At 63.1% G+C, this 115343-nt stretch carries 104 protein-coding genes, 1 tRNA gene and 1 pseudogene (1 of these 106 running past the window's edge); 67 read left to right on the forward strand and 39 right to left on the reverse strand.

Features of this window, described 5'->3' with window-relative positions; translation table 11 throughout:
* Nucleotides 1-19: 19 nt before the first annotated feature.
* Entirely contained in the window at nucleotides 20-841 is an 822-nt protein-coding gene (locus tag KUV41_RS03610; RefSeq protein WP_315900537.1) for a trimeric intracellular cation channel family protein, read from the reverse strand.
* Between the two features lie 32 nt (nucleotides 842-873).
* Entirely contained in the window at nucleotides 874-1581 is a 708-nt protein-coding gene (gene nanR / locus KUV41_RS03615) for a transcriptional regulator NanR (RefSeq protein WP_222484293.1), read from the reverse strand.
* A 163-nt stretch (nucleotides 1582-1744) separates the two neighbouring features.
* Here nanR and KUV41_RS03620 point away from each other — a divergent pair, with 163 nt between their 5' ends.
* The 13 genes from KUV41_RS03620 to KUV41_RS03680 all read left to right on the forward strand — a co-directional run bounded on the left by KUV41_RS03620 (nucleotide 1745) and on the right by KUV41_RS03680 (nucleotide 17009).
* Entirely contained in the window at nucleotides 1745-2575 is an 831-nt protein-coding gene (locus KUV41_RS03620; protein WP_206941448.1) for a phosphogluconate dehydrogenase C-terminal domain-containing protein, read from the forward strand.
* 39 nt (nucleotides 2576-2614) lie between these two features.
* Nucleotides 2615-3880 (forward strand): ribulose-bisphosphate carboxylase large subunit family protein, encoded by a 1266-nt coding sequence (locus tag KUV41_RS03625; protein ID WP_222484294.1) that lies wholly within the window; start codon nucleotides 2615-2617, stop codon nucleotides 3878-3880.
* A complete protein-coding gene (locus KUV41_RS03630) occupies nucleotides 3877-5238 on the forward strand; it encodes a four-carbon acid sugar kinase family protein (protein ID WP_222484296.1) in 1362 nt (453 codons plus the stop codon). Before KUV41_RS03625 ends, KUV41_RS03630 begins: the two co-directional genes overlap by 4 nt.
* Before the next feature lie 55 nt (nucleotides 5239-5293).
* Nucleotides 5294-6346 carry a TRAP transporter substrate-binding protein gene (locus KUV41_RS03635; protein ID WP_261395895.1) on the forward strand — a complete coding sequence of 351 codons (1053 nt, stop codon included), beginning with the start codon at nucleotides 5294-5296 and terminating at the stop codon, nucleotides 6344-6346.
* A 114-nt stretch (nucleotides 6347-6460) separates the two neighbouring features.
* Nucleotides 6461-7063 (forward strand): TRAP transporter small permease, encoded by a 603-nt coding sequence (locus tag KUV41_RS03640; RefSeq protein WP_222484298.1) that lies wholly within the window; start codon nucleotides 6461-6463, stop codon nucleotides 7061-7063.
* Nucleotides 7060-8334, forward strand: coding sequence for a TRAP transporter large permease (locus KUV41_RS03645; protein ID WP_206941456.1), 1275 nt, complete (start codon nucleotides 7060-7062; stop codon nucleotides 8332-8334). Before KUV41_RS03640 ends, KUV41_RS03645 begins: the two co-directional genes overlap by 4 nt.
* Before the next feature lie 65 nt (nucleotides 8335-8399).
* On the forward strand, nucleotides 8400-9860 hold the full coding sequence (locus KUV41_RS03650) for an aldehyde dehydrogenase family protein (RefSeq protein ID WP_222484304.1): 1461 nt from the start codon (nucleotides 8400-8402) through the stop codon (nucleotides 9858-9860).
* Nucleotides 9861-9922: 62 nt separating this feature from the next.
* The gene (locus KUV41_RS03655; RefSeq protein WP_222484305.1) at nucleotides 9923-10822 is read left to right on the forward strand and encodes an NAD(P)-dependent oxidoreductase; all 900 of its coding nucleotides are present in this window, start codon (nucleotides 9923-9925) and stop codon (nucleotides 10820-10822) included.
* A gap of 69 nt (nucleotides 10823-10891) precedes the next feature.
* The gene (locus KUV41_RS03660) at nucleotides 10892-12112 is read left to right on the forward strand and encodes a mandelate racemase/muconate lactonizing enzyme family protein (protein WP_222484306.1); all 1221 of its coding nucleotides are present in this window, start codon (nucleotides 10892-10894) and stop codon (nucleotides 12110-12112) included.
* 316 nt (nucleotides 12113-12428) lie between these two features.
* A complete protein-coding gene (locus KUV41_RS03665) occupies nucleotides 12429-12959 on the forward strand; it encodes a (2Fe-2S)-binding protein (RefSeq protein WP_206941460.1) in 531 nt (176 codons plus the stop codon).
* Nucleotides 12946-15327, forward strand: coding sequence for a xanthine dehydrogenase family protein molybdopterin-binding subunit (locus tag KUV41_RS03670; protein ID WP_222484311.1), 2382 nt, complete (start codon nucleotides 12946-12948; stop codon nucleotides 15325-15327). Before KUV41_RS03665 ends, KUV41_RS03670 begins: the two co-directional genes overlap by 14 nt.
* Nucleotides 15328-15389: 62 nt before the next feature.
* Nucleotides 15390-16388: an XdhC family protein gene (locus KUV41_RS03675; RefSeq protein WP_222484313.1), complete on the forward strand. Its 999-nt coding sequence runs from the start codon at nucleotides 15390-15392 to the stop codon at nucleotides 16386-16388.
* A gap of 39 nt (nucleotides 16389-16427) precedes the next feature.
* Nucleotides 16428-17009 (forward strand): NTP transferase domain-containing protein, encoded by a 582-nt coding sequence (locus KUV41_RS03680; protein WP_222484315.1) that lies wholly within the window; start codon nucleotides 16428-16430, stop codon nucleotides 17007-17009.
* Nucleotides 17010-17029: 20 nt separating this feature from the next.
* Here the strand turns inward: KUV41_RS03680 and denD are convergent, their stop codons facing one another.
* From denD to ltnD, 5 genes are all read right to left on the reverse strand, one after another.
* The gene (gene denD / locus KUV41_RS03685; RefSeq protein ID WP_222484322.1) at nucleotides 17030-18004 is read right to left on the reverse strand and encodes a D-erythronate dehydrogenase; all 975 of its coding nucleotides are present in this window, start codon (nucleotides 18002-18004) and stop codon (nucleotides 17030-17032) included.
* Nucleotides 18004-18819 (reverse strand): 2-oxo-tetronate isomerase, encoded by an 816-nt coding sequence (otnI, locus tag KUV41_RS03690; protein ID WP_222484324.1) that lies wholly within the window; start codon nucleotides 18817-18819, stop codon nucleotides 18004-18006. The genes denD and otnI overlap by 1 nt, the downstream gene beginning before the upstream one ends.
* 111 nt (nucleotides 18820-18930) lie before the next feature.
* A complete protein-coding gene (gene otnC, locus KUV41_RS03695; RefSeq protein ID WP_206941471.1) occupies nucleotides 18931-19578 on the reverse strand; it encodes a 3-oxo-tetronate 4-phosphate decarboxylase in 648 nt (215 codons plus the stop codon).
* Nucleotides 19575-20867 (reverse strand): 3-oxo-tetronate kinase, encoded by a 1293-nt coding sequence (gene otnK, locus KUV41_RS03700; protein ID WP_222484327.1) that lies wholly within the window; start codon nucleotides 20865-20867, stop codon nucleotides 19575-19577. Before otnK ends, otnC begins: the two co-directional genes overlap by 4 nt.
* A gap of 91 nt (nucleotides 20868-20958) precedes the next feature.
* A complete protein-coding gene (gene ltnD, locus KUV41_RS03705; RefSeq protein WP_222484329.1) occupies nucleotides 20959-21900 on the reverse strand; it encodes an L-threonate dehydrogenase in 942 nt (313 codons plus the stop codon).
* 321 nt (nucleotides 21901-22221) lie between these two features.
* On the opposite strand from ltnD, the gene KUV41_RS03710 reads away from it, so the two are divergent.
* Together KUV41_RS03710 and KUV41_RS03715 are read left to right on the forward strand one after the other, a co-directional pair.
* Nucleotides 22222-23253, forward strand: a complete 1032-nt coding sequence (locus tag KUV41_RS03710) for a LacI family DNA-binding transcriptional regulator (protein WP_222237680.1) — start codon at nucleotides 22222-22224, stop codon at nucleotides 23251-23253.
* A gap of 47 nt (nucleotides 23254-23300) precedes the next feature.
* Nucleotides 23301-23444 (forward strand): hypothetical protein, encoded by a 144-nt coding sequence (locus KUV41_RS03715; protein WP_222484331.1) that lies wholly within the window; start codon nucleotides 23301-23303, stop codon nucleotides 23442-23444.
* 4 nt (nucleotides 23445-23448) lie between these two features.
* Here KUV41_RS03715 and KUV41_RS03720 read toward each other — a convergent pair whose 3' ends face one another.
* The gene (locus tag KUV41_RS03720; protein ID WP_222484333.1) at nucleotides 23449-23919 is read right to left on the reverse strand and encodes a GNAT family N-acetyltransferase; all 471 of its coding nucleotides are present in this window, start codon (nucleotides 23917-23919) and stop codon (nucleotides 23449-23451) included.
* A 112-nt stretch (nucleotides 23920-24031) separates the two neighbouring features.
* The gene (gene zapE, locus KUV41_RS03725; protein WP_222484335.1) at nucleotides 24032-25240 is read right to left on the reverse strand and encodes a cell division protein ZapE; all 1209 of its coding nucleotides are present in this window, start codon (nucleotides 25238-25240) and stop codon (nucleotides 24032-24034) included.
* A gap of 180 nt (nucleotides 25241-25420) precedes the next feature.
* On the opposite strand from zapE, the gene KUV41_RS03730 reads away from it, so the two are divergent.
* Both KUV41_RS03730 and KUV41_RS03735 read left to right on the forward strand, forming a co-directional pair.
* Nucleotides 25421-25849: a DUF2946 domain-containing protein gene (locus KUV41_RS03730; RefSeq protein ID WP_222484337.1), complete on the forward strand. Its 429-nt coding sequence runs from the start codon at nucleotides 25421-25423 to the stop codon at nucleotides 25847-25849.
* A gap of 68 nt (nucleotides 25850-25917) precedes the next feature.
* Nucleotides 25918-27276: a PepSY-associated TM helix domain-containing protein gene (locus tag KUV41_RS03735; protein WP_222484339.1), complete on the forward strand. Its 1359-nt coding sequence runs from the start codon at nucleotides 25918-25920 to the stop codon at nucleotides 27274-27276.
* 120 nt (nucleotides 27277-27396) lie between these two features.
* Here KUV41_RS03735 and KUV41_RS03740 read toward each other — a convergent pair whose 3' ends face one another.
* Nucleotides 27397-28332: a DUF808 domain-containing protein gene (locus KUV41_RS03740; RefSeq protein WP_222484340.1), complete on the reverse strand. Its 936-nt coding sequence runs from the start codon at nucleotides 28330-28332 to the stop codon at nucleotides 27397-27399.
* A gap of 95 nt (nucleotides 28333-28427) precedes the next feature.
* On the opposite strand from KUV41_RS03740, the gene KUV41_RS03745 reads away from it, so the two are divergent.
* The 5 genes from KUV41_RS03745 to KUV41_RS03765 all read left to right on the forward strand — a co-directional run bounded on the left by KUV41_RS03745 (nucleotide 28428) and on the right by KUV41_RS03765 (nucleotide 36407).
* On the forward strand, nucleotides 28428-28709 hold the full coding sequence (locus KUV41_RS03745) for a hypothetical protein (protein ID WP_206941484.1): 282 nt from the start codon (nucleotides 28428-28430) through the stop codon (nucleotides 28707-28709).
* Between the two features lie 219 nt (nucleotides 28710-28928).
* On the forward strand, nucleotides 28929-30086 hold the full coding sequence (wecB, locus tag KUV41_RS03750; RefSeq protein ID WP_222484342.1) for a non-hydrolyzing UDP-N-acetylglucosamine 2-epimerase: 1158 nt from the start codon (nucleotides 28929-28931) through the stop codon (nucleotides 30084-30086).
* Nucleotides 30079-32277, forward strand: a complete 2199-nt coding sequence (locus KUV41_RS03755; RefSeq protein WP_222484344.1) for a glycosyl transferase family protein — start codon at nucleotides 30079-30081, stop codon at nucleotides 32275-32277. Before wecB ends, KUV41_RS03755 begins: the two co-directional genes overlap by 8 nt.
* Before the next feature lie 68 nt (nucleotides 32278-32345).
* A complete protein-coding gene (locus KUV41_RS03760) occupies nucleotides 32346-35396 on the forward strand; it encodes an NfrA family protein (protein ID WP_222484346.1) in 3051 nt (1016 codons plus the stop codon).
* A gap of 36 nt (nucleotides 35397-35432) precedes the next feature.
* Nucleotides 35433-36407, forward strand: coding sequence for a DUF4434 domain-containing protein (locus KUV41_RS03765; protein WP_222484354.1), 975 nt, complete (start codon nucleotides 35433-35435; stop codon nucleotides 36405-36407).
* A gap of 178 nt (nucleotides 36408-36585) precedes the next feature.
* Here the strand turns inward: KUV41_RS03765 and astB are convergent, their stop codons facing one another.
* The 5 genes from astB to KUV41_RS03790 form a co-directional block, all read right to left on the reverse strand.
* Nucleotides 36586-37941, reverse strand: a complete 1356-nt coding sequence (astB, locus tag KUV41_RS03770) for an N-succinylarginine dihydrolase (RefSeq protein ID WP_222237700.1) — start codon at nucleotides 37939-37941, stop codon at nucleotides 36586-36588.
* 157 nt (nucleotides 37942-38098) lie between these two features.
* On the reverse strand, nucleotides 38099-39568 hold the full coding sequence (gene astD, locus KUV41_RS03775) for a succinylglutamate-semialdehyde dehydrogenase (protein WP_222484356.1): 1470 nt from the start codon (nucleotides 39566-39568) through the stop codon (nucleotides 38099-38101).
* Complete coding sequence (gene astA, locus KUV41_RS03780; protein WP_206941494.1) at nucleotides 39568-40611, reverse strand: arginine N-succinyltransferase; 1044 nt, start codon at nucleotides 40609-40611, stop codon at nucleotides 39568-39570. The genes astD and astA overlap by 1 nt, the downstream gene beginning before the upstream one ends.
* Nucleotides 40611-41681 carry an arginine N-succinyltransferase gene (locus tag KUV41_RS03785; RefSeq protein ID WP_206941495.1) on the reverse strand — a complete coding sequence of 357 codons (1071 nt, stop codon included), beginning with the start codon at nucleotides 41679-41681 and terminating at the stop codon, nucleotides 40611-40613. The genes astA and KUV41_RS03785 overlap by 1 nt, the downstream gene beginning before the upstream one ends.
* Before the next feature lie 62 nt (nucleotides 41682-41743).
* On the reverse strand, nucleotides 41744-42958 hold the full coding sequence (locus tag KUV41_RS03790; protein ID WP_206941496.1) for an aspartate aminotransferase family protein: 1215 nt from the start codon (nucleotides 42956-42958) through the stop codon (nucleotides 41744-41746).
* A gap of 275 nt (nucleotides 42959-43233) precedes the next feature.
* Here KUV41_RS03790 and KUV41_RS03795 point away from each other — a divergent pair, with 275 nt between their 5' ends.
* Nucleotides 43234-43890, forward strand: a complete 657-nt coding sequence (locus KUV41_RS03795; RefSeq protein WP_222162643.1) for a class I SAM-dependent methyltransferase — start codon at nucleotides 43234-43236, stop codon at nucleotides 43888-43890.
* On the opposite strand, the gene KUV41_RS03800 is transcribed toward KUV41_RS03795, so the two are convergent.
* From KUV41_RS03800 to fabV, 7 genes are all read right to left on the reverse strand, one after another.
* Nucleotides 43861-44868, reverse strand: coding sequence for a GlxA family transcriptional regulator (locus tag KUV41_RS03800; protein ID WP_222484359.1), 1008 nt, complete (start codon nucleotides 44866-44868; stop codon nucleotides 43861-43863). The two genes, KUV41_RS03795 and KUV41_RS03800, sit on opposite strands and share 30 nt — an antisense overlap.
* A gap of 55 nt (nucleotides 44869-44923) precedes the next feature.
* A complete protein-coding gene (locus KUV41_RS03805; RefSeq protein WP_222484366.1) occupies nucleotides 44924-45478 on the reverse strand; it encodes an isochorismatase family protein in 555 nt (184 codons plus the stop codon).
* 270 nt (nucleotides 45479-45748) lie between these two features.
* Complete coding sequence (locus KUV41_RS03810; RefSeq protein WP_206941501.1) at nucleotides 45749-45973, reverse strand: hypothetical protein; 225 nt, start codon at nucleotides 45971-45973, stop codon at nucleotides 45749-45751.
* A 484-nt stretch (nucleotides 45974-46457) separates the two neighbouring features.
* Nucleotides 46458-46679, reverse strand: a complete 222-nt coding sequence (locus tag KUV41_RS03815) for a hypothetical protein (protein ID WP_206941503.1) — start codon at nucleotides 46677-46679, stop codon at nucleotides 46458-46460.
* Between the two features lie 671 nt (nucleotides 46680-47350).
* A complete protein-coding gene (locus KUV41_RS03820; RefSeq protein WP_222484368.1) occupies nucleotides 47351-47854 on the reverse strand; it encodes a DUF417 family protein in 504 nt (167 codons plus the stop codon).
* A gap of 967 nt (nucleotides 47855-48821) precedes the next feature.
* Nucleotides 48822-49799, reverse strand: coding sequence for a GlxA family transcriptional regulator (locus KUV41_RS03825; protein ID WP_206941507.1), 978 nt, complete (start codon nucleotides 49797-49799; stop codon nucleotides 48822-48824).
* Between the two features lie 230 nt (nucleotides 49800-50029).
* Nucleotides 50030-51226 carry an enoyl-ACP reductase FabV gene (gene fabV, locus KUV41_RS03830; protein ID WP_222484376.1) on the reverse strand — a complete coding sequence of 399 codons (1197 nt, stop codon included), beginning with the start codon at nucleotides 51224-51226 and terminating at the stop codon, nucleotides 50030-50032.
* A gap of 210 nt (nucleotides 51227-51436) precedes the next feature.
* On the opposite strand from fabV, the gene KUV41_RS03835 reads away from it, so the two are divergent.
* Nucleotides 51437-51823: a hypothetical protein gene (locus tag KUV41_RS03835; protein ID WP_206941511.1), complete on the forward strand. Its 387-nt coding sequence runs from the start codon at nucleotides 51437-51439 to the stop codon at nucleotides 51821-51823.
* A 36-nt stretch (nucleotides 51824-51859) separates the two neighbouring features.
* On the opposite strand, the gene KUV41_RS03840 is transcribed toward KUV41_RS03835, so the two are convergent.
* The 3 genes from KUV41_RS03840 to KUV41_RS03850 form a co-directional block, all read right to left on the reverse strand.
* On the reverse strand, nucleotides 51860-52345 hold the full coding sequence (locus tag KUV41_RS03840; RefSeq protein WP_206941513.1) for a glutathione peroxidase: 486 nt from the start codon (nucleotides 52343-52345) through the stop codon (nucleotides 51860-51862).
* Between the two features lie 84 nt (nucleotides 52346-52429).
* The gene (gene yfcD, locus KUV41_RS03845) at nucleotides 52430-53008 is read right to left on the reverse strand and encodes an NUDIX hydrolase YfcD (RefSeq protein ID WP_206941516.1); all 579 of its coding nucleotides are present in this window, start codon (nucleotides 53006-53008) and stop codon (nucleotides 52430-52432) included.
* A 137-nt stretch (nucleotides 53009-53145) separates the two neighbouring features.
* On the reverse strand, nucleotides 53146-53754 hold the full coding sequence (locus KUV41_RS03850) for a LysE family translocator (RefSeq protein WP_222162635.1): 609 nt from the start codon (nucleotides 53752-53754) through the stop codon (nucleotides 53146-53148).
* Nucleotides 53755-53988: 234 nt separating this feature from the next.
* Here KUV41_RS03850 and KUV41_RS03855 point away from each other — a divergent pair, with 234 nt between their 5' ends.
* Nucleotides 53989-54699 (forward strand): response regulator transcription factor, encoded by a 711-nt coding sequence (locus KUV41_RS03855; RefSeq protein ID WP_206941520.1) that lies wholly within the window; start codon nucleotides 53989-53991, stop codon nucleotides 54697-54699.
* A gap of 132 nt (nucleotides 54700-54831) precedes the next feature.
* Here the strand turns inward: KUV41_RS03855 and KUV41_RS03860 are convergent, their stop codons facing one another.
* Nucleotides 54832-55236, reverse strand: coding sequence for a GreA/GreB family elongation factor (locus KUV41_RS03860; protein WP_222237713.1), 405 nt, complete (start codon nucleotides 55234-55236; stop codon nucleotides 54832-54834).
* 240 nt (nucleotides 55237-55476) lie between these two features.
* On the opposite strand from KUV41_RS03860, the gene KUV41_RS03865 reads away from it, so the two are divergent.
* Both KUV41_RS03865 and KUV41_RS03870 read left to right on the forward strand, forming a co-directional pair.
* Nucleotides 55477-56082 carry an exopolysaccharide biosynthesis protein gene (locus KUV41_RS03865; protein ID WP_206941523.1) on the forward strand — a complete coding sequence of 202 codons (606 nt, stop codon included), beginning with the start codon at nucleotides 55477-55479 and terminating at the stop codon, nucleotides 56080-56082.
* A 527-nt stretch (nucleotides 56083-56609) separates the two neighbouring features.
* The gene (locus KUV41_RS03870) at nucleotides 56610-57527 is read left to right on the forward strand and encodes a LysR family transcriptional regulator (RefSeq protein ID WP_206941524.1); all 918 of its coding nucleotides are present in this window, start codon (nucleotides 56610-56612) and stop codon (nucleotides 57525-57527) included.
* Between the two features lie 25 nt (nucleotides 57528-57552).
* Here the strand turns inward: KUV41_RS03870 and KUV41_RS03875 are convergent, their stop codons facing one another.
* The 4 genes from KUV41_RS03875 to KUV41_RS03890 form a co-directional block, all read right to left on the reverse strand.
* Nucleotides 57553-59103 carry an aldehyde dehydrogenase family protein gene (locus tag KUV41_RS03875; RefSeq protein WP_222484378.1) on the reverse strand — a complete coding sequence of 517 codons (1551 nt, stop codon included), beginning with the start codon at nucleotides 59101-59103 and terminating at the stop codon, nucleotides 57553-57555.
* Nucleotides 59100-60002 carry an NAD(P)-dependent oxidoreductase gene (locus KUV41_RS03880; protein ID WP_222484380.1) on the reverse strand — a complete coding sequence of 301 codons (903 nt, stop codon included), beginning with the start codon at nucleotides 60000-60002 and terminating at the stop codon, nucleotides 59100-59102. Before KUV41_RS03880 ends, KUV41_RS03875 begins: the two co-directional genes overlap by 4 nt.
* Before the next feature lie 137 nt (nucleotides 60003-60139).
* Nucleotides 60140-61294, reverse strand: coding sequence for a M20 aminoacylase family protein (locus KUV41_RS03885; RefSeq protein WP_222484382.1), 1155 nt, complete (start codon nucleotides 61292-61294; stop codon nucleotides 60140-60142).
* 20 nt (nucleotides 61295-61314) lie between these two features.
* A complete protein-coding gene (locus KUV41_RS03890) occupies nucleotides 61315-62613 on the reverse strand; it encodes a DUF3100 domain-containing protein (protein WP_222484384.1) in 1299 nt (432 codons plus the stop codon).
* Between the two features lie 431 nt (nucleotides 62614-63044).
* Between KUV41_RS03890 and KUV41_RS03895 the strand changes: the two genes are divergently transcribed.
* From KUV41_RS03895 to KUV41_RS03930, 8 genes are all read left to right on the forward strand, one after another.
* Complete coding sequence (locus KUV41_RS03895; RefSeq protein ID WP_222484385.1) at nucleotides 63045-64376, forward strand: flavin-containing monooxygenase; 1332 nt, start codon at nucleotides 63045-63047, stop codon at nucleotides 64374-64376.
* Nucleotides 64376-64804 carry a RidA family protein gene (locus tag KUV41_RS03900; RefSeq protein ID WP_206941530.1) on the forward strand — a complete coding sequence of 143 codons (429 nt, stop codon included), beginning with the start codon at nucleotides 64376-64378 and terminating at the stop codon, nucleotides 64802-64804. Before KUV41_RS03895 ends, KUV41_RS03900 begins: the two co-directional genes overlap by 1 nt.
* Complete coding sequence (locus KUV41_RS03905) at nucleotides 64801-65475, forward strand: DUF1028 domain-containing protein (protein WP_222484387.1); 675 nt, start codon at nucleotides 64801-64803, stop codon at nucleotides 65473-65475. Before KUV41_RS03900 ends, KUV41_RS03905 begins: the two co-directional genes overlap by 4 nt.
* Nucleotides 65476-65615: 140 nt before the next feature.
* On the forward strand, nucleotides 65616-66806 hold the full coding sequence (gene argE, locus KUV41_RS03910; RefSeq protein WP_222484389.1) for an acetylornithine deacetylase: 1191 nt from the start codon (nucleotides 65616-65618) through the stop codon (nucleotides 66804-66806).
* 115 nt (nucleotides 66807-66921) lie between these two features.
* Entirely contained in the window at nucleotides 66922-67863 is a 942-nt protein-coding gene (locus tag KUV41_RS03915) for a LysR family transcriptional regulator (RefSeq protein ID WP_222237723.1), read from the forward strand.
* 220 nt (nucleotides 67864-68083) lie between these two features.
* Nucleotides 68084-69571, forward strand: a complete 1488-nt coding sequence (locus KUV41_RS03920; protein WP_222484392.1) for an aldehyde dehydrogenase — start codon at nucleotides 68084-68086, stop codon at nucleotides 69569-69571.
* A gap of 236 nt (nucleotides 69572-69807) precedes the next feature.
* Nucleotides 69808-71220 (forward strand): APC family permease, encoded by a 1413-nt coding sequence (locus KUV41_RS03925; protein ID WP_222484394.1) that lies wholly within the window; start codon nucleotides 69808-69810, stop codon nucleotides 71218-71220.
* 70 nt (nucleotides 71221-71290) lie between these two features.
* Complete coding sequence (locus tag KUV41_RS03930) at nucleotides 71291-72700, forward strand: aminotransferase (RefSeq protein WP_222484402.1); 1410 nt, start codon at nucleotides 71291-71293, stop codon at nucleotides 72698-72700.
* Between the two features lie 479 nt (nucleotides 72701-73179).
* Here KUV41_RS03930 and KUV41_RS03935 read toward each other — a convergent pair.
* Nucleotides 73180-73266: transfer RNA gene (locus tag KUV41_RS03935), tRNA-Leu, on the reverse strand.
* A gap of 538 nt (nucleotides 73267-73804) precedes the next feature.
* Here KUV41_RS03935 and KUV41_RS03940 point away from each other — a divergent pair.
* The 8 genes from KUV41_RS03940 to KUV41_RS03975 all read left to right on the forward strand — a co-directional run bounded on the left by KUV41_RS03940 (nucleotide 73805) and on the right by KUV41_RS03975 (nucleotide 83265).
* On the forward strand, nucleotides 73805-75259 hold the full coding sequence (locus KUV41_RS03940; protein ID WP_222484404.1) for an SLC13 family permease: 1455 nt from the start codon (nucleotides 73805-73807) through the stop codon (nucleotides 75257-75259).
* Between the two features lie 114 nt (nucleotides 75260-75373).
* Nucleotides 75374-76423 carry a tRNA preQ1(34) S-adenosylmethionine ribosyltransferase-isomerase QueA gene (gene queA / locus KUV41_RS03945; protein WP_222484405.1) on the forward strand — a complete coding sequence of 350 codons (1050 nt, stop codon included), beginning with the start codon at nucleotides 75374-75376 and terminating at the stop codon, nucleotides 76421-76423.
* A 58-nt stretch (nucleotides 76424-76481) separates the two neighbouring features.
* Nucleotides 76482-77618 carry a tRNA guanosine(34) transglycosylase Tgt gene (tgt, locus tag KUV41_RS03950; RefSeq protein WP_374107023.1) on the forward strand — a complete coding sequence of 379 codons (1137 nt, stop codon included), beginning with the start codon at nucleotides 76482-76484 and terminating at the stop codon, nucleotides 77616-77618.
* A 66-nt stretch (nucleotides 77619-77684) separates the two neighbouring features.
* Entirely contained in the window at nucleotides 77685-78023 is a 339-nt protein-coding gene (yajC, locus tag KUV41_RS03955) for a preprotein translocase subunit YajC (RefSeq protein ID WP_206941545.1), read from the forward strand.
* 191 nt (nucleotides 78024-78214) lie between these two features.
* On the forward strand, nucleotides 78215-80065 hold the full coding sequence (gene secD / locus KUV41_RS03960; RefSeq protein WP_206941547.1) for a protein translocase subunit SecD: 1851 nt from the start codon (nucleotides 78215-78217) through the stop codon (nucleotides 80063-80065).
* A 34-nt stretch (nucleotides 80066-80099) separates the two neighbouring features.
* On the forward strand, nucleotides 80100-81023 hold the full coding sequence (gene secF, locus KUV41_RS03965; RefSeq protein WP_222484407.1) for a protein translocase subunit SecF: 924 nt from the start codon (nucleotides 80100-80102) through the stop codon (nucleotides 81021-81023).
* Between the two features lie 234 nt (nucleotides 81024-81257).
* Nucleotides 81258-82307, forward strand: a complete 1050-nt coding sequence (locus KUV41_RS03970; protein ID WP_206941557.1) for a CNNM domain-containing protein — start codon at nucleotides 81258-81260, stop codon at nucleotides 82305-82307.
* A 112-nt stretch (nucleotides 82308-82419) separates the two neighbouring features.
* Complete coding sequence (locus KUV41_RS03975; RefSeq protein ID WP_222484409.1) at nucleotides 82420-83265, forward strand: ABC transporter substrate-binding protein; 846 nt, start codon at nucleotides 82420-82422, stop codon at nucleotides 83263-83265.
* 186 nt (nucleotides 83266-83451) lie between these two features.
* Here KUV41_RS03975 and KUV41_RS03980 read toward each other — a convergent pair whose 3' ends face one another.
* Nucleotides 83452-84276 carry an inositol monophosphatase family protein gene (locus tag KUV41_RS03980; RefSeq protein ID WP_206941561.1) on the reverse strand — a complete coding sequence of 275 codons (825 nt, stop codon included), beginning with the start codon at nucleotides 84274-84276 and terminating at the stop codon, nucleotides 83452-83454.
* Nucleotides 84277-84525: 249 nt separating this feature from the next.
* Here KUV41_RS03980 and trmJ point away from each other — a divergent pair.
* The 14 genes and pseudogenes from trmJ to der form a co-directional block, all read left to right on the forward strand.
* A pseudogene (gene trmJ, locus KUV41_RS03985) lies at nucleotides 84526-85254 on the forward strand (tRNA (cytosine(32)/uridine(32)-2'-O)-methyltransferase TrmJ); the annotation flags it as partial.
* Between the two features lie 264 nt (nucleotides 85255-85518).
* Nucleotides 85519-86481: a serine O-acetyltransferase gene (gene cysE, locus KUV41_RS03990; protein WP_222484412.1), complete on the forward strand. Its 963-nt coding sequence runs from the start codon at nucleotides 85519-85521 to the stop codon at nucleotides 86479-86481.
* Nucleotides 86482-86668: 187 nt separating this feature from the next.
* Nucleotides 86669-87139: a Fe-S cluster assembly transcription factor gene (locus tag KUV41_RS03995; protein ID WP_206941566.1), complete on the forward strand. Its 471-nt coding sequence runs from the start codon at nucleotides 86669-86671 to the stop codon at nucleotides 87137-87139.
* A 43-nt stretch (nucleotides 87140-87182) separates the two neighbouring features.
* On the forward strand, nucleotides 87183-88343 hold the full coding sequence (locus tag KUV41_RS04000; protein ID WP_222484414.1) for an aminotransferase class V-fold PLP-dependent enzyme: 1161 nt from the start codon (nucleotides 87183-87185) through the stop codon (nucleotides 88341-88343).
* An 86-nt stretch (nucleotides 88344-88429) separates the two neighbouring features.
* The gene (locus tag KUV41_RS04005; protein WP_206941571.1) at nucleotides 88430-88756 is read left to right on the forward strand and encodes a HesB/IscA family protein; all 327 of its coding nucleotides are present in this window, start codon (nucleotides 88430-88432) and stop codon (nucleotides 88754-88756) included.
* A gap of 207 nt (nucleotides 88757-88963) precedes the next feature.
* Nucleotides 88964-89389 carry a nucleoside-diphosphate kinase gene (ndk, locus tag KUV41_RS04010; RefSeq protein ID WP_206941573.1) on the forward strand — a complete coding sequence of 142 codons (426 nt, stop codon included), beginning with the start codon at nucleotides 88964-88966 and terminating at the stop codon, nucleotides 89387-89389.
* Between the two features lie 97 nt (nucleotides 89390-89486).
* Nucleotides 89487-90614: a 23S rRNA (adenine(2503)-C(2))-methyltransferase RlmN gene (rlmN, locus tag KUV41_RS04015; protein WP_222484421.1), complete on the forward strand. Its 1128-nt coding sequence runs from the start codon at nucleotides 89487-89489 to the stop codon at nucleotides 90612-90614.
* A 119-nt stretch (nucleotides 90615-90733) separates the two neighbouring features.
* Nucleotides 90734-91474 (forward strand): tetratricopeptide repeat protein, encoded by a 741-nt coding sequence (locus KUV41_RS04020; protein ID WP_224908534.1) that lies wholly within the window; start codon nucleotides 90734-90736, stop codon nucleotides 91472-91474.
* Between the two features lie 31 nt (nucleotides 91475-91505).
* Nucleotides 91506-92552 (forward strand): RodZ domain-containing protein, encoded by a 1047-nt coding sequence (locus KUV41_RS04025; protein WP_222484423.1) that lies wholly within the window; start codon nucleotides 91506-91508, stop codon nucleotides 92550-92552.
* Nucleotides 92553-92561: 9 nt separating this feature from the next.
* Nucleotides 92562-93677 carry a flavodoxin-dependent (E)-4-hydroxy-3-methylbut-2-enyl-diphosphate synthase gene (gene ispG, locus KUV41_RS04030; RefSeq protein WP_206941579.1) on the forward strand — a complete coding sequence of 372 codons (1116 nt, stop codon included), beginning with the start codon at nucleotides 92562-92564 and terminating at the stop codon, nucleotides 93675-93677.
* 81 nt (nucleotides 93678-93758) lie between these two features.
* Nucleotides 93759-95042: a histidine--tRNA ligase gene (hisS, locus tag KUV41_RS04035; protein ID WP_261315890.1), complete on the forward strand. Its 1284-nt coding sequence runs from the start codon at nucleotides 93759-93761 to the stop codon at nucleotides 95040-95042.
* Nucleotides 95043-95069: 27 nt separating this feature from the next.
* Nucleotides 95070-95729, forward strand: a complete 660-nt coding sequence (locus KUV41_RS04040; protein WP_206941583.1) for a YfgM family protein — start codon at nucleotides 95070-95072, stop codon at nucleotides 95727-95729.
* Nucleotides 95726-96892: an outer membrane protein assembly factor BamB gene (gene bamB, locus KUV41_RS04045; protein ID WP_222484425.1), complete on the forward strand. Its 1167-nt coding sequence runs from the start codon at nucleotides 95726-95728 to the stop codon at nucleotides 96890-96892. Before KUV41_RS04040 ends, bamB begins: the two co-directional genes overlap by 4 nt.
* A complete protein-coding gene (gene der / locus KUV41_RS04050) occupies nucleotides 96889-98292 on the forward strand; it encodes a ribosome biogenesis GTPase Der (protein WP_222484427.1) in 1404 nt (467 codons plus the stop codon). Before bamB ends, der begins: the two co-directional genes overlap by 4 nt.
* A 58-nt stretch (nucleotides 98293-98350) precedes the next feature.
* On the opposite strand, the gene KUV41_RS04055 is transcribed toward der, so the two are convergent.
* Nucleotides 98351-99226, reverse strand: a complete 876-nt coding sequence (locus tag KUV41_RS04055) for an ATP-binding protein (protein ID WP_222484429.1) — start codon at nucleotides 99224-99226, stop codon at nucleotides 98351-98353.
* Between the two features lie 179 nt (nucleotides 99227-99405).
* Between KUV41_RS04055 and KUV41_RS04060 the strand changes: the two genes are divergently transcribed.
* Together KUV41_RS04060 and KUV41_RS04065 are read left to right on the forward strand one after the other, a co-directional pair.
* A complete protein-coding gene (locus KUV41_RS04060; RefSeq protein ID WP_206941590.1) occupies nucleotides 99406-100209 on the forward strand; it encodes a M48 family metallopeptidase in 804 nt (267 codons plus the stop codon).
* A gap of 26 nt (nucleotides 100210-100235) precedes the next feature.
* Entirely contained in the window at nucleotides 100236-100502 is a 267-nt protein-coding gene (locus tag KUV41_RS04065) for a hypothetical protein (RefSeq protein WP_206941592.1), read from the forward strand.
* A gap of 220 nt (nucleotides 100503-100722) precedes the next feature.
* Here KUV41_RS04065 and aroE read toward each other — a convergent pair whose 3' ends face one another.
* The 4 genes from aroE to dprA form a co-directional block, all read right to left on the reverse strand.
* A complete protein-coding gene (aroE, locus tag KUV41_RS04070) occupies nucleotides 100723-101544 on the reverse strand; it encodes a shikimate dehydrogenase (protein ID WP_222484431.1) in 822 nt (273 codons plus the stop codon).
* A gap of 79 nt (nucleotides 101545-101623) precedes the next feature.
* Nucleotides 101624-102565 (reverse strand): oxygen-dependent coproporphyrinogen oxidase, encoded by a 942-nt coding sequence (gene hemF, locus KUV41_RS04075; protein ID WP_222484432.1) that lies wholly within the window; start codon nucleotides 102563-102565, stop codon nucleotides 101624-101626.
* A gap of 87 nt (nucleotides 102566-102652) precedes the next feature.
* The gene (locus tag KUV41_RS04080) at nucleotides 102653-103213 is read right to left on the reverse strand and encodes an L-threonylcarbamoyladenylate synthase (RefSeq protein ID WP_206941601.1); all 561 of its coding nucleotides are present in this window, start codon (nucleotides 103211-103213) and stop codon (nucleotides 102653-102655) included.
* 114 nt (nucleotides 103214-103327) lie between these two features.
* Nucleotides 103328-104440, reverse strand: coding sequence for a DNA-processing protein DprA (gene dprA, locus KUV41_RS04085; RefSeq protein WP_222484434.1), 1113 nt, complete (start codon nucleotides 104438-104440; stop codon nucleotides 103328-103330).
* Between the two features lie 401 nt (nucleotides 104441-104841).
* Here dprA and def point away from each other — a divergent pair, with 401 nt between their 5' ends.
* From def to KUV41_RS04115, 6 genes are all read left to right on the forward strand, one after another.
* Nucleotides 104842-105354, forward strand: coding sequence for a peptide deformylase (gene def / locus KUV41_RS04090; RefSeq protein WP_206941611.1), 513 nt, complete (start codon nucleotides 104842-104844; stop codon nucleotides 105352-105354).
* Between the two features lie 121 nt (nucleotides 105355-105475).
* Nucleotides 105476-106453, forward strand: a complete 978-nt coding sequence (fmt, locus tag KUV41_RS04095) for a methionyl-tRNA formyltransferase (RefSeq protein ID WP_222484436.1) — start codon at nucleotides 105476-105478, stop codon at nucleotides 106451-106453.
* A 92-nt stretch (nucleotides 106454-106545) separates the two neighbouring features.
* Nucleotides 106546-107850 (forward strand): 16S rRNA (cytosine(967)-C(5))-methyltransferase RsmB, encoded by a 1305-nt coding sequence (rsmB, locus tag KUV41_RS04100; RefSeq protein WP_222162890.1) that lies wholly within the window; start codon nucleotides 106546-106548, stop codon nucleotides 107848-107850.
* Nucleotides 107851-107939: 89 nt separating this feature from the next.
* The gene (locus KUV41_RS04105) at nucleotides 107940-108146 is read left to right on the forward strand and encodes a dodecin (protein WP_206941615.1); all 207 of its coding nucleotides are present in this window, start codon (nucleotides 107940-107942) and stop codon (nucleotides 108144-108146) included.
* A gap of 174 nt (nucleotides 108147-108320) precedes the next feature.
* Nucleotides 108321-109694 (forward strand): Trk system potassium transporter TrkA, encoded by a 1374-nt coding sequence (trkA, locus tag KUV41_RS04110; RefSeq protein ID WP_206941617.1) that lies wholly within the window; start codon nucleotides 108321-108323, stop codon nucleotides 109692-109694.
* Between the two features lie 143 nt (nucleotides 109695-109837).
* Nucleotides 109838-111286: a TrkH family potassium uptake protein gene (locus tag KUV41_RS04115; RefSeq protein ID WP_206941618.1), complete on the forward strand. Its 1449-nt coding sequence runs from the start codon at nucleotides 109838-109840 to the stop codon at nucleotides 111284-111286.
* Nucleotides 111287-111312: 26 nt separating this feature from the next.
* Here the strand turns inward: KUV41_RS04115 and KUV41_RS04120 are convergent, their stop codons facing one another.
* Nucleotides 111313-112221 carry a LysR family transcriptional regulator gene (locus KUV41_RS04120; protein ID WP_315900539.1) on the reverse strand — a complete coding sequence of 303 codons (909 nt, stop codon included), beginning with the start codon at nucleotides 112219-112221 and terminating at the stop codon, nucleotides 111313-111315.
* A gap of 93 nt (nucleotides 112222-112314) precedes the next feature.
* On the opposite strand from KUV41_RS04120, the gene KUV41_RS04125 reads away from it, so the two are divergent.
* A complete protein-coding gene (locus KUV41_RS04125; RefSeq protein ID WP_206941620.1) occupies nucleotides 112315-112851 on the forward strand; it encodes a lactoylglutathione lyase family protein in 537 nt (178 codons plus the stop codon).
* 161 nt (nucleotides 112852-113012) lie between these two features.
* The gene (locus KUV41_RS04130) at nucleotides 113013-114245 is read left to right on the forward strand and encodes a TraB/GumN family protein (RefSeq protein WP_206941622.1); all 1233 of its coding nucleotides are present in this window, start codon (nucleotides 113013-113015) and stop codon (nucleotides 114243-114245) included.
* A 128-nt stretch (nucleotides 114246-114373) separates the two neighbouring features.
* Here the strand turns inward: KUV41_RS04130 and KUV41_RS04135 are convergent, their stop codons facing one another.
* A protein-coding gene (locus KUV41_RS04135) for a hypothetical protein (RefSeq protein ID WP_222484438.1) crosses the window boundary here: on the reverse strand, nucleotides 114374-115343 show its 3' portion. It continues 614 nt past the right edge of the window; only the last 970 of its 1584 coding nucleotides appear in the window; the start codon falls outside the window, past its right edge — the gene reads right to left on this strand; its stop codon occupies nucleotides 114374-114376.

A 115343-nucleotide genomic window follows, 5' to 3' on the forward strand; every position in this document is an offset into this window, starting at 1 on the left:
GGCACTTTTCAGACAAGCCCTAGTGGCCGTCGTCCTCATCAGGCCACAGCCGTGCCGCCTTGCGACGGGACACCAGGCGAACGCGCATCTTGGGGCGTGCCGGTGCAGGAATCAAAGGCGCCTGAGGGGGAGCCGCAGAGGCATCGCGCCGTTGCTCGTGCGCTAACGAAGCTTCAGCCGCTGAGGACGTGTCATCTGGGGGGGAGGCTGACGCAGACGGCTCGATCACGACCCACGCCACCAAGGGCAGCGCCAGTTGCCAGCGGATGGCGGCAAGCCTCAAGCCTAGGGTGGTGGCCAGGGACAGCACGATCCCAAGCATTGGCAGCTCGAGTCGAGTCAACACCACATATACGACCCCACCGGCAATGGCGGCGGTGGCGTACACCTCGCGACACAGCACCATGGGCACGCGACGCGCCAGCACGTCTCTGACCATGCCGCCCGCCACACCGGTAAACAGCCCCATCAGAACAGCGACCAGCCCCGAGGTGTCCAGCAGCAACGCCTTGTTGGCGCCGATAATGACAAACAGCGCGAGGCCGAAGGCGTCTGCTACCGGCAGGACCACCCGGTGGAGGCGGTGGATATAGTGAAAGCCCACCAGGGCGCCCATGACGGTGGCCAGAATGACCCAGAGATAGACAGGATCACGCACCCAGAAAACCGGAGCCACACCGAGCACCAGATCGCGCAGCGTGCCTCCGCCCACGGCGGTGACAGCGGCCAGCACCAGCATGCCGATGGGATCCATGCGCGAACGGCATGCCAGCAAGATACCCGAAAGCGCGAACACGACGGTGCCCGCCAGATCAAGCGCATAGACCAGCTGTGTATCCACTCCTTAGATCCCCTGACACGATTGCCCAACCATCAACTCGGAGCGTACACCGAGCGCGCCCGCTCCAGATGCGCCTGCATCTCGCGAATGGCGGCCCCTTCATCGGCCTTCTTGAGTGCCGCCAGGATGCGCTCGTGCTCTTCCAGCGTCACGTGCTCGCTGCCCTTCCAGTGAATCAGCGAGGTGTGAAACCGGGCCAACCATTCGAACATGGCGCGACTGACGGCGACGAAGATGGGGTTCCCGGTAGACTCGGCGATGGCGACGTGAAAGTCCATATCCGCCGCGATGAAGGCCTTGATGTCTCGGTTGAGCGCGCGCCTCTGCTCGGCAACCAGCGCTTCGAGGCGCGCCAGGTCCTTCGGTGCCAGCTTGCGCGCCGCCCTCGCCACCATGCCGACCTCAAAGAACTTCCTGGCCTCTTTCAGGTGATCCAGCGTTGCCGGCTCAGTCGCCAGCAGGTGCATGGCGGTCAGTTCGATCTGCGCCAGCATGCCGTCGGCGCTGGGGGTCAGTACCTTGGGCCGCTGCCCATGGTGAATCGCTACCAGGCCGAGGCGTTCCAGAGCCTGCACGGCCTCCCGAATAGCCGGTCGCCCTACCCCAAAGGACTCCATCAGCTCACGCTCGGAGGGCAGGCTGTCGCCTGGCGCATACGCCCCCTCCAGCAGCTGTTGATACAGCCGGTCAAACACCTCGTCGGACAACTTGCGGCGAGAAATCTTCAACGAGTCGCTCATGGCTCATTTCCTGCACTGTCTGGGCTCGTGGATCGCCTCCATGACGGGGCGCGAGCGTGACACTCGACCAAGGTCGTGTTTGACACTATCGGTCACTTATATTGTCATCATACCAGTTGCACGACGACTTGCCTCCTTCCTCATTCGAACAGGTTACCTGACCATGACCAGCATTGCCTTGATCGGCGCCGGCGGCAAGATGGGCGCCCGCCTCTCCCGCAACCTCTCGTCCTCGGACTTTGAAGTGCGTCATGTGGAAGTCAGCGAGCAGGGGCGCCAGCGCCTTCGCGATGAGCTGGGGATCGAGTGCGTCGACAGCGGCGAGCAGGCGGTGAAGGGGGCAGATGTGGTCATCCTGGCCGTGCCCGATACATTGATTCAGAAGATTGCCGCCGACCTCTCGCCGTCCATCGCTCCTGGCACCATGGTGATCTGCCTGGACGCCGCTGCACCGTTTGCCGGTCACCTGCCGGATCGTGACGACCTGGTCTACTTCGTGACCCATCCCTGCCATCCGCCTATCTTCAACGACGAGACCACGCTGGAGGCCAAGCGCGACTACTTTGGCGGCAGCCATGCCACCCAGCACATTGTCAGTGCCTTGATGCAGGGTGACGAACAGCATTTTGCCCTCGGCGAGTCCGTGGCCCGCACCATCTACGCACCGGTCGGTCGCAGCCATCGGGTCAGCGTTGAACAGATGGCCCTGCTTGAGCCCGGTCTGTCCGAGACCGTCTGTGCCACACTGCTATCGGTGATGCGGGAAGCCATGGATGAAGTGGTCGCCCGAGGCGTCAGCCACGAGTGCGCGCGAGACTTCCTGCTCGGCCACCTCAATATCCTGGGCGCGGTGATCTTCGACGAGCAGCCAGGTGCCTTCTCCGATGCCTGCAACAAGGCCATCGAGAACGGCAAGCCGATGCTGATGCGGGACGACTGGAAGCGTGTCTTCGAGCCTGACGCCATCGCCGACAGCATTCAGCGCATCACCTGACGCCCACTCCCGCGTCCCGCTGATCAAGGAGCCCCTGGCATGAGCCGTATCGAAGCCCGCTATCTGATCGAGACTCCGTTCGACGTGGCCCATGCCTGCGACGTCATGGCCGGGGAGCAATCCTGCGGCACCTTTACCCGGCTGGCCGCGGAGACCGACGAGTTGCGCGAGCGCCATGCCGCCAGGGTGGAATCCATCGAGCTGCTCGACAGCGTCACGACGCCGTCCTTGCCCATGCCGACACGCCCCCAACCCGACGGCACGCGCTATCAGCGGGCTCGAGTGACGCTGTCCTGGCCGCTGGAGAATCTGGGGCCTTCGCTGACCACGCTGATGGCCACCCTGGCCGGCAACCTGTATGAGCTGAAGGAATTCTCGGGTCTCAGGCTCGAGAGCATCCAGCTGCCGGATGCCTTTGCTGGAGCGTATCCTGGCCCTCAATTCGGCATCGCCGGCACTCGACAGCTGACCGGGATTGGCCAGGGCCCGCTGATCGGCACCATCATCAAGCCCAGCGTGGGGCTGGACCCACAGGCCACTGCCAGCGTCGTCCAGCAGCTGCTGGATGGCGGGATCGACTTCATCAAGGACGACGAGCTTCAGGCCAATGGTCCCCACAACCCATTGGAGGCTCGCGTCGATGCCATCATGCCGCTGGTCCATGCCCATCAGCAGAAGACCGGTCGCAAGGTCATGGTGGCGTTCAATATCACCGGCGAGATCGACGACATGCGTCGCCACCACGACCACGTGCTGGCTGCTGGCGGCAGCTGTGTCATGGTGGCGCTCAACGCGGTGGGCCTGGCCGGCGTCAGCCACCTGCGCCGTCACTGTCAGCTGCCGATTCATGGCCATCGTGCCGGCTGGGGCATGTTCAGTCGCGACCCACTGCTGGGGATGGACTTCGCCGCCTGGCAAACGTTCTGGCGCCTGGCGGGGGCCGACCACCTTCATGTCAATGGCCTGGCCAACAAGTTCTCGGAGTCTGACGCAAGCGTCGCCGCCAGTGCCAGGGCCTGCCTGACCCCACTGTTTCCCGCTGCTGGCCCTGCCCATACGGTGATGCCGGTGTTCTCCTCCAACCAGACGGCCTGCCAGGCGATCGATACCTGGCGTGCCATGGGCGGCTACAGCGACATGATCGTCACCGCTGGGGGCGGCATCATGGCACATCCCGGCGGTATTGCCGCCGGCGTCAGGAGCCTGCGTCAGGCCTATGACGCAGCCGCCCAGGGGGTTTCCCTTGCCGAGCATGCGCGCGAGCACCGCGAACTGGCCCAGGCCCTGGAGACCTTCTGCCCATGAGCGAGCTGCTGCTGAGCTACTACGGTGACGATCTGACCGGCTCCACCGATGCACTGGAAGCCCTCGCCAGCCACGGCGTGCCCAGCGTGCTGTTCACCCGCCGCCCCAGTGACGAGCAGCGAGCGCGCTTCGCCCACTGCCAAGCCCTGGGGCTCGCCGGCACCAGCCGCAGCGAATCCAATGACTGGATGCGCCGCGAGCTCAAGCAGGCCTTCCACTGGCTGGCCCAGCAAGGCGCCGAGCTGACCCACTACAAGACCTGCTCGACCTTCGACAGCAGTCCCGAGGTGGGCAGCATCGGCTGCGCCATGGAAGTGGGCCGCAGTGTCTTCGGTGACAACCCGATTCCGCTGGTGGTCGGCGTGCCACAGATGCGCCGCTACACCGTCTTCGGCGAACTCTTTGCCGCCTACCAGGATCAGGTCTATCGGATTGACCGGCACCCCGTCATGGCGCGTCATCCGGTGACCCCCATGCGAGAAGCCGACCTGCGCCGCCACCTGGCGGAGCAGACGGCGCTGTCGATTGGACTGATCGCCGCGCCAAGCCTGACTCGCCCAGATATCGACGATCATGTGGATGAAGCGATGACGGCGTCATCCGCGGTGCTCTTCGACGTGCTCGAGCCACACCACCAGCAGGCGGTGGGCTACCAGCTGTGGCGGACGCGCCCTGGTGTCACAGGGACCTCTGGTGGCGGCCTCGTGGTGGGCTCTTCAGGGGTGGAATACGCCCTGCTGCGCGAATGGCAACGCCAGGGCACGCTAGCGGGGCCAGCAGCATTTGCACCGCTCCCCTCGGTGGATCGGATTGCGGTGGTCTCTGGCAGTGTCTCGAGTACCACGGCTCGGCAGATTGACTGGGCCCGACGGCACGCCAACTTTCACACCATTGAAGTGGATGCCAGGCGCCTGGCCGATCCAGTCTCCTGCCAGCAGGTCATGGCCAGCGCGGTGAGCGAGGCCCTTGAGGCATTGAACAAGGGGCGCAGCATCATTGTGCATACCGCCATGGGCCCCGACAGCCACGACGACAGCCTGACGGCGGAATCCAGCCGCCACCGCCTCGGCAAGTCATTGGGCGAGATGCTCAGGCGACTGGTCGATGACCAGGGACTGAGCCGCGTCTGTGTGGCGGGTGGCGATACATCGAGCCACGCCATCGCCGCGCTGGACATCCACGCCCTGACCGTTCGGCTGCCGCTGCCGGACACCCCTGGCTCGCCGCTATGCCAGGCCCACAGCGACGATCCTCGCTACCACGCCCTGGAGGTGGCCTTCAAAGGCGGCCAGATCGGGGGCGACGACTACTTCGAACGCCTGCGGCGGGGCAGCCACATCGCCGACCACGAGCATTAGTCCGGTCGTGCCAGCGCACGGCCACCAAGCGTCATCCCGCAAAGAGGAAACAACAATGACGATGTCCCAACGCCACGCTCTCTCGCTTCATCCTGCTCAACCGCGCTCTCGCCCGGCACTTCTCGGCACCACGGCGCTCAGGCCATGTCTGCTGGCGGTGGCCACCGCTCTGTTCTCGCTACCGGCACTGGCCGCCCAGACCATCACCGTGGGCCACACCACGTCGGACAGCTCGCACTACTCAGAGGGCATCGATGCCTTCAAGGCCACCCTGGAGGAGCTGTCCGGGGGAGAGTTCACCGTCAATGAGCAATCCTCCGGCGCGCTTGGCGGCGAACGCGCCATGATCGAGGGGCTGCAGATCGGCACCATCGATGCCGTCGTCACCTCCACCGGCCCCCTCGGCAACTTTGTGCCGGAGACCTATGTGCTCGACCTGCCGTTCCTGTTCAAGGACTACGCCCATGCCCGCTGCGTGCTGGATGGTGAGGTGGGCCAGGACCTGCTGGACAAGATCGGCGAACATGACCTCGTGGGACTCGCCTGGACCGAAAACGGCTTCCGCCACATGACCAACAGTCAGCGTGATATCAACACTCCGGAAGACGCCCAGGGGCTGAAGATTCGCACCATGGAAAACGAGATGCACATGGCCGCGTTTAACGAGATGGGCGTCCACCCCACGCCGATGGCCTTCCCGGAGCTGTTTACCGCACTGCAACAGGGCACCGTCGACGGCCAGGAAAACCCCATTTCGGTGATTCTCACCGGTAACCTGTGGGAAGTGCAGGACCGTCTGTCGCTGACCGGCCATGTCTATTCGCCGGCCATCATGCTGGCCTCGCCAATCCTGTGGGACGGCCTCACCGACGAACAGAAGGGCTGGTTCATGGAAGCCGCCCACGCCGGTGCCGAAGCGACCCGCGCCATGGTCTCCCGACTCGAGACCGAGGGCGTGGAAGAGCTCAAGGCCAAGGGCATGACCGTGGTCGAGGACATCGACAAGGCACAGTTCCAGGCAGCCGTCGAGCCGTCTTACTCGGTCTATACCGATGAGTACGGCTCCGAGATGCTCGATCGCATTCGCGCCAGCGACTGCGGCAACTGATCTCGCGGGGTCGTCCGGGGTGACTCGGACGCGCCTGGCCAGCTAGCGCCTGTCGCGGGCTGGCCAGGCGCTCCCCGTGGCCGACTCCCTGTCACTCGAGATGAGGAACGTCTCATGCTGGATCTGTTCTTCCGCTTCGAGCGCGCCGTTTCCCAGATCGCCCTGTACGCAGCGGTGCTGATGCTGGTGGCCTCGGTCAGCCTTGGCTTCTACCAGGTGCTGACGCGCTTTGTTTTCGATGCGCCGTCTACCTGGTCCGAGGTGATGGCCCGCTCCACCATGATCTGGTGCGTCTTTCTGGGTGCTGCTGCCACCTTCCGCGGCGGCTACATGATGGCCGTCGAGGTGATCTACAAGCTGGTGCCGGCCCCCGCGCTGAAGGTGCTGGAAAGCGTGATTGCCCTGTGCTGCATGATCGTGCTGGCGATCCTGGTGATCTATGGCTATCAAATGACCCTGCGGGTACAGAACCAGATGCTCTCTGGGGTTGGCATTTCGATCGCCTGGATCTATGCCGCCATCCCGATCGGCGCAGCCTTCTCGCTGCTGTCGGTGATCACTCGCCTGGTCGCCCAGTTGAGCGGGCGCGAGACGATCGGCGTGGCCGATGCCGAAGCCCCCCTGGCACCGCCGGCGACGCCTCCCGCTGCATCCACCAGCTCTGCATCCACTACCTCGACCGCCAGCGCTGCCGACGAGGGGAGGAAGACACCATGAATGCTGCCATTGGCCTGTCGCTGATCATCCTGTTTGCCCTTGGCGTACCGATTGCCGTCTCGATTCTGCTGGCGTCGGTCATCGGCATCGAATTCTTTACCCGCTTCCCGCTGCTGATGGTGCCCCAGCAGATGTTTGTCGGCATCGACAACTTCCCGCTGATGGCGATTCCCTTCTTTATCCTGGCCGGCAACCTGATGGCCGCCGGAGGCATTTCCCAGCGCCTGGTCGACCTTGCCAAGTCCATCGTGGGGGGCCTGCAAGGCGGCCTGGCCATGACCTGCGTGTTGACCTGCATGCTGTTTGCTGCGGTATCGGGCTCGAGCGTGGCCACCACCTTTGCCATTGGTTCGATCCTGATCCCGGCGATGGTCGCCCATGACTATCCGCGCCCCCTGGCCGCCTCCATTCAGGCGTCCTCGGCGGAACTGGGGGTACTGATCCCTCCGTCCATTCCGCTGATTCTCTACGGCGTCAGCACCGACACCTCGATTGGGCGCCTGTTTATCGCGGGGATCGGGCCCGGGCTGCTGATCGGGTCGGCGCTGCTGCTGTTTCTCTACGTCTTCTGCAAGCTCAGAGGCTATGGCCTGCGTGACCGCGAAGATCGTGCCTCCTTTGGTTCCTCGCTGCGGCGCGCCTGGGCGGCCTTGCTGATGCCGGTAGTCGTGATCGGCGGTATCTACGGCGGGGTCTTCACCCCCACCGAGGCCTCTGCAGTGGCGGTGTTCTATGCACTGATCGTCGGCGGGCTGGTCTACCGTGAACTTCCCCTGCGCGAACTGCTGCCGATTCTGCGCCAGAGCGTCATCTCTACCGCCACCGTGATGCTGATCATCTCTGCCGCCGCTCTGTTCAGCTTCCTGATCAGCCGCTCGGGACTGCCTGGGGAGGTCGCCGCCTGGGTCACCCAGGTGTTCGAGAGCCCGGTGAGCTTCCTGCTGGCGGTCAACGTGATGCTGCTGGTGATCGGCATGTTTGTCGAAACCTCGGCAGCCATTCTGGTGCTGGCCCCTATCTTCACGCCTATCGCCGTGCAGTACGGCATCGACCCGGTGCATTTCGGGCTGATCGTGGTGGTCAACCTGGCGCTCGGCATGTTCACCCCGCCGCTAGGCGTCAATCTGTTCGCCGCCTGCGCCGTCGCCAAGCTGTCCATCGACCAGCTGATTCCGTGGCTCGCGCGCTTTGTCCTGGTCGTGCTGGCCTGCCTGATGGCCATCACCTACCTGCCCTGGATCTCGTTGGGCCTGGTGGACCTGCTGTACTGACACCCTGCACCTCGCTTTTGCCCGCGTCGCCCGGCGCGGGTCCTCTCATCCCTGCGGAGACCTTCATGAACACACTTCCCGTCCAGCCACCGTCCGGCGCTCTGATTGGCGGTCAATGGCGCGCCACCAGCGAGACACTCGAGGTCTTGCGTCCCGCCAGCGGCGACCCGATTGCCCGTATCGCCGCCAGCACCGCCGACGATGTCGATACCGCGGTGGCGGCCGCCCGAGCGGCATTCGCCGGGGAACTGGGTAGCTGGGCAAGCTGGTCTGCCCGGGCACGCAGTGAATGGCTGTATCGCTTCAGCCAGGCCATCGACGCCGATGCCGACCATCTCGCGGCACTTGAATGCGCTGATACCGGCAAGCCCATCAGTCAGGCACGGGGCGACATCGCCGCCTGCGCGCGCTACTTCCGCTTCTATGCAGGCGCGGCGGACAAGCTTCACGGCGAGACGATTCCCTTCGACCCTGACTACGCGGTGATGACGCTGCGGGAACCCTACGGCGTCTGCGCCCAGATCATCCCCTGGAACTATCCCGCCCAGATCTTCGGACGCTGCGTGGCGGCAGCGCTGGCGGCGGGCAATACCTGCGTATTGAAACCCGCCGAGGATGCCTGCCTCAGCGTGCTGCGACTCGCCGAGCTGGCCGTCGACACGGGCCTGCCCGACGGCGCCCTCAACGTGGTCCCGGGTCTCGGTCGCGTCGCCGGCGCTGCCCTGGCGGAGCATCCCGACATCGATCACCTGTCCTTCACCGGTTCCCCGGACACCGGCACGCTGGTCACCCAGGCGGCGGCGGTCCACCACGTCCCGGTCACCCTGGAGCTCGGTGGCAAGTCGCCCCAGCTGCTGTTCGCCGACGCAGATCGCCAGAGCGCCCTGGACGCCGTGGTGCGAGGCATCATTCAGAATGCCGGTCAGACCTGTTCAGCCGGCAGTCGCCTGCTGGTCGAAGCCAGTATTCATGACGAGGTGGTCGACGCCCTGGCCCGCCGCTTCGAGGCGCTGGTATGCGATGCCGGCGAGCAGGACCCGGACTGCGGCGCGCTGATCAATGCCCGTCAGCGAGACAAGGTGATGACCTTGATCGAGGCAGCGACAGAGGACGGCATCCAGATCGCTGCCCGTGGCCGCTTTGCCGACGATGCCCCTGCTGGCGGCCACTTTGTCGTGCCTCACCTGCTGACACAGGTCCCCGAAGGCCACAGCGTCAGCCGCGAAGAGCTGTTCGGGCCGGTACTGGTGGTACAGCCGTTCGCGGATGAAGCCGAGGCGGTACGTCTTGCCAATGCCACCGACTTCGGCCTGTGCGCTGGCGTATGGACCCGTGACGGCGGGCGCCAGCTGCGTTTGGCCAAGGCCATTCGCTCCGGCCAGGTGTTCGTCAACAACTACGGCGCTGCAGGGGGCATCGAACTGCCGTTCGGCGGCGTCGGCAAGTCCGGGCACGGCAGGGAAAAGGGCTTCGAAGGCCTCAAGAGCTACACTCGACTGAAGACCGTGGCCATTCGCCACGGATGAGCCACGGAGGCGTCGCCTCTGTGCCGCCTCATGACAGCTTCATCTACCATAAGGAACCGGGAATGACCTCTTCTGTTCATGTAGGCCTGATCGGCGTGGGCATGATGGGCCATGGCATCGCTCAGAGCCTGCTGCGTCAAGGACATCGGCTGAGCTATCTGGATCACCCAGGCAACCAGCCCTGCGATGACCTTCAGGCGGCAGGCGCCACGCCACTGGAAACACCGCGAGACGTGGCGTCTGCTGCAGAGCTGGTCATCCTCTGCGTCACCGGCACCCCCCAGGTGGAAAGCGTACTGTTCGACCCCCAGGGGGTTCTGGAGGGACTCAAGCCCGAGCAGATCGTCGTCGACTGCTCCACCGCCATTCCCAGCTCCACGCAGGCGATTGAAGCCCGCGTGCGGGAGGCAGGGGGACGCTTCGTCGACGCCGCCATGACACGAACGCCCAAAGAGGCCGCAGAGGGGCGACTCAACCTGATCGTGGGCGCGGACAAGGCGCTGTTCGACGAGTTGACGCCGCTGTTTTCGGCGTTTGCCGAGCACATCACCCACGGCGGCCCCGTCGGGGCAGGCCATACCCTTAAACTGCTGCACAACTTTGTCTCCTTGGGATTCACTGCCGTGCTGGCCGAGGCCAGCGCCGCCTCGCAGCGGGCGGGCATCGACAACAGCGTGCTGCTGGAGGTACTGGGCAACGGTGGCGGCGGCGGTGTGGTGCTGGAGCGGCTGCGGCCGTATCTGGTGGACGCCGATCCCTCGGGCTTTCGTTTCAGCCTGTCCAACTCGCTCAAGGATGTGGGCTACTACCACAGCATGAGCAAGGACCTGGGAGCCTCACGCCAGATGGGCCAGGCCGTCCATCAGCTGTATGCCGATATTGTGGCCGAGGGCAACGGCAAACGACTGCTGCCTGAGCTGATCAGCCTGCTGGCCGACGCCTCGACTCAGCGAAGGGACTGAGGGGCCACCAGCGCGGCCAGCGCTTTCGACGCCCGCTTTCCACACCACTGACAATCGCCAGGAGTCTCCATGAAGATCCAGCGCATTGATACCTTGCGTCCGAAGGCTCGGCCCTCGCTGATCTGGGTGCGTCTGCACACCGAGGACGGGCTGATCGGCCTGGGAGAAAGCTGGTTTGGCTGCGACGCCATCGAAGCCGACATTCATGGCCGCCTGGCGCCCTTACTTCTCGGCGAGGATGCCCGTCGCATCGAAGCCCTGCACCGCAAGATGCAGCCCTACGTGGGCTTCACCGGCACCAGCGCCGAAACCCGCGCGCTGTCTGCGGTCGACGTGGCACTGTGGGACCTGGCGGGACAGCGGGCGGGCTTGCCACTGCACGACCTTCTGGGGGGCAAGAGCCGTGACCGGGTGCCGCTCTACAACACCTGTGCGGGTCCCGACTACGTGTCCCAGTCTGCCGACGTACGGCCGGGAAATTTCGGTCTGGGCAGCGGGGCCGCAGCGGCATCCGTCCAGGCCCGACCTCGTTACGAGGATCTACAGGGATTTCTCGAACGCCCGGCTGAGCTCGCCTCGGAGCTGCTCGACATGGGCATTTCGGCGATGAAGATCTGGCCCTTCGATTTCGCCGAAGGCGCCCACGATGGCATGACCATCTCGCCCCAGGATCTCAACCGGGCCCTGTGGCCGTTCGAGGAAATCCGCCGAGTCCATGGCGATCGCATGCGTCTCAAGGCCGAGCTGCATGGACTCTGGAGCGTGAACGCCGCTGGTCGGATTTGCCGTGCGTTGGCGCCTATCGATCCCGACTGGGTTGAAGACCCGCTGTGGATGGATCGCTTCGATCCGTTAAGCGAACTGGCCGACATCGGAATACCGCTGGCAGGAGGAGAAACGCTGGGCGGGCTCGGCCAGATACGTGACCTGCTGCAGCGCGGCCGTATCCACACGCCGATCATCGATGTCACCTGGGGCGGAGGCATCACCTTTGCCCGCAAGGCCGCCGCCCTGGCGGAGGCAGAGGCGCGACCGATCGCCTTCCATGACTGTTCCGGCCCGATCACCCTGGCCGTTTCCACCCACCTGGCCATGGCCCTGCCCAACGTGGCCGAACAGGAGTTCACCCGCGCCTTCTACTATGGCTGGTACGGCGACTGCATCGACGGGCTACCCCCCATCGAAAACGGCATGATCCGCGTCAGCGGCGAACCGGGACTGGGGGTGAGGTTGAAGGTAGATACCGAAGGCGTGGATAACGCTGTCAACTGTACCACCAGCCAAGGCTGACGCGACATTTCAGACTCGCCGGACACTCGAGCGCCCTCCATGTCACGTTACCAGTCGGCCAACCATTTCAACGGCCTGTCCAGCACGCCTCATTCTGCTAAAGCACACTCTCGCATTTTCAACGTTGCCCTCTAGTCGACTGGTCTATAGTATCGCCGCAACGCTTTTAAAATGTCTTTCATGTGCTGCTGAACGCGCCAGGACAGGCGGTCACGCCCTGACCAAGGTAAAACGCGGTACACGACGGCGCCCATAACAACAACGTATCCAAGACCGCTCGACAGACCAGCAACGAGACTGCGAGGAACCCCTACCCATGACCAGCTTCACCCTTAACGGCGAGGCGGTAAGTGTCGAGGTGGATCCACAGACCCCACTGCTGTGGGTGCTGCGCGATACCCTTGGCCTGACCGGCACCAAGTTCGGCTGCGGCATTGCCCAGTGTGGCGCCTGTACGATCCACTTCAACGGCTCTGCCACGCGCAGCTGCGTGCTGCCGCTGGCCGCCGCGGAAGGTGCCGAGATCACCACCATTGAAGGCCTGGATGCCGACGGCAACCATCCGCTACAGCAGGCCTGGCGGGAAGAGCAGGTGCCCCAATGCGGCTACTGCCAGTCAGGCCAGATCATGCAGGCAGCCGACCTGCTCGCACGCAAGCCCTCCCCCAGCGACGACGAGATCACTCAGGGCATGAGTGGCAACCTGTGTCGTTGCATGGCCTATGTGCGTATTCACCGAGCGGTCAAGCGTGCAGCGAACATGGCGCAGGCCGGTGTACAGAGCTGGGAGCCCCCCACGGGTGAAGCCAGCGATAGCGCGGAGGGCAACCAGCATGCCAAGGCCTAACGATCCACGGGTTGGCAATGTCCACGGCCGTGACCCGCAGCAGCGTTCATCCAGCAGTGCCTCAGGCATCAGCCGTCGGGGCTTTCTGATCGGCACCCTTGGCTCGACAGCGGTGCTGGCGTTTGGCCTTCCCGGCATTGCCCTGGCCCAGGACGCAACCGATACCGCCCTCAAGGAAGGCCAGTACGAGCCGACCTTGTGGTACGCCATCGATAGCAACGGCCAGGTCACACTGCACTGCACCAAGGCCGAGATGGGCCAGCACGTGGGAACCAGCCTGGCACGTCTGGTCGCCGAGGAGCTTGAAGTCGACCCGGCGACCATGCGTATCGAGTACGTCGACAGCGATCCCAAGTGGGGATACATGATCACCGGTGGCAGCTGGTCGGTGAATCACAGTTTTCTGCCGCTCTCCCGCGCGGGTGCCGCTGGCCGCGAAGCGCTGATCGACGCCGGCGCTCGTCTGCTGGATGTGGACCCCGCACGCTGCCACGCCCGCAATGGTCAGGTCATCTGCGACAATCAGCGGATCAGCTACGGCGAGATCGTTGCCAGCGGCACCCTGTCGCGTAGCTACAGCGCCGAAGAGCTGGAAGCGATTGCCCTGAAACCCGCCAGTGAGCGACGCGTACTGGGCAGCCCCGGTAGCGCCCAGGACATCCCCGACAAGACCACCGGAGCCGCCCTCTTCGGGATCGATGCCAAGATCGATGGCATGGTCTACGCGCGCCCGGTGCTGCCACCTGCCCGTTTTGGTTGCCAGGCCGTCTCGATCGATGACAGTGCTGCAGCAACGATCCCGGGCTATCAGCAGACGCTGCGCCTGGAGGATCCCTCAGGCCTATGCCAGGGCTGGCTTGCGGTGGTTGCCGACAGCTTTTCGGCGGCCATGCGTGCGACCGATGCGCTCAAGGTCGAGTGGGACGTCGGTCCCGCTGCCGCCATCAGTGAAGCGGACATACAGCAGGAAGGACGACGTCTGACCGAGGCGCCGACCCGTGACAATGGTGCTCTGTTTGTGGACAGCGGCGACCTGGCATCCGCCTTTGAGCGTGCCGACGCCGACAGCGCGACCCTGGTCGATGCCACCTACACCACCGCAAGCGTTCTGCATTTCCAGCTGGAGCCAGTGAATGCCACGGTGGTCGAGCGCGACGGGCATTGGCACATCCATTGCGGCAACCAGCAGCAGTCCGCCTCAGTGCCGCTGGTGGCCAAGGCGCTGGAGGTCGACGACAGCCAGGTGACCTTCCATCAGTATTACCTCGGCGGTGGTTTCGGGCGACGCCTCTATGGCGACTATGCTGTTCCGGCGGCGCTTGCCGCCAAGGCTCTGGGCAAACCGGTCAAGATGGTGTTTACCCGCCCCGATGATAGCCGTCTCGATTGCGTTCGCTCGCCGTCGGTGCAGCGCCTGCGCTCAGCCGTCACGGCAAGCGGTGAGATCCTGGCCAGTGAGCATGCTGCTGCGGCGGGATGGCCCACCGCGGCGATCGCGCCCGGCTTTCTGGGCGAGTTCGTCGATGGTGGCGGCAAGCTAGATTCCTTCGCCATCAGCGGAGCGGACCACTGGTACCAGGTCGCTGCCCAGCGGGTGTGGGCTCAGCAGAATCACAAGGCCCACGAGGCCTTTGTCCCTGGCTACCTGCGTTCGGTGGGGCCGGGCTGGACCACCTGGGCAGTCGAGAGCCATATGGATGAACTGGCCCAGGCGGCAGGGCTCGACCCGGCCCGCTTCCGCCTGGCACTGCTCCAGGCGGAAGGGCGCAACGCCGGGGAAGCGCCGAACAGCGTGGGTGGCGCCGAACGCCTGAAAGCAGTGTTGCAGCGCGCGCTGGAGAAGTCGGGCTGGAGCGAACGCGATAGCTTACCGGAGGACACAGGGCTCGGCGTGGCACTCAGCTTCGGTCAGGAACGCCATATGCCAACCTGGGTGGCCTGTGTCGCCCGCGTCAAGGTGGATCGGAGCAGCGGCAACGTCACGGTCGAAAAGCTGACCTCGGTCGTCGACGCCGGCACCCTGGCCCACCCGGATGGCGCCATGGCCCAGCTGGAAGGGTCACTGCTGTGGGGCCTGTCCATGGCGCTGCACGAAGGCACCGAGTATGCAGAGGGGCAGCCCAGCGATCTCAATCTCAACAGCTACACCCCGCTGCGTATGCATCAGGTGCCAGAGCTGGATCTTGAGTTCATGATCAACGACCACACGCCGGTCGGGCTCGGTGAGCCCGGCACCTGCGTGGTGGCGCCCGCCATCGGCAATGCTGTCGCGCATGCCTGCGGTGTGCGTTTACGCGATCTTCCGATGCGGGCACAAACCCTCAAGACATGGCTCGGCAACCGCGCCGATGACCAGATGACGAGCTGACAGCCGCACGGGAGTCCTCCGGCCAACAACGGAGGGCTCCCCCCGAACAGGACACGCAACCCATGCAACATCTGGATCTGACGGTGGTGCGTCGTGCCCTTGAGTGGCTGCACGACGGACGCGAACTGTGGCTGGCCACGGTGCTGTCCACCTATGGCTCTTCCCCTCGTGAGCCCGGTGCCTGGCTGATTGCCACCCAGGACGGCGAGCATGCCGGCTCGCTATCTGGCGGCTGTGTCGAAGACGACTTTCTTGAACGCCTGAGTCGGGGTGAGTTCCACCAGCCAGTGACCCGCGTGCGCTACGGCTCAGGAGACGACGTCGACTATCCCGCACCGACATTACCCTGTGGAGGTGTGCTGGAGGTGTTGATCGAGCGCTTTGCGCCTGACGAGGCAGCCGTGACCCACTTCACTGCACTGGCAGCAGCATTGGAGGGCAAGGGTCCGCTGCGACGACGGGTCTCGTGGTCGACGGCAGAGCGGCAGCTGCTCGATGACGATGGCATCGGCGACCGCGTGCAGCTGCAGGAGACCGAGCAGCAAGCCTTACTGCGAGTAGGCCCCAGCGCCCGCCTGGTGCTGGCAGGCGTCTCACCGGTTGCAGTGTTCTGCGCCCAGTTCGCTCTGGGTCTGGGCTTCGAGGTCATCGTCTGCGACCCACGGGAGGGCAAGCTGGAAGAGCTTGTCGAGGCTCTGGGCGAATCCGCAGCACGCATCGACACCATCGCCCGGCTTCCCTCGCGCTTCATCGCCGAAGGCGGATGCCACGCGGCGACCGCCGTCGTAGCGCTGACCCACGACCCGCGCATCGATGACCTGGCGATGATGGAAGCCGTGCACACCCAGGCGTTCTATATCGGCGTGATGGGATCGCGGCAGACCTCCAGCGCACGCGCAGCCAGACTCGCCCGCAGCGGTGGTCTCAGCGAGGCCGACATCGCGCGGATCCATATGCCGATCGGTCTGCACCTGGGCAGCAAGACCCCTGCGGAAATTGCGCTGGCGGTGATGGCAGACGTGATCAGGGTACGTCGTGGCAAACCACGTGATGGGCTTTAAGCCGCTGTCACAACCGATAAACCTGAGGAGCCTCAGACGATGACAACCCTGTGGTGCGTGATGGCTGCTGCAGGCAGCTCACGCCGGTTTGGCAGGGCCGACAAGCGCCTTGCCCGCCTGAGCGACAGCCGCACACTGCTGGCCGCAAGCCTATCCGCCAGCGCCGCCCTGTCGGCCAGACGACTGCTGGTGATCGGTCCACATGACACCCTGGCTGGCTTGTCCGTCCCCGCGTCCCCCGGACTCGAGGTGCTGACCCTGGCACAGACCAGCCGCAGTCTGGGGAATAGCCTGGCCCAGGCGTTCAACTGGCTGGAACACCATGCATCAACGGCCGCGGCAGCGGCGGTGTGGCTCGCCGACATGGCCTGGGTGACACCGGCCAGCTGCCATCGTCTGGCGGCGCAATCCCGGCGGGATCGCCTGGTCAGGCCGACGTATCAGGGCCAGCCGGGACATCCAGTCATCATCGGCCGCGACTTCTGGGGCGAGATGGGAGGCCTGCATGGCCAGGAGGGGGCCAGATCCGTACTCGCACGCCACCCACAGGCGCGGGTGGACATTGCGGTGGACGACCCGGGCGTGGTGCGTGACCTGGACCGTCCGCAGGACCCTCGCTAGCGCCTTCGACCTGATCCGCGCTAGCGCGCCCTGGGGTGTTCCGCCATAAAGGCATCGACAATGGCATCAAAGTCGCTATCGCCTACAAAGCCAAGGGCATCTGCCTTGGCCGTGCGGAAGCGACCCGGCCAGCTGGAGACGATGGCATTCACCCGCTCGTCCGGGCGAAAGCTCACCCGAGCCCGCGCTTCGGCGCCGCCCTTGCGTTCGAGGGCGTCCAGCATCTCGGCCACGCTGACGGTGATACCCGGCAGCATAAAGGCGCGGAAATCGCCCAGGGAGTCAGCAGCCACCTCTGCCCCATGCACCAATGCCTCAACCACCTTGCCCGGCGACATCACGAAGAGCTCGAGCTCTGGGGACACGGGACACACGGCGTCTTCACCATTGAGAGGTTCACGCAGGATACTCGACGCGAAGCTCGACGCCGCCGCGTTGGGCCGCCCCGGGCGAATCACGATCGTCGGCAGACGCAGGACCAGGCCATCGACCAGGCCTCGGCGGCTGTAATCCTGGATCAACAGCTCGCACATCGCCTTCTGGGAACCATAGGAGCTTTGCGGCCGTAGCGCGGTCATGTCATCGAGCACGTCGGGCAGCTCGCCTCCATACACCGCCACGGAGCTTGCCATGATCACCCGGGTATCGCTCATCCCGCGCTGATGGCAGCCTTCGAGCAGGCGACGGGTGGCATCAAAGTTGACCGCTTGACCGAGGGCAAGGTCCGCCTCGGCAGCGGAGCTGACAACCGCCGCCAGGTGATAGATCACCTGTGGCCGGCCTTCCAGCAAGGCATCCCAGGCACCGTCCTCGGTCAGGTCTCTGGCGGTCGTGGTGATCGCCACTGCCCCTTGCGCCGTCGGGTGGGGCGGCGTGCTCTGGTCGACCAGGGTCAAGCGGGTCAGTGGCTCGCCACGACACTGCCCGGCCGCCAGCAGCGCCTGGGTCAGGCGCTGGCCAAGAAAGCCTGCCGCACCAGTAATCAGAATATGCATCAGGGCGTCTCCTCAGCGTGTCCAGCGATGATCCCATAGGGGCGCGCCCAGCCTAGTCCTGCGACAGTGCCCTCTCTGGGGCGGTATTCGCAGCCGACCCAGCCGTCGTACCCTTGGGCGTCGAGGTGCTCGAGCAACGCGCCGATATTCAACTCACCCTGGTCAGGTTCGTGACGTTCCGGCACCCCGGCAATCTGCACATGCCCCACCTGAGCGAACTGCTGCTCCAGGGTGCGCATCAGATCACCCTGCATGATCTGGCAGTGATAGAGGTCGAACTGCAGGCGCAGGTGCGGCGATCCTACGCGTCGAATCACCTCCCGCGCCAACGCCTGGTGCTGCAACAGATAGCCCGGCATGTCGCGCCCATTGATGGGTTCGATCAGCAGCGTGCGCCCGTCCTGGCCACAGCGCTCAGCGGCGTAGCTCAGGTTATCGACGTAGGTCTTCAGGTAGGCATCGCGGGTGGCGGGGTCGGCGTTGTCGGGCAACAGCCCGGCCATGGCGTGCACCCGCGGGCAGTCCAGCGCCTGCGCATATTCGAGAGCACGTTCCAGTCCGTCACGAAACGCCTGCTCCCGACCCGGTAAGCCAGCCAAGCCGCGCTCGCCGGCCTCCCAGTCGCCTGGGGGCAGATTGAACAGCACCTGGGTGAGTCCCTGGTCATCCAGTCGAGCGCGCAGCTCGCTTGCTGGGAAGTCATAAGGGAACAGATACTCGACACCGCGAAAGCCGGCCTTGGCGGCGGCGGCAAAACGGTCGAGAAAATCGTGCTCCGTAAACATCATGCTGAGATTGGCGGCCAAGCGAATCATCGGGCGCTCCTGCTGCTGTCGTTGTCGTTATCGCTGTCATCGCCCCGGCACCCTGCAACTGGCACCTCACATCTGATCTGGCGTCCCATAACGGGCACCGGGGCGGCAGACTCAGTCCCGCGGGAAGCGCGCCTCCAGCTCGGCGACCTGCTCCGGGGTCAGGCCTCGGGGATTCTGCCCGCGCAACAGCAAGAATAGCTTGGCGGTCTCCTCGAGCTCTTCGGTGGCGTACACCGCCGCCTCCAAGGACTTGCCGGCCACCACCGGCCCGTGGTTGGCCAGCAGTACCGCGCTATGCTTGCCCGCCAGTCCCCTGACAGCATCTCCCAGCGCCGGATCTCCCGGTACATGGTAGGGCACCAGCGGCAAGCGACCGACACGCATCACATAGTAGGCGGTCAGCGGTGGAATGCAGTCGCAGTGATCGACGTCCGGCAGGCAGGATACCGCCACCGAATGGGTCGAGTGCAGGTGCACGATGGCCTCGGACTGGGGCCGCTCGGCGTACATCGCCATGTGCAGAAAGCTTTCCTTGGTCGGCTTGTCGCCGCCGAGCCACTCGCCGCTTGCTGACAGCGTCGAAATGGTCGCTGGGTCCAGGCGTCCAAGACAGGCGTTGGTCGGCGTCATCAGCCAGCCCCCATCGTCCAGGCGCACGCTGATGTTGCCACTGGAGCCCATGGTCAGCCCGCGGTCAAACAGTGACTTGCCGTAGGTGGCGATCTGTTCACGCAGGCGGTTGACGTCGCGAGTGCTCATCGGGTCGCCTCCTCGAGCACGGCAAAGCCGCGGGTAAAGATATCGATACCCCCAAAGTTGCCCGACTTCAGCGCCAGCGACAGCGTTCCTGCTGTCACACTGGCCTGGGTCCAGGGCACCCCAGCATCGATCTGTGGGCCAATTCGCAGCCGATCCAGCGACAGTGCCGACACCACGGCGCCGGAGGTCTCGCCTCCCGCGACCAGCAGACGGCCAACGCCTTCCGCCACCAGGGTGGTCGCCAGTGAGGCCAGGGCCCGCTCGACCAGTTCACCGGCCCGGGCCACCCCTAGCTGCTGCTGAGCCGCCTTGACGCGATCAGGCGCCGCGGAGGCATAGACCAGCACGGGCTCGTCGGGGGACTCCGCATGCTGTCGGCGCACAAAGTCGAGCGCCTCGGCGATGGGCTGGTCACCCTGCGCCAGGGACAGTGGGTCCAGGGCAAATCCTGGGCGATGCTCGAGAAAGTGCTCGACCTGAGCGAGGGTTGCCCGCGAACAGCTACCCGACAGCACCAGTGACCGCCCCTGGGCCGGCGCCAGTCGCGCCGCATCCTCAACCGGTGCCAACCAGCCCTTGCGCCGATACTCTGCCGGCAACGCCTGACCAAGGCCGGACCCACCGGTCACCAGGGGCAGCTCGACGGTCGCTGCGGCCAGCACGTCCAGATCACCGTCATCCAGCGTATCGCAGATGACGTGGCGCACCCCGCTGGCATCGAGCTCACCCAGGCGACGGCGGCATGCCTCGGCGCCAGCGCGAATGACCGCGTGGGAAACGAGCCCTACCGTATGCGAGGTCTGGGCCCCCAGCACCCTGACCAGGTCGGCATCGGTCATGGGATTAAGCGGATGATCCTGCATCCCGCTGTCGTTGAGCAGGCGATCTCCGACGAACAGATGTCCTTGGTAGACGGTGCGCCCCGTGGTGGGAAAGGCCGGCACCATCACCGTCTGCCGCCCGCCAAGACGCTCTAGCAGGGCATCGGCGACAGGCCCGATATTGCCCTCGGCGGTGGAGTCGAAGGTCGAGCAGTACTTGAAGAAGACTTGCCGCACGCCCTGCCCGCGCAGCCAGTCCAGTGCCGCCAGGCTGTCCTTGAGGGCCTCATCGAGTGCACAGGTGCGTGACTTGAGCGCCACGACAACGGCGTCGACGCCCTCGGGCAGGGGCTTGCCGGTGGGGTCCCCCAGTATCTGGACGGTGCGCATGCCCGAGCGCACCAGGTTATTGGCCAGATCGGTGGCTCCCGTGAAATCGTCGGCAATAGCGCCGAGTACCAGGCTCATGCGAGATCCTCTTTAACACCATCAAAGTGACAAACGCGAGCGGCAGAGACAGCGGGAACAAGCGCGCTGCTCACAGCGACGGCACCGACCGTCACTGCGCCGACTCGTCATTGGCGGCAGGCAGCGCCACGCCCCCCGTTGCAGCATAGACCTTGACCACCGCTGAATCGTCCTCGCGCCCCAGTCCCATGCCGCTGGCAGCGGTAAACTGCTGCAGCGCGCTGGAGGCCACAGGCATCGCCAGACGCAGCTCACGGCCGGTGTCGTGCACGATATTCAGGTCCTTGACGAAGATGTCGACCGCCGACAGCGGCCGGTAATCCCCGTCGAGAATGTGGGGCACGCGATTTTCGAACATCCAGGAATTGCCCGCCGACTGCGTGATCACCCGGTAAAGCGCGCGGCCGTCGATGCCCATCCTGAGCCCCAACGCCATGGCCTCGGCGGCGGCGGCGATATGTACGCCGGCCAGGTGCTGGTTGACCAGCTTCACGCTTGAGCCCGGGCCGGGAACATCGCCCAGGTGATGCACGGTAGCGGCCATCGCATCGAGTACCGGTGTTGCCTTGGCGAAGGCCTGGGGCGTCCCGGATGCCATCACCGACAGCTCCCCCGTGGCCGCCTTGGCCGCACCACCGCTGATCGGCGCATCCAGCATCAAAAGCCCCGCCTGATCCAGCCGCTGACCCAGTGTCTCGGCCACGCTGGGCGCTACCGTCGCGCACTGGATCACCAGACTTCCCGCGGCTAGCTGGGTCGCCAGCCCGTCGTCTTTGCCATCGCCAAACAGCACCGACATCACCTGATCGGCATTGACCACGACCAGCAGTATCACGTCGCAACGCGCGGCCAGCGCGGAGGCTTCCGCCACACATTGGCCCCCTTCGTCCTCGAAGGTCTTGCGCGACGCGGCAGACACATCACAGCCGACGACCTCGAGACCTGCGCGCTTGAGGCTTCTGGCGATGCCCATCCCCATGGCACCGAGTCCGACCACACCGCACACAGGCAATCCTGAAGACGCGTCGCTCATGTTGCACTCCCGAGAAGTTGTCGTGGCGAATGACGTTGAAGTTTAAATGTTAGCGCTAACATTTTTAGTCGAGAGCCCTCTCAAGTACAAGTGTCAGACGCATCACATCGACCATGGTCTAATCCCAGTGCCGGCGTCTTAACCGCCATCCTCAACAGCCTTCAGGGGCAGGCCGACCTTCCCGAACCGCACAGCCATGCCCGGCCCTCTCGGCGCGAGGAACAGCACTCAGGTCCTCAAGACGACCGGTTCGGCATAAAATAGGCATAGGTGGCCATAAGACTGGCATAGCCATAAGCAGCGCCCAACAGGGAGAGCATGATGAGTGAGCCACAAGGCGGCGACCGGCGACGGCGCAAGGGACTTGATAATCCCACCCTGGACGACGTCGCGCGGGAAGCGGGGGTATCGGCCATCACCGTCTCCCGCGCCATCCACCGTCCCGACAGCGTGCGCGAGGTCACCCGCGAGAAAGTGGAAGCGGCTATCGCCAAGGTCGGCTACGTCCCCAATATGGTCGCCGGCACCCTGGCCTCGGCCAGCTCACGATTTATTCCTGTCATCGTGCCTTCGCTCTCCAACGTGGTGTTCGTCGAAGTCATACAGGGACTTCAGGCCGTCTTCGACCAGCACGGATATCAGATGCTGCTGGGCAATACCGACTACAGCATGGAACGCGAAGAGGAGCTGATCCGCACCTTCCTGGGCTGGTCTCCCACCGCCCTGGTGACCACGGGCCTGCGTCACCGGGAGGGCCTGAGTGAGCTGCTCAAGCGCTTCCCCCGCCCGTTGGTGGAGATCATGGAACTGGGCCAGGCAGTGGACATGAACGTGGGCATGGACCATCAACGGGCCGGCGCCACCATGGCCGACCACTTGCTGGCCCAGGGCTACCGCCACATCGTGTTTGCCGGCACTCGACTCGCGCATAACTATCGCGCCGCCCAGCGCTACGAAGGCCATCGCTCACGCCTGGTCAGCGAAGGCCTGGATGCCCCCTTGATGGAATGGCAGCAGGACAGCCACTACGACCTCGGCGGTGCAGCGCTGGACGAAATACGCCGCCAATACCCGCAGGTCGAGGCCATCCACTTCATCGATGACGTAATGGCATCCGGTGCCTTGCTGGAAGCACAGCGCCAGGGCCTGCGCGTGCCCGACGACATCGCTATCGCAGGTTTTACCGGACTGCCCTTCGCACGTGCCCTGATTCCCCGCCTGACGACCATTGTTTCCCCCCGCGAAGCCATCGGACGCCTGGCCGCCCATCAGATCATCGATCGCCTGGAGGGTCGCCAGCCAGAGGCCTGCATCGACGTCGGCTTTACGCTGCAACAAGGCGAAAGCACATGAACAAATGAGTGATAAAAAAAACATGAAACACTGAGCCGACTCGCTAGTTGGCCCCCCCGAGCTCACCGTATGACGCACGGGAGGAGATCGGCAGGCTGTTCATCGGTCGCAGTGCCTGGCGCGCCGAAGGCCTGGCCCAGATCGCCGAGAAGGCGCTACGCTCCCGCTTCGGCGAAGCCGGATCCGACTGACCGTCTAGCCCAGGTCGCGGCGCATGATGGTCACGCGCTCCCCCAGGTAGTCGACATCCTCGACGGCTTCCCATCCGCCCCGCCGATACAGCGACTGCTGGTCGGGTGTGTAGAGGTGCAGCCGTGCGATGCCGTGCTCACGGGCTTCCTGTTCGACGCGTCGAACCAGGGCCGAGGCGATGCCCTGCCCACGCTGCTCCGGCGGCACGAACACCGATGCGAGCCAGGGGCCCAGTTCCCGCCGAATGCTCATGTCATCCGGCGACAGGCTGGCGGTGCCCAGCGGCTGGCCGCCCGCCATCGCCACGAATACCGAGGGGACCCCGTCGGGGCCGCACAGCTCGGCGGTAGCTTCGCGCCAGCTCTGCAGAGTGGCGTCCTGATGCTGGTGCCCCCAAGCGCCGAAGGTCCAGCCAGCGACCTGATCGAGATGTGGCGAGTCGGCCCGCAGCCGCTCGATGACGTAATCGCTCACCTGCTCACTCCCTGTGTGTCATGCCCCTGGCCCACCGTGGGGGCCGGGCCCTGTGACGAAAAACATGATGCGTGCCGCCCTGAGGATTCACTCAGCCCCGGCGCCTCGCCCACTATCGATGCGCAAAGCGCTCAAGCTGCATTTCCCCAAGCCGGCTTAGCGTACGCTGAAACGCAAAGGACAGGTAACCGTGGGAGTACAGTGATGGCATCGGCACGGCTGCCTCGATGACCAGCGGCACACGTCGGTCATAGCACTCGTCCACCAGCGCAATGAAGCGCCGCACACTGTCGTCCTTGATGCTCAAGGGTGGCAGCTCACGCTCCCCTGCCGATACCTGCTCGCTGGCATCTTCGGTGCCGCGAGCCAGGGCACGCGGCCGGGTAGACGGGGAACCCGCGGATGGCGCTTGCTCAGGCTCTTGCTCGGTAGCCAGACAGGGCACGGCGCCCAGCAGCAGTACATCGAAGCGGTCACATAGTTCGATAAAGTCCAGTGCCGATAATGGCGCCTCACACAGCTGCGCGAAATCCCCGTACAGCACCCGCTGGGCGGCCCCACGAAGGCACAGCGCTCGTCCGCGCAGCTCCAGCGAGCAGGTACGTGCGTGCTCGCCGGCAAGTGCCAAAAAATGCTGCGGCAACACGCTGCTTTCTCCCGGCTGACGCACAAAATAGCGTTGATGGGGCGCCCCAGGGTGGTGGCGATGGTCCTGACCACCATCGAGCTCCATCACCTCGAGATGCGCCTCCATGGTCGCGATGGCTGGCAGCAGTCGCTCTCGATTGAAACCGCCGGGATAGAGTCCCGACGGCGGCTGATTGGACGTTGCCACCATCACCAGACGCCGCGCCAACAGGCGCTCGATCACGCCTCCCAGTAGAATCGCATCCGCAATGTCGTCGACGTATACCTCATCGAGGCATAGCACCCACACCTGTGCCGCCAGTTCATCGGCCAGCAGTGTCAACGGGTCTGGCTGGCCCCTCAGTTGAAACTGGCGCTGGTGCACCCAGCGCATGAAGTGATGAAAATGCCAGCGTCTGGCGGGCACCGGACAGCGCTCGACAAACCGATCCATCAGCCAGGTCTTGCCGCGGCCCACCGGCCCCCACAGATAGCAGCCCCGTGCAGGTTGTTCGTCCCGCAACGCCTTGAGCAGTTGATCGAGGGAGGCGATCGCCCGAGACTGAGCGGCATCGGCAACAATCTGACCGGTATCGACCCATCTCGCGTAGTCGTCAGCCAGTGGCGATACGCCTTCTGCATCAGACGAGGCCCCCGCCAGCGCCTTCTGGCAGGAGGGTGCGACCCTCTCCATGTCCTGACCTCCCTTGCCGTGGACCTGACGCCACGTGGTGGCTTCAGCCGGGTATTGGCTATCTCGATTCCTGCCGCGTACCGCTACTCCCAAAGGGCGAGGGTTGCCGATGGGAATGCAAGCCCAGCTGGACTATAGTGGCGCGTCACTGTTCCCGCGTCGATCTTCAGGCTAGCGACCATGTCATCCACACCTCACAGGCTCCGATTATCGCCACGCTTCCAGCGTCGGGTCTGCCTGTTGGCCGTGGCCGCCATGCTGATGCTGTTCGTCGGCCCCTTGGCCAGTCAGCTGCAGCGACTGCTGGAGCCTCCCGCGGTCTCTTTGCACCATTACCACCATGCCCATGGTGGCGCACTGACGTCGGACGAAACCGCGGTCCAGACCGAGAGCACATCACTGGATGCGGGCCATCACCATCTCGCCGCTTGCGGTTATTGCGTGCTGTTCGCTCAGGTGCCAGCGCTGTCGATGATAGCGGTGACGGCACTCGCCGGCGCCGCCCCCCGCGCCCCACCTGGCCCGTCGACGTTCAGGGCATTCCTGCCGCTGCTGCAGCGATTCACGCTGCCGACACCGCGCGCCCCTCCCGGTCGTTCCGTCCGCTGAACGAGGCATCGCCCTCTCCTGGCCATGGCTGCCTGTCACGGCCTCCACCGGATTTCACGAGAACGACCATGACAACGCGAACCACCCATGCTGGACCGGCGCTCAAGACGCTGGTCATTCGGCTGCACTTCTATATCGGCCTGCTGGTCGGCCCCTTCATCTTCTTTGCGGCGCTGACGGGCACGCTCTATGCGCTCACTCCGGCCCTGGAGCAGGTGCTCTACAAGGAGGCACTGACCACCTCGTCGTCCTCCGGCACACCTACCCTGCTGTCCCGCCAGGTTGCCGCGGCTCAGGACTATCTGGGGGTCGATACGCCTCCCAGTGCGGTACGCCCCGCACCGGAGCCGGGTACCACGACGCGGGTGATGTTTGCCGACCCGCTGCTCGGCGCCAGTGAACACCGCGCTATCTTTATCGACCCGCATAGTCTCGAGGTGCGTGGCGACATGACGGTCTACGGCACCAGCGGTGTCCTGCCCCTGCGCCGGATCATCGATCAGATCCACCGTAGCCTGATGCAGGGAGATCCCGGCCGCCTGTACAGCGAACTGGCCGCCTCCTGGATGTGGCTGGCTGCCCTCGCTGGCCTCGCCATCTGGGCCCTGACCCCATCGCCCAAGGTGGATCCAGGCAAACAGTCCGCGACCGCCCGCCGCTTGCGCACCCGTCGTCGCCATAGCGTGCTGGGCCTGTTTCTGCTGGTCGGCCTGCTGGCACTGTCGGCCACCGGCATGACCTGGTCGAAGCACGCCGGTGACAACTTCTTCACGGTCCTCAAGGCGGCCGGTTGGGGCACCCCAAGGGTGTCACAGTCCTTGGACGGGCACGCGGTACACCAAGCCGACGCCCACGCGGATCATGGCATGGCACAGGCCGGCGCTGCCGAGCGCTTGGCAGACTTCGACATCGTCGAAGCCACCGCCAGAGAGGCAGGGCTGGACGCCGGCAAGATCGAACTGCTGGTGCCGGGCCCGAATCAGGCCTGGAAGGTGCGGGAGATTGATCGCAGCTGGCCTTCACAGGTCGATGAGGTGGCGGTGCATCCGTCACGCTTCACGGTGCTGGATCAGGTCAGCTTCAGTGACTACCCGCTCGCCGCCAAGCTGACCCGCTGGGGCATTGACGGCCATATGGGCATCCTTTTCGGGCTGCCGAACCAGCTGCTGCTGGCGGCCCTGGGCATCGGCATCATGACCATGGTGGCCTGGGGTTACGCCATGTGGTGGCGGCGTCCCTCGGCCAGCAACGGCCAGACCTTGTGGCCGGCGCTGCTGGCGCTGCCCCTGCCCGCCATGGCCCTGGTGATCGTCACCGGCGTACTGCTCGGTCTGGCGCTGCCCGTCATGGGAGCGAGTCTGGTGCTGTTTCTCGCCGTAGACGCCGTGCGCTCACTGCGCTTCGCCCGACAACGCGCCAACGCCTGAAGCAAGCACAAGGGCGACCCGCGGGTCGCCCTTTTTCATGGTTTACCATGTCACCACTCAGGCAAGCGCTGGATACGTCAGCCCAGCGTCATGAGGCGCAGGCATTGATGCCGTGTTTCCTCAGTGGCTCTGCTGCTTGCCGCGCAATCGCTGCAACCCCGTCCACAGGGCGACCAGCACGGCGCCCACCGCCAGCCCGAACAGCCCATTGCCCAGCATGGGCACCAGCCCATGGAGAATCGCATCGACTCCCGGCAGGGCAACATCGGTCTCGGCCAGGCCCTCGATCCAGTGGCCCACCATCGGTACACCGTGAGCCAGAATACCGCCACCGACCAGGAACATGGCCAGGGTGCCGAAGATCGATAGCCCCTTCATCAGCAGGGGGGCACCGCGCAATAGCCCCTTGCCGAGCGTCTGAGCCAGACCACTGTCACTCTTGGTAAGGTGCAGGCCCAGGTCGTCGAGCTTGACCAGACCTGCCACCAGGCCATAGACCCCGACGGTAATCAGCAACCCAATGGCGATCAGCACGGCTATCTGCTGAGAGAGAGGAGCCGCCGTCACCGTCCCCAGGGCGATCACGATGATCTCCGCCGACAAGATGAAGTCCGTGCGAATCGCTCCTTTTATCTTGTCTCGCTCGAACGCCTGCATGTCCACATCATTGTCGGCCAGGGCGGCAAGGCGAGCGTCGTGCTCATGCTGGTCATCCTTCTTGTGCAGAAACTTGTGCGCCAGCTTCTCTGCGCCTTCAAAGCACAGAAAGGCGCCACCCAGCATCAGCAACACCGTCACCAGCCAAGGGACAAAGGCGCTGATCAACAGCGCCCCCGGTATCAGAAAACACTTGTTGAGCAACGAGCCCTTGGCGACCGCCCAGACCACCGGCAACTCGCGCTTGGCGGCGACACCGGTCACCTGCTGAGCGTTAAGGGCAAGATCATCCCCCAGCACTCCGGCGGTCTTCTTGGCCGCCACCTTGGTCATCACCGAAACGTCGTCGAGCAGGGTGGCGATATCATCGATCAGGGTTAACAGACTGCTTCCTGCCACTGGGGCTCCCTCCTTGGCGTGGGGTATGGTGAATAGCCTCAGCATAACCGTTGATCTTCTCTTGCGCTGCAGCAATCGCCCGGGAGCCCTGTGCCATGTCAGCAACTACTGCCGATCTCGCCACGCTGCTAGGGCGCCTGCCCGTGGGCTACAGCGACGTACTGTTTCGCGGCCAGCGCTATGGCGTGACGCTCAAGATCTACAACGCGGGGCGCTCGCTCAAGCTGCTGGCTCAGCAACTCGGCGGTACTGACATGGTCAGCTTGAACGCCTACCTGACCGGATCAGAGTGGCGGCTGAAACCCTGCGAGATGAGCGAGCGCAAGGTGCTCGACTTTCTTGCCGAAGCACAGCCGCTCCCTCGCATCGAGCCTTGAGTCGCCGCACTCCCTAGGCTGCGGGAGCCAGCCATCACCAAGCCCTGCTCCTGCATAGCGACCACCTCGAATGACCCCACCCATCCTGCCCACTTGAGGTAGGGACCCGCCGCCTAGCACGGGAAAAAATGAACGTTCGTTGACGTGAGCCAGCTCTCACGCCCGGACCCTTCATTGTGGGTACCCCCTCATGGTGGGTATCTCCGGCTGGACAGCCCCATGCCCGTAGTCATGCTCGTGGTCGGTACTCGCCCCGAGGCCATCAAGATGGCCCCGGTCGCCCTGGCGATCCACTCTTCCGCCATCCTCTCCCTGCATCTTTGCGCCAGCGGTCAGCACGACGAGATGCTCGACCAGGCACTGTCGCTGTTTGACCTTGTGCCAGACAGCAACCTGGCGGTCATGACCCCCTCTCAGACGCTCAATGGCCTGATGCAGGCCTTGCTGGGACGGCTGGACAGCGTCATGGCCGAGGTGATGCCCGATCTGGTGATGGTGCATGGCGACACCGCCACCTGCTTCGCGGCCAGTCTGGCTGCCTTTCAGCGCAAAGTGCCGGTGGCTCACGTCGAGGCCGGGCTGCGCACCGGCAACATCGACTCACCCTGGCCAGAAGAGGCCTATCGCAGCATGGTGGCGCGTATCGCCCGCCGCCATTACGCGCCAACCCCGTCCGCCAGGGACAACCTGCTGCGCGAACAGGTGGCGCCAGGCAGCATTCTGGTCACCGGCAATACCGTGATCGATGCCCTGATGTGGATGAAAGACAGCCTCGATGCCCACGGCTATCGGCCGTGGCCGGACAGTCCCTTGGCACGACTACGCACCGGCGCCCGGCGGGTGCTGATTACCGGGCATCGCCGAGAAAACCATGGTGAAGGCATTCGCACCATCTGCCAGGCCATCGCTGAGCTGGCCGGTCGCTATCCCGACACCGACTTCGTCTATCCGGTGCACCTGAACCCCGCCATCAAGGACGTGGCCGAGCGTGAATTGGCCAATCTGCCCAACGTGCACCTGACTCCCCCCCAGGACTATCGCGACTTCGTCTGGTTGATGGGGGGCGCCACCCTGATCCTGACCGACTCTGGCGGACTTCAGGAGGAAGCTCCCGCCCTTGGAGTACCGGTGCTGGTCATGCGCGAACATACCGAGCGCATCGACGCCCTTGATGCCGGGACCGTCATGCTGACCGGCAGTGCCAGCGACGCCATTGTGGCCGTTGCCTCGCGCCTGCTCGACACCCCCGAGGAGCGCCAGCGGATCGCCCACATCCCCAATCCCTATGGACAAGGCGACGCCGCCGACAAGATCGTCCGCGACATGGAATCCTGGCTGCTGTCGCGTCGGGCAGATGTCGAGGCCAGGCATGGCTGAACTTCCGCCCGACCTGACGCTGTGGTTGCTCGACGCCTCGCTGCACGCCCTGTTCGCGCTGAAGTACGTTGCCATCACCCTGTGCCTGATGATGCTGGCGCTGGGGATCGACGACCTGTTTCTCGACATCGTCTACTGGACGCGGCGCAGCTGGCGCTACTGGTCCATCTACCGCAACGTGCCCTACGCCGATGAGGAGCGGCTGTATCAGGCCCGCGAGAAGCCGCTGGCGGTGATGGTCCCCGCTTGGCAGGAGGTCGGCGTGGTCGGCCAGATGGCTCAGCTGATGGCCAGCACAATGGACTACGAAAACTACCAGATCTTTGTCGGCACCTATCCCAACGATCCGGACACCCAGGCCGAAGTCGACGTGGTCTGCCAGACCTTCTCAAACGTCCACAAGGTGGTCACGGTGCGCCCGGGCCCCACCAGCAAGGCAGATTGTCTCAACAACGTGATCGAGGCCATCGCACGCTTCGAGCAGGCGGCCGGTATCGAGTTTGCCGGCTGCATCCTGCACGATGCCGAGGATGTGATCTCGCCGATGGAACTCAGGCTGTTCAACTATCTGCTGCCGGCCAAGGACTTGATCCAGGTGCCGGTCTATCCGTTCAGGCCCCGCTGGTATCAGCTGTCCGGAGGCCACTACATCGACGAATTCTCCGAGTATCACGGCAAGGATGTACTGATCAGGGAGGCCATGTGCGGTCAGGTCCCCAGCGCTGGCGTCGGCACCTGCTTCAGTCGCCGCGCCTTGGCACGCTTGAGACAGCTCAACGATGGCATCACCTTCGACATCTGGAGCCTGACCGAAGACTACGACATCGGCTTTCGCCTGCACGAGAGCGGTCTTTCCTGCATCTTCGTTCGCTACAGCATCGAGCGCGACGACCTGTCACCCCGGCGCGAGCATGCGCCGGGGCAGTCGCTGCGAGAAAGCAAGGTGATCTGTGTGCGCGAGCACTTTCCCACCGCCCTGGCGGCGGTGGTTCGCCAGAAGTCCCGCTGGATCACCGGCATCGTCTTCCAGGGCTATCAGCATCTCGGCTGGAGCCGGACCAACTGGCGCCTCAACTACTTCCTCTGGCGCGACCGGCGCGGCCTGATCGCCTACCCGCTGGCATTGGTGGCGACGCTATTGCTGCTGATCATGTTCGGCCTATGGCTCTACGCCGCCCTGGTGGAGGACGCCTGGCGCTTTCAGTCCATCGTCGGCGGCTCCCTGCTGGAGGTACTGCTGTCCATCAACGGTGTGTTGCTGGCCAACCGTGCCTTCCAGCGGTTCTACTTCGTCAAGATCTACTACGGCTGGCGCCAAGGCCTGCTGTCCTTTCCCCGCATGCTGTGGAGCAACGTGGTCAACTTCCTGGCCAACGTTCGGGCCTGGAAGCTGTTCTTCACCCGCGCACGTCACCGCACCTTTGCCTGGGACAAGACCACCCACGACTTTCCCCATATCGATGGCGCCCAGCAGGTGTCGCTGCAGACGCTTTTGCTGGAAGCGGAGCTGATCGCTGACGCTACGCTGGCGGCTACCCTGGAGGAGGTCGGACCACGCCGACTGGCGCGTGAACTGGTCATCCGCGGACAGCTGCCGGGAATGGCCCTGGCCGAGGTCCAGGCCCGCTATCGCGGCCTGGAAACGACCGCGTTGCATCCGCTCAAGGTACCCGCTGCACTGGTCGAGGTGCTGCCTTCCCATGTCGCCATCCGCTACGCCGTGCTTGCCATCGGCGAGCAGGACCAGCAGCTAATCCTGGCCACCGAAACGGTGTTGAGCCCGGTCGCCCTTGGCGCCATCAGCCGACGACTGCAGCGCCCGGTGGTCCAGCGTCTGGCCGCGGTGGGAAGAGTCTCGCTGGGCCTGCGCCACTGGTACCTGGGAGGTCTCGATGAGGACACCCAAGCCAGTCTCCAGCAATGGGACGAGGCGACTGCCGACGGTAACGCGCGGCTGGATGCCTTCTGTTGTCACCAGCCCATGCTCGGCGAGCTGCTGCTGGAACACGAGCTGATTGCGCCGACACTGTTCGGCCAGGCCATGATCGACTTCGACCCTGAGCAGAGCCGCCTCGGCGACTTCCTGATCGCTCGCAAGATGATCGATGACACCACCCTGGCACGCGCGCTGGCCCTGCAGCAGCAGCATCGTCGCGCTGCCATGGCGGCCGTCGTGGAGGCCCCCGCGTGAACCCCCAGATAAAGCGGTCAAGCAACCGACTTAGCCGATGTCTGAGGCGCCCTTGGTGGCTTGGCATAGTGTTGATCGTCTGCCACCAGGCCCAGGCACTCAGCGAGTTTGACGAGTTTCGCAGCTACCCCTACCTCGACCGGGCCTACCGCGCCGCAGAAGCCAGGGACTGGGCCGAAGTACAGCGACTGATGGAGCATCTGATCGGACAGGTGCCTGGCAATATCGAGGCATATCGCCTGCTGTCACAGGCGCTGGAAAAACAAGGCAACCTGGACGGCGCCGTGGCGGCGCTGGGGGCGCTGGATGCCAACCTGGCCGCGGTGCAGATCAATGCGCTGCGCCGCGACTGGATCGCCGACGGCCATGCCAGCGCCGACCAGGTCGACCAGTGGCTGGCCGAGACTTCCGGCGCGGCACGCAGCGAGCTATGGCGTACCCGGGGGGACTACCTGCGCGCCACCCGCGGGGCCCCGGAGGCGCTTGCCTGGTTGCGCACCGTCCAGGCCAAGGGCGACGGCCTGGCGCTGGATCGCTATCGCGCCACCCTGGCAGAGCGGGTCCAGGACTGGGATCAGGTGATCGATGCCCTGGTGCCCCACGCGCTGGAAAACGTGCTGGAAGAAGACGACTGGCGACGCCTGGCGATTGCCATGGTCCAGTCCGGCAACGAGAAGGGCGTCAACGCCATGGTGGCGGCCCTGCCTGATGGTGATATTCGGCGCTTCGTGCTCAAGACAGGAGCGGATCGTGCCATTGCCCTGGGCTATCCGGAGCCCGCCCAACGCTGGCTCAAGACCCTCGAGGACAGCGGCCAGCTACTGCTCAGCGACGAGGACAAGCTGCTGCAGACGTCCTTGGCACTGGGCGACACCGCCAAGGTCAGGGAGCTGGCACCTCGTCACGACATGGATTGTCTGACGCTGGTCGACTGGCTTTCCCATCAAGGCGACCCCGGCGCCCTGGCGACCTTCGCCGAGTGCGATCCCGCCGACAATCCCGAAAGCTGGTTGGTACTGGCCGATCGGCTCGATGCCATCGCCCTGCTGGAGACCACGGCACTTCCGCGGCAGTGGCAGCCGCGGCAGAACGCGGTGTTACTGGATCGCTATCGTGCCGACGGCCATCTGACCAAGGCACTGGCGCTGCTGCAGCGACAACCCCAGACCGCTGCCACCCTTCGCGAGCGCGCCGAACTGACCCAGCGCTTGTCGCGCCCACTCGCCGCCGCCAAGCTGTGGGAACGCCACTATCTGATGAGCGGCGAAACCCACTCGCTGGACCAGGCAAGCTACCTGTACCTGTCCTCGGATCACCCCCTGGCGGCCAGGCAGATCCTGCAGCAGGCCCTGCTCGCCGCCCCTGACCGGCTTTCACCCCAAGCCCTCGATCGCCTGGCCTTCCTGTACCGCGAAGACACCGCCAAGATACCCGACGGCACCCTGGCCATCCTGATCCAGCAGCCACGTCTTGGCAGCATGGCGCGGGAGGGGCTGCTCGAACAGCTTGCACGCCAGGATCGCTGCGCTCTGGTTAAAGAGTTCGCCGTCTCACCGTCCCCTCCCTGGGGGCCGTTGGGCATCTGCTCGCGAGATAGACCGGGCCAGGCCGCCCGCTATTTTCAACGCGCGCTGGCGCAGCGCCTGGAGCAGCAGGCCCCCATCGGCGACGTCAACCAGGCGCGCAAGCGGCTTGCCTATGCCCTGTTTGCCGCTGGCGACCCCTCCGCCGCCTGGCGCGAATGGCAGGCGGTCGAGGTCAACCTGCTGGAACAGCAAGATCGCCTTGCCGGCGCTCGCAGCGCGCTGGCCAGCGGTGACACCGAGGAGGCCTGGCGCTGGTGGAATGCCAGCAGCGCCAGCGCCGAGCATAGCCTGCTCGGGGCGCGCATTGCCCTGGCCAACGGCGAGCCACCGACATCACTGGCCCTCGCCACAGATGCCATCAGCCAGGCAGCGCCTGCGGATTCGGCCACTTTCGAAGGTGCCAGCCAGCTCGCCCAACAGGCCGGCGACGATGTCCTCGCCCGCCGCTGGCTTGAGCAGGCCCAGGCCGCAGCGCCGGATTCACCAAGACTCGCACGGGAACTGGGGCTGACATTGGCATCCAGCGACACCCAGATATCGCGCCAACAGGCGATACCTCTGCTGGAACGTGCACGCCACGCCTATCCCGAGGATATCGTCAGCGCGAGCACCCTGGGGGCTCTGTACGCTGCCGTCGGCGACAACGCCCGCGCGCTAACCCGTCTTGAGCAGGCCATCGATCTGCAGCCCCTGGACCTTCGGGTGGGAGACGACAGCGCCGAGCGCATGGCTGAACGCCGCTATCGCCAGCGCCGCCAGCACGAGAGCCTGACCCGGCGAGACCGCATCACCCTGTCCTCAAGCTGGTCCCCGGCGAGCCCGACACCCGGTATCCGCAGCGATAGCGAGGATGACAGCGCCAGCGGCCACGATATCAACACCCAGATCCTGCAGTGGGATCATGCCCTTGGCCACGATCCGCTCAGTCAGGGGCGCCAGCTGGCGGGCTACGTGCGCACTATCTTCGGCGGCGATGACCGGGATGACTTTATGCGAGGCCGCTCTCTGGGCATGGGCCTGCGGGCCAAGCCGCTAGCCCGTCACAACATCAATCTCTACGCCGAGGTGTTTGCCGAGTCCCAGAAAAACGATGACCAGCATACGGACATCGACCTGCTGCTGCGCGCCAGCGGCTCCTTGCTCGACCAGGGTGGCTACAGCAATGAATGGCGGCCTACCGAGGACCATTGGCACGAACGCTCGCTCTATCTGGACGGTGCCTGGTGGACCCAGCGCGGCGACGTGCAACTGTTCAGTCGTTACCGCCAGGGTTACACCCTCAAGCTGCCGACCGACAGCGCTCAGACCCTGATGCCCTACGCCAGCCTCCAGGCCACCAGCCATGACACCGATGGCTGGGACGAGGATGTGCGGGTCGCAGCGGGCCTGCGCTGGGAGCTGTGGTACGACGAGGATCACTACAACGCCTTTCGCCGGAAACTCAGCGTCTCGACGGAGTATCAGCAGTCCCTGGGCGGCAACCTCTACGATGGCCGGGACGGCTGGATGATTCACCTGGAATGGAGCCTGTAACACGAGGCCTCGATCTAGATCATGGGAGTACTTGCCATGTCCTTTGTTGCCACAGTCGCTGAGCCGCTAGCGTCGATCGCCCACCCTGCACGCCCACGCGCCAAGGTACGAACCGGGCACTCTGTGGTGATCGCCGCCGTGCTGCTGACACCGCTAAGCGGTGTCGCCAGCGCTCCTGCAGACGATTTGGTCGGCTATACCACAATCCATGCCGCAGCCCATGCCAGCGCCTACTCCACTCCTATCCTGTTCTATCAGCCCCAGAATCGCGATGAGTTGCTGACCCGCGAGCGCTGGCAAACGTTATGGCAACAGGCCGCCGATCATGGCGTCGATACGCTGATCGTGCAGTGGACTCGCTATGGCGACGATACCTTCGGCGGTGCCGAGGGTTGGCTGGCCGACGCCTTGGTGGAAGCAGAGCGCCAGGGGCTCGAGCTGATCCTCGGCTTGCACCAGGACCCGGCCTACTACGATACGCTGCCGGACAACGCTCGCTTTGCCCACTACTGGTATCAGCTGCTGGCAAGGTCCGCCGCACAGCAGCAAGCGATTCTGCAGCAGTGGCCGCTGACCCCGGTGGGATGGTATCTGCCGCAAGAGCTCGACGATTGGCTGTTTCGTGACCCTGGCGTGCGCGATGAGCTGGTGTCACAGCTGGCCAGCGCCAGCACGGCCCTGGCAGGCCCACTTCACTTGAGCATGTTCAGCGGCGGCTTTGTCACCCCACAGGTCTATACCGCCTGGGCCGAAGCGATCAGTGACAGTGGATGGCAGGTCTGGTGGCAGGATGATGAGGGCACGCGCAATCTCGACCCCCTTGTGCGCAGCGACTACCGCCATGCCTTGAGCTGTCGTGTCGGTATCGTGCGTGAAGCCTTTTCACGCACCAGTGGTGCTACCGAACCCTTCCACGCGATTCCCACGCCGCCCCGTCGTCCGGCACGGGACTGCCACCCTGACGCCGTGTTTTCGCTGCGCTATATGCCCTGGGCCCAGGATCTTCTTTAAGGCCTTGAAGAAAGCCTTCGATGCTTCGTGTGGTCGCTCGTGGGCTGGCCCCTGACACACGGTAGCGGCTCAGCCAGTAGCGATATTAAAGAAGACCCTACCGGAAGGTAGGGTCGAAACATGCGATCGATCTAGAGCAGCCAACAGGATACGCACGCTCATTTAAGCCGATCGCGCCTTAGCCGGCTGCTCCCTGGAAGGGATACACCGGCCCCAGCTCAAGGAGGGAGGTCAGTTCGTCCAGAGCTGCCAACGTCTCTTCGGCAAGCCGTGGATCGGCCAGATCCTCCGGGGCCAGCCGCTCGCGGTAGTGGCGCTTGACCCAGGCCACCAGGTCTTCGTACAACGCATCGTCGAGCAGCACGCGACCGGTCAGCGCTGAGCGCTCGGCTTGGCTCAGCACAACGCGCAACCTCAAGCACGCAGGACCTCCGCCATTGCGCATGCTCTGCTTGACGTCCTTGACCACCACTTCACTGATGGGGTTGTTGCCCGCCAGCAGATGATCCTGGATGCAGCGCCATACCGCTTCCCGCTCCTGGCATTCGCCTGGCACGACCAGGGTCATGCTGCCATCGTCGTTGGACAGCAGCTGGGAATTGAACAGATACGACGCGACGGCATCTTCCAGGCTAACCGCCTCCAGCGGTACACGCACGGGAATCAAGGGCGTCGACATCTTGTCACGCAGCGCGTCCAGGGTGCCCTGTTCGTCACGGAACGCCAGCTCGTGGTACAGCAGCACCGGGCCATTGCCCACGGCAATCACATCATTGTGAAAGACCCCTGCATCGATGGCATCAGGATGCTGCTGGGCATAGACCACCTGATGGTCGCCCAGCCCGTGCTGGCGGGCGATGGCCTGGCTAGCCTCCAGGGTCTGGCGGGCAGGGAAGCGGCTGGGTTCGACCCCATCACCGCCAAAAGCCTGGCGCCCATACACGAACAGATGCACGCCCGGCTCGCCGTGTTCGCCACACAGCCTGGTGTGATTGGCCGCCCCTTCATCGGAAAACGCCGGGGTCGCCGGCAGTACCGGGTGATGGGCAAAGCGGGTCGGGTCGGCGAAGATCGCGGCCAGCACCCGTGCGGTGGTTTCCGGCTCCAGAAAGCGATGGAAGCTGGACTGCAGATTGGCCGGGGTAAAGTGCACGCGCCCATCCGCAGCGTCACCGCTGGGGGTCACCGTACCGGCGTTGGCCGTCCACATGCTGGAGGCAGAGCAGACCGCGCGCAGCAATTGCGGGGCCTGTTCCGCCGCCTGGGCCAGCACCTCGGCGTTGTCACCGGTGAACCCCAGCGAGCGCAGCGCGCCCAGGTCCGGGCGCTGCTGCGGCGGCAATACGCCCTGGGCGTAGCCAGCGTCTTTCAGGGCCTTCATCTTGGCCAAGCCCTGCAGCGCTGCCTCACGGGGGTTGGACACCAGGCCCCCGTGGGACATGGACGCCACATTGCCGTGGGCCAGGCCGGAATAGTTATGGGTCGGGCCGACGAGGCCGTCAAAGTTGACCTCGACCACATCTTGTTGACTCATATCCTTCACAGGCTCACCCCCGGCGGCAGCTTATCGGGCAGGTTCAGCGCTTCACTCTCCACTGAAGCGACCGGGTAGGCGCAGGAGTCGGCGGCGTCAGATAAAGAGCGCGCTGGGCGCATTGTCGCGTCGACCAGCGTCACTGCTGATAGCGTCATCACAGGCTCACCCCCGGCGGCAGCTTATCGGGCAGGTTCAGCGCTTCACTCTCCACTGAAGCGACCGGGTAGGCGCAGTAGTCGGCAGCGTAGAACGCACTGGGACGATGGTTACCGCTGTCGCCGACCCCGCCAAACGGTGCATCCCCGGACGCTCCCGTCGTCTGGCGGTTCCAGTTGACGATGCCAGCGCGGATGCGCAGCAGGAAGTCGTCCCAGTCGCTGCGCTCGCCGCCGATCAGGCCGGCAGAAAGCCCGTAGCGCGTGTCATTGGCCAGGGCGATGGCCTCATCCCAGTCGCGGTAGCGATAGACCTTGAGCAGCGGCCCGAAGTGCTCTTCATCGGGCACCTCGACGCCGGTCACGTCCACCAGCCCCGGAGACAGCAAACTGGTGCCCTCCTCGAGCTGACGCATCCGTGCCAGCACCTTGCCGCCTCGTGCTTCCAGATCCGCCTGTGCCGCCAGCAGTCCCTCGGCGGCCGCTACGCTGACCAGACCGCCGTAGAAAGGCGCGTCTTCAGCGAAGGGCTGTGCCACCCGTAACCGTCCCATGGCCTCCGTCAATGCCGCCAGCAAGCTGTCCCCAGCGCTTCCTTCAGGCACGATCAGACGACGGGCACAGGTACACCGCTGACCACCGGACAGAAACGCGGACTGCAAGATGGTCAGCACGGCGGCGTCTTCATCCGGTACATCCTTCACCACCAGCGGGTTGTTGCCACCCAGCTCCAGCGCCAGCACCTTGCCCATCTGGCCGGCAAACTGCTGATGCAGCAGCCCGCCGACCTTGGCACTCCCCGTAAACAGCAGGCCGTCGATGCCGGCGTTCGCCGACAACGCCTGCCCCACCGGGGCAGCGCCCTGCACGAGATTGATGACGCCTGCAGGCAAGCCCGCTTCAAGCCAGCATTTCAAGGTCAGATCGGCGGTCAGCGGCGTCTGCTCGCTGGGCTTGAAGACCACCGTATTGCCTGCCAGCAAGGCGGGCACGATATGGCCATTGGGCAGGTGGCCTGGAAAGTTGTAGGGACCAAACACCGCCATCACACCATGGGGACGATGGCGCAGCACGGCGCGTGCATCTCCCAGGTCACGCTCGCGCTCACCGGTGCGCTCCTCACGGGCGCGGATGGACAGCGCCACCTTGCCGATCATGGCGCCAACTTCGGTGCGTGCCTCCCAGATCGGCTTGCCGGTCTCGTGGGCAATGCTGGCGGCCAGATCTTCACGATGGTTTTCCAGCACGCCACGGAAACGCTCGACCAGCGCCTCACGCTCGGCCAATGGCGTTCTGGCCCAGGCAGCGAAGGCGCGCCTGGCGCTGTCCACCGCTTGCTCCACCTGTTCGGCGCTGGCCGCGGCACCCTGCCACAGCGTCGCTCCGCTGATGGGATCACGCTTGCTGAAGGTCTCTGCATCACCAGACACCCACTGACCGTCGATGAGCAATTGTTGGGTGGGTTGCATCACGCCTCCTCGTCGGAATTCAGCACACGCAAGGTATCGCCGGAGCTGACCTCCAGCCTGCGTGCTTCGTTGTCATTGAGTACCAGGATGCCGGCGTCGTCGGGCCCTCGTCCGACCCAGGCGGCGCGGAAGTCGGCCATGGACGTGGTGGCCGCCAGCCACTGGGGACGTTCGCTGCTGACAGCATCAGGATCGACTTCCACCCGCACATGGCGGGACAGCCGAACGCCCTTGACGTCGTCGATATAGGCCTCGACGGTGGGCCCCCCGTCGAAGATGTCGATATAGCCTTCCCAGCGCAGTCCCTGCTTCTTGAGCATCGCCAGCGCTGGTCGCGTATGTTCGTGGACCTGACCGATGCAGGCACGCGCCTGTTCGGACAGGAATGGGGTGTAGATCGGAAACTTGGGCATCAGTTCGCCGATAAAGCTCTTCTGACCCAGACCGGTCAAGCGATCCGCTTCATCGAAGTCCATCGGGAAAAAGTTGGCGCCCAGGCACTCCCAGAAGGCACTGCGACCGTTGTCGTCGAAGCGTCCGCGCATCTCGGCCAGGACCTTTTCCGGAAAGCGGTCGCGAAACTCCGCCATGAACAGCCAACGCATCATCGACAGCAGCGCACCGTTGCGCTGATGGCGGCGGTCCGCGCCCCTGAACTCGGGGCGCAGAAACAGTGACGCCACCTCGGCGTCGCCGGTGTGATCAGAGCTCAGAAACAGCGTATCGACGGTGCGATGCAGGTCGAGCTGCTTGGAGGAATGCGCCAGGGTGCCGACGCGATAGTGATAGAACGGTACCTCGCGCCCCACCTGGCCCTCGATGGCACAGCAACCGGCCAGGCGACCGCTCTCTTCGTCCTCCAGGACAAAGAAGTAGAGCCGCTGATCCACCGGGGTCTGCTCGTTGAAGGCGCTGCTGGCAGAGGCGATCTTGGCGGCCAGGAACTCGCGATTATCGGGCAGGGAGGTGAAGCCGACGCCGGTCTCCCGGGCCAGCGCCTGGAGCTCGTCCAGGTCCCCTTCCTTGATCGGACGCATGCGCATTACAGCTCTCCCTCGTCATATCCCGGGTCGAGGCCATCAGCCGACAGCGCCAGGGGCGCGGCCAGCACCGCACGACCTTCTTCGACCCCCAGCAGCTCGGCATGGGCCGGTGACAGCATCAGCTGACCTGTGGGGGACAGCGCGTAGCGGGCCACCGTGCAGCAGAAGCCATCCAGGCGCTGATTGGCCACCATGGCCGGCTCGGCGTCGGGAAGGGTGTGCTCGGGACGAATGCGCACCGGGTGCCAGGCCGCGCGCCGAAAACTCTCCAGCCGAGCACGATCGCCCTTGATCACGGGACCTGCATCGAACAGGTCCACATGGCGGGAGCGCAGGAAACCTTCAGCCAGCATTTCCTCGAGCGCGTCTTCATGGGCAGGATGCTCGCGACCGATGGCCGCGCGAGCCTTGGGCGTCAGCATGGCCAGGTAAAGCGGGAACTGGGGCATCACCTCAGCGATGAAGCTCTTGGAGCGCACGCCGGCGATGTAGTTGATTTCGTGATAGTCACGCACGAAAAAATGACGGCCCACGCTGTTCCAGAACGGCGACGCACCGTCCTCGTCCAGATAGCCGGGGAAGGCCATCGCCAGCACGTCGGCGAACCGCTCCGGGTACTGGGCAATGAACATCAGCCTGGCACGCCGGAGCAGGCTCTCCGCACTGGTGCCCTTGTAGCGCGGGTCCAGCGACAGGGCACACAGCAGGCTGGCATCGGACACTTCGTGGGACAGCGCCAAGGTCTGCACCTCACGCCTCACATTGAGCTGCTGCGAGGCGTGAATCAGCGTCTCCTGGCGATAGGTGTAATAGGCCTCGTTAGCGCCGGCCAGGGCACGAATGGTGGCCGTGCCCACGACGTCGCCACGTTCCTGGTCTTCGAGTACGAAGGTGTAGTGCTCGTCTCCCGGCACTTCGACCTCCGACGCGAAGGCCCGCTGGGAGCGCGCAATGCGCTCCTCGAGACGATCGCGGTGGGCCGGCAGATTGGTCAGGCGCGGCTGGGCACTGCCTGCCAGACGCTCCAGCGCCGGCAGGTCACCAGGCCGCACAGGGCGAACAGCCAACATGGGATGCCCTCCTGTCGCAGCTTGCTCAAGATCCGATGACATAGTCTGTGGCAGGGGCCTGCTCACGATGCGCTCACCAGACGAGCGATGGCACGCTCCAGGCGCTCGAGGCCCTCGACGATGTCTGCCTCGGGGATCACCAGTGACGGCGCCATGCGCAGCACATTGGGTCCGGCGATCAAGGCCATCAGGCCCTCTTCAATGGCCAGCGGCAGAATGTCCTTGGCACGGCCTTCGTACTCCGGCGCCATCTCGGCACCGATCAGCAGCCCCATGCCGCGCACTTCCTTGAACACGCCGTGCTTGCGGTTGATGGCTTCGAGGTGCTCGCGGAACAGCTCATGACGCTTGGCGACGCCACCCAGCACCTCCGGCGTATCGATGTGGCGGATCGCGGCCAGGGCCACGGCAGACGCCAACGCGTTGCCGCCATAGGTCGAGCCGTGGGTGCCCAGCACCAGCACCGGGGCCACGCGATCGGTCGTCAGCATGGCGCCCACGGGGAAACCACCGCCCAGGCTCTTGGCGCTGGTCAGGATATCGGGGGTGATACCGTAATCCATGTAGGCATAGAGAGAGCCCGAGCGACCCACGCCAGTCTGCACTTCATCAAACACCAGCAGCGCATCATGCTGGTCACACAGATCGCGGAGTCCCTGCAGGAATTCCTGAGTGGCCGGAACGACACCGCCTTCACCCTGCATCGGCTCGACCACGATGGCACAGGTGTCATCCCCTACCAGCTCGCGGACGCTGTCCAGGTTGTTGAACTCCGCATGCAGGATGCCGCCCGGGACCGGACCGAACCCCTGCGAGTACTTGGGCTGGCCACCTACGCTGACGGTGAACAGGGTGCGTCCATGGAAGGACTGGCGGAAGGAAATGATCTTGTCCTTGTGCTCGCCGTGGGTGTCATGGGCCCAGCGACGTGCCAGCTTGAAGGCCGCTTCGTTGGCCTCGCCACCGGACGAACACAGGTATACCTTGTCGGCAAAGGTGCGCTCGACCAGCTCCCGGGACAGCTCGAGCGCCGGTTCGTTGGTATAGACGTTGGACAGATGCCACAGCTTGTCAGCCTGGGCCTTGAGCGCATCCACCAGCACCGGGTGGCAGTGACCGAGAGAGTTGACCGCGATGCCGCCGGCAAAGTCGATGTACTCACGCCCCTCCTGGTCCCACAGGCGGCTGCCCTCGCCGCGCACCGGGATGACCTTCTGGGGCGCGTAGTTGGGCACCATGTACTGATCAAAGTCGGCACGGCTCGGGGTGTGGCTCATCGGTGATCTCCGCTGTCATGGGTGGTTGCCGTCGCGAGACGGCTGAGCATGTAATGCGCGAAATCGCAAAACATGCAATCAATCGATCACTCGAGTATAGGGACGCCATCGCAGGAAGGCTTTCAGCAATGGGACCGGCTTTTTCACAAAGCACAGCCACGTCCGCGCAGCATCGTCACCCTCGACAACCCACAGCCACGTTTCTTCTGCATGCTTCGGCCCAGCGCCTCGTCTAGTCTGTAAACAGCCAGTCTTCCACTACTCAGTGAATCCTCATGATCAACACCACTCGCTGGAATCGTTGGCGCTACTCGCTGTATGCGCCTGTGTATGACGTGGTCGCCGAAAGAGCCTTTCGCCGGCCGCGCCGTCAGGCACTGGCCCAGGTGCGCTGGCAATCCGGCATGCGGGTATTGCTGGTGGGTGCGGGCACCGGGCTCGACCTGCCGTGGCTACCACGAGATATCGAGGTGCACGCCAGTGACCTGTGCCCCGCCATGGTCAAGCGACTCAAGGTCAGGGCCAATCACCTTGGGGTGGATGTGGAAGCACGAGCAATGGACGCCGAGCAGCTGGATTACCCGGATGGCTATTTCGATGTGGTGGTGATGCATCTGATTCTGGCGGTCATGCCGCAACCGGACAGGGGGCTGGCCGAGGCCTATCGCGTGCTGGGCGGCGATGGACAGCTGTGCATCATGGACAAGTTCCAGGACGACGAGCGGCCTTCCGGGATGCTGCGACGCAGCCTCAACCTGGCGACCACGACCATCGCCACCGATATTACCCGCCAGGCCGCACCTCTGCTGACAAAGGCAGGCTTCGTCATTGAACAGGACACTGCGGTCCTGATGGGCAAGGTATTTCGCGCCCTGCTGGCCTGCAAGGCGCCACCCACATCATCAACAGACCCGGCAGGCATCCTGCGCTGAGCTGTCACGCTGCCGTTGACGGCGCCACTGCGCCGGCGTACCCGCTTCGAAGCGCTGCCATAGGCGCCTGAGCTGGTGTTCGTCCGACACGCCCACCTTTTCGGCAATGGCTGCGAGGCTAAGCGATGATTCCTGCATCAGCTGGCGGGCCAGCTGAAGGCGAATTCTGGCCAGATAGTCCAGTGCGCTCATGCCGGTCAGCTCGACGAAGCGGCGCCGCAGGTGGCGCTCTCCCATGGCAGACTCCCTGGCCATAAGCGACATGGACCATGTATCAGCCGGAGCAGCAGCGATGCGATCCTGAAGCCGGTGGATACGCTGATCGACATGATTTCTCCCCGTCAGCCACACACCCAGCTGGGGTTCCTGGCCGCTACGACGAAGATACAGCACCATATCCCTCGCCACCGTTACCACGATGTCGTGCCCGACGACTCGCGTCAGCCAATGCAACATCGTATCGATCCCGGTGGAAATGCCAGCGCTGGTAAACAGCCCACTGTCCTCGGTGAATATGCAGTCCTGCTGAACGAGTGCCCTGGGTGCCAGACACCGCAGTCTGTCGAGAAGTTGATGATGGGTGGTACAACGGCGACCCTCCAGCAAGCCTGCCTGGGCCAACAGTAGCGTACCCGAACACACGCTCATCACGGCACGAGCCTGGGGCGCCACTGACCGCAGCCACCCCACCACCTCATCCTGAGCATCGGCTTCCATGGCGGCGCGATACTGGCCAGGCACCAACAGCAGGTGGCAATCCCCCAGGGAGTCGGGCAACGGCGCTATACCCGACAAAGACAGCGGCCCCATCCAGTCAAACTGAGAACGGGGCCCAATGAAGTCGATCTCAAAGGGTTGCCTGATCGATGCACTGCGTAACACCTGCCATGGCCCCACGAGGTCGAGGGGCACCATCCCAGGTACCAAGACGATACTCACTCGAAGGGGGCTATCACCGGCAGCACGAGTTTCCATCATTCTCCCTGGCACCCCACCCCTCTTGTCATATGGCTCGTTCACAGATGGCCGCTGGTCAGGCCAGCTCACAGCGCTCATTGTGCAAGGCACTTACCGGCACCACACGGGCAAAGCGCCCATCCAGTACCAGTTCCGTGCGCTCACGGATCTCTGCTGCGGAGAACACTCGTCCTGCTCGAGACATCGAGAACGTCAGCGTCGCCTCGGCGACGAACACCACATCATACCCGAGATCAGCCCCCACTCGAGCCGTCGTCTCGCAGCACTGCTCGGTACGGATGCCACTGATCCAGAGCGTCGTGATTCCCCGCCCACGAAGCCAGCGGTCCAGTCCGGTATCGGTGAACGCGTTGTGCGCGGTCTTGTAAAACGTGGCGACCGCAGGATCCTCAAAGCCCGGCAAAGGTTTGACGAACCCCTTATCTGGATCGAAGGCTCCACCGCTCCCGGGTGCGAGATGGAAGATTCTTACGAGGGGTATGCCTGATGCCTTGGCCAGGTCGACCAATTCGCGCTGGGCCTCAGGCCAGCGCCCCAGTTCTTGCGGGTTCCAGTAAGGACGCTGGGGAAAAGACGCTTGAACATCAATAAGCAGTAGTGCAGATGACATGGAAAGACTCCTGGTCCGCAGAATGGGAGAGAGCAATGGGTGTACAGCTACGATAAGTGGCCCCATCCACGGACCGAAGTGCCAAAGCGGTCACACCGGTGGCAAATTCGGACATGATCACCAACGTCCACCACCGCTACGGTCACCCGCCCCTACGCACCAACCTATAGAGCGCTAATCTATGCGGCACTCACTAACAAAAAAGGCCCACCCATAAAGGTGAGCCTTTGTCATCACGTCATGCCACCAACCGCTGGCACTGCGACGATGTTACATATTGGCTTCCTGGAAAGCCTCGACGGTCTCTTGCAGCAGTGCCTTCAGATCGGCGACTTCCTGCTCCAAGGCAGCAATTTTTTGCTCCTGCTGCGTGGCTTCAGATTGCTGCTGAATCGCCTGCATGCGCTGCTGCAGCGTATCGGAATCCATCGCCTGCGCTGAACCCACTGCCATCATGGAGGCCAGGAGTGCAGCTGCCATCATTTTGATCTTCATGTCTTTCTCCTCGTCTTTGTCGAACGTCCTTCGACCTGGTTCCCTGTCCATTACCCATGAAGGCCGGTAGGCACTGCTGCAAGGCAATGGTAGGACATCGTCTTGATGATTAGCGGAGCAACGTGACCTGCAGGGCGTATCCCTCAGTCCGAGACAGGAAGGGAATCCCTACCACCCCGTCACGTCCAAGACACTCACCCTTCACGAAGCCCAATGAAAAACAGTGTTCAAAAACTCGTTGAATCAATCTAATAGGGGGGTATTACAGTTAGCAACCTGTGTTTATTCGAAAGACTAAACAAGCACAATTTTTAAACTTTATAGGACATTTCCACGTCGACACTATCCCGTCCTACGTATGAAAACATCTAATACGCTTCTGACGTATGATGCTGGCCGGTGCCGGCAAACCAATAGCTTACCAGCGCCGTAGGCCGCAGCTGATCTCGTGCTGCAAGCCTGCGGCGCTGACCATCATGCAGGATTACTGGGACTCATTGAGACTGTCTACGGTCATCTGAAGAAGGTCCTTCAGCTCTGCCACTTCCTGTTCGAGGGCTTCGACCTTCTGCTCGTCGGAGGCCGCCTCACTGCGCTGTTCAATTTCCTGCATGCGCTTCTGCAGGGTCGCTGAGTCCATGGCAAAGGCGCTACCCGCGGCCAGCACAGACACCATCATGACAGCAAAGATCATCTTGGTTTTCATGTCACTCTCCTCGACTTTCCTATTGTGGCCGACCGCAGAAGTCTGGCCTATTGAGGGATCCACCTCTGTGGGGGATCCTATGCTTGCCTATCGTTGACTTGTCTTCCCCTGCAAATTCAGCAAAGAAGAGACAAGCTACTGGTGCAATATGCTGCTTCAGCGCATTTGCCAACTGGGTGTCTACATCCATCCGCGCCCACCTCAGTTCACTTGTCGCTCATATCCTTTCATCCCGCTCCGCTTTCGCCCCGGTCCGCTTTTATCCCGGTCCACTTTCATCCCGGTCCACTTTCACCCCCAGTCGACGGATGCTCGATATACGTTCTTATGCTTTTCCAGCGAACAGAGCGCGAATCCAAGACCCAAGAAAATAAACAAAAACATCACGTTATGAGCAGGAAGCCCAAAAAAACTGACCACATACAAACGTAACATTTTGTTAACTGGTAACAGAAAATCTAATTCGCATCTCACATATTGGCAATTGCAGATATGTTCATAAAATCATTTCGGCACAATTATTCTGTAAGATATTGAACATAACGGCGTAAAAATATCTCGCTTTACGTCGGCACGTCGGCAGCTATGGGTCTTCCCATCACGCAGGGTGAACCTGTACGACAGTCGTGGGCCAGCAGCACTGTTCGTTGCTGCTGGCGCATCATCAGCCTTTATGCTGATTCAGCAATCAAGTGATCGTGTTTGGCACTCGCCTCTTCACTTACCGCCTTCCAGGAAGCCCCGGTGATGGCAAGGGAAGCCCCCAGAAGAACCAGGTCCTTCGCCAGGAATCCACCGAACAGCGATGGGAAGGCCAAGGTATCACCCGACAGACTGCTGACATGCAACACACCAGGGGTGGTCAGCAAGAAGGTGCTGGTCGTCAGGAAGATGACGCTTGCAAGCGCTCCCCCCACCAGTCCCGCTTTCTTGGAGATGGGGTATGCCGCAACAAGCAAGCCAACGACAATTTCTGCCGTACCAATAGCCGCCGACACCTGATTGACACTCGCAATGCTGTACAACCAGGACATCAACGGAGAGCTGGCAACGATGCCCTGGATAGCAGCCGCTTCATCCGGGTGATACTTGAAGAAACCGATCCATAGAAGGATCGCGACTACACCGTACAGCGCAATATAGAAGCCAGCACGAGAAAGGGTATTGTGATTCATGTCTCACTCTCCATCTTTGCTTTTTTCGTCATTTTTTATGAATAGATGGCAGACGCACCCTCATCTTTCCTCTATTCATCTTCCGATCTACTGCTACCACCTTCTACCGAAACAGCCACCATCGCTTTCCATACACCGCATGATGTCCGGAGGCACTCTCTGATAGAACGTCTTCCTTTTTCTCAGCTTCTACTCAGCTATGGCTCCGGCACCTTGCTGTCTTTTCTCTCTGTGTACGATACATGCGATTTACTTACACTACTGTTGAGAACTACGCTCATTCGATTTTTCTGATCTGCATGAAGACGTGGTATGACGCTCTGTGTCTCCATCACCTGACACCTTCTCTGCGTACTCTACGTACTCTCTGTAGCCATACCATCACGCCTCATGGTGAGGTCGCTTCTGTCGACTACATCACCGTTTCCTTACGTCACCTCACCCAAAGAACTTTGCCAAAACGAGCATGCGAAATGTCTTCACCGTCCTTTCACACCGATGCTGAACCTTGAGCAGCCAACACAAACAACGAGGACATGAGGACCTAACCTCAACGTTGAGCTGACATGCTGTGGAAGCTGATGGTGGGGAGAAAGGCAATGACACGACAGGCAGGGAGGAAGGGAGGAAGGGAGGAAGGGAGGAAGGGAGGGAGCGAGGCAGAGAGCCAGGGAAAAACGAAGAGAGGAAGCGCCGCGCCAACGAGACGTAGAACGGGACGTAGACTGTCGCGACCGGCTCACGTGAGCAGCCTGGGTAAACCGTGGTACCGAAACATGCCACCGCACATCGATTCCGCTCGATGCCGGCAACGCATTCAGGTCGACCCCATACAGGTCGAACCCAGCAACGGTGAGCGATGCAGGTCAAAAGGGGGGACGTTCAGGGGAACGGTCAGGGAACGTTCAGGGAGCTATGCAGGTCCCGGGAAGGTGCGGTTACCCGATAAACCATATCGAGTCAGTGGCTAGCCCAGTCGCTCTTCCCTGGGGGTCATACCGAAGTGATTGCGATACGCCGTCGAGAAATGCGCCGCCGACGAGAAGCCGGTCTGAAGCGCGATTTCACCGGCAGGCTGATCACTCTCGCGCAGCATGCGGCGAGCCTTCTGCAGACGCAGATCGAGGTAATAGCGACTCGGCACCGACTTCAGGTACTTCTTGAAGAGTCGCTCCAGCTGACGCCTGGAGATGCCCAGATGTTCGGCAAGTTCGTGAGTCGACAGCGGCTCTTCGATGTTGGCTTCCATCAGCTGCACGGCCTCGACCAGGCTGGCCGGCGCATGGGCGAGACGCGAGCGCAGGGGAATCTGCTGGGGTTCATCACCCATGCGGATCCGCTCCATCACGAAATATTCCGAAATTCGTGATGCTAGAGCGGCACCATGATGACTTTCGACCAGGGTGATCATCATGTCCATGGCCGCCGTGCCGCCACCACAGGTCATCCGGTCACGATCGATCTCGAACAGCTGTTGTGACAGCCGCACCCGGGGGTGAGCCGCCGCGAAGGCCTCGAACCGTTGCCACGGCAGCGTGGCCTGGTAGCCATCCAGAAGCCCCAGCCGCGCCAGCGCTTCGGTGCCCCCGCCGATGCCGCCGAGTAACACGCCAGACGCCGCCAGGCGTTTGAGCCAGGCCGCCAGATCATCGGGGATCCCCCCAGGCAGCTTGGCAGGCCCGCACACCAACACCATGTCGGGGTGAGTCTCCACCTCTGCTAGCGCTTCCCGGGGCAGCACGGTCTGCTGCGACGCACTCGTCACCGCATCGCCGCCGCTGGAGTAACTGGTCAGTCGATAGAGGGTTCGGCCGTGAAGCAGGTTCGCCACATGCAGCGGCTCGGTGGCACAGGCATGCGCCAGCAGCGAAAATCCAGGCATCACCACGATCCCTACTTGGCGCAGCAATTCGGATGAGCGTGATGGGTGGGAAGACGGCGGCATGAACCTTCTCGACGAGAATATGCGAGCCATAGTCTACGCCACTCACGCCATGGATTCAGCGCCCATGTCCGTTGTGCATGGGCCACGCCTGCAGCGAAGACGCATCAGTGACACGACGACAACGGGCCGCGACCTCTCGGTCACGGCCCGTCGGCAAAGGCGAGTCTGTCAGCCGCCGGCTCGCTCAGTGCTGGAGCGACGGGGCCGACATTCAGGGCCTTTTGGGCGGATTAGAGCTGAACGACGTCGAAGCTGACGTCCGGATTGACGTCGGCGTCGTAGTCCACATCGCTACGCTCGAAGCCGAACAGCTTGAGGAACTCGTGCTTGTAGCCAGCGTAGTCCGTGATATCGAACAGATTGTCACTGGTCACCTGCGGCCACAGATCCTTGCATGCCTGCTGGACGTCATCACGCAGTTCCCAGTCATCCAGACGCAGGCGGCCGACGTCATCCGTGGTGGCTTCACCCCCGTAGAGGCGCTCCCCGAACAGGCGGTTGAGCTGGTCGATGGTGCCTTCGTGGAGGCCCTGCTCCTTCATCACCCGATAGACCATCGCAATGTACAACGGCATGACCGGGATGGCGGCACTCGCCTGGGTCACTACCGACTTGAGCACAGCGACGTTGGCACCACCTCCAGACTGTTTCAGCTCGTCATCGATGGCGGCGGCTGCACGATCCAGGTCTTCCTTGGCCTTGCCCAACGCACCATGCCAGTAGATCGGCCAGGTGATCTCGGTACCGATATAACTGAAGGCAACACTGCGGGCACCAGGAGCCAGTACATCGGCCTCGCTCAATGCCTGCATCCACAGCTCCCAGTCCTGACCGCCCATGACATCGATGGTATCGGCGATTTCCTGCTCGCTGGCAGGCTCGACCTCGGCTTCGATGATGGTGTCCTTGTTGGTGTCGATAGCAGTGGCGCGGTAGGTCTCGCCAATGGGCTTGAGGCTGGAACGCTTCAGCTCACCGGAGTCCGGCATCTTGCGCACGGGAGACGCCAGCGAGTAGACCACCAGGTCCACCTGCCCCATGTCCTGCTTGATCAATTCGATCGCCTTGGCGCGGGCTTCGTGGGAGAAGGCATCACCATTGATCGACTTGCTGTAGAGGCCTTCCTGCTTGGCGAACTTGTCGAAGGCCGCGGCATTGTACCAACCCGCCGTACCGGGCTTCTTCTCGGTGCCGGGCTTCTCGAAGAACACACCGAGGGTGTCGGCGCCATAACCAAAGGCAGCAGTGACGCGTGCCGCCAGGCCGTAACCGCTGGAGGCACCGATCACCAGCACTTTCTTGGGCCCCTTGGATGACGCCAGGCCACGTGCGCGGGTTGCCTCGATCTGCTCGAGTACGTTTTTCTCGCAACCGACAGGATGGGTGGTGGTGCAGATGAATCCGCGTACCTTGGGCTTGATGATCACGACAGACCTCTTTATTGCTCGTGGCTCCCGTAGGAGAGCCATCCAATGTGTAATGCGTGGTGGCGATATTCTAGCGGCACACGGCGATCCTGTCCGCCTTTGCAGACAAAGGGCCTCACGGGCGGGGCTACTGAGCGGGGCTACTGAGCGATGCTTGCTCGACGGCGGCGGCTCGGGCAGGATGCAGTCCATCGCTTGAGGAGACCACCGATGGATGCCCAGACTCTGGTCGATGAACGCGGCGAGCTATGGCTCGCATTGGCCCCGATGTGGCTGGAACGGGAACCGCGAGAATCCGACTACGCGAGAATGGTAGAGGTGATAGAACGTGACGGCATCGCGCTCAAGGACCTGGAATGGGTCTTTCGCCTCGAACTCGCCCCCGTACTTTCTCGACAGCAAATGTCGGTCGCGGGTGAGTGGCGCAAGTTCGACGACTACCAGTTGATGCGCCGCCTGGTCGCCCACAACCTCCGACTGACCGGCTGGCGCCGCAAGTTCTGGGCCCTGTTCTCAGGCTTGACCACCATGATGGTGCGTCACCGCTACAACGCCCTGGTGGAGCATCTGGTGGTCAGCCGAGGAGAAGCGCGCTAGGGCCAGCGGCCGGTCTCAGGCCACAAAGCCTAACCCTCACGTCTCGTCGAGGGCCCGTTCCAGATCCGTCAGCATCGCCGCGGCACCATCCCGCGGCCCGAACCTCTTCAGCACGCGCCCGTCTCGCGCCACCAGAAACTTGGTGAAATTCCATTTGATGGCGCGCGTTCCCAGCCAGCCCGGAGCTTCAGCTTTCAGGCGCTGAAACAGAGGATGGGCACCGCGTCCATTCACCTCCACCTTTTCCATCAGGGGAAAGGTGACACCAAACTGACGCTCACCAAAGGCACAGAATTGCTCGGCAGACTCTGGCGACTGCTTGGCAAACTGGTTGCAAGGAAACCCCAGCACCGTGAAGCCCCGTTCGCGATGCTCGCGATACAGCGCCTCCAGTTCGCCCAACTGAGAGGTAAAACCGCACTGGCTTGCCACATTGACGACAAGCAGCACTTGCCCCCTCAATGCACGCAGATTGAAAGGCTCACCTTGATGGGTATGACACTCGACGTCATGCAGGCTCATGGGCTGAACTCGCGCTCCTTGTCTTCACGATGACACGCCTTCACGGCTCTCGCCAGAGACGCAGCCTCACCGGCGAAGTCGCCTTCATCCTTGCGCTTCCTGCTTCAACAGCAGGGCCAGCGCGAGGTGCGTGTCCGGTGTGGCCTCAGCCAGTTCGATGGCCTCTCCAGGCGGCATCCAGGTGACGCTGGCGACCTCTTCCGGCTGTAGCGCCAGAGGACCGTCCCAGGTCACGCAAAAGACACTGCCAAAGATGCGATATCCCTGGTCATCGTAGCGAAAGCTCAGGCAGGGCGTCAGCGGGGCATGACAGATACCAAGCTCCTCTGCCAGTTCACGACGGGCAGACACGTGGACGGCCTCACCGGCCGCCACCACGCCACCTGCAGCGAGGTCAAGACCACCGGGAAAGGCTTCCTTGGTCAGTGTCCGTCGCTGGACGCACAGCTCTCCCGCGCCATTGCGCACCACAATGTAGGTCGCGCGATGCCAGAAGCGATAGCGGCGCATGTCGGATCGCCAGGCGCTTCCACAGGGGCGATCGCGGGCATCCACGATCTGCACTCTCTCGCGCGCGATGACCGGCGCCGGCACGTCACCCGCCGGAGCCTTCAGCGATGACGCCACCGGCAGCGACAGCTCAGGTGAGGCAACCTCACTCATCACAGGACTCCGCCATTAAAGCGTCAAGCCTAACGATCCGCGCCCGCGACGTCACCCTTCGCCCAGTCTTCGATACCTGCCAAGGTACCTGCCAAGGCGCTTGATATCTGGCTGTGCGCTTGATACCTGGCAGGTCCTTAGCCCAGCAGCACACGAACCGCTAGTCCCAGCAAGAGCACGCCCGTCACCCGATTGATCCAGTGAGACCGAGCCTGCAGCCAAGGCAGCACACTGGAGTGAGACAGGCCAAGCGCTACCAGCACGTACCAGCCGCCATCAATCACCATGGCCGTGACAACGACGATACTTCGCTCAAGCACGGACATGTCAGGACTGACGAACTGACTGAGCAAGGCAACAAAGAACAGGATCAGCTTGGGATTACCCAGGGCCACCAGCAAGCCTTCCCGAGCGGCGGTCAGGTGGCTCGCCGTGCTGGGCTGTGGTCGCAGTGCCCCCGCCTGGCCCGCGCGCAGCGCCTTGATGCCAAGCCAGGCCAGATATACGGCCCCCGCCAGCATCACCACGCGAAATCCCTGAGGATGTCGTTCGATGACTTCGCCCAGGCCCCAGACGGTCAGCAGTGCGTAGAGGCCTACACCCAGAGCGTGTGTGATCGCCGCCACGACACCGGCGGCCCTGCCACTGCCCAGGGTATGGCGGAGTACCAGTGCCAGGCTGGGGCCGGGGGACATGGCTCCCATGGCACAGATGGCTGCCAAAGAGAGCCAAAGCGATAACGGCATAATTTCTCCTCAATTACTTCGACGCCTGGCTCACACAATCTATGCAGACTTACGCATTCAAATGCTTTTTCTTACAAAACCAAGCATACAATCACGAAAAACCTCACTCTAGGGATGGTGAAGTTCAGGATATATCGTTATTTACAAACGTATGAGCTTCGATAACGATATTCATGCACGTCCTACAAAAAAAATGATCATCATCCATCATTGCAAGGGAACAGGGAGGGGACGATGTCTGCCTCGCAACAAGCCTCAATCGTCAGATTGATCACGCACCCCAACGTGCAGTCCCAGCTATTTACCCACCACCTGAGTCAGGTGCTGGATTGCGAGGTCAGCACATTGGCACCCGAAGCGGTGCCCTCTCTGCAGGCCGAGCTCGCCCGCACACCTGATCAAGCACAACTCTGGCTGCTGGATGCCGACCAGCTATCGCTCAGCGATATGCACCACTGTCACGAACTAAAGGCACAGTACCCGGAGATCCTGCTGGCTGCGTTCAACCTGGCCGACCAGGAACAGGCCGCTGAACTGCTGGCGTCACTGCATTTGCAAGGTATCTTCTATCGCCGTGACGAACTCGACAACATCTGCAAAGGCATCATCCAACTACTCGATGGCGCGCTGTGGATGTCTCGCCCGTTGCTCCAGCAGATGTTCGAATACTTCCGTCGCCAACAGTTCAACACCTACCGCCCGGTCGCTGGCCTGACACAACGGGAGCTGGAAATCCTTGGCTTCATTGGCAATGGCGCGTCCAACCAGGATATCGCCAGCCAGCTGTTTCTCAGCGAACATACCGTCAAGTCGCATCTTTACAATATCTTCAAGAAGATCAAGGTGCACCACAGAACCGAGGCCGCCCAGTGGGCACGCAAGCACCTCGGTATTCCACCGCCTATGAGCAAGGGCAACCAACGCGATCGCCAGGCCCAGCCTTGATGCCCTTCCCTAGCCCTTCCCTGTCACGCCTGGGCTAGCGGAAAAAGGGCGCCGGGAAAAGGGCAACCGGTGACAGATAGCGGGAAAAGGTGCAGCACTCCCCCGCGGGGAAGCCGCGGCACCGGATCGGCATCATCGATGAAACTGACGCTCACGCTCTGGCTGCCACAGAATCTGCTCCAGTTGCCAGCGCTTGGTACGCCCCGTTAGTGGGGTGACCTGCCATTGCTCTCCCACTCGGCGGGTCAGCAGTTCAGCTCCAAGCGGCGCCATCACGGACAGTCCGTCGGTGGTTGCCGACAAGGCATGGGGATATACCAGGGTCCGCACCAGCTGACGGTCTTCATCGAGATCGCGCAGTACCACTTGGCTATTCATGCTGACGACATCATCGGGCATCTCGTCAGGGTCGAGAATCTCGGCGCGCTCCAGCAGCGCCTCAAGCAGATCGGCTACCGCACGATCCTTGTCATCTGCATCATCGATCAGACGCTGAAGTCGCTCTGCGTCAAGACGATTGGCTAGCCTCAACGACATCCTTGTCACCTCACTGGTCTCTTACAGGCCTTTAGGGGCGTCACCCCGTCGAGGTGACCGCCACGCAACAAAAAAGCCCTCCCCGATAGTGGGAAGGACTCGATCACCTGAAGCATACGACACTGGCAGTAAACAAGAAACTGCTTATATGAAAAAGACAGGCCGGTTGGACATCCCCCTTGCAGGGTCCGCATACTGCTGGCCTCGACGCCTTTTCTTCATTCCTACATCAGAGCCACGATGCCCTCCACGCCTGACGCCTTCGACACGCCTCCAGAAAACTTGAACCAACTGCTCGACCAACTCAGCCAAGCCAGTGCCGAACGCGATCAGCTGTCCCTCGCCGAAGTGATGGACGCCGTCGGTCGCCGCAGCTTTGCTCCCTTCCTGCTGGTCGCAGGCCTGGTCACCCTCACCCCGTTGATCGGCGATATCCCCGGTGTGCCGACGCTGATGTCACTGCTCGTGGTGCTGGCGGCGGTACAACTGTTGGCAGGCAAGCAGAGCGTGTGGCTCCCAGCGTGGCTCGCCAGGCGCAAGGTAGCCACCACCAAGGTCGAGCGCACCATCACCCTGCTGCGCAAACCTGCTCGCTGGGTTGACCGGCTGATCAAGCCCAGACTGAGGCTGCTGACAGGCCGCGTCGCACGCTATCCCATCGGTCTGGCCTGTCTGGCCATCGCCCTGGTGACGCCCCCGATGGAGCTGATTCCGTTCAGCGCGACCTTGGCTGGCGCTGCCCAAAGCATGTTCGGGCTGGCGCTGCTCGCCCGGGATGGGCTGATGGCGCTGGCAGGCTACGCCTTTACCCTATCCACCGCCTGGGTCATTGTGCTGGCCATCTAGGCCGCTGGACGTGCCGGTAGTGGGCCACCGACGGTGATCGAGCGGGTCCTGCGAGGCTTCCTACTTCGCGTTGCTGCCCTTCCTGTGCTGACCTTCCCTGCGCTGACCGCGCTGCGGACAGGGCTGAGCTGACCAGGATCAACTCCGCCATCAGCAGGGTGCGATACGCTGGCGTAGCCGGCCAGGGACGTGCGGCATTGTGCTTAGCGATGGCAGGGATGCCATCCACCCATCTCTTGACGCTTCCTCCTCCAGCCCCTGGTTCATCTGCAAGCAGGTCTCTGCTTCATGGCTCTGATGCAAGGCTCTGATGTAAGGCTCTGGTGCATGTATCCACTTCACGGATGGCTACCGCGCTGCTGCTAAGAGTTTCCAACAGGCGTGATCACCCTGCCCTTATTGCGTTCTTAGTAAAGCCTGCGTCCTGCTATGCGGCCCAGCAGCGGTCCCTGATTCACTGGGCACCAGAGCGCCGAGTCAGCACATGTGAGGATTGATATACTTGGCCATCATCACAAGGCGGCGCCATGGATATCCCACATCAGCGGCTGGTCTACTTTCAGGTCACGATCGAAGCAGGATCGGTGCGACAGGCCGCTGCACGCCTGGATATTGCACCGTCGGCGGTCAGCCGCCAGCTGTCACTGATCGAGGATGCATTGGGCGCTCCGCTACTGGAGCGCTCGCGACAAGGAGTGGTGCCGACAGCGGTCGGCGAAATGCTGCTGGATTACTGTCGCCGGCGCTCAGCCCTGGACGACACCTTCAGCGAACAGCTCGACGCCTATCAGCGTCTCGAGACCGGCCACCTGTCGTTGACCGTGGGCGAGGGGTTTGTCGGCGACCTGCTCGACACGCCCCTGCGAACCTTTACCGAGCGCTACCGTGGCGTGCGCCTGGACGTGAATACGGGTAGCACCAGCGAGATCATCGAGGCGGTGATTCAGGACGAGGCCCACCTTGGGCTGATGTACCACGAGCGCGTTCATCCACAGCTGCGCTTCTGGCACTCCAGCCAGCAGCCCCTGGTGGCGCTGGTGTCGCCGTCCCACCCGCTCGCTGGCGCTCGTGAGGCGCTGACCATTGCCACCCTCAGTGATCACCCCATGGCCCTGTGGCGTACCGGCCACGGGGTACGCCAACTGGTGGATGAAGGCTTCAGAGAAGCCGGGCTGCGGCCTCAGGTCAACATGCAGACCAACTCGCTTTCGGTGCTGTTGCACGCCGCACGCTCAGACCTGACGCTGACCCTGCTCCCCGCCTTTGCCGCTGCGCGAGAGCTGGAGGACGGCAGGCTGGTGGCGCTGGAGGTGGATAGTGAACGCTTTCGCCAGGCCCGAGCCCATATCGTCACACGAGTAGGACGACGGATGCCTCGGGCCGGACTTCAGCTACTTCGCCATCTGGAGCGCTGGATGCGGGCCTTTTCCTCACGCGTCCCGTAGCGCTAGTACCAGCAGGGCCTCGGCATCAGCCAACCCCATTGCCATACCCCATGGCAACACTGGCGGCATCGGCTGTTTCCACCCAGACGCTTTGAGCGACTGTGTATTCCTTGAGACCTTCGACGCCGCTGGAACGCCCGAAGCCGCTGTCATCGAAACCGCCAAACGGCGACATGACATTGATCGCCTTGTAGCTATTGATCCAGACCGTACCCGCACGCAGGCGGCCCGCCACCCGATGAGCGCGGGCGGGGTCCTGGGTCCACACAGCTCCAGCCAGGCCGAAGCGAGTGGCATTGGCCAGACGCACCGCCTGCTCCTCGTCATCGAAGGGCATGACCACCACCACGGGGCCGAACACCTCCTCCTGGGCAATCGTCATGTCATCGCTGACATCGGCCAATACGGTAGGTGCCAGGAAATAGCCCTGAGCCTCCTCCGGAAGTCCCGCCGGTCGCGTGCCACCACACAGGACTCTGGCCCCCTGACGACAGGCATCGTCAATCATGCTGGTGACGTGACGGTATTGCCTGGCATTCTGGACCGGGCCCATCTGAGTCGACGGCTCAACCGGCAACCCGACCGTTATCTGCGCTGCGGCACGCGCCAGCCGGGTGCAGACGGCATCGAACACCTCGCGCTGCACCAGCAGCCGCGACCCTGCCACGCAGCTCTGCCCCGCTGCGGCAAAGATGGCCGCCTGAGCGCCGGCCACCGCATCATCGAGCCTGGCATCGGCAAAGACGATATTGGCGGACTTGCCGCCCAGCTCCAGCACGCTGGGCACCAGGCGCTCGGCACCGGCCTGGGCGATCCGACGCCCGCTGTCAGGAGAGCCCACGAACACCAGCTTGCTGATGCCGCGATGCCCGGTCAGTGCTGCTCCGGTCGTCGGGCCGATGCCATTGACGATATTGATCAGTCCCTTGGGCAGTCCGCTGCTCTCCAGCAGCTTGGCGATCACCACTGAGGTGAACGGCGTCATCTCGGACGGTTTCAAGACAACGCCATTACCTGCCGCGATGGCCGGCGCCACCTGCCAGGCGCAGGTGAACATGGGCGCATTCCAGGGCGTAATCTGGCCCACCACCCCGTACGGCACGTGCCGAACATAGTTGAGATGGGAGGTCGGCACGGGAATCACTTCCCCATGCTGCTTGTCACACCAGCCTGCGTAGTACTCGAACATCTCGCGGACCTTGACCACCTCTCCGCGACAGTCCCGGATGGGTTTGCCCGCCACCACGCTTTCGAGCTGTGCCAGCGTCTCGTCGTAGCCACGCAGCGCCCAGGCAGCCTCGGTCATTCTGCGGCCTCGCTCACTGGCACTCAGCGACATCCACTGCTGTTGGCCACGTGCTGCCGCTGTCACGGCCTGTGACACCAGCTCACTGCCGGCATCCCTGTAAGACAGCAGCGCTTGCCCCGTTACCGGGTCGATCAATTCGATGGCCTCGCCCTGCCCCGCCACCAGCTCGCCGCCCACCCAGTTGCTCAGCGGCGTATCGGCTTGCATGTCGAAGGCCTTGAGCAGGGAGTTCAGGCGCTCGATCGCCTCCATGGTCAAACGATTCATTGCGCGTCCTCCTGGGAACCGTCAGCGTCCTGAGCCGAGGCAAGCCCCATCACGCTATCGGTAATGCGGTTGAAATCAGCGTGGTCGGGTAGCCCGTCCGGGTCGGCATGCCAGCGCGCGACGACCTGCTCCAGCAAGGTAAGCGGCAGCCCGAGATCAGCGGCCGCATCGCGGGCCAAGCGCAGGTCCTTGCGCATCAGCCCAGTGGTGAAGCCTGAATCGAAGGAATCGGACTGGATCCACTTAGGAAAATTGACCTCGCTGACGGCACTGCGTCCTGACCCACTATTGAGCCCTGCCAGGCAGGCAGCCGGGTCGACACCCGCCTTGGCCGCCAGGGCGACCGCCTCGGCGGTGGTCAGCAGGTGTGCGGCACACAGATAGTTGTTGGCCAGTTTGACCACATGGCCGCTGGCTGCCGGACCAACGTGGGTATAGCGGGCCGCCATGGCATCCAGCATTGGCGTTAGCCGCTCGATGGTCGATGACTCTCCCCCCAGCAGCATGCCCAGACTGCCCGATGCCGCTCCCGCTGGCCCACCGCTGACCGGAGCATCAAGCCACTCCAGTCCCGCCTCGACCACCCGTGGTGCCAGCTCCCGCGTCACCGCCGGGTCGCTGGTAGAGGTGTCGACGATGACGCTGCCCTTGGGCGCCAGCGACAGCAGTCCCGGCGACGCCATGAGCACCTGACGTACGTGGTCTGACGTGGGCAGCGACAGCAGATAGACGTCTGCCGCTGGCAGGCTGTCCGGAGCAGCCACCGACAGCCCGCGGGATTCCAGACGTGCCCGTGCGTCGTCGCTGACATCAGTACCTGTCACATGAAAGCCCGCGGCATGCAGGGTCATGGCCATATTGCCACCCATCTGGCCGAGGCCGATCACGATAATGTTCATGCGTTCTCCTTGTTATGTTGTCGAACAAAGCCCTTGCGCCAGATCTCGGGCACGCCGGGGGTGGGCCATGCCGTAAACGGCATGGCAACATCACGCTATTGCAGGGAGACGAGCGCAGTAATTTATCCAGTATTGCCTTAAGACTGGCCCAGCAGGGTGCGTACCAGCGCACACCAGTAGGCCACCCCCAAGGGGGATAGCTCGTCGTTGAAATCGTAGTGAGGGTTATGCAGTGCCGCGCTGTTCTCGCCATTGCCGAGCCAGATGTATGCCCCGGGGCGCTGCTGCAGCATGAAGGCGAAGTCTTCCGACGCCATCGAGGGCGGCAGGTCCCGATGCACCTGGCGAATGTCCGGCAAGGCAGTCAGCACGTCGGCACAGCGCTGCGCATGGTCGGGGCTGTTGAAGGTGGCGGGATAGCGCGACTGGTAGTCGATGTCTGCGCTGAGACCGTGAAAGGTCGCGGTGGCCTCGATGGCCTGCTTGAAGCGGGCCTCGAGCCGCTGGCGCAGTTCAGGATCAAAGCAGCGCACGGTACCGCACAGCTCCACCGCCTCAGGCATGACGTTGTAGGCATCTCCCGCGTGGAACTGGGTCACGCTCATCACCGCCGTCTGATGCGCCGGCGTCTCGCGACTGACAATACCCTGCAGCTGGTTGACCAGCTGACAGGCAGCCAGCACGACATCCTTGCCCAGGTGCGGCATGGCGGCGTGACAGCCGTGCCCTGTCAGGGTAAGGCGAAACACATCGAAGGCGGCCATGACCGCCGTGTCGTGCACCGCGGCTTCGCCGACCGGCAATCCTGGCCAATTGTGCACGCCGTAGACGGCCTGCATCGGGAAACGCTCGAACAGCCCTTCCTCTACCATGACGCGCCCACCGCCCTCATTCTCTTCCGCGGGCTGGAAGATGAAGTAGACCCGGCCTGCAAAGTCGGGAGACTGCGCCAGGCAACAGGCCGCCCCCAGCAGCATGGTGGTGTGGCCATCATGACCGCAGGCATGCATCTTGCCGGGAATACGTGAAGCATGGGGGGCATCACTGGCCTCGGTGACATCCAGAGCGTCGATGTCAGCCCGCAGGCCAATCGCGCCATCACCGTCATGACGGCCGTCTACCCAGGCCACTACCCCGGTCCCGCCCCCCAGCCCCGTCACCATCTCGATACCTGCTTCTGACAGGATCTCGATGATGCGAGCGCTGGTGCGATGCTCCTCGAAGGCGGTTTCCGGTTGGCGATGGAAGGCATGACGCCATTCACGCAACAGGTCTGGGGTCACTGTGGTCATGCTGGGTCTCCTCGTTTGCGTTACAGAAGCGCCTGGGCCACCAGCGCAGAGCCGACAAAGGTGCCGGTAAAGACCAGCAGCGACACGATGATCAGCTTCCAGCCCACCTGACGGAACATGGTGAATTCACGGGGGGACAGCGCCAGACCGGCATATGCCAGCACCGGCGTCACGATCGCCAGGAAGCTGACCGCGGAAAGCTGCTCGACGATCCAGCCGCTGCCGGGGAACCAGGGCAGCGTCATGGCAATACTGACCAGCGAGACCCAGGCCACACCGGGCAGGTAGAACGGCGCAAACCGCGTGATGAGCAGTCCCAGCATGGTCATGGCGTACAAGATCAGCATGCCCGGCAGCGCCTCGAGCAGTGGCGCACCATTGATGGTATTGCTGGTCCAGCCCACCGCGCAGACCACCGCCATGACGATCGCTGTCTGGCCCAGGCGGCGTTCGGGACGCTCATCGTCGCTGACGCTGGGTACCGGCTCGGCTTCCACGGTGGCCCTTGCGCCAACCGAGGTCGCCGCCCGAGAGCCCGAGCACCACTTGAAGATGCGCTCGGCCATGGGCAGGGCGATGAACAGTGAGATATACAGGCCGGTGGCATAGGTCAGCAGATTGCTGGCGCCAGCGAAGGCCAGCAGTTCATCCTTGAGCTCAGGCAAGGCACCGGCAATCGCCCCGGAACAGGCAGCGACCATACTGCCACTGCCGACGCCGCAGGCCATGGCCAGTGCACGGGGGTCGAAAATGTCGAGAGTGGTCAGATAGCCGGCCATCAACGCAAACCACAGGGTGCCGAACATGGTGCCAACGACGTAGACCCCCATGACACCGATGCCCTCAGGGCCTTTCAGACCGTACTTGTCCGAGATGATGGCGATGTTGGGCTCGCGCGCGATGGAATAGGTCGCGCCAATGGCCTCGCGGCCCATCTTCAGCACCAGCACCGCAAACGGCATGGCGATCAGCATGGTGCCGAGGTTGCCAAGCTCTTGAAGGATCAAGGCTGGTCCCGCGCTGAGAATCTGCTCGATGGCTGGCCCGATGGTGGAACCAAAGCGCGCAATGAACGGCATGATCGAGAGCAGAATGATCGGCGCGGCGGCCTCGCTCAGCGTGACCGGAACCAGGCGGGACGTGGCAGAAAACAGATGAGGGTTCAGCAGCAGACCGATGATAAACGCGTAGAACAGAGGCAGCAGCAGCAGGGTACCGGGCCCAAGCGGGATCTTGATGATACCGACCGCTTCTGAAATCAGCGCGGCAACTGCCACGATGGCATGCAGACGCCAATCGACAAGGAGCGAAAGCTTCATGGAGATGTCCTGTTGTTGTAATTACCGTTGTCATTGCTGATTTCAGCGCTATCGCAACGCACAACGATCACGAGAGCACTGAACCGGGCCGGCAGCCGCCAACCCCAGTCAGTCCGAGTATTGAAGCAGGTCACGATCTAATAAAAGGGGATTTGTGTGCTGTTTTTTAGCTCACGTGAGACCACCCCACTGTCACAGCACTCCCACAGCACTCACACAGCACTCACACAGCACTCACACAGCACTCACACAGCACTCACACAGCACTCTGCTGGCGCCACTAAATAGCTTTTAATGATCCAAAAGACAAAATAACTATATTTTCGCTATTCACTCGCAGCTCTTAGGGTAAATGCCATCGGATGGCAAACCGCGGCAGCTCACGTGGCTCCCTCGATACCTAACCGCAATGACTGACAAGGGCTCGAACGATGACAACAAGAACGAGTGACAATACCGACACCCTGGTAGTGGGTGGTGGACAAGCTGGTATCGCGATGAGCGAGCACCTCAGCCAGCTTGGTGTACCGCACCTGGTGCTCGAGCGCTCGCGGATCGCCGAAGCCTGGCGAACCCGACGCTGGGACTCCCTGGTCGCCAATGGCCCTGCCTGGCATGACCGTTTTCCTGGCAAAGCCTTTGATGGCATCGGGCCAGATGACTTCGCCAGCAAGGACGACGTGGCCGCCTACTTTGAAGCCTACGCGCGCATGATCAACGCACCTCTGCGGACTGGCGTCGAGGTTCAGCGGGTCACTCGCCACCAGGGACGCCCCGGCTTCAGCGTCGAAACCTCCCAGGGCACCATCGACGCCAAACGCGTTGTCGCCGCCACGGGCCCCTTCCAGTGCCCGGTCATTCCGTCCATTGCGCCGGATGACGAGGGTCTTTATCAGATTCACTCTGCCGACTATCGACGTCCAGAGCAGTTGCCTGCCGGCGCTGTGCTGGTCGTGGGCGCCGGATCCTCCGGCGTCCAGATCGCAGAAGAGCTTCACCAGCAAGGAAGGCGGGTGTATCTCTCGGTGGGCCCCCATGATCGCCCTCCTCGGCGCTATCGCGGACGCGACTTCTGCTGGTGGCTGGGGGTACTGGGGGAGTGGGATGCCGAGGCCATGAAGCCAGGCACCGAACACGTCACCATCGCCGTGAGTGGCGCCGGCGGCGGCAAGACCATCGACTTTCGCTCGCTGGCCCACCAAGGCATCACCCTGGTGGGGCGAACGCGAGACATCACCCATGGGGTTGTCAGCTTCGAACAGGACCTGGCCGATAACCTGGCCCGCGGCGATGCCAATTACCTGGCCATGCTGGATGCTGCGGATGCCTATCTGACACGCAACGGCATGGACCTGCCGGAAGACCCGGACGCCAGACAGATACCGGCCACGCCAGCATGCGTCAGCACTCCGCTGGCATCGCTCGATCTGGGCGCTGAAGGGGTCACCTCGATCATCTGGGCGACAGGCTTTAGCGTCGACTATCGCTGGCTTGAGGTGGACACCTTCGATGCCCAGGGGCGCCCCCTGCATCAGCGCGGCGTCTCCCGCGAGCCCGGCGTCTATTTTGTGGGACTGCCGTGGCAATCTCGGCGCGGCTCAAGCTTTATCTGGGGCGTATGGCACGACGCCAGACACATCGCCGAGCATATCGCCACGCAACGCAAGTACCTGGCCTACGACGAAGACCGCCGTCAGCATGAACAGGCGTCGTCAGCGCTCCCGGCATCTCCCTGCGCCTCCCGTGACCTGAGGATCAGCTGATGCCGACACACACGCGTATTCGCATGTTCAATACCAAGGACACCTATCCCAACCAGACGCTGGACAACGATCTGTGTCAGGCAGTGAAGGCGGGAAACACGGTCTATGTGCGCGGACAGGTAGGCACCGATTTCGAGGGCCAGCTGGTGGGGCTCGGGGACCCCGGCGCCCAGGCACAGCAGGCCATGCGCAACGTCAAGCAGCTGCTGGAAGAAGCCGGCTCCAGTCTTGACCATATCGTCAAGACCACCACCTATATTACCGACCCTCGCTATCGCGAGCCGGTGTATCGCGAGGTGGGCCGCTGGTTGAAGGGGGTGTTTCCCATTTCCACGGGGCTGGTCGTGGCCGGTCTCGCTCAACCGGAATGGTTGATGGAAATCGACGTGATTGCGGTCATCCCTGACACGCAGGAGTCTCAGCCATGACGTTTTCCATTGCCGGCTACTGCAGCGACACCGGCCAGTTCGGCACCGCGATCAGCTCATCCAGTATCTGTGTCGCCAGCCGCTGTCCCTTTGTCGCGCCTGGCAAGGGCGCGGTGCTGTCGCAGAATGTCACCAATCCTGCCCTGGGCCAGCTCGGCGTGGCATTACTGGAAGAGCGCCTGGACGCTCAGGCTGTGCTGCAGCGACTGCTCGAACAGGAAGCGTTTCCCGAGTGGCGCCAGCTGCTGGTCCTTGATGCCAACGGCCATAGCGCCGTGCACAGCGGGGCCGAAACCCTGGGCATTCATGCCACGCGGCAAGGACACCACTGCGTTGCCGGTGGCAATATGCTGGCAACCACTGAGGTCGTGAGCGCCATGGTGGAGGCCTTTGAAGCGCACCGCGGCGAGCTGGCCGAGCGTTTGCTGGCGGCGATGGAGGCCGGGCAGGCCTCTGGGGGAGAGATGGGGCCAGTGCACTCTGTAGGACTGACCGTGACCGACAAGGCTAGCTGGCCTAGCGTGGACCTTCGCGTGGATTGGCACATTGCCCCGCTCACTGAACTACGCATGATCTGGGAGAACTACCGCCCACAGCGCGATGCCTATCTGCAGAGAGCGGCGGCACCACAGGAGTCACCCTCCTACGGCGTGCCCGGTGACCAACGCTGACAAAGCGGACCATGACAGCGGATTAGGACACATCAGGGGGCACATCTGGCGCCCCCCTTTCTTCCACTCACCTGTCTTTTTCTGAACCGCCTTTCAGGCAATGAACCCAACCTGCTGTTGGCGAACCTGCGAGGTCTAGCATGGATCAAGATGCTGTTGTCGAGTTGCTCGCCGAGCTGGTGGCCATCGATACCACCAGCCACCGTTCCAACCTGCCCTTGATCACCTTTGTCGAGGACTACCTCTCTCGCCACGGGGTAGACGCGAAGCGGATCACCGATCACAGCGGTCACAAGGCCAACCTGTACGCCACCATCGGACCGCCGGATCTGCCGGGATTGATGCTCTCCGGGCATACCGATACGGTCCCGGTCACCGGTCAGGCATGGACCCTTGCCCCCTTCGCACTGACCGAGCAGGACGGGCGCCTGTATGGCCGCGGGACCACCGACATGAAGGGCTTTCTCGCCGCCGTGCTGGCGGCAGTCCCTGCCATGGTCAAGGCCGACCTGGCGATGCCCTTTCACCTGGCGTTTTCCCACGACGAAGAGGTCGGCTGTCTGGGCGTGCGAACCCTGCTCGCCGACCTCGCCCAGCAGCCGATGCGGCCTGCCGCATGCCTGGTGGGCGAACCCACCTCCATGCGCCTGGCCACCGCGCACAAGGGCAAGCTGGCGCTGCGCGTGCACCTGCACGGCAAGGCATGCCACTCGGGGCTCGCTCCACAAGGGGTCAACGCCATCCACGCCGCCGCCCACCTGGTCACCTGGCTGGAGGCGAAGGCCGCCACCAAGGCCTCGGAGGGACCTTTCGACACACGCTTTGCGATTCCCTACACCACCCTCCAGGTAGGCACCATACAAGGGGGAACGGCCCTGAACATCGTGCCCCAGGACTGCCAGCTGGATCTCGAATTTCGCAACGTACCGGCGGACTCCACAGAAACGCTGCTCGGGGAGCTCATGGAGGTGGTCAGCTCGCTGGAAGCCAGAATGCAAAGCGTGCACCCGCAGGCCAGCATCCGCGTGGAGCCACTGAGCGACTATCCGGGCCTGTCCATGACCGATGACGACGCCCTGGTCGGCTTCATTCTCGATGTACTGGAAGACCGCCGCCTGGAGCCGATTGGCTACGGCACTGAGGGTGGCCTGTTTCAGCAGGAGCTGGGCATCCCGACCATCGTCTGCGGCCCCGGCAGCATGGCCCAGGGCCACCAACCCGATGAGTTTGTCACCCGTGAGCAGCTGGCTCACTGTGAAGCCTTCCTGGCGCGACTGATCCGCGCGATGCAAGACCCCCAGGTCCACGCCCGGCTGGCCACCTCAGGCTGAGCCGGCTCTTCACACTGCCCCAGTCACACTGCTCCAGCACCCGCGCGAACGCAGGCGTCGATCCCGAGGCCAGCGCTGTGGGAAGATGGGGTTTTCTCAGCCATGACAACAGACCATGCGCCCCTTCACCCTCAAGCAATTGCGCTACTTCGTGGTGGCCGGCGAGCTATCGAGCGTCACCCAGGCGGCCAGGAAACTGCATGTATCCCAGCCGTCCATCTCCGCTGCCATCCATCAGATCGAAGAAGCCACCGGACTGCAGCTGTTTGTTCGGCACCACGCCCAGGGGCTGTCGTTGACCCCCACCGGCAGACAACTGCTGACTCGGGCGCGCCAACTCCTGCGTGACGCCGAGGGACTGGAAAAATTCGCCGCATCGCTAGGGGAAGAGGTCGGTGGCGAGCTTCGCCTGGTCGCATTCCCCACCTTTGCCCCGCTGTTCTTGCCACAGCTGCTGCGCCAGTTTGCGGACAGGCACCCTGCCGTCAGTCTTTATTGTGACGAGATGACTCAGGTCGACATCGTCAATGGCCTGCAGCAAGGCGACTATGAGTTGGCGTTCACCTACGACCTGGAGATCCCCGACGACATCGCCTTCATTCCCCTCTACCGCTTCCCTGCCTACGCGGTAGTGGCTGAGGATCACCCCTTGAGCGAGAAGGACCGCATTGGGCTGGCCGAATTGGCTACCTACCCGATGGTGCTGCTGGACTGGCCGCTGAGTCGCGAGTACTTCCTGTCGATATTTTCCCACCATCAGCTGCTGCCCCATGTCGCTCACCGTGCCAAATCCATGGACATGCTTCGTGGCCTGCTCGCCAATGGCTTCGGCTTTTCCCTGTTCAACACCCCCATGAGTGCCTTCAGCGCCGCCGACAACGCTCGCCTCAAGGCGTTGGCGCTGGAGGACGATGCCCAACCTCTGACCATGGGCCTGGCCTGCCTGCGTGGCCTGAGACTCTCTCCCGCGGCAGACGCCATGCGGCAACTGGCGCAGGAGATCGACACTATCACTGATGTGTTCGGAGCAAGCAGCGCTGTCACGTCGCGCACCTGAGGTCATCAAGGGGTAACGCCTACGTCCGCTGCCTGCGTTCGCTCCCTGCGTCCGCTTTCAGGCCCCTTTCTCTGACGCTCTTTTGGATAGGAAAAACTGAAGCTGTTGTTAATTTAATAGTATTTTAATTGATCAACAGCCTGGGGATATGGTGCTTGTACAGCCGGGTAGCGGAGTTGCACGGCCAAGATAACAACACTCCGACCGAGGTACCTTCCCCATGACGGAACATGATCTTGCCTATTGGCGTGACCTGAGCGCAAAGCTTGTCCTGCCCCACGATGCGTTCATCGACGGCGCGGCCACCGCTGCCAGTGATGGCGCGACGCTGGTCACCTCAAACCCTGCCACCGGCCACCCCCTGACGGAGGTTGCGGCCTGTAGCGTCGACGATGTGGATCGGGCGGTCGCAGCCGCTCGCACAAGTTTCGAGTCAGGGGTCTGGTCACGCCTCGCCCCGGCACAGCGCAAGGCCACGCTGCAACGCCTGGCGGCGCTGATTCGGCAACACCGTGAGGAGTTGGCGCTGCTCGAAACGCTGGATACCGGCAAGCCCATCCGTGACGCCTATGAACTGGATATTCCAGGCGCAGCCGGGTGTTTCGAGTGGTACGCCGAAGCGACCGACAAGCTCTACGGTGAAGTCGCCCCGACCGACGGCGACAACCTGGCGACCATTACTCGAGAGCCCATCGGTGTGGTTGCGGCGGTAATTCCCTGGAATTTTCCCCTCGATATCACCGCCTGGAAGCTGGCCCCAGCGCTGGCGGCGGGGAATAGCGTGATTCTCAAGCCGGCGGAGCAGTCTCCGTTGACCGCACTGCGCCTGGCGCAACTGGCCAAGGTGGCAGGCTTTCCTGACGGCGTCATCAACGTGCTGCCCGGTCATGGTCATGTCACCGGACAGGCCCTTGGACTTCACCCTGACGTGGACTGCCTGACCTTTACCGGATCCACCGCTACCGGCAAACGCTTTCTCGACTACGCCTCCCGCTCCAACATGAAGCAGGTCTGGCTGGAGTGTGGCGGCAAGAGCCCCAACCTGATCTTTGCCGACAGCGATATCGGCGCTGCGGCGAGAGCCGCCGTGCAAGGCATCTACTTCAATCAAGGGGAAGTCTGCTCTGCCAATTCGAGGATTCTCGTCCAACGTGATATCAGGCCAGCCTTCGTCGACGCCTTCGTGGCCGCCGCCTCGCGGTTGGTGGTGGGGGATCCCCTGGACCCTGCGACAGATGTAGGAGCGCTGATCGACAGCGAGCACGCCGCCAAGGTCCGTGGCTACATTGCTCGCGGTATCGAAGAAGGTGCATCCCTCGCCATGGGCACCGCGCCCAGCGGAGACGAACAAGGCGCCTTCGTCGCCCCTACGCTGTTCGTCGATGTGGCGCCCAAGATGACCATCGCCCATGAGGAGATCTTCGGGCCCGTGGCTGCGCTGATCGACTTCACTGATGAAGACGAGGCCGTGGCCATCGCCAACGACTCCATCTACGGTCTGGCCGCCTCCGTCTGGACGACCGATCTATCCCGCGCCCACCGCGTCTCGCGCCGCCTGCGAGCAGGCACCGTCTCGGTCAACACCGTGGATGCCATCGACTTCACCACGCCCTTCGGCGGCTACAAGCAATCAGGGTTCGGGCGAGACCTGTCGCTGCATGCCCTGGACAAGTTCACCCAGCTGAAAACGACCTGGATTCGCCTGTAGCGGGTGTCTTGAGCAAAGGTCTAAAGCAGAGGCCTTGAGCCAGGGTCTTCGCTCCTTCCCATCCACCGCGGGAGGGCCCTGCGGCTTGCTGGGTGCTCGTCACGGGCGAGCGCCTGCCGAACCATCCACGCTGCGCTCGCCAGCACTCAAATATCTATTCCGAACAAAGGCTTGAAGAACCCTTCTGAAAAACGGCTCCGAATCACAATGTCGAACAACAACAAGAGGATGTAGTGATGCAAACACACTCCCCCACCTCCCACCAGGCAGCGCCATCTGCCTCGGGCTCCTGCCGCAAGGCGCTGGGCCTGAAGTCGTTGATGGCGATCGCGGTGGGCCTGGTCGTCTCCCAGGGCGTCATGGTGATCATGCTCCAGGGCGTCGGCATTGCCGGGGCAGCGTTCCTGCTCCCCCTGGCCATCGCCTGGATACTGGCCATGTGCTACGCCGCCTCGTTCTCGGAACTGTCGCTGATGATTCCCCGAGCCGGTAGCCTCAGTACCTATACCGAGGTCGCGCTCGGTCACTTTCCCGCCATTCTGTCGGTGTTCTCGGGCTACGTGGTCGTCGCCATGTTCGCTCTATCTGCAGAGCTATTACTGGTCGACTACCTGCTCGGTGTGCTCTACCCCGCCCTGGACAGCACTCACTTCATTGCCTTCGGCATTCTTGGCGCCTTTACCCTGCTCAACCTGATGGGTATCGATGTCTTTGCCAAGCTGCAGAACGTACTCGCCTTCGCCATGGTGGTGGCACTCACGCTGCTGGGCATCAGTGCGCTGTCCGGCGGCGTCTCACCCCATGCCTTCAGTGCCAGCCACATCTTCGCCGATCTTGACCTGGGCAGCGGCGCCTTCAGCCTCATGGCACTGGCGATCTGGGGCTACGTAGGGGTCGAATTTGTCTGTCCGCTCGTGTCGGAAACGCGTGATCCGGTTCGTCATATCCCCCGCTCCATGTACCTGGGGTTGACGGTTATCTTTGCGGTCTTCTCCCTCTACTGTCTCGGCGTCCTGTTCTACTTGCCGCAGGAAGCCCTGCTGGCGGCCGAACTTCCCCATCTGGAATACGCACGCGCTGTCTTCGGTGACGCCGGGCATCTTGTGCTTGCCGTCGCTGCTGTTACCGCCACCTGCAGCACCGTCAACACGTCCTTGGCGTCCATACCCCGTATGCTGCAAGGCATGGCGGAACAGGGCCAGGCCTTTCCCGCCCTTGGCTGGCTGACGACCTCCACCAGGGTTCCCTGGGTTGCGGTCCTGTTCATTGCAGCCGTCACGGGGCTACCGCTGCTGGTCTGGGGAAATGACCCTGGCACCGTCGGGCTACTGCTGACGGCGGCGGCGATTGCCTGGCTGATCGCCTACATCATCGCCCACGTCAATGTCATCGCCCTGCGCCGTCGCCACCCCGATGCACAGCGCCCCTACCGCACGCCCTTCTACCCCTTGCCTCAGCTCGTCGGCATTGCGGGCATGGTCTACGCGATCGTCTATGCATCCCCTTCCCCCGACATGACCCAGCAGATCTTCACCAGCGCAGGGGTGGTACTCGGACTGGTCAGCCTTGTGGCCTTGGTCTGGATCAAGGCCGTGATGAAAAAACCCCTCTTCACGCTGGAACCGCTTGACCGAGTCATCAGCCGCTAGAAATAACACCAGAACAGGCCAGGAATGGGGCCAATGCCCTGCCCGGATAGCATCATAAAGGAGAACGACAATGAACAGCTTTCAAGGCTCACCCTCCCTCGACAAGCAGGACATCTGGGAGAAGGATCGCGATCATTTCACCCACCCATGGACCGACTTTTCCACCTTCAAGGAAAATGGCTCCATGGTCTTTACCAAGGCCGATGGCGTCAGCATCGAAGATGCCGATGGGCGGCGCTATCTGGATGGCATCGGAGGACTCTGGTGCGTCAACATTGGCTACGGCCGGGATGAGATCGCCGACGCGGTGGCGGATCAGATCCGCGCCATTCCTTACTTCTCGACCTTTGGCCACCACACCACGGCACCCGCCGCTCAGCTGGCGGCCAAGCTTGCCGAGCTCGCCCCCGGGGACCTCAACCACGTCTTCTATGGCTGCGGCGGATCGGTGGCCAACGATACCGCGGTAAGGATGATCCACTTCTATTTCAATCAGCTTGGCAAGACCAGCAAGAAACAGATCATCTCTCGTATCGATGGCTACCATGGCAGCACCTACATGGCGATGTCGATTACCGGCGTCAAGTTCGACCATATCGGCTTTGATATCGACGACACCCTGGTACATCACATCAGCTGTCCGAATCCTTACCGGCGCCCTGCGGGCCAAAGCCTGGAGGACTTTTGCGACGACAAGGTCGCGGAACTGGAAAGCAAGATTCTCGAATTAGGGCCGGACAATGTCGCCGCCTTCTTCGCTGAGCCCATCATGGGCGCGGGCGGTGTCATTGTTCCCCCTGAGGGCTATCACCGCAGAACGCTGGAGGTGTGCCGCAAGTATGACGTCCTGTACGTCTCAGACGAAGTGGTCACCGCCTTCGGCCGTCTAGGCCACATGTTCGCCTCGGAGGACGAATTCGGTATCGTCCCGGACATCATTACCTGCGCCAAAGGGCTGACCTCGGGCTACCTGCCGCTAGGGGCCACGATCTTCTCCGACCGCATCTATGAGGTGATCAGCAAGCCCCAGGCGGACGGCGCCCTGTTCACCCACGGTTTCACCTATTCAGGCCACCCGGTGAGCTGTACGGCAGGCCTCAAGAACCTGGAGATCATGGAGCGCGAAGGGCTGTGCGAGCACGTACAGGACGTGGGGGCCTACTTTGAACGGCGTATCCGCGAACTGTCAGACCTCCAGATTGTTGGCGATATCAGAGGCCGCAAGTTCATGATGTGTCTGGAAAACGTCGCGGACAAACAAACCAAGGCACTGATCGACCCCGAGGCCAAGATCGGTAATCGCATCGCCGATGAATGTCAGCAGCGAGGCCTGATCGTTCGGCCCTTGGCGCATATGAACATCCTGTCACCGACGTTGATCCTGATCCGAGAGCACGTCGACTTTGTCGCCACCACCCTGCGCGATAGCATCGAAGCCGCCACCGAGTCCCTCAAGGCCGACGGCTACCTGCCCCGCTAGTCCCGGCACCAACCGATAGGCCCAGCATCGCCCCTCTCCGACGTTGATAGCGGCGCCGTCACAGGCAGCGCTATCGATAACCGAGAGGGGCGATGCCGTTGGACCGGTTTAGGGGGAAGTCATCTTGGGTGAACGTCCTGGGTAAGAGTCCTAGGTAAGACTCACGGCGAATAGCGCTGGGGACAAGTGCTGGTGAAAAGTGCTGGGCGTTACAGTTGCACTGGCCCGACGCACTTCCATCAGCAGACGACAAGCACTCGGGACGAAGGTTTTCCCTGCCATCAACCCTTCAGACAGCCCCCCTTGCCAGCCAACACAACCAATGCAACTTGGCCAACGCGGGGCGTCAATCGCATGAGCAGCGCGCCGTAAACGGGCAAAAAAGCACAAGGAAAGCGACGACTACCCCTGGCGGCAGGTAATGATCATCACGGGGACAAACGAAGGGGGGAAACAACGAGCATCGTACAAGAAAGGAATGGTGCCGGTGGTCGGACTCGAACCGACACACTGTTTCCAGCGGCGGATTTTGAATCCGCTGCGTCTACCAATTCCGCCACACCGGCAACGGGCGCTGATTATACGTGGGTGACAGCGAACGTCAATTGCTTCAGCTACCTATGCACGATTCAAGCGCGCATTTGTTGCCCTCTGCGGGTGGTCCAGGTCCCTTGCAGCGCGTCCTGGCCTGTTTTTTCGCCCGTGCCGCCTGCTGGGCAGCAAGTCCACCGGGCCGCGCATAGGGGTGGTGGGTGCACGCGTACAGGCTCAACGGCTTCGCCCAGGGTGACCATCCACGTGAACGGCTGCAACGAAGCCGCCTTGCTTTTGGACAAGCCCTGAGTGGACAAGCCCTAAGTGGACAAGCCCTGAGCTTGTCCAACAGCGACGTCTTGGCCAAAGATGGCTCGCCCCGGCGGCTTCGACCTTGGTAGACTGCCGCCGCCCTGCGTCAGGTTAACAATGCGTAAGTCTCCATCAACAACAGAACCGGCGCCGCTTGACCGCGCTGCTGATCCGTACCCCTGATCAGCCCCCTAGGCAGCGCTTCGCGAAGCATCTGTCGCGTCCTGCCGAGCGTATTTGAGGAGAAAGGAATCTGCCATGGCCGATACCCGCAACGATGCTGTTCCCCATCCGTCCGTCGCCAGCCGTATAGGCCTGGTGCTGGGCCCGCTGCTTCTGCTGCTCACGTTGATTCTGCCGCCTCCGGGCGATATGTCCCACGCTGCCTGGGGCTGTGTCGGCATGGCATTGCTCATGGCCAGCTGGTGGTCGACCGAGGCGATCCCCATTCCGGTGACATCACTGATTCCGCTGGTACTGGCACCGGCGCTGGGCATTGGTGGCATCAAGGATATCGCGGCTAGCTATGCCAATCCGATCATCTACCTCTTCTTGGGCGGCTTCCTGCTGGGCATCGCGATGCAGACCTGGAACCTGCACAAGCGCATCGCCCTGCATGTGCTCAAGGTGGTCGGCAGCGAGCCACGCCGCCAGATTGCCGGCTTCATGATCGCCACCGGCTTTCTCAGCATGTGGGTCTCCAATACCGCTACGGCCATCATGATGCTGCCGATCGGCATCTCGGTGCTCAGCCTGATGGAAGATTCCGATCCCAAGGAACTGCGGCGCTTTGCTACTGCGCTGCTGCTGGGCATCGCCTACTCCGCCAGCATCGGTGGCGTTGCAACGCTCATCGGAACGCCGCCCAACGCCCTGCTGGCCGGCTATCTGGCAGAAGACCGCGGCATCGATCTGGGCTTTGCACAGTGGATGCTGGTCGGCGTGCCGATCAGTGTGGTGATGATGGCTCTGGCCTGGTGGTGGCTGTCCCGCAAGGACTTCGCGCTGAATATCGGCCAGGGAGACAGCGACAGTCTGATTCGTGATCAGCTCGCCGACATGGGCCCCATGAGCTCGGCCGAGCGCCGGGTGGGCCTGCTGTTTCTGGCCGCTGCCGCGCTGTGGATCGTTCGCCCGCTGCTCAATGACATGGGTGCGGACTGGCTGTCGGACACCACCATCGCCATCGTCGCCGGCATGGCCCTGTTCCTGATCCCGTCCAAGCGCCAGCCCGGCGAAACGCTGATGGTATGGGAAGATGCGGTGAAGCTCCCCTGGGGCATTCTGCTGCTGTTCGGCGGCGGCCTGGCGCTGGCCGGTGCCATCAGCAAGTCAGGACTTGCGGAGTGGATCGCCAACCAGCTTGCCATCCTCGGCGCCCTGCCTACGCTGGCGATCATCGGTGGCGTCGTACTGGTCATCATCTTCCTGACCGAGGTCACCTCCAATACCGCCACCGCAGCGGCGTTCCTGCCGCTTCTGGGCGCATTGGCCATGTCGCTGGACATTCCCGTCATGCTGATCACCGTGCCGGCCGCCATCGCCGCCAGCTGTGCCTTCATGATGCCTGTGGCGACGCCTCCCAATGCCATCGTGTTCGGTACCGGCCACATGCAGATTCAGTCAATGATTCGCGCCGGTTTTGCACTGAACCTGATCAGCACCGTACTGGTGACGCTGATGGCCTACGGCTTGATCCTGCTGCTCTGGTAACACAGAGATGATCACCGTTTCCTGACGTGGCGGTCAGGAAACGGTATCCTTGTGCGCCTTTGGCATTCGATCTTCCTGCCTGACGACTTGCGAACCTCCATCTTGTGAATCCCCATGCAGCGCGCTGACTTTCACTTCGAGCTCCCCGAGGAGCTGATCGCCCGTTACCCCTCCGACATCCGCAGCGACTGTCGGCTGCTTTGCGTCGATGGCGCCAGTGGCCAGCTTGACCATCGTCGCTTCCCCGACCTTGAGCAGTTGCTCGAGCCAGGGGACCTGCTGGTGTTCAACGATACCCGCGTCATCCCCGCGCGGCTGCACGGCCACAAGGCCAGCGGCGGCAAGGTCGAGATGCTGCTCGAACGCCCGCTGGATGCCCATCGCGGGCTGGTGCACCTGCGCTCCAGCAAGTCGCCGAAGCCGGGCACGGAATTGATCTTCGAAGGTGACATCAGGGCCGTGGTAGAGGGACGCCACGACGCTCTGTTTGAGCTGCGCTTCCTCGGTGATACGCCGATGATCGCGCTGCTGGAGCAGCATGGACACATGCCGCTGCCACCCTACATCACTCGCGAGGATGAGCTGTCCGACCGGGAGCGTTATCAGACCGTCTACGCACGGCGCGACGGCGCTGTCGCGGCGCCGACTGCAGGCCTGCACTTCGACGAGCCACTGCTCGAGCGTCTCGCAAGCCGTGGCATCGAATCGGCCTACGTGACCTTGCACGTCGGTGCCGGCACCTTCCAGCCGGTGCGCGTCGACAACATTCACGAACATCACATGCACAGCGAGTGGATCGACGTCGGTGACGAGACCTGTGCCAAGGTGCGCGCAGCCAAGGCAAGAGGCAACAAGGTGGTGGCGGTGGGCACCACCAGCGTTCGTTGCCTGGAAACCGCCAGCGCCTCGGGCGAGATTGCGCCGCTGTCAGGCGACACGGATATCTTCATCTACCCGGGTTATCAATGGCGTTGCGTCGATGCCCTGATTACCAACTTCCACCTGCCTGAATCGACCCTGCTGATGCTGGTGTCTTCCTTCGCTGGCTACGATACCGTCATGGCGGCCTATCGAGAGGCGGTCAAGCAAGGCTACGCCTTCTTCAGCTACGGCGACGCCATGCTGCTGACGCCGGCACCCGCGGCACTGAAAGCACAAGACTGATACAGCACAACGGATACGGCAGAACCGCGTTACGCCCCACAGGGGCACGGAGAGACCCATGCGAGAGCAATGTTTCATGCACTTCGACCACCTGGCCAGCGATGGCCGGGCACGCCGAGGCCGCATCACCTTTCCCCGTGGCACCATCGAGACACCGGCCTTCATGCCGGTAGGCACGTATGGCACGGTCAAAGGCATGACCCCCTCTTCGGTGGAAGAGATCGGCGCCGAGATCATCCTTGGCAATACCTTCCACCTGTGGCTGCGCCCGGGTACCGAGGTCATCGAAGCCCACGGCGACCTGCATGACTTTGCCCAGTGGGACAAGCCGATCCTGACGGACTCCGGCGGCTTTCAGGTCTTCTCCCTGGGAGAAATGCGCAAGATCACCGAGCAAGGCGTGCACTTTCGCTCGCCGGTAGACGGTGCCAAGGTCTTCATGGGACCGGAAGAGTCGATGGCAGTGCAGCGCTCGCTAGGCTCTGACATCGTGATGATCTTCGATGAGTGCACGCCCTACCCGGCCACCCATGCCGAAGCCAAGGCCTCCATGGAGATGTCGCTGCGCTGGGCCCAGCGCTCCAAGGATGCTCACGGCGAGTCACCGTCGGCGCTGTTCGGCATCATCCAGGGCGGCATGTACCCGGACCTGCGCGAGGCGTCACTGAAAGGCCTCAACGACATTGGTTTCGACGGCTATGCCATCGGCGGCCTGTCAGTGGGTGAGCCCAAGGAAGAGATGATCGAGGTCCTCGATTATCTGCCCGACTGGATGCCGGCAGACAAGCCGCGCTATCTGATGGGCGTCGGCAAGCCCGAAGACCTTGTCGAAGGCGTTCGCCGCGGGGTCGACATGTTCGACTGCGTGATGCCAACCCGCAATGCGCGCAATGGTCACCTGTTCACCAGCGAAGGCACGGTGAAGATCCGCAACGCCAAGCATCGCCATGACACTCGTCCGCTGGAAGACGACTGCGACTGCTACACCTGCCAGAACTTCTCACGGGCCTACCTGCATCACCTGGACCGTTGTGGAGAGATGCTCGGTTCGATGCTCAACACCATCCATAATCTGCGTCACTATCAGCGCCTCATGGCTGGTTTGCGCGGTGCTATCGAAGCGGGTACATTGGCTGACTTCGTGGAAGGGTTCTACGCCAGGCGTGGCCTGCCGGTTCCCCCCGCCCCGAATTGATACATCGGTCGGCAGTTGCCGGCCGCTTGCTCCTGCTTTTCCCACGACTTACGGAGACCGTCGTACATGTTGGACTTCTTCATCTCCCCGGCCCAGGCCCAGGATGCCGGCGCCGCTGCCGGTGGCGGCATCGCCCAGATTGTGATGCTGGTCGGCTTCGTGCTGATCTTCTACTTCCTGCTGTGGCGTCCCCAGGCCAAGCGGGCAAAGCAGCACAAGCAGCTGATCGGCGGCCTCTCCAAGGGTGACGAGATCGTCATCGGCGGCGGCCTGATGGGCCGCATCACCCGGGTCAGCGAAGACAGCGAATTCCTGGCCATGGAAATCAGCGAAGGCACCGAGGTCAGCGTTCAGAAGAATGCCGTGGCCGCCGTGCTGCCCAAGGGCACGCTCAAGTCCATCTGATTGGTGCTCGTCCCCACCCCGGATCCCATCCGGTCGGTGGGGATGCCCCATGCTGACGCGGGGCGAGCCGATCGGTCGGCTGTCGCGCGTTGGCGAGGCAGCCGCACCCGTCGCCTCGGAACCTTGCAGTCCCATCTTGTTTGATCCTGCGATGTTCCCTCATTTGTCAGCAACCTGAGGGCAGAGCCCCGATGCTCAATCGTTACCCTTTGTGGAAGTACCTGCTGATTCTAGTGGTGCTTCTCGTCGGCCTGGTCTACTCCCTTCCCAATCTGTTTCCTGAAGATCCCGCGGTACAGATCAGCAGTGATCGCGGCGACCTGAGTCTTTCCGAGTCTCAGCAGCGAAGCCTGGAGCAGGCGCTTGCCGACGCCGATATCGAGATCAAGCAGGTCGAGCAGGAGCCCAACAGCCTGCTGATTCGCCTGCGTGATGCCGAAGACCAGATTCCCGCCCGCGACCTGATCAGCCAAGAGCTCGGCGAAGATTTTGTGGTCGCCCTGAACCTGGCAGAGTCCACCCCGGATTGGCTCGCCTCGCTGGCAGCCTCCCCGATGACTCTGGGCCTCGACCTGCGAGGCGGCGTGCACTTCCTGCTCGAAGTCGACATGGATGCCGCGGTCAGCCAGCGGCTGGAAGTGAATGCCAGCGCGATGCGCGAAACCCTGCGTGACGAGCGCATTCGCTATCGCAATACCGAGATCGACGGTCGCACCATTTCGCTGGACTTCATGAACGCCGAAGACCGCGATGCTGCCGAGACCCTCATTCGTCAGGAATTCCCCAACCTGCAGTATCAGGATGTCGATCGCGAGCGCGGCGCCGCCCTGGCCATGACCCTGACCGATGCCGCCGTCGATGAAATCCAGGACTATGCGATCAATCAGAACCTGACCACGCTACGCAACCGCGTCAATGAGCTGGGCGTGGCGGAGCCCCTGGTCCAGCGCCAGGGCCCGGATCGCATCGTGGTTGAGCTGCCTGGCGTCCAGGATACCGCCGCGGCCAAGCGCATCGTCGGCGCCACCGCCAACCTCGAGTTCCGTCTGGAGGCACGTACCGACACCCCCTCCAACGAAACCGAGGCACTGCCCTTCCGCAACGAACCGGCCCGCAGTGCAGACCTGATGCGTGACGTCATCATCACCGGCGACAGCGTCTCCAGCGCCAGCCGTGGTTTTGATGAAAACGGTCGCCCCCAGGTCAATATCAACCTGGACGGCACCGGCGGCACACTGATGAACCGCGCCACTCGCACCAATATCGGGCGCAACATGGCGGTGGTGTTCATCGAGCACAAGACCCGCGACCGCACGGTGATGGAAGATGGCGAGCGGGTCACTGTCCGCGACCCGTACACCGAGCGCGGTATCATCAGCCTGGCCACCATCCAGAGCGCCCTGGGCAACAGCTTCCGCATCACCGGGCTGGACAGCCCCACGGAAGCCGGGGAACTGGCCCTGCTGCTGCGCTCCGGCTCGCTGGCCGCGCCGATCTACTTCGCCCAGGAACGCACCATCGGGCCGAGCCTCGGCGCCGACAACATCGAACGCGGCATGCTGTCGGTCCAGATCGGCCTGTTGCTGGTCGTGCTGTTCATGCTGATTCGCTACAAGGTGTTCGGCATCATTGCCAACGTCGCCCTGGCGCTCAACTTGACCATGCTGGTGGCCGCCATGTCGATGCTCGGCGCCACTCTGACGCTACCGGGTATCGCCGGTATCGTGTTGACCCTGGGTATGGCCGTCGATGCCAACGTGCTGATCTTCGAACGTATTCGCGAGGAACTGCGTAACGGACTGTCGGTCCAGCAAGCCATCCACGCCGGCTACGAGCGCGCGTTCAGCTCCATCGTCGACGCCAACATCACGACGCTGCTAGTGGCACTGATCCTGTTCTCCATTGGCACCGGGCCGGTCAAGGGCTTTGCCGTGACCCTGTCACTCGGCATCCTGACCTCGATGTTCACCGCACTGCTGGTCACCCGCGCCATGGTCAACCTGATCTACGGCGGCAAGGCGGTGAAGAAGCTATGGATCTAAGCCCATGTCCACTCGCACACAACGGGGAGAGGGTATGAATAGCCTCACCAACCTCCAACTCGACTTCATGGGTCAGCGCAAGATCGCCTTCAGCCTGTCGGCGATCCTGATCCTGGTGTCACTGGTATCACTGGTGGTTCAGGGCCTTGCCCTGGGCCTCGACTTTACCGGCGGCACCCTGGTCGAAGTCCGCTATGCCAGCGCCCCGGCCCTGGACAGCGTGCGCGCAGCGCTGGAAGGCGCTGGTTTCAACGACGTCTCGGTGCAGACCTTCGGCGCCGCCAATGAAGTGCTGATCCGTCTGCAGCAGACCTTTGAAGCCAATGTGGGTGAGCAGGTCGTTGGCCTGCTCGCCCAGGGCGGTACCCAGGTGGATCTGGTGCGCGCGGAATTTGTCGGCGCCCAGGTGGGCGACCAGCTGCGTGACCAGAGCGGCCTTGGCATGCTCGTCGCTCTTGGCGTGGTCATGCTCTACGTGGCCTTTCGCTTCCAGTACAAGTTTGCGATCGGCGCGCTGCTGGCCCTGGTCCACGATGTCATCATCGTGATTGGCGCCTTCTCGCTGTTCCAGCTGGAATTTGACCTGACCGTACTGGCCGCCGTGCTGGCCGTCATCGGCTACTCGCTGAACGACACCATCGTGGTCTACGACCGCATTCGCGAAAACATTCGCAAATCGCGGATCGACGACATGCCGGCGATCTTCAACGAAGCCATCAACCAGACCCTGGCGCGCACCCTGGCCACGTCCGGCACGACCCTGCTGGTGCTGATCGCCCTGGCCTGGCTGGGCGGCGACATGATCCACAACTTCTCCGTTGCCCTGCTGATCGGCATCGGTGTCGGTACCTTCTCATCGATCTACGTGGCAGCAGCACTGTTGCTCAAGCTGAAGCTCCAGCGTCGCGATCTGATCCCCGAGAAGAAAGAAGACGCCGAGGAAGAGCAGCTGCCCTGACTGTGGCTTCCTGGCAGCCTCTATCAGGCAACCCTGCCAGGCAGCTCTTTCACGCAGTTCTGGCTGGCCCCGCCGTGTTTCACGGCGGGGCTTTTTCATGTCTGCGGTGTTTCCGCAACAGCTCCCCTACAGGGCTGCGATACGTCAGGAAACATGAAAATATGCGGTATCGCTTGCCCTGCAGACGACCACCTTTCATGCTTAGCCCCTACCCTTTCGCCTTGATGAGGCCGCATGTTCCTGCTGATCGCCTTTGCCGTACTCTCCATTGGTGCGTCCTTCCTGTGCTCCGTGCTGGAGGCAGCACTGCTGTCACTGACACCGAGCTACATTGCACGGGTGCAGGAAACCAATGAGCGGCTGCACCTGAAGCTGAATGCCCTGAAGCGCGACATTGACCGCCCCTTGGCTGCCATCCTGACCCTCAACACCATCGCTCACACCGTTGGCGCCACCGGTGTAGGCGCTCAGGTGACCGTGGTCTTCGGTGAAGCCTGGCTGGGTATCGCCTCGGCCCTGATGACGCTGGCCATCCTGATTCTCTCGGAAATTATTCCGAAGACGATTGGCGCCAACTACTGGCGCCAGCTGTCCCCCTGGCTGCCTCCTATCCTCAACACCATGATCCTGGTGCTGAAGCCCTTCATCTGGCTATCCGAGCAGATTACCCAACGCATTGGCGGCAACGCTGCCGATACCGATATGCGCGGTGAAATCAAGGCGCTGGCCCGCATCGGCCTGGATGAAAAGGCCCTGGATCCGGATGAAACCCGCACCATCACCAATATCCTTAACCTGCACGAAATTGCGGTCAGCAAGGTCATGACGCCACGCACCGTGTGCGTGACGGTTCGTCCAGGGCTTACTGTGGCGGAGTTCGAGGAAGAGCTGGTGCGCTCTCCCTTCACTCGCTTCCCGGTGATGGATGGCGGCGAACAGGCCATCGGCTATGTGCACAAGGCTGACGCCTACCGCGCAGACGAAGACCACAGCATGAAGGACATCATGCAGGATGCCCCTTCGGTACAGGCAGATGACAGTGTCGAAACCGTCTTCACGATGATGCTGAAAGACCGCCAGCACCTGGCGGTGGTCTACGATGACCATGGTACCTGGGTGGGACTGATCACCATGGAAGACGTGCTGGAGACAGTGCTTGGACAGGACATCGTCGATGAAACCGATGATGTCACCAACATGCGCAAGTACGCCAAGCAGCGCTGGACCCAACGACGTCAGGCGGACTCTGAGAGACACCGGCAGGTCGACCCCAACCCCTCCTGATGCCACCAGGGGTGTTCATCGTTGCGCAACATGCCGTGCCATCGATGCCACCCCACTTCGGGCACTATTTGCGATAACATCTCCATTGAAAATGATTATCAATGGAGATCTCATGTACAAGCCCCTCGCCATCGCCGCCCTGCTCAGCGTGACTGCCCAAGCCTGGGCGCACGACGCCCCGGAACGGGTCGCCGCGCTGGACTACGCTACTCTCGATATTCTCGACAACCTCGACCAGGACGAGCACATCGCCGGTGTCGCACAGTCGACCCTGCCTGAACACCTGTCTGCCTTTGCCAGTGAGGAATATGCCGACGTCGGGACCCTCAAGGAGGCCGACATGGCAGCCCTTGGCGCCATTGAGCCGGACGAGATTCTGATCAGCGGCCGCCTGGAAGCACAGCGCGATGCCCTTGAGGAAATCGCTCCGGTCTACAGCTCGGCCAATGCCGGCGACACCACCTGGGACCAGCTGGAAACTCGCGTCGACCAGCTGGCGGAACGCTTTCATATCCGTGATGAGGGCGACCAGGCGCTGGAGGATCTGCGCCACTTCCTGGATCAGCGCCTGGCCACTATCGACGACTCCCCCAGCGTGCTGGTAGTGACCCATAATGACGGCCACTTCTCAGCGCAGAACAATGCCATCGTGCACGACCTCATGGGACTTGCTGCCCCCAGCCTGCCAGACGATGTCACCCCGGTCACTCGCGGTGAGCGCACCTTTCTGCCCATGACACCGGCCCAGATACAGGCCACTGGCGCCGACCTGGTATGGATCGTGGATCGCAGCGCCGCCATTGGGCAAGCGGGTCTCGACCTCGCCACGCTGCAGCAGGACATCGGCGCTGACACGCCTCTGGCAGTGGGCTCACCGCGCCTTTGGTACCTCGCCGGCCAAGGCCTGGCCAGCACTCGCCTGCAAGTCGAGGAAGTGATGACCGCCCTGGCGCGCTGACCCTCCGCGGCGGGTTCGTCACCCCCGGTGATCTTCGCCTTATCGGCTTCACGTCACTGACATATCGGCAACCCGCCCTATAACGACAATGCCCCCGCAGCACGGCTGCGGGGGCATTGCGTTACAGGCCCTGAGGCAGAGACGTCAAACGCCATTGGCGCTGACTCTTACTGCCGTCCAGACGACTCAGTCTTGATCTTCCAAGCTCGGCGCCGTCTGCACATGGGGGGCCAGCTGCTTGATCAGCGCCTTGAACAGGCGAGGATTGGCGGCCATCAGTGCGCCTTCCACCGCTACCGAAGGCTTACCGTCAGGGGTTCCGATCAGCGCACCAGACTCCTTGAGCAACAGCGAGCCGATATCGAGATCCTGCTCTTCAACGCCAAGCACAAAGGCTGCGTCGGCGCGACCGGCCGCCAGCCGGGCCATGTCCAGAAGGCCACAGGCGCTGGACTGAAGCTGCTCAGCCTGCGGGCCAAGCTGCTGTACCAGAGTCAGGTAGGTCGGCAGGAAACGCGACCGCAGGTAGGTGTCCGGAAGACTCAGGGACAGACGTGCGCCACCGGCTCCCTTGATCTTGGAGACACGCAGGCGCTTGCCGTTCAGCTGGGCGCCACGCCCACGGCTTGCCAGGTACTCATCATCGCTGAACGGACAGATCACCACCGCATGCTCCGCTCGGCCCTTGATCAGGCAGACCACGGACAGCGCAAACTCGGGAGAAGCGACGCTCAGGTTGGAATACCCGTGGAAAGGCTCGATGCGCCACAGTACATCAGCGCCTTCGCCCTCACCCGCGCGATGCGGAGTGTAGCGACCCACCACGCCGTGCTGCGGGTAGCCGCGGGTCAGCTGACGGGTGATCAGGGATTCGGCGTTGCGTGCCGTGTCCTCGAGCAAGCGATCGAGGTTGTGCTCTTCGTGGGCATTCTCGATACGTTCGCGAATGCGCAAAAACTGTTCGCCGGCGCTGCGGGCAGCGCGCAGGGCGTACTGGACCATCGGATGCATGATCAGGCCTTGGGAGTCGGTGGTGTTAAAGAACGGAGTCGACGAAGGGAACGAACTCGGCGCGAATCCTAGCAGAAGGCACGCATGAATGCCACGGACTTTGCCGTGTCTAGCATGCTAAACTGGTCGACCGGCTGGTCTCCAGCGGCACGTCGGCAGCGTCAACGTGCACCCTCGATGGCTTGCTCGACCAGTACACCGCACCCGCCCACTCTCGAACCCACTCGCCGCGTCGCAACAGGATCTTTCATGCTCGAGCGTATTCGCATCGTTCTCATCGGCACCAGCCATCCCGGCAATATTGGCGCTACCGCCCGCGCCATGCACAACATGGGGCTGGCCGATCTGGCCTTGGTAGCACCTCGCTGCGAGGTCATCACCGCCGACAGTGTGTCTCGGGCATCCGGCGCTGACCGTCTGATCCAACAGGCCCAGGTGGTCGATACCATCGAACAGGCGGTGGCAGATTGCAGCCTGGTGGTTGGCGCCAGCGCTCGTTCACGCACCTTGCCCTGGCCGATGATCACGCCTCGGGAGCTTGGCGAGCGCCTGCCGACAGAGCTCGCCAGCGGCGACGCCCGCGTGGCACTGGTGTTCGGCCGTGAGGACAGCGGCCTGTCCAATGCTGAGCTACAGCGTTGCCATGCCCACGTGCATATCCCGACCAATCCCGATTTCAGCTCGCTCAACCTTGCGGCGGCCGTTCAGGTACTGGCCTACGAGTGCCGGCTCAGCTGGCTGGCCCAGGACGCTACCCCCGCACAGCCCGACGAGGACCTTCAGCCCCTCGCCACCCACGACGAGCTGGAGCACTACTTCGCGCACCTCGAGCGCACCCTGATTGCCATCGGCTTCCACGATCCAGCCAAGCCAAGACAGCTGATGGCTCGACTGCGTCGCGTCACCCTGCGTTCGCGGCCAGAGCGTATGGAGCTCAATATCCTGCGGGGCATTCTTAGTGCCACCGAGAAAGCCGCAGGAGCGCCGGCGCTAGGCGGTAGAATGACGATGAGTGAGGCAGACAGAGCGACGACTGAAACGGCTGCACGTCATGCAGACATGGTAGCGGACGCCAGCACTGACCAGGACACCCAAGAGGCCGGACCAGAGGATCACCAGACGCCCTCCCGTTAACCCCGGGTACGCCTCTGCCACAGCCTGGCACCCAGCTGCGTTGCCTGGGCTTGAATGGCGTCACGTCTGTCCCCACTATGACCTTCTTAGCCGACCAAGGACCGCCGCATGTTTCAACGCCTACGCGAAGATATCAACAGCGTATTTGCCAGGGATCCGGCGGCGCGCAACTTTCTTGAGGTCCTGACCAACTACCCTGGACTTCATGCGCTGCTGCTCCACCGTATCTCCCACGCACTATGGAAGCGCAACCTGAAGTGGATCGCGCGTACGCTGTCGACGCTAGGACGCTGGTTCACAGGCATCGAGATTCATCCCGGTGCCACCATCGGTCGTCGCTTTTTCATCGACCATGGCATGGGCGTGGTGATCGGCGAAACCACGGTGGTGGGCGATGATGTCACGCTGTATCAGGGGGTCACCCTGGGAGGCACCAGCTGGAACAAGGGTAAGCGCCACCCGACGCTGGAGGATGGCGTCATCGTCGGGGCGGGGGCCAAGATTCTCGGACCCTTCACCGTCGGGGCCGGTGCCAAGGTGGGCTCCAACGCGGTCGTGACCAAGGCCGTCCCCGCAGGGGCCACGGTGGTCGGTATCCCCGGCAAGATCGTTCAGCGTGCCGACCCGGACAGCGACCCTGCACTGGAGGTCGACCCCGCTCGGCGCGAGGCGATGTGCCAGAAGTTTGGCTTTGATGCCTACGGCATGAGCCAGGACATGCCGGACCCCGTGGCCAAGTCGATGCAAGCCATGCTCGACCACATGCACGCGGTGGATGAGCGTATCGGCAACATGTGCCAGACGCTACGTCGCCTCGACCACAGCTATCGTGCTGGGCAGATGCCTGGCATCAAGGACGAGGACTTCGCCGGGATTCTGGAGGACGTCGACAAGGCCTGCGAGCCGGTGGTCGGCAGCCGCCACAATGCCACTCCCCCGCGCGATACCGCTGCAGACGATTCCGGCAGCCCAGACTCCGATGAACACTCTGCTGACAGTCAGCTGTCGACGACCGCCCCCGATGACGCCAGCGCTCACCGTGAGAGCTCCCGCCACCGGCAGGAAGGTTGATGTACCGCAACAGCCAAACGTTCGAGCGTTGGCACACTGGCCCGGACACGCAAGCGCAGCACGCGCCAAATAGTTGACCGTGATGGTCGGTCTTTCTCATAATGACGGATTGCCAGTGGCGTCACCCTCAGTGGTGGCGCCATAACGTCAAGATTGCCGGCACCACTTGGCATCGAGGGTCCACCCCATGCGCCTGACCACCAAGGGACGCTACGCCGTCACCGCCATGCTCGACATGGCCGTCAATGCCGAACGAGGCCCCATTTGCCTCGCCGACATCGCCCAGCGTCAACAAATATCACTGTCCTACCTTGAGCAGCTCTTCGCGCGACTGCGGCGCGCCGGGCTGGTGGAGAGTGTGCGTGGCCCGGGGGGCGGTTACCTGCTGGCAGCGCCAGCTGAGGCGATTACGGTGGCCCGAGTGATCGACGCGGTCAAAGAGTCCGTGGACACCACTCGCTGTGGCGGCCTGTCGGATTGCCAGAAGGGCGATACGTGCCTGACCCATCACCTGTGGTTCGAACTGTCCGAGCAGATCCAGACGTTTCTCGACGGCGTGACGCTCGGGGAACTGGCCCAACGCCAGGAAGTGGCAGAAATCGCCGGTCGCCAACGCCGCCGCCAGCACAGCGACAGCATTGTGACGTCAGCCCCCTAAACTAGACTGTCGCCCTCGACGCTCGCCAACGATGACATTGCCCATGACTGCTCCCGTCTACCTTGATTACGCCGCCACCACCCCCGTCGACCCCCGTGTCGCCGAGGTCATGAGTCGGCACCTGACGCTCGAAGGCACCTACGCCAACCCCGCGTCGCGCAGCCACATGCCCGGCTGGCTGGCCGAGCAGGCCGTGGAGAACGCCCGCCGCCAGGTCGCTGACCTGATCAAGGCCGACCCTCGCGAGATCGTCTGGACCAGCGGCGCCACCGAGGCCGACAACCTGGCCATTACCGGCTATCTGCGGGCCAATCGCGACAAGGGCCGCCACCTGGTGACCTCGATCATCGAGCACAAGGCGGTCATCGACACCGCCAAGGCGGCGGAGCGTGAAGGCTTCGACGTGACCTGGCTGACGCCAACCCCCGATGGCCGCATCACCCCGGAACAACTGGCCGATGCCATGCGTCCAGATACCGTGCTGGTGTCACTGATGGCGGTCAACAACGAGCTGGGCAGCATCAATGACGTTGCGGCGCTCGCCGAGGTGGCCCACGCACACGGCGCCATGCTGCACGTCGATGCCGCCCAGGCCGTCGGACGCATCGATCTGGACGTGACTGCCAGCGCCGTGGACATGATGTCTCTGTCTGCCCACAAGGCCTACGGCCCCAAGGGGATTGGCGCCCTCTACGTGCGCCGCAGCCCAGATCTCAAGGTGGAAGCGCTGATTCACGGCGGCGGCCACGAAAGAGGCATGCGCTCAGGCACCCTGGCGACCCACCAGATTGCCGGTATGGGTGAAGCCTTCGCCCTGGCAGCAGCACAAGGTGACAGCGACCAAGCGCGTATCACCACGCTTCGTGACCGACTGCTGGCAGGGATCGACGACCTGGATGGGGTTCATCTGAACACCCAGCTGGAAACGGCCGTCCCCAATATTCTCAACCTCGGTTTCGACGGCGTCGATGGCGAGTCCCTGTTGATGGCGCTGCGTGACATCGCCTTGTCCACGGGCTCCGCCTGTAATTCGGCCAGCGTCGAGCCCTCCTATGTGCTGAAAGGGATCGGCGTGCCGAGACGCCTGGCGCTGTCTTCCCTGCGCCTGAGCATTGGACGCTTCACCAGTAACGACGACATCGACCGCGCTGGCCAGGCACTGCGCACTGCGCTGATTGCTCTGCGCCAGCGCGCCATGACCTGACCGCCGCCACGCGAGTTCGCGGCATGGTCATCAAGACCACGCAGGCTGCTGCCTCTTCAGGCGGCGCCCGACCCAGGAGTAAACAGATGGCACACCTGACGATCACCCCTGCTGCAGCCAACCAGATCCGGCGCGTTCTGGAGGAGCGAGGCCAAGGCCTCGGACTGCGGGTAGCGGTCAAGCCAAGTGGCTGTTCCGGCTACAGCTACGTGCTGGACTTCGCCGACGAAGCCCAGGCCGAGGACGCCCTGTTCGAGGAGCATGACGCACGGGTCTACGTCGCCCCCGACGCTCTCGAGATGCTGGACGGCAGCGAAGTCGACTACGTCAACGAAGGCTTGAACCGGTTCTTCCGCTTCAACAATCCGAACGTCAAGGACCAGTGTGGCTGCGGCGAAAGCTTTACTGTCTAGCCGCCGGGCCGATCCCTCCAAGGGCTCGCGTACCCGCTGACGAACACTGTGTTCAAGACGCCATGAGAACGCTATAATCGGCGCTCTTCGGCGCAAGGCGCCACATCGCTTCGTTTTCCGCGTCGCGCCGCCCCGGTCTCCGGGGCGGCGCGACGCCATCTACCTGGCACCATGCCCATGTCCTGGGCTCAACCACTGGAGAGTTTCATGGCTACAGAGCGCACTCTGTCTATCATCAAGCCCGACGCCGTCGCCAAGAATGTCATCGGCGAGATCATCACGCGTTTTGAAAAGGCTGACCTGAAGGTCGTTGCCGCCAAGATGATCCACCTGTCCCAGGAACAGGCGGAAGGCTTCTACGCCGAGCACAAGGAACGCCCCTTCTTCGGCGACCTGGTGTCCTTCATGACCTCTGGCCCGGTCGTGGTTCAAGTACTGGAAGGTGATAACGCCATCCTGAAGAACCGTGAACTGATGGGTGCCACCAACCCGAAGGAAGCAGACGCTGGCACCATCCGTGCCGACTTCGCTTCTTCCATCGACGCCAACGCCGTCCACGGCTCTGACTCTGCCGAGTCTGCCGAGCGCGAAGTGACCTACTTCTTCAGCGCTGACGAGATCTGCCCGCGCTAAGGGCGTCGGGGGCTGTCACTATCGACGCCCCACCGGCGAGCGGATGCCCCGGGCATCCGCTCCCTCATATTCTGCCCACCGACTCGCTGATCCGATCATGACCACCACCGCCTCCCCCGAACGCACCAATCTCCTTGGCATGGCCCGAGAGGACATGGAAGCCTTCTTTCTCTCCATTGGTGAGAAGAAGTTTCGTGCCGCCCAGGTAATGAAGTGGATCCACCACGAAGGTGTCAGCAACTTTGCCGACATGACCAACCTGTCCAAGTCGCTGCGCGCTCGCCTCGAGGAAACCGCAGAAATACGCGGACCCAAGGTCGTCTACGAAGGCACCTCCAATGACGGAACGCGTAAGTGGGTGGTCGAGGTCGAAGACGGCAGCTATGTCGAGACCGTCTTGATTCCTGCTGACAACGGCAAGCGTCGCACCCTGTGCGTCTCTTCCCAGGTCGGCTGTTCACTGGACTGCAGCTTTTGCTCCACCGGCAAGCAAGGCTTCCAGCGCAATCTGACCAGCGCCGAGATCATCGGTCAGGTCTGGGTAGCCGCCAACAGCGACGGCGCCCGCAAGGACAGCAGCCAACGCCCTGTCACCAATGTGGTGATGATGGGCATGGGCGAACCGCTACTGAATTACGATAACGTCGTGCCGGCGATGAAGCTGATGCTCGACGATCAGGGCTATGGCCTGTCGAAGCGCAGGGTCACCCTGTCCACCTCTGGCGTGGTGCCCATGCTCGATCGTCTCGGCGATGAGCTCGACGTCAGCCTGGCCATCTCGCTGCACGCCGCCAACGATGAGCTGCGCAACGAGCTGGTACCGCTTAACCGCAAGTACAACATCCGCACCCTGCTGGATGCCTGTCACCGCTATCTGGCCAAGTGCGACGATACGCGTCACGTGACCATCGAATACACGGTCATCAAGGATATCAACGATCAGCAGGAGCACGCTCGGGAACTGGCCGAGCTGTTGAAGGAGCTGCCCTGCAAGATCAACCTGATCCCGTTCAATCCGTTCCCGCACTCCGGGTACGAGAAGCCCTCGCGCAATCAGGTCGTTCGTTTCCAGCGCTGGTTATATGAACTGGGCCATACCGCTCCGATTCGCTCGACCCGCGGCGATGACATTGACGCTGCCTGTGGTCAGCTGGTGGGCCGGGTCAAGGACCGTACACGCCGTCACGAACGTTATATCCAGTCGATCCAGATCGACGCCGACTGATCCCGTCATCTTGACTTCGTTGAGGCACGGCGCTTTGATATTCGGGCCTTTTCCAGCCCTCCAGAGGGTGTCGACGACACCCCTCTGGCGGGGCCATGCAGCGGGAGAACGATAACGCCATGATGAGCCATGCAGACCGCCTGCCCCACTGCCTGCGCATTGTCGTCATGAGCCTGGCCATCGTGCTACCCGCCGCCTCCCTGTCAGGATGTGCCGTACCAGTCACTGATACCGAACACACTCCCGCCACCGCCTATCGCGACCTGGGAGAGGCCTACCTGCGCCAGGACAACCTGCCTCGGGCCCTGGCGGCGCTGGACAAGGCCTATCAGCTCGACGCCGCGGATCCGGTGACCCTGCAGGCCCTTGCCCTGGCACATCAGCGCCAGGGGGAGACCCACCTCGCCGCACAGTTTTTCCAAGATGCCCTTGAAAAGGACCCCAACTTTACCCGGGCACGCAACAATTACGCTGCCTTCCTGTATGATCGGGGGCAAACACGTGAGGCTTGCGATCAACTCGACCAAGCCAGTCACGACATACACTACGCTCACCGGGCCCAGCTGTTTGCCAACCTGGGACGCTGCCGGTGGGATCTCGGCCAGATCGAGGAGGCAAGAGCAGCACTACAGCGGTCACAACAGATCGATGACCAGCTGGCTGCCAGCCACCTGATTCTGGCCGACCTGGAATACGCACAGGGCAACCTTATGCGCGCCCGTTCACAGCTGGATCGCTTCGTCAGTCTGGCGGGATGGAACTCCGCCGCCCGACGGCTTGCCGCGGACCTGGGGAACGCCGAGGGCTATCGTTCTCCGGCAGTCCAGGGCGAAGCCCTCCAGCCTTCACGCGCGCTTTGACCACTGTTTTCACGATGAAGGATGCTCAGCCATGAGCGACAGTCAGTACACCGACTCAGAGGTTTTCTCGTCTCAACCGTCTGCCGGAGATGACTCACCCGGCGCCCTGCTGTTGCGTGAGCGGGAGCGCCAGGGCCTGACCCGAGAGGAAGTCGGGGCAGCCCTGAACCTCCGACCCGCCGTCATCGAAGGGTTGGAGAACGACAATTACGACGAAGTCCCGGTCGTTACCTATCGACGCGGCTATCTGCGCAGCTATGCCCAGCTGCTGGGCGTCGACGTAGGCCGTGTGATGACGCTGTACAGCACGCGCATGGGCAACGAAGAAGTCGAACGCAAGGTGACCCCGGTCTACATCAACAAGCCCCCTTCGCGCCTTGGGGCCTGGCTGTTCCGCCTGATGACGCTGATCGTCATCGCCGGCTTAATCGGTCTGACCCTGATGTGGTGGCAGAGCCGTGGCGGCAGCCAACCGCCGGAAGTCAGCGACAATGGCCCGGTATCGGTGGATACCATCGACGGCAACGCTGCGGTCAGCGAAGACAGTGCCAGTAGTGACGAAAACCTGCCGCCGCTGCCTTCGGAAGATAGCGAGATGGGGCTGGTCGACGAACAGGCGGAAGAAGCCAGCGCCGAAGTGGCCGAGAGCAGTGCCGACGCCACTCCGAGCACCGTGGCCGCCACCGAGGCAGCTGCCGCCAATGACGCAGCAAGCTCCGACAGTGACGACGCCACACAGGACCTGGCCAGCGCGGATGACGCCTCCGAGCAAGACGCCGAGACTGACAGTGCCAGCGCTGCCGACGAGCAGAGCGCCAGCGAGGCGACGACCAGTCGGCGTATCCTCAAGCTGACCTTCAACGAGCAGTCCTGGACGGAAATCTTCGACAGCACCAACACCCGTGTCTTCGTCGGCCTGCAGTCACCGGGCACCGAAGCCACCGTGGAGGGCGAGCCGCCCTTCCGCATGACTGTCGGCAACGCCACCGGTGTCGAGCTCACGTGGGGCGGCGAACCCGTCGACCTGCAGCAACGCGCCGGCAGAAACAATGTCGCCCGCTTTACCCTGGGAGAGTGATTGATCGCCATGCATTCGCACTCACCGATCATCAGACGCAAGTCACGCCAGATTCACGTCGGCTCCGTGCCGGTTGGGGGCGACGCCCCCATCTCGGTCCAGAGCATGACCAACACAGATACGCTGGACGTCGAGGCCACCCTCGCGCAGATTCGCGCGCTGGAGCAGGCCGGTGCCGATATCGTGCGCGTATCCGTGCCGACCATGGAGGCCGCCGAGGCCTTCGGTCGCATCAAGAAAGGCACCCAGGTACCCCTGGTCGCAGACATCCACTTCGACTATCGCATCGCGCTGAGGGTGGCTGAGCTTGGGGTCGATTGCCTGCGTATCAACCCAGGCAATATCGGCCGCGAGGATCGCGTCCAGGCGGTGGTATCGGCAGCTCGTGACAACGGCATCCCGATTCGCATCGGCGTCAACGCCGGCTCGCTGGAAAAGGATCTGCAGAAGAAGTACGGGGAACCGACACCGGCCGCTCTGGTCGAATCGGCGATGCGTCACATTGATCACCTGGACCGTCTCGACTTCCCTGACTTCAAGGTCAGCGTGAAGGCTTCAGACGTGTTCATGGCGGTGGCGGCCTATCGCGATCTGGCCGCTCGCATCGAGCAGCCGCTGCACCTGGGCATCACCGAAGCGGGCGGTTTGAGGTCTGGCACCGTCAAGTCGTCGATCGGCCTTGGCATGCTCCTGATGGACGGCATCGGCGATACGATCAGGGTCTCCCTGGCCGCCGACCCGGTCGAGGAAATCAAGGTCGGCTTCGACATGCTGAAGAGCCTGCGCCTGCGCGCCAAGGGCATCAACTTCATCGCTTGTCCCAGCTGCTCGCGCCAGAACTTCGACGTCATCAGCACCATGAACGCCCTCGAGGAACGCCTTGAAGACGTCATGACACCGTTGGATGTGGCGGTCATCGGGTGTGTGGTCAATGGCCCCGGCGAAGCCAAGGAAGTCGACCTGGGCCTGACTGGCGGCTCCCCCGCCAACCTGGTCTACATCGATGGCAAGCCTGCCAGCAAGCTGCGCAACGACCACCTGGTCGACGATCTCGAGGCGCTGATTCGCCAGAAGGTCGCCGAGAAGGAAGCTACCGAACAGAACGTCATCGCTCGCCAGCTGTGACCCCGTCCCGGCGAACAGGCGCCGGCTAAACGTCACAGTCAGCCTACGAGAAGCAAGAGCGGCGAGACCAAGGAGCAAGTTTTGAGCAAGAAGATCCAGGCCATCCGTGGCATGAACGACCTGCTGCCGGATGCATCGCCCGTGTGGCAGTACTTCGAGGCCCAGGTACAGGCGCTGATGAAGCGCTACGGCTACAACGAGATTCGTACCCCGATCGTCGAGCAGACCGCACTGTTTGCCCGCTCCATCGGCGAGGTCACCGACATCGTCGAGAAGGAGATGTACACCTTCGACGATCGCAATGGGGACAGCCTGACCTTGCGTCCAGAGGGCACCGCCAGCGCCGTTCGCGCGGCGATGGAGCACGGTCTGCTCTACAACCAGACGCAGCGCCTCTGGTACACCGGCCCGATGTTTCGCCACGAGCGCCCTCAGAAGGGCCGCTATCGCCAGTTCCATCAGGTCGGCGTCGAGACCTATGGGCTGGAAGGTCCTGATATCGACGCAGAAGTCATCCTGCTGTCGGCGCGGCTGTGGAAGCAGCTCGGACTGTTCGAGCACGTCACCCTGGAGCTCAACTCGCTTGGCTCCAATGAAGCCCGCGCCGCCTATCGTGACACGCTGGTGGCCTACTTCGACGCCCACCGAGAGGTGCTGGACGAGGACTCTGTCCGCCGCCTGACCAGCAACCCGCTGCGGATTCTTGATTCGAAGAATCCAGCCATGGCCGAGATGCTCAGCGGTGCGCCGCAGCTGATGGATCATCTCGACCAGGAATCTCGCGATCACTTCAACGCGCTCACCGCGCGTCTTGATGCCGCAGGTATCGACTACGTGATCAACCCGCGCCTGGTGCGTGGGCTCGACTACTACTGTCGCACCGTGTTCGAGTGGACGACCGATGCACTGGGCAGCCAGGGCACCGTGTGCGCTGGAGGCCGCTATGATGGCCTGGTCGAGCAGCTTGGTGGCAAGCCGACCCCGGCGGTCGGCTTCGCCATGGGAATCGAGCGCCTGATCCTGTTGCTGGAGACGCTGGATATTGTCCCTGAAGAGGCCCGCGCGCCGCTGGACGTCTACGTCCTCGGCATGGACAGCGCCACCGATGGCGATGCCATGGCGCTCGCTGAAACACTGCGCGACCAGCTGCCGGAGCTTGGCGTGCAGCTGCATTGTGGCGGCGGCAGCTTCAAGAGCCGGATCAAGAAAGCGGATCGCAGCGGCGCCAGACTGGCCCTGCTGATCGGCGAAAACGAACGTGACACGGGCCAGGTGGCCATCAAGTTCCTGCGCGACGACCGCGAGCAGCAGCTGGTCGAGCAGGCCTCGCTCGAGACGACGCTAGAGCGCCTGCTGTCCGAGTGATAGCCCCATTTCAGAAGGAGACCGCCCGTGGCGGAGCTGAGAACGGAAGAAGAGCAGCTTGAGGCGATCAAGCGCTGGTGGAAAGAAAACGGCACCTCGCTGATCGCGGGCGCCGTGCTGGCTGCCGCCGGCGTGTTCGGCTGGAATGCCTGGCAGGACTATCAGGAAGGCCAGTCCGTGGCCGCTTCCAGCAGCTATCAGCAGCTGCTGGACCTGGCCAGCCGCGATGAGCTGAGCGACAACGCTCTGACCCAGGCCGAGTCGCTGGTCGCATCGCTGCGGGAAGACCACGGTGACACGCTCTACAGCGAGCTTGCGCTGCTGATGGAGGCGCGTCTGGAGGTCGACGGCGGCGATCTGGAAGCGGCCAGGGAAGCGCTCGAGTCGCTGATCGAAAGCAGTGACGACGGTTATCTGGTCGGTATCGCGCGTCTGCGCCTGGCTCGCCTGCAGAGTGCCGAGGGCCAGCACGACACGGCGCTGGCTACGCTGGATGGCGATATTCCTGCTGCGCTTGCAGCACAGCGCGACAACATCCGCGGCGACATCTACCACGCGACAGGTCAACGCGACCAGGCCGCCAAGGCCTGGCAAAGCGCCCAGACCCTGGCCGACGAGAACGGCCAACCGCTCTACGGCATTTCGCTCAAGCTCGATGACCTTGGCGACCAGGAGGCCACACTATGAAGCAGCGCACCACCAAGACCCGGATCGCCATCGCCACCGCCGTGACCATGGCCGCTTTGCTGGCGGGTTGCGCGAGCAAGTCCGAGCCACAATATCCGCCGAAGGAACTCAAGGACTTCGCTGAATCGACCCAAGTGGATACGCGCTGGAGCGAAGGCGTTGGCGCCGGCCTGGGCGAGGCGACCTATCCCATCGAGCCCGCGCTGTCCGGGTCGACGCTGTTCGCCGCCGATGAGGAAGGCCTGGTCGAGGCGTTCAACACCGCCAATGGCGACACCCGCTGGGAAGTGGAGCTGGAATCTCCGATTTCCAGCGGCATCACCGCTGTAGACGGCGACGTCTTCCTGGCTACCCGCAATGGTGAAGTGGTGGCACTCGACCAGGACAATGGACGCGTCAAGTGGCGCACCAAGGTCCCAAGCGAAGTGCTGGCAGCACCGCAACCGACGTCGCAACTGCTGATCGTCCAGGCGGTGGATGGCACGGTGACGGCTCTGGACCGCCTGTCAGGCGACCGCCAGTGGGTCTTCACCGCCACTATGCCGTCCTTGACCCTGCGCAGTACCGGCACTCCGACCGCCATTGACCAGGTCACCTTTGCTGGCTTCGCCAATGGCCGCCTGTCGATCATCGACAATCGCTCCGGCCAGCAGATCTCAGAACGGACCATCGCCGTCGCTACCGGCATGAACGACATCGATCGCCTGGTGGACCTGGCCGGTCAACCGGTGCTGACGCCGGACGGTCGACTGTATGTCACCAGCTTCAACGGCCGCGTGGTGGCGCTCAACGCCCAGAGCGGTGAGACCCTGTGGTCAACGCCAATGTCCAGCTACCACACCCCGGTGCTGGTGGGCGACACCCTGTACGTCGTCGATGAAGCCAGCCGCCTGGTGGCCTTCGACGCCAACAATGGCAATGAGCTGTGGCGCCAGGAAGACCTCTACGGTCGCTCTGTCACTGCCCCGGCCTTCGCCGATGGCCGCATCGTGCTCGGTGATGCCGAGGGCTATGTGCACTTTATTGACGCCAGCAGCGGCCGCATGGTTGGCCGCACCCACATCGACGGCTCCGGCGTCAGCGTGCGCCCGCTCACCGATGGCAAGCGCGTCTACGCCCTGGCCAATGACGGAAGCCTGGAGGCTCTGGACATCCGCCCATGACCCCCGTTATCGCTCTAGTCGGCCGCCCCAACGTGGGCAAGTCGACCCTGTTCAATCGCCTCACCCGCTCGCGTGATGCGCTGGTCGCCGACTTCCCCGGACTGACCCGGGATCGCAAGTACGGCAACGGCATGCTCGGCAACAAGGCCTACACCGTCATAGACACCGGTGGTATCAGCGGTGACGAGGAAGGTATCGATGCCGCGATGGCCGAGCAGTCGCTGCAAGCCATCGACGAAGCCGACATCGTACTGTTCCTGGTGGACGCACGGGCCGGTCTCAACGTCGCTGACGAGGCCATTGCCAACCACCTGCGGGTCAACCAGAAGAAGACCTGGCTGGTGGTCAACAAGACCGACGGCCTGGAAGAGCATTCGGCCATGGCCGACTTCTGGCAGCTCGGTCTGGGCGAGCCACGCCCGATCGCGGCTGCCCATGGTCGCAATGTCACGGCCCTGATCGACGAGGTGCTGTCGCCGTTCCCTGAGCGCGACATGGACATTCCCGCCGACACCGGCAGCAAGGGCATTCGTATCGGCGTCATCGGTCGTCCCAACGTCGGCAAGTCGACGCTGGTCAATCGCCTGCTCGGCGAGGATCGTGTCGTCGTCTTCGATGAAGCGGGCACCACCCGAGACGCGATCGAGATCCCCTTCGAGCGCCGGGGCAAGCCCTACGTGCTGGTCGACACCGCCGGTGTACGCCGGCGCAAGAACGTGACCGAAATCGCCGAGAAGTTCTCGATCATCAAGACCCTCGACGCGATCAAGGAATGTCACGTCGCGATCATGGTGCTGGATGCCCGTAGCGGCCTGGTGGAGCAGGACCTGCACCTTCTCGACTATGTGCTGACCTCGGGTCGCGCCCTGGTGCTGGCGGTCAACAAGTGGGATGGCCTGGAAAGTGAAGCCAAGGACAAGATGCGCGCCGAAATCAAGCGTCGCCTGGGCTTTGCCGATTATGCAGAGCTGCATTTCATTTCGGCGTTGCATGGCACCGCGGTGGGTGACCTCTATCCTTCGTTGGAGCGCGCCTTCGCTTCGGCCAATAGCCACTGGTCGACCAACCGCTTGACGACCCTGCTGCAGGACGCGGTGGAGCAGCACCAACCGCCGATGATCCACGGCCGCCGCATCAAGCTGCGGATGGCCCACCAGGGTGGCAGCAATCCGCCTATCATCGTGGTGCACGGCAACCAGACCGACAAGTTGCCCGACGCCTACAAGCGCTACCTGACCAACACCTTCCGCAAGGTGCTCAAGGTCCGGGGCACCCCCATGCGTTTCGAGTTCCGCTCCGGCAAGAACCCGTACGACCGCATGGCCGACGCCTCGGATAAGGTCAAGGCCAAGCAGCGCGAGCTGGGACGTACCAAGGAAGCGCGCAAGAACCGCAGGTAATCCGGCTCAAGCCGCACGCCAACGCCCGGCCACCGTGAGGTGGCCGGGCGTTTTGCTTCTATGGCTGTTCCGCCAGACGGTGTCGACCCACCCAGTCCACCGCAAACTGATAGGCACAGCGTCCACTGCGCCCGCCGCGAAGTGTCGCGAAGCGAACTGCTGCCGTGTCGGCCTCATCTGTCCAGTCGCCCGCATGCCCTAGCCGCGAGACCCAGTGGCGGCAGGTCTCCAGGTAGGTGTCGCGGTTGAAGGGATGAAAGGCCAGCCACAGGCCGAAGCGGTCGGACAGCGAGATCTTTTCCTCCACCGCATCACCGTGATGCAGCTCCTCCCCGTCCGCGGTCAGCCGGCTCTCCAGATTGTCGCTCATATGCTCGGGCATCAGATGCCTGCGGTTGGAGGTCGCATAAATCAGCACGTTGTCGGGAGGCCCTGTCAGGGTGCCATCCAGCACGCTCTTCAGCGCCTTGTAGGCGTCATCCGAACCTTCGAAGGACAGATCATCGCAGTACACCACAAAGCGCTCGGGCTGGTGCCGTAGCTGCTCCACCAGTATCGGCAGCCCGGACAGATCGTGCCGGTCTACCTGGATCAAGCGCAGTCCCTCGTCGGACAAGGTATTCAGCAAGGCGCGGACCATGGAAGACTTGCCGCTGCCACGGGAACCCCACAGCAACGCGTGATTGGCCGGGAGTCCCTGCAGAAACGCTCGTGTGTTGGCCACCAGTTCGCGTTTCTGGCGCTCGACGCCCACCAGGTCATCGAGCCCAAGGGCGTCCCTGGGGGGCACTGGCACCAGCTGGCCGCCGAGGGCATGACGCTGCCATAGCGCCGCCACATCACGGCGCCAGTCGACAGGCGTAGGTGGCTCAGGCAGCCAGGGGTCGACACGGTCGAGAAGGTTGAGCAAGCGCTGCGCTAGTTGGGTATCCATGGGGTGAGTGTCCTTGTCGCGTGTTAAAGCCGCCGGTCAGGGTCAGTGTCGCCTCGCGGAGACCCAGGTTGCACCACCTTTGCGGTTGACCCTTCCAGCAGTCCGGGTATCTTTGGCCAAACGCTTCTGATTCTACACGGGCAAGCGATGCCCGCTGTACCACGACAAGGAGACTCACCATGCGCTGGATGAAGGCTGTTGGCGCCTGCGCCATCATGGCGACCGTAGCTGCCTGTGCGACCTCACCGACGGGCCGCTCCCAGATGCTGTTGCTGGACGAGCAGCAGCTTAATCAGATGGGAGCCCAGGCCTTTGCCCAGTACCAGCAGCAGCTGCCTACCGTAGGCGGCAGCACCCTGGAGTACGTGCAGTGCGTGACGCGCAATGTGGTGCAGGCGCTGCCGGATGATCAGCGCAACCAGAACTGGCAGGTCAAGGTGTTCGAGTCGGAAGACGCCAATGCCTTCGCCTTGCCGGGTGGCTATGTAGGGGTCAACACCGGCCTGCTCGACGTCGCCACCAACCAGGACCAGCTGGCCACCGTGATCGGCCATGAAATTGGCCATGTGCTGGCTCATCATGCCAACGAGCGCGCCTCCACCGAGAGCGCGACGCAGCTGGGACTATCCGTGGTCGGCTCGGCGCTGGGCACCCAGGGAGTCACCGGCAGCGATCAGCTGATGGCCGCCATGGGCATGGGCGCCCAGTACGGCATCCTGCTGCCGTTCTCGCGCAGCCACGAAAGTGAGGCCGATACCATTGGCCTCGAGCTGATGGCCCAGGCCGGGTTCGACCCACGCGCCAGCGTCCAGCTGTGGCAGAACATGAGCGCTGCAGGGGGTGGCCAGCCGCCGGAATGGATGTCGACTCACCCGGCACATGGCAACCGCATCGCGGGTCTGGAAGCCGCCATGGGTGATGCCATGGCCCGCTACGAGCAGGCCCAGGCGAATGGCCTCAGGCCTAACTGCAAGGCACCCTGAGCCGTTCATCAAGGAGCGCCGTCGTCATGACCCTCAATCGCCTCGGACTGCTGTTGCTGGTCCTGCCCATCCTGCTACTGCTGGGGTTCTACTTCGCGGAATGGGGCGATATTCGCCAATGTGAGATGATCGACCAAGGACATTGGAACTATCTGACGGGTCAATGCAGCGAGAGCCCATCACCCTTTGTACCGTGGATCGTCCGCAGCCCGTGGTTGGTCAACGGGGGCCTGTTGGTGTCGGTCATCGGCCTGGGATGCTGCATGGTGGGGCTCTATCGGCGACGCCGCTAAGGCGCCAGTGCTGGTCTCTCAATACCGGGGCTCTATATCGGACGCGAAAGCCGGGCTGTATATCGGACGCGAATGCCGGGCGCCATACCAGCCCCGTTGCCGGACCCGCTGCCCTGACCCTCTCCCTGTACCCCCCCCGTACACCGCCCCAGTCCAACACACAGCAGGCGCCTTGGTGGCGCCTGCTGTGTGTTGTGGATAGCGGCCATGGCCACGATGGTCAGGCACCCGCCGATAACGCCTGTCGCAACGTCGACAGCACCGGCGCCGTCTCCGGAGCGACGCCTCGCCAACGGGCGAAGGACGCGGCGGCCTGCTCGACCAGCATGCCCAATCCATCGACACTGCGTGCACCACGCTCTGCTGCCCACGCCATGAACACGGTCGGCTCGGCGCCATACATCATGTCGTAGGCCAGCGCGCCCTCGGCGAAGAGATCGTCCGGCAGGGGTGGCAGCTCTCCCGAGAGGCTTGCGCTGGTGCCATTGATGACCAGATCGAAGGGCCCCGCCACACTGTCGAAGCCGCCCCCCCGGATAGTGCCAAGATCGGCAAAATCCTGCGCCAGGGCGCTCGCCTTGGCCGCGGTGCGGTTGGCCACGGTCAAGCCAGCAGGGTCATGGGCCAGCAACGGCGCCAATACCCCACGTACCGCGCCTCCAGCCCCCAGGACCAGGATATTGGCGCCCTGCAAGCGTGCGCCCTGACGCTTCAGATCCGCGACCAGGCCCACACCGTCCGTGGTATCCCCTTCCAGATTGCCGTCAGGCAGCAGACTAAGGGTGTTGACGGCTCCTGCGCGACGGGCCTGCTCGGTCAGCTGAGTGCACAGTCGATACGCTTCCTCCTTGAAGGGGACAGTGACATTGGCCCCCTGTCCCCCGGATGCCACGAACGTCTGCCAAGCGCCGGCAAAGTCATCCAGCGGCGCCTCGATGGCCACGTATTCGATGTTCTCACCTGTCTGGGCTGCAAAGGCCGCATGGATGGCCGGTGATTTGGAGTGACCGATGGGATGGCCGAACACACAATAGCGAGTCATTTCTGCTCCTGAGCAAACACTGCATCAATATCGCGACGGGAGGATCACCGCCCCGCCCACGGCGGGCGCCGGAAGCCGCTCACGGGGAAGCGCTGGTGGCCTGCTCTTGCTCTTCGGCCAGCCAGTCACGAGGGCGCAGGTAATCCTGCAAGGCCGCCTCGGCGCTTCCCTCTGCGGGTCGATAGTCGTATTCCCAGCGCGCCAGCGGCGGCATCGACATCAGAATCGACTCGGTACGACCTCCGCTTTGCAAGCCAAACAGCGTGCCCCGATCCCATACCAAATTGAACTCGACATAGCGTCCGCGCCGATACAGCTGGAAGTCTCGCTGTTGCTGATCCCAGGGCGTATCGCGACGGCGTTCGACAATCGGCAGATAGGCCTCGAGAAAGCCATCTCCCACGGCTTGCTGAAACGCAAAACAGCGATCAAAGCCACCTTCATTGAGGTCATCGAAAAACAGACCGCCCACCCCTCGCGTCTCATCCCGATGCTTGAGGAAGAAGTAGTCGTCACACCAGCGCTTGTAGCGCGGATAGACGTCCTCACCGAAAGGCTCGCAAAGGTCTCTGGCAACGCGGTGCCAATGGCAGGCGTCTTCGTGTTGGGGGTAGAACGGGGTCAGGTCGAAGCCACCACCGAACCACCACACCGGCGCTTCGCCCTCGGCAGTGGCAATGAAGAAGCGCACGTTACCGTGGCTGGTCGGCACATGGGGGTTATGCGGATGCAACACCCAGGATACGCCGATGGCCTGAAAGCCCCTACCCGCAAGTTCCGGCCTGGCGGCGGTGGCTGAGGGAGGCAGGGTTGTGCCGTGCACATGGGAAAAGTTGACGCCGCCCTTCTCGAATAGCGCACCGTCTTCGATGACCCTCGAGCGACCGCCGCCTCCTGCCTCGCGAACCCAGTCGTCCTCACGAAAGTGCGCTTGCCCATCGGCATGCTCCAGCGCCTCGCACAGGCGATCCTGAAGCTCCAGCAGATAGCGTTTGACCACGTCGAGATTTGGCTGTGTCACATCGACTCCGTCGTTGCTTGTCGAATGGGCGTTGTCGCGTCACGCCCCACCCCGGTCTTGTGCAAATACAAGGCTGCCGCGCCATCGTCAGTGGCGCAGCACCTCACCACTGACCAGGTCGCGAATGATACTGGGGCGCGGATTTCCCCCCAGGTCACCGGGCACCACTGCGTCGAGTTCATCGCCGAAGATCCGATGGATATCGGCTTCGCTCATGGCCGGAGGCTCTCCAGCGCGATTGGCAGAGGTCGATACCAGCGGCCCCCCGAAGGCGCGACACAGAGCCTGAACCCCAGGATGATCGCTGACCCGTAGCGCCACCTTGTCATGGCTTCCGCGCACCAGCGCCGGGGTGCGCCCGTTGTCGGGCACGAGCCAGGTGTTGGGCCCAGGCCAGGTGCCCAGTAACAGGGCTCGCTGTTCTGCTGATACGGCGGTCAGCCAGGCATCGAACTGAGCAATATCTGCCGCTACCAGGATGACCCCCTTGGCGGGGTCCCGCTGCTTGAGCGCGAGCAAACGCTTCAGCGCCTCGTCGTTGTCAGGATCGCAGCCCAGCCCCCACACGGCCTCGGTGGGGTAGGCAATCACACCACCACGGCGAAGCACGGCGGTGGCTGAGGTCAGAATGGAATCAGGGTCACTCATGGCATCGAAGTCCGAATCGGCACATCGTGATAAACGGGTTGGAGCCGCATACTAGCATGAGGCACCGGACGCGTCGCACTGCGCCCTGCTTCGCGAGCGGGCGATACTTGGCCTCTAGCTGCCTCCGCCCAGCCTGACCCACCCACCGGCCACCAAGCCGGCGTGTCCCTCTATCTCGAGCAAGGTCAACTCGCGCTGACAGGTGGCGACATCACAACCCGCCAGCCCCATCAGCACATCCACCGGCAATGGCCTGGCACTCAGCAGATCGAGCAGCGAGCGGGCAGCGGCGCCGGATGGCGCCTCACTCCCAGTCGAGGACACTGCCCCCTGACGCGGCCCCCAACTGGCCAGCTCCTCGAACAAGTCATCGGGGTGACGTATCAGGGCGGCTCCCTCACGAATCAGTCGCAGGCAGCCTCTTGCCTGAGGGGAGTGGATAGAGCCAGGTACCGCCAGCACTTCCCGCCCCTGCTCCCCGGCCAGGCGGGCACTGACCAAAGAGCCACTGTGCTCTGCGGCCTCGACCACCAGCACGCCACAGGACACCCCCGTCACAATCCGATTGCGCCGGGGGAAATCCCCGGAATGAGGCCTGCGTCCAGGGGCAGACTCGGCCAGCAACAGGCCACCGTCATCCCGCAGGCGCCGGTACAGTGAGCCATGTTGGCCGGGATAGACGACATCGACACCACCGGCCAGCACGGCAACGCTGCGCCCGCCCACATCCAGAGCTGCGGCCTGAGCCGCGCCATCAATTCCCAGCGCCATGCCACTGACCAGGCACCACCCCGCTTCCGCCAGGCTGATGGCGAAACTGCGTGCATTGACCAGGCCTTCCCGGGTAGGACGCCGCGACCCCACCAGGGCCAGCCGCGGTGGGGTCAGCGCATCCAGATCCCCCAGCGCCCAGAGCACCACAGGGGGATCGGCAATCTGATCGAGCAAGGCCGGCCAGCGTGGATGCCCCGGATGCAGTAAATGACGCTGTTGCCCATGTACCACCCCCTGGGCCTGCCATTCCAGGGCCTCTTCGACAGGCGCCGTCAGCGGGCTGCGGCGTGGGTGCTCCAGCCACAGTCGCAGTGCCGCAGCAGCCATGGGGGGCAAGCCGGGCAACCAGCCTTCCGGCCAGGCAGGATTCAGGGAGCGTAACCGTGCCAGGCGCTTCGGTCCTACCTGGGGAAGCGCTTGCAATACCATCCAACGCTCGAAGTCGGAGTCCATGTCTACCCTCCCTGGGAAACATCGACGCATAGTCAGTGACGCTGTCGCGCCGGTTATTGTTATCGCTGTCGTTCTTGTTGATGTGCTTGCTGATGTTCTTGCTTTGCCGTTGTCGCCCACGCCGCCACTTCCGTCATGGCCGAAGGTGTGGCTGTCAGCGTGGACGTCGCTGGCGCTAACGGCGCTACTTTCGTCGTTGCTTATATTTAGCCAGTGTAGAAGGCCCGCCACGCCGCAAAGCGATGGGCTTCGCCGCAACGCCACGCGGTATCAGGCGATGACGTTTTGAGCATGGTATAGTGGTCGCCTATCAAGCCCATAGACGACAGCGGCTACTGCAACTTGCAGCGCCCCCCTAAAATGGGCATCACGAACTGTACGAACAACGGTGGAACCACAGCATGGCCAGACTCCCCATTCTCGAGTTTCCAGACGAGCGGCTGCGCACCAAGGCGGTTGTCGTGGAGCACGTCGATGACGAAGTCCGCCAGCTGGTCGATGACATGCTGGAAACCATGTACGCAGCCCCTGGCATTGGTCTTGCCGCCACGCAGGTGGATGTGCACCGCAGGGTCATCGTGATCGATGTCAGCGAAGACCAGTCAACGCCGGTCGTGCTGATCAATCCCGAGGTCACGCCGCTGGGCGACGAGCGCGAGCCGATGCAGGAAGGTTGCCTGTCCATTCCTGAGTACTACGCTGAAGTCCCGCGCGCCCTGCGCGTGCACCTGAAGGCGCTGGACCGTGATGGCAATCCCTACGAGCTCGAAGCCGACGGACTGCTGGCCCACTGCATCCAGCACGAACTCGACCATCTCGAGGGCGTACTCTTCGTCGATTACCTGTCGCCGCTCAAGCGCGACCGCGTGATGAAGAAGATGCAGAAGCGCCACCGTCAAATGCAAGGCGCCTGACCCCTACCTCTCCATCGCCATCAAGATGCAAGGCCGATAGCACTCCAAGTGCTATCGGCCTTCGTCGTTGCTCGCGTCTCCGTTACTATTGACTCCGCATTCTTCGGCCAAGGCCCTGAACATGACCCAAGCGCTGCGCGTGATCTTCGCTGGCACGCCTGACTTCGCTGCCGAGAGCCTCTCGGCGGTACTCGACAGTCACCATCAGGTGATTGCCGTCTACACTCAACCAGATCGACCTGCAGGACGCGGTCGCAAACTGACACCTAGCCCGGTGAAGTCACTGGCGTTGTCTCATGACATACCGGTATACCAGCCGGAGCGGCTCAAGGATGCTGAGGAGCAGCAAGCGCTGGCAGCCTTGGAGGCAGATGTCATGGTGGTGGTGGCCTACGGCTTGATCCTGCCGCTTCCCGTGCTCGAAGCCCCCCGCCTTGGATGCCTCAACGTGCATGCCTCACTACTGCCACGTTGGCGCGGCGCTGCACCGATCCAGCGAGCCATTGAAGCCGGCGACAGCGAAAGCGGTGTGACCATCATGCAGATGGACGAAGGCCTGGATACCGGCGACATGCTGATGATCCGCCGCACCGAGATCAGCAATACCACGACGGGTGGCGAGCTTCACGACCGCCTGGCCAGCCTGGGGGGCAAAGCCATTGTCGATGCCCTTGATCAGCTTGCCGCAGGCGAGCTGACGCCGACGCCCCAGCCGGATAGCGGCGTGACCTACGCCGCCAAGCTGAGCAAGGCCGAGGCGGAACTGGACTTTCGCCAGGATGCACAAACGCTCGCCGCGCGAGTGCGGGCGTTCAATCCGTGGCCTGTCACCTGGTGTGCCCTGGGCGATGACCGCCTGCGCATTCATCTGGCAGACGCCGTGGACAGCGCTGACGCGGCTACACCAGGCACCATCGTCAAGGCGGAAGGAGAGCTGCTGGTCGCCTGTGGTCAAGATGGCCGCGAGCGCCTGCGCATCACCCATGCCCAGCTGCCCGGTGGCAAGGCGCTGCCGATCAATGAGCTGCTACGTGCCCGAGCCGAGCGTTTCGCCGTAGGCGCCTGCCTGGGCCAGCCGCAAACGGAGGCCAGCGAATGAGCGATTCCCGCCCACGCCAGCACGGCCAGCGCAACGCTCGCCAGCGCAAGCCCGATCAGCAAAGCCGTGCCCACACCAATGCACGCAGAGACATGGGTGACTGTGTTCGAGCTGCAGCAGCGAAGGCGCTGGTTCCGGTCATTACCGGCAAGGGCTCGCTGTCTTCTCTGGATGATCATCAGGTCGTGGCTCGCGACAGGGCGTTGTTCAAGGCGATGTGCTTTGGTGTCTGCCGGACGCTGCCCAGACTGGAAGCGCTGGCGGACCAGTTACTGGAAAAGCCCTTCAAGACTCGCGACGCCGACATTCAGGCGCTGCTGCTGCTCGGCATCTTCCAACTGCTGTACCTGCGCATTCCCGCCCATGCGGCGGTAGGCGAGACCGCAGGGGCCGCTCGCCTGCAGGGCAAGGCCTGGGCAACCCGCGTTCTTAACGGCTGCCTGCGCCGTCTGCAGCGCGAATCCTCAACACTGGAAGCAGAAGTCGACCGTGACCCTGCAGTGGCCTTGCTGCATCCGCGCTGGTGGCTCAAGGCGCTGCGCCAGGCGTGGCCTGACGACTGGCGCGATATCTGTGAGGCCAATAACCAGCCAGGCCCAATGACCCTGCGCGTCAACCGTCGCCACAACGACCGAGAGCAGTATCTGGACATCCTCGACGGTGCCGGGATCAGCGCACGTCTGTGTTCACACGCGCCTGACGGCTTGATCCTGGATGCCCCTCGCGATGTGGACAGCCTGCCAGGCTTCGCCGAGGGCCATGTCAGCGTCCAGGATGAAGCCGCCCAGCTGGCCGCTGTGCTGCTGGGCCCTGTCATCGCCCCTCGCCCCGGCGCGAGAGTCCTGGATGCCTGCTGTGCACCTGGCGGCAAGACCGCTCACCTGCTTGAGCTGTTCGACATTGATCTGCATGCCATCGACTCCGACGCTGCACGTCTTGCCCGTGTGGAAGACACCCTGACTCGCCTCGGACTCTCGGCCACCCTGGCCCAGGGTGATGGTACCCAGCGGGACTGGTGGGATGGCACGCTGTTCGATGCCATCTTGCTTGACGCTCCCTGCTCGGGCAGCGGAGTCATCCGCCGTCATCCCGACATCAAGCGCTTGCGCCGTGCCAGCGACATCCGCCAGCTGGCCGAGTTGCAGCAGGCCTTGCTCGATAACCTGTGGCCGCTGCTCAAGCCCGGCGGCACCTTGTTGTACGCCACCTGCTCGGTCCTGCCGGAAGAGAATCGCGACCAGATTCGCGCCTTTCTTGAGCGGACTGAGGATGCCAGCGCCAACATGCCTTCCGACATTGCCTGGGGCCAGACATCAGGAGCCGGACGCCAACTGTTACCGAAGATCGACAGTCACGACGGTTTCTTCTATGCCAGACTGGTCAAGGCAACCCACTGAGCCACACGGCAGCAGGGTTGCTTGCCCGCCCCAGGCCGCTGTTGTCCGGGTGGGCGGTCCCACGACGTCTACCGCTACAGGGAGTATGTATGAGCCAACACGTGTACAAGCAGATCGAGTTGACCGGTTCGTCCGAGACAAGCATCGAAGACGCGGTCCAGCGCGCCATCACCAAGGCGTCTGAGACGGTGCATGACCTGCGCTGGTTCGAGGTGACCGAAACACGCGGGCACATCGAAAACGGCCGGGTCGCCCACTGGCAGGTGACGTTGAAGGTCGGCTTTACCCTGGACTGATCCAGCGATCAGCTCTCCCCGGAGATACCTGGGCTTGCATACTGACGGGCCTTCGGTGTTTCCTTTCGGCACAGGGCGGGAGACATCCCGCCCTGTTGGTCTGTTCAGGGCTCAGGTATGCTGGCCCTATGTTGCAGCGCACCATGCGCTCTCGACCTCTCTTCGGACACGACGATGAAGATCATCATTCTCGGCGCCGGCCAGGTTGGCGGCACCCTGGCGGAGCATCTGGCCCGCGAGGAGAACGACATCACGGTGGTAGACACCGACGGTGAGCGTCTGCGCGAGCTGCATACGCGGCTGGATATTCGCACGGTTTCCGGGGCGGCCTCCTACCCCATGGTGCTGCGTCAGGCAGGCTGTGAAGATGCCGACATGCTGATCGCCGTGACCAACTCCGATGAAGTCAACATGATCGCCTGTCAGGTGGCCCATACCCTGTTTCGCACACCGACCAAGATCGCCCGTGTGCGCGCCACGGCCTACCTCGCCCGCAAGGGCCTGTTTGCCCATGAGGCCGTCCCTATCGACGTGCTGATCAGTCCCGAGCAAGTCGTCACTGATCACATCCGGCGCCTGATCGAGCATCCTGGTGCCTTGCAGGTGCTGGAATTCGCCGGGGGCCTGGTCCAGCTGGTGGCGGTCAAGGCCTTCTACGGTGGCCCGCTGGTCGGCCAGGAGCTTGGCTTCCTGCGCCGTCACATGCCCAGCGTCGACACACGCGTTGCCGCCATCTATCGCCGCAATCGCCCGATCATTCCCCGCGGCGACACGGTCATCGAAGCCGACGACGAGGTCTTCTTTATCGCCGCACGCCGTGATATCCGTGCCGTGATGAGTGAGTTGCGACGGCTCGACCGGGATTTCCGCCGCGTCGTGATCGCCGGTGGCGGCAACATCGGCGAGCGCCTGGCCGAACATCTCGAGCACAGCCACCAGGTCAAGATGATTGAACACAGCCTGGACCGCTGCACCCAGCTGTCAGAACGCCTTGACCGCACCGTGGTGCTGCACGGCAGTGCCACCAGCAAGCGGCTGCTGGAAGAAGAGAACATCGAAGACTGCGATATCTTCTGTGCGCTGACCAACGACGACGAGGTCAACATCATGTCGTCGATGCTGGCCAAGCGGATGGGGGCCAAGAAGGTTCTCACCCTGATCAACAACGCGGCCTACGTCGACCTGGTCCAGGGTGGCGAAATCGATATCGCCATCTCGCCTCAGCAGGCCACGATTGGCAGCCTCCTCACCCACGTTCGCCGCGGCGACATCGTCAACGTGCACTCGCTGCGCCGGGGTGCCGCGGAGGCCATCGAGGCGATTGCCCATGGCGACAGCCAGTCATCGCGAGTGGTGGGACGCGCCATCGGCGACATCGATCTCCCCGGGGGCTCGACCATCGGCGCCATCGTGCGCGGCAAGGAGGTCTTGATCGCCCATGACGACGTGGTAGTGGAAAGCGGCGACCATGTCATCCTGTTCGTGGTCGATAAACGCAAGATTCGTGACGTCGAGCGCCTGTTCCAGGTCGGGCTGACGTTCTTCTGATGCGCATGGCGTTACCTCGAGAGACGACCATCGAGTTACCACAAGGAGAGCCGCCGCATGAGTCCGTTCCCGACCGGGCTTGAGACGACGACCCGTTCACTGACATCTTCCCCTTGCGCTACTTTGCACAGGAGCCGGATGGCATGAGCCTGAGAATGATTCTGCGTATTCTCGGGCTGCTGCTGATGATGTTCAGCCTGACCATGGTGCCGCCCATCGCCATTTCGCTGCTGTTCGGCGATGGCACCTGGGACGCCTTTCTGATCGCCATTGCCATCACCGTGTTCACCGGTGCTGCGATGTTTCTGCCGAATCGACATGCTCGGCGGGAGCTGCGGACCCGTGACGGCTTCCTGATCGCCGCCATGTTCTGGACGGTACTGGGGCTGTTCGGTTCCCTGCCACTGATGCTGACGGGAAGCACGGCGCTGTCTTTTACTGATGCCGTTTTCGAATCCTTCTCTGGGCTGACGACCACGGGTGCGACGGTCATTACCGGCATCGACTTCCTGCCGGAGGCCATCCTCTACTATCGTCAGCAGCTGCAGTGGCTAGGCGGCATGGGCATCGTGGTCCTGGCGGTCGCCATTCTGCCGACCCTCGGCGTCGGCGGCATGGCGCTGTATCGCACGGAGATTCCGGGACCGCTCAAGGACTCCAAGCTGACCCCTCGGATCACCGAGACCGCCAAGGCACTGTGGTACATCTATGCCACCCTGACGCTAGCCTGCATGCTCGCCTACATGGCGGCGGGCATGGATTGGTTCGATGCGCTGGGCCATAGTTTTTCCACGGTCGCCATCGGTGGCTTCTCGACCCATGACGCCAGCATTGGCTACTTCGACAGCGCCTTGATCGAAGCGATCTGTGTGGTATTCATGCTGATCTCGGCGCTCAGCTTCAGCCTGCACTTCCTGGCCTGGCGCGAGCGCCGCATCAGCCACTACTGGGAAGACTCCGAGGCACGGTTTTTGCTGCTGTACCTGACCGGCCTGGCGGCTATCACCGTCATCGTGCTGTGGCTGACCGGCACCGAGGAGACCACGGTCGGCCTGCGCCACGGCATCTTTGAGGTGGTCTCGGTCGCGACCACGGCCGGATTCTCGGTGGCCGACTTTTCTGCCTGGCCAGGCGCCTTGCCGCTACTCCTGTTCATCGCCGCCTTTGTCGGCGCAAGCTCAGGCTCTACCGGTGGCGGCATGAAGGTCATTCGCATCATCCTGATCATCAAGCAGGGAATGCGCGAGATCATGCGCTTGATTCACCCCAACGCCGTGATCGCCGTCAAGATTGGCAAGGTCAGCGTGCCTGACGGCATTGCACAGGCGGTCTGGGGGTTCTTCTCGGCCTACGTCCTGCTGTTCTTCCTGATGCTGGTCGGGGTCATGGCCACCGGCGTTGACCAGGTCACGGCCTGGTCCACCGTAGGCTCCGCGCTCAACAACCTGGGCCCGGCGCTGGGTGAAGCCAGCCTGCACTACGGCGATATGCCGGCGATGGCCAAATGGATCCTGGTGATGGCCATGCTGATGGGACGCCTGGAGATCTTTACCGTACTGGTACTGTTCACACCCGCTTTCTGGCGCAAATAGTGCGGACTCCTGGGCCGCGTCGACGCTCAAGCGTGTCCGCCTGCCGACCTGCCCGCTTCAGCGTCGGCAGCCGTCCCCATCACCAGCAGGGCACGCTCGGCTCTGGACGATAGCGGCCATTCAGCCCGATGTATCAGGTAGAGGGTATCCGCCACCTCGGGCTGCCCCGTCACCACCCGAAGGGAGGCCTGCTGCTCAAACGCCTGACGGGCGAAGCGTGGCAGCACGGTAAAGCCCAGCCCCTCCGCTACCGGCGCCAGAATCAAGCCGATCTGATTGGTGAAGCCGCTGATTGGCCAGTGGGCATAGCCGGGGGAGCCCGGAAAGCGTCGGCTCAACAGTCGAGACGCCAGCGCCTTGCCATCCGGATGGTCGATGAACCCCAGCGACATCAGGTCATCCCAGCGCTCTACCTTTACGGCGGCAGGCACGATCAGCTCCAGCGGTTCCGTCGCAAACTCGCTGACGGTCAGCCTCGGGTCATCGGGACACTCGATGACCAGCCCCATCTCTACCCGCGCCGCCAACACCGCGTCGATGATGTCCTGGGTCGGCCCGAAGCGATGTCGAATGCACAGGCCAGGCGAGCGCTTCTGCAGCTCCAGCAGCCGGGGATACAGCGCCAGGCCGATGCTCCCCGGCGTCATCAGACTTATCTCGCCATGATCATCGCGATCCCCGGCCAGACGCAGCTTAAGCCGCTGGTCCACCTCCGCACGCTCCCCCAGATAGTCGACCAGGGCGTGCCCCGCCGGGGTCAGTTCGAGCTGCCGCGGCCGTCGGATGAACAGCGCCCCTAGCTCGGCTTCAAGTTTCTGTACATGCTGACTGACGGCCGCCTGGGTGAGCTCCAGTTGATCGGCAGCCCTGGTGAAGCTTCCCTGTTCGACCAGGGCATGAAAAGAACGTAGCCAGAGCGGATTAAGCATAAGCATCTATTATCACCACCATAAGCGGCACACTATTTTCATTATAGCCATCACCGCCCAGACTGTGTGCATTCACTCCACAGCAAGAGGCAACGAGACATGAGCTCATCCCATCAGGACCGCCCCAACTATCCACGCAGCTTCTCCCATATCGGCATCTCGGTACCGGACGTCGAGGCGGCCGTGGCGTTCTACACCGAGGTCCTGGGCTGGTACCAGATCATGGCCCCCACCACCATCGAGGAAGACGACTCCGCCATTGGCGAGATGTGCACCGATGTCTTCGGGCCTGGCTGGGGCAGCTTCCGCATCGCGCACCTGTCCACGGGTGATCGCGTCGGTGTCGAACTCTTCGAGTTTGCCAACCATGAAGATCCCGAGAACAATTTCGAATACTGGAAAACCGGCGTCTTCCATTTCTGCGTGCAAGATCCGGACGTGGAAGGGCTGGCGGAGCGCATCGTCGCCGCCGGCGGCAAGAAGCGCATGCCCAAGGTCCGTGAATACTATCCCGGGGAAAAGCCCTACCGGATGATCTACATGGAAGACCCCTTCGGCAACATCCTCGAGATCTACTCCCACAGCTATGAATTGACCTACTCGGCCGGCGCCTATCAGGACGAGAGCAACGCGTGACATGGTGATCGACAGGCCTGGGATGGGTACCCTCAAGCCCCTCCTTGCGTCACGAATCATGACAATAGCGTGATTTGCCGACGGACAGGGCAGGCCATGTTTGGCCTGCCCTGCTGGTTCATGGATAATCGATCCTTCACATTCTTCAGGCCTCGAGGCCCATGAGCGAGATCGACGACACCGTACTGGCCGAGCGGCCGGAGACCCAAGGCGGCCCACGCCGCGATATCACCGTTGGCGAGACCACCTTCACCTTGCTCGGTACCGCCCACGTCAGCGCCGAAAGCGCCGACGAGGTTCGCTCGCTGATCGATTCAGGCGACTTCGATGCCGTGGCTATCGAACTCTGCGATGCCAGACACAGCAACCTGGCCAACCCTGACGCCCTGGCGGAACAGGATCTGTTCCAGATCTTTCGCCAGGGCAAGGCCGGGATGGTAGCGGCGAACCTGGCGCTCGGGGCATTCCAGCAACGTATCGCAGAACAGTCAGGCATCGAGCCGGGGGCCGAGATGCGTGCCGCCCTGGAGGCCAGCCAGCGCCACCAGCTCCCGCTGTTGCTGATCGATCGCGACGTGGGCCTGACGCTGAAAAGGATCTACCAGAATGTTCCCTGGTGGCAGCGTTTTAGCTTGATGTCCGGGCTACTGGGCAGCGTGCTGTCCCGCCAGGAAGTGTCGGCAGAGGAAGTGGAGCGCCTCAAGCAGGGTGACGTGCTGGAGTCGACCTTCAGTGAGTTTGCCGCTGAATCCGAAACCCTGTTCACCCCGCTGATCAGCGAGCGTGATCGTTACATGGTCATGCGCCTGGCCCAGCAATGCCCGCCAGGCAAGTTCCGGCGAGTGCTGGTGGTGATAGGCGCGGGTCACCTCAAGGGCATGGCGGAGCACCTCGAGGGCCCTCCCTCTCAGGCTCCAGACGAGGAAATCGCCGCGCTGGAGGCCACGCGTCCCGCCTCCAAGGTGTGGAAGATGGTGCCCTGGATCATCACCGCACTGGTCCTCACGGGCTTCGCCATCGGCTTCTCGCGCAACACCGAGCTTGGCTGGCAGCTGGTGGCAGAGTGGTTCATCATCAACGGTGCGCTGTCGGGCATCGCCACCCTGTTCGCCCTGGCGCATCCCGTCACGGTCATCGCCACCGTCTTTGCCGCGCCGCTGACCTCGCTTAACCCGACCATCGGCGCAGGCTTCGTCGCTGCAGGCGTGGAGCTGGCCATGCGCAAGCCCAAGGTGCGTGACTTCTCCACGCTGCGCCACGATGTGACCGAGGTGAAGGGCTGGTGGAGGAACCGTGTGTCCCGCACGCTACTGGTCTTCCTGACCGCCACACTAGGGTCCGCTGCGGGCACCTGGATCGCCGGTTTCCGGATCGCCGGCAGCCTGTTCGGCTAAGCGGACCATCGATCGCATCCACCTCGCCGTCGCTGACGCGGCGGGGTGGAAGGCGCCTGTCACCCGCTAAGCGTTGCTCTGGACCATCCTGCGTTCCCGCCCCCTCCACTGTCCCACCGCGGCAATCGTCAGCTCTGCTGCCGCCCGCTCACTCGTAATCTCATGTTTTCCTCCAGCGCCGATGTCTCGGTGCGGCTGCAGATCCAGTCATGCACCAAACGACCTCGATAGTAGGTTTCCTGCACCGCGCCACTCATGCCTTCTGCAGGAGCCGAGATCGCCTGGCGATAGGCTCTGACGACGCCTGCAGGCAAGCCAGCCGCCCATGCGCCAAGTACTGGCGACGACGCCTCCTGGCGATCCAGCAACTGATGAAACTCCTGCATGGGCAGACGCAATGCCGGCAGGGCTGCGTCCAGCAGGCCGCATATCGTCCGAAAGCCATCTAGCTCCTGGCGCTCCCTGTCGGGGTCAAGGTATTCCAGCCGCGTCGCCAGATCCTCGAGAGACTCCATCAAGATGCGACACCCGGGGTCCACGGCCAGCAAATTGACCCGGGGCGTCCCCTCTCTGACCTCCGCCAACCGCTGCAAGAACGCATCGGCGCCGTGGTTGACCAGGATCCTGCCTAGGGCCAGGCGCAGGTAGTGGAAGAACTGGCCCGGCCCCTCAGAGCGGTCCCGCTGATAGCGCGCCAGAGCCCAGTCCAGCATGCCGCCTAGACTCCAGCGTCGCACTACCCCGTGGCGGCAGAAGCAGCGCTCGTTGAGCGCAGTGGGTCGCTGGCCTTGGCGCCGCTGAAAGGTATCTTTCAATTGGGTCATCAAACCTGCGGGATCTATCAAACCCCGTTCCACGATGGCCTCGAGCCGGGCCAGGGTCTGCGCGATGGCATCGGCGGCATCGACCAGGTAGGCGGCCGGGTGACGGCTTCGATGGGTCAGTCCCAGCGCCCCACGCATGGCCGTTTCGATAGCGGCCTCACTACGGTAGCTGTTGCCCGTAAAAGGCCCAGACAGGGCCTGCTCGGGCCATGGTTCATGCCGTCCTAGCAATGTTGCGCTCTGCGCATGGGTCAGGCTGATACCTTCCAGGGTC

Source organism: Halomonas sp. DP8Y7-1 (assembly GCF_019801685.1).
GTDB classification, from domain to species: Bacteria; Pseudomonadota; Gammaproteobacteria; order Pseudomonadales; family Halomonadaceae; genus Halomonas; species Halomonas litopenaei_A.

Bases quoted from the DNA above. Each gene is read 5' to 3' on its own strand.
- KUV41_RS03640 (WP_222484298.1), top strand. From the start codon at position 6,461: ATGCTGGATCTGTTCTTCCGCTTCGAGCGCGCCGTTTCCCAGATCGCC.
- ispG (WP_206941579.1), top strand. From the start codon at position 92,562: ATGCATTCGCACTCACCGATCATCAGACGCAAGTCACGCCAGATTCAC.
- KUV41_RS04105 (WP_206941615.1), top strand. From the start codon at position 107,940: ATGAGCCAACACGTGTACAAGCAGATCGAGTTGACCGGTTCGTCCGAG.
- dprA (WP_222484434.1), bottom strand. From the start codon at position 104,440: ATGGACTCCGACTTCGAGCGTTGGATGGTATTGCAAGCGCTTCCCCAG.
- KUV41_RS03620 (WP_206941448.1), top strand. From the start codon at position 1,745: ATGACCAGCATTGCCTTGATCGGCGCCGGCGGCAAGATGGGCGCCCGC.
- rsmB (WP_222162890.1), top strand. From the start codon at position 106,546: ATGGGTGACTGTGTTCGAGCTGCAGCAGCGAAGGCGCTGGTTCCGGTC.
- KUV41_RS03880 (WP_222484380.1), bottom strand. From the start codon at position 60,002: ATGAACATTATCGTGATCGGCCTCGGCCAGATGGGTGGCAATATGGCC.
- astA (WP_206941494.1), bottom strand. From the start codon at position 40,611: ATGCGCATGCGTCCGATCAAGGAAGGGGACCTGGACGAGCTCCAGGCG.
- KUV41_RS03940 (WP_222484404.1), top strand. From the start codon at position 73,805: ATGGCCGATACCCGCAACGATGCTGTTCCCCATCCGTCCGTCGCCAGC.
- der (WP_222484427.1), top strand. From the start codon at position 96,889: ATGACCCCCGTTATCGCTCTAGTCGGCCGCCCCAACGTGGGCAAGTCG.
- trkA (WP_206941617.1), top strand. From the start codon at position 108,321: ATGAAGATCATCATTCTCGGCGCCGGCCAGGTTGGCGGCACCCTGGCG.
- KUV41_RS03805 (WP_222484366.1), bottom strand. From the start codon at position 45,478: ATGTCATCTGCACTACTGCTTATTGATGTTCAAGCGTCTTTTCCCCAG.
- fmt (WP_222484436.1), top strand. From the start codon at position 105,476: ATGACCCAAGCGCTGCGCGTGATCTTCGCTGGCACGCCTGACTTCGCT.
- queA (WP_222484405.1), top strand. From the start codon at position 75,374: ATGCAGCGCGCTGACTTTCACTTCGAGCTCCCCGAGGAGCTGATCGCC.
- KUV41_RS03735 (WP_222484339.1), top strand. From the start codon at position 25,918: ATGACAACGCGAACCACCCATGCTGGACCGGCGCTCAAGACGCTGGTC.
- KUV41_RS03625 (WP_222484294.1), top strand. From the start codon at position 2,615: ATGAGCCGTATCGAAGCCCGCTATCTGATCGAGACTCCGTTCGACGTG.
- cysE (WP_222484412.1), top strand. From the start codon at position 85,519: ATGTTTCAACGCCTACGCGAAGATATCAACAGCGTATTTGCCAGGGAT.
- secF (WP_222484407.1), top strand. From the start codon at position 80,100: ATGAATAGCCTCACCAACCTCCAACTCGACTTCATGGGTCAGCGCAAG.
- secD (WP_206941547.1), top strand. From the start codon at position 78,215: ATGCTCAATCGTTACCCTTTGTGGAAGTACCTGCTGATTCTAGTGGTG.
- KUV41_RS03630 (WP_222484296.1), top strand. From the start codon at position 3,877: ATGAGCGAGCTGCTGCTGAGCTACTACGGTGACGATCTGACCGGCTCC.
- otnC (WP_206941471.1), bottom strand. From the start codon at position 19,578: ATGAGCACTCGCGACGTCAACCGCCTGCGTGAACAGATCGCCACCTAC.
- KUV41_RS03765 (WP_222484354.1), top strand. From the start codon at position 35,433: ATGTCCTTTGTTGCCACAGTCGCTGAGCCGCTAGCGTCGATCGCCCAC.
- KUV41_RS03680 (WP_222484315.1), top strand. From the start codon at position 16,428: ATGACAACCCTGTGGTGCGTGATGGCTGCTGCAGGCAGCTCACGCCGG.
- astD (WP_222484356.1), bottom strand. From the start codon at position 39,568: ATGCAACCCACCCAACAATTGCTCATCGACGGTCAGTGGGTGTCTGGT.
- tgt (WP_374107023.1), top strand. From the start codon at position 76,482: ATGCGAGAGCAATGTTTCATGCACTTCGACCACCTGGCCAGCGATGGC.
- aroE (WP_222484431.1), bottom strand. From the start codon at position 101,544: ATGACTCGCTATTGTGTGTTCGGCCATCCCATCGGTCACTCCAAATCA.
- wecB (WP_222484342.1), top strand. From the start codon at position 28,929: ATGCCCGTAGTCATGCTCGTGGTCGGTACTCGCCCCGAGGCCATCAAG.
- KUV41_RS03815 (WP_206941503.1), bottom strand. From the start codon at position 46,679: ATGAAAACCAAGATGATCTTTGCTGTCATGATGGTGTCTGTGCTGGCC.
- argE (WP_222484389.1), top strand. From the start codon at position 65,616: ATGGATCAAGATGCTGTTGTCGAGTTGCTCGCCGAGCTGGTGGCCATC.
- yfcD (WP_206941516.1), bottom strand. From the start codon at position 53,008: ATGAGTGAGGTTGCCTCACCTGAGCTGTCGCTGCCGGTGGCGTCATCG.
- KUV41_RS04115 (WP_206941618.1), top strand. From the start codon at position 109,838: ATGAGCCTGAGAATGATTCTGCGTATTCTCGGGCTGCTGCTGATGATG.
- KUV41_RS04130 (WP_206941622.1), top strand. From the start codon at position 113,013: ATGAGCGAGATCGACGACACCGTACTGGCCGAGCGGCCGGAGACCCAA.
- KUV41_RS04000 (WP_222484414.1), top strand. From the start codon at position 87,183: ATGACTGCTCCCGTCTACCTTGATTACGCCGCCACCACCCCCGTCGAC.
- KUV41_RS03865 (WP_206941523.1), top strand. From the start codon at position 55,477: ATGCCCTCCACGCCTGACGCCTTCGACACGCCTCCAGAAAACTTGAAC.
- KUV41_RS03785 (WP_206941495.1), bottom strand. From the start codon at position 41,681: ATGTTGGCTGTTCGCCCTGTGCGGCCTGGTGACCTGCCGGCGCTGGAG.
- KUV41_RS03745 (WP_206941484.1), top strand. From the start codon at position 28,428: ATGTCAGCAACTACTGCCGATCTCGCCACGCTGCTAGGGCGCCTGCCC.
- KUV41_RS04020 (WP_224908534.1), top strand. From the start codon at position 90,734: ATGATGAGCCATGCAGACCGCCTGCCCCACTGCCTGCGCATTGTCGTC.
- KUV41_RS04060 (WP_206941590.1), top strand. From the start codon at position 99,406: ATGCGCTGGATGAAGGCTGTTGGCGCCTGCGCCATCATGGCGACCGTA.
- KUV41_RS03730 (WP_222484337.1), top strand. From the start codon at position 25,421: ATGTCATCCACACCTCACAGGCTCCGATTATCGCCACGCTTCCAGCGT.
- KUV41_RS04065 (WP_206941592.1), top strand. From the start codon at position 100,236: ATGACCCTCAATCGCCTCGGACTGCTGTTGCTGGTCCTGCCCATCCTG.
- KUV41_RS03895 (WP_222484385.1), top strand. From the start codon at position 63,045: ATGACAACAAGAACGAGTGACAATACCGACACCCTGGTAGTGGGTGGT.
- KUV41_RS03655 (WP_222484305.1), top strand. From the start codon at position 9,923: ATGACCTCTTCTGTTCATGTAGGCCTGATCGGCGTGGGCATGATGGGC.
- KUV41_RS03870 (WP_206941524.1), top strand. From the start codon at position 56,610: ATGGATATCCCACATCAGCGGCTGGTCTACTTTCAGGTCACGATCGAA.
- KUV41_RS03860 (WP_222237713.1), bottom strand. From the start codon at position 55,236: ATGTCGTTGAGGCTAGCCAATCGTCTTGACGCAGAGCGACTTCAGCGT.
- KUV41_RS03710 (WP_222237680.1), top strand. From the start codon at position 22,222: ATGAGTGAGCCACAAGGCGGCGACCGGCGACGGCGCAAGGGACTTGAT.
- KUV41_RS03825 (WP_206941507.1), bottom strand. From the start codon at position 49,799: ATGCCGCCGTCTTCCCACCCATCACGCTCATCCGAATTGCTGCGCCAA.
- denD (WP_222484322.1), bottom strand. From the start codon at position 18,004: ATGCATATTCTGATTACTGGTGCGGCAGGCTTTCTTGGCCAGCGCCTG.
- KUV41_RS03835 (WP_206941511.1), top strand. From the start codon at position 51,437: ATGGATGCCCAGACTCTGGTCGATGAACGCGGCGAGCTATGGCTCGCA.
- KUV41_RS03975 (WP_222484409.1), top strand. From the start codon at position 82,420: ATGTACAAGCCCCTCGCCATCGCCGCCCTGCTCAGCGTGACTGCCCAA.
- KUV41_RS03650 (WP_222484304.1), top strand. From the start codon at position 8,400: ATGAACACACTTCCCGTCCAGCCACCGTCCGGCGCTCTGATTGGCGGT.
- KUV41_RS03915 (WP_222237723.1), top strand. From the start codon at position 66,922: ATGCGCCCCTTCACCCTCAAGCAATTGCGCTACTTCGTGGTGGCCGGC.
- KUV41_RS03970 (WP_206941557.1), top strand. From the start codon at position 81,258: ATGTTCCTGCTGATCGCCTTTGCCGTACTCTCCATTGGTGCGTCCTTC.
- KUV41_RS03660 (WP_222484306.1), top strand. From the start codon at position 10,892: ATGAAGATCCAGCGCATTGATACCTTGCGTCCGAAGGCTCGGCCCTCG.
- zapE (WP_222484335.1), bottom strand. From the start codon at position 25,240: ATGGAGAGGGTCGCACCCTCCTGCCAGAAGGCGCTGGCGGGGGCCTCG.
- KUV41_RS03790 (WP_206941496.1), bottom strand. From the start codon at position 42,958: ATGAGCCACACCCCGAGCCGTGCCGACTTTGATCAGTACATGGTGCCC.
- KUV41_RS03885 (WP_222484382.1), bottom strand. From the start codon at position 61,294: ATGACCACAGTGACCCCAGACCTGTTGCGTGAATGGCGTCATGCCTTC.
- rlmN (WP_222484421.1), top strand. From the start codon at position 89,487: ATGACCACCACCGCCTCCCCCGAACGCACCAATCTCCTTGGCATGGCC.
- KUV41_RS03675 (WP_222484313.1), top strand. From the start codon at position 15,390: ATGCAACATCTGGATCTGACGGTGGTGCGTCGTGCCCTTGAGTGGCTG.
- KUV41_RS03875 (WP_222484378.1), bottom strand. From the start codon at position 59,103: ATGAATCGTTTGACCATGGAGGCGATCGAGCGCCTGAACTCCCTGCTC.
- nanR (WP_222484293.1), bottom strand. From the start codon at position 1,581: ATGAGCGACTCGTTGAAGATTTCTCGCCGCAAGTTGTCCGACGAGGTG.
- ltnD (WP_222484329.1), bottom strand. From the start codon at position 21,900: ATGAGCGACGCGTCTTCAGGATTGCCTGTGTGCGGTGTGGTCGGACTC.
- KUV41_RS03645 (WP_206941456.1), top strand. From the start codon at position 7,060: ATGAATGCTGCCATTGGCCTGTCGCTGATCATCCTGTTTGCCCTTGGC.
- KUV41_RS04125 (WP_206941620.1), top strand. From the start codon at position 112,315: ATGAGCTCATCCCATCAGGACCGCCCCAACTATCCACGCAGCTTCTCC.
- KUV41_RS03810 (WP_206941501.1), bottom strand. From the start codon at position 45,973: ATGAAGATCAAAATGATGGCAGCTGCACTCCTGGCCTCCATGATGGCA.
- KUV41_RS03840 (WP_206941513.1), bottom strand. From the start codon at position 52,345: ATGAGCCTGCATGACGTCGAGTGTCATACCCATCAAGGTGAGCCTTTC.
- KUV41_RS04055 (WP_222484429.1), bottom strand. From the start codon at position 99,226: ATGGATACCCAACTAGCGCAGCGCTTGCTCAACCTTCTCGACCGTGTC.
- KUV41_RS03890 (WP_222484384.1), bottom strand. From the start codon at position 62,613: ATGAAGCTTTCGCTCCTTGTCGATTGGCGTCTGCATGCCATCGTGGCA.
- def (WP_206941611.1), top strand. From the start codon at position 104,842: ATGGCCAGACTCCCCATTCTCGAGTTTCCAGACGAGCGGCTGCGCACC.
- KUV41_RS03995 (WP_206941566.1), top strand. From the start codon at position 86,669: ATGCGCCTGACCACCAAGGGACGCTACGCCGTCACCGCCATGCTCGAC.
- KUV41_RS03930 (WP_222484402.1), top strand. From the start codon at position 71,291: ATGAACAGCTTTCAAGGCTCACCCTCCCTCGACAAGCAGGACATCTGG.
- otnI (WP_222484324.1), bottom strand. From the start codon at position 18,819: ATGATTCGCTTGGCCGCCAATCTCAGCATGATGTTTACGGAGCACGAT.
- bamB (WP_222484425.1), top strand. From the start codon at position 95,726: ATGAAGCAGCGCACCACCAAGACCCGGATCGCCATCGCCACCGCCGTG.
- astB (WP_222237700.1), bottom strand. From the start codon at position 37,941: ATGAGTCAACAAGATGTGGTCGAGGTCAACTTTGACGGCCTCGTCGGC.
- KUV41_RS04080 (WP_206941601.1), bottom strand. From the start codon at position 103,213: ATGAGTGACCCTGATTCCATTCTGACCTCAGCCACCGCCGTGCTTCGC.
- otnK (WP_222484327.1), bottom strand. From the start codon at position 20,867: ATGAGCCTGGTACTCGGCGCTATTGCCGACGATTTCACGGGAGCCACC.
- KUV41_RS04005 (WP_206941571.1), top strand. From the start codon at position 88,430: ATGGCACACCTGACGATCACCCCTGCTGCAGCCAACCAGATCCGGCGC.
- KUV41_RS03905 (WP_222484387.1), top strand. From the start codon at position 64,801: ATGACGTTTTCCATTGCCGGCTACTGCAGCGACACCGGCCAGTTCGGC.
- KUV41_RS03635 (WP_261395895.1), top strand. From the start codon at position 5,294: ATGACGATGTCCCAACGCCACGCTCTCTCGCTTCATCCTGCTCAACCG.
- ndk (WP_206941573.1), top strand. From the start codon at position 88,964: ATGGCTACAGAGCGCACTCTGTCTATCATCAAGCCCGACGCCGTCGCC.
- KUV41_RS03795 (WP_222162643.1), top strand. From the start codon at position 43,234: ATGATCAACACCACTCGCTGGAATCGTTGGCGCTACTCGCTGTATGCG.
- KUV41_RS03925 (WP_222484394.1), top strand. From the start codon at position 69,808: ATGCAAACACACTCCCCCACCTCCCACCAGGCAGCGCCATCTGCCTCG.
- KUV41_RS03755 (WP_222484344.1), top strand. From the start codon at position 30,079: ATGGCTGAACTTCCGCCCGACCTGACGCTGTGGTTGCTCGACGCCTCG.
- KUV41_RS03855 (WP_206941520.1), top strand. From the start codon at position 53,989: ATGTCTGCCTCGCAACAAGCCTCAATCGTCAGATTGATCACGCACCCC.
- KUV41_RS03900 (WP_206941530.1), top strand. From the start codon at position 64,376: ATGCCGACACACACGCGTATTCGCATGTTCAATACCAAGGACACCTAT.
- KUV41_RS03980 (WP_206941561.1), bottom strand. From the start codon at position 84,276: ATGCATCCGATGGTCCAGTACGCCCTGCGCGCTGCCCGCAGCGCCGGC.
- KUV41_RS03800 (WP_222484359.1), bottom strand. From the start codon at position 44,868: ATGATGGAAACTCGTGCTGCCGGTGATAGCCCCCTTCGAGTGAGTATC.
- yajC (WP_206941545.1), top strand. From the start codon at position 77,685: ATGTTGGACTTCTTCATCTCCCCGGCCCAGGCCCAGGATGCCGGCGCC.
- KUV41_RS03820 (WP_222484368.1), bottom strand. From the start codon at position 47,854: ATGAATCACAATACCCTTTCTCGTGCTGGCTTCTATATTGCGCTGTAC.
- KUV41_RS03850 (WP_222162635.1), bottom strand. From the start codon at position 53,754: ATGCCGTTATCGCTTTGGCTCTCTTTGGCAGCCATCTGTGCCATGGGA.
- KUV41_RS03670 (WP_222484311.1), top strand. From the start codon at position 12,946: ATGCCAAGGCCTAACGATCCACGGGTTGGCAATGTCCACGGCCGTGAC.
- KUV41_RS04025 (WP_222484423.1), top strand. From the start codon at position 91,506: ATGAGCGACAGTCAGTACACCGACTCAGAGGTTTTCTCGTCTCAACCG.
- KUV41_RS03920 (WP_222484392.1), top strand. From the start codon at position 68,084: ATGACGGAACATGATCTTGCCTATTGGCGTGACCTGAGCGCAAAGCTT.
- KUV41_RS04120 (WP_315900539.1), bottom strand. From the start codon at position 112,221: ATGCTTATGCTTAATCCGCTCTGGCTACGTTCTTTTCATGCCCTGGTC.
- KUV41_RS03665 (WP_206941460.1), top strand. From the start codon at position 12,429: ATGACCAGCTTCACCCTTAACGGCGAGGCGGTAAGTGTCGAGGTGGAT.